The organism is Chryseobacterium sp. C-71 (genome assembly GCF_020911865.1).
In the GTDB taxonomy this organism is placed as follows: Bacteria; Bacteroidota; Bacteroidia; order Flavobacteriales; family Weeksellaceae; genus Chryseobacterium.
This window is the reverse complement of record NZ_CP087131.1, coordinates 1,441,786-1,557,128: the sequence shown is the minus strand read 5'-3', so window position 1 is coordinate 1,557,128 and position 115,343 is coordinate 1,441,786. Positions and strand designations below refer to the sequence as shown.

The window sequence follows — 115,343 nt, the reverse complement described above, 5'->3', positions numbered from 1 at the left end:
ATCCAAAGCGGCTTTTTTAGCAGCCACAAAAAGCACTTTTTTGTCATTTGACAAAGCATCGGCGATGATGTTGGTAATCGTCTGTGATTTTCCCGTTCCGGGAGGTCCGTGAAGAATGAAACTTTTGTTGAGGTTGGCATTTTTTACGGCGTTCAGCTGAGAATTATCGGTTGAAATTGGCAAAACGAGTTCAGAAGCTGATATATTTTCAAGACTTTCTGTGTCATTTTCCACTCTTTCCAAAGTTCCCGTCAAACGTCCGTCAATCAGACTTTTTACAATCGAAGATTTCTGAATTTCTTCTGAATATTTTGAAATGTCCTGCCAGAGAATCAATTTATTAAATGAGAAAATTCCCAAAACCAACTGCTCCAAAACATCCCAACCTGCCAAATTGAGAACGGCATTTCTGATAATTGCCAAAACCTTTGGAACATCAACTCCCGATTCGTCCATCGGAAGATTTTCGAGGCTGTTGATGTTGAGTTTGAATTCCTGTTTTAAATATTCCAGCAACGTAATATTGATCATGGTTTCCTCCTCACGGCTTCGAAGCGTAAATTTAGAATTCACTGACTTTCTGGATAGCTCGACAGGAATCAGTAAAATAGGAGCCAGCCTTGGGATGTCTTTATTTTTAGGTTCAAACCATTTCAATAATCCGATTCCCAAATACAAAGTACTTTTTCCGTTCTCTTCTTCGGCAAGTTTTGCGCTTCGGTAAAGGTTGGTGAGAATATTGTCGAGGTCGTCCTGATGGTAATACGTTAAAAGTCGGTTGTATTTAAACTCATCTTCCGCTAGTTTAAAAAGCGGCTGCGACTGATGCAAAGGTTCGCCATACAAACTGTATTTTCTCAGAACCGTCTGATTGTTGTCGGGAAGAATCGTGAATGATTTTCCGTCGGCTAAATTGTCTTCAAGAACATTTGTTTTAATATCAACCAGCTGCAACATACTTTTGGTAAACCGCAGATTGAGAAGATTGTTTCTAAGCGATAAATCTAATAGTTTTCTTTCCCAGACTTTTTGTTTGGTTAAATTGGAAAAATCCGTCAGTTCGAGGTCATCGTATTGCGTTCCCAAATCAAAATCCTGATCGAGTTTCGTTGAATGTTGAACGGAACTGAAATCCTGAGTTTTTACCGTTTCATTTTTCAGAAGTGGGAGCGGAGAAATTCCTGCCGACCTTGCGTTTTTAATATCTAAAGACAACAAAAATTTTGAAGAATCCATCAGCTGGGTTTCGGCAGAATTCATCGCATATTTGAACGAAATGTTGCTTCCTCTGCAAAGACTTGTTGATTCAATTAAAGCAATTTCCTTTATTCCCGAAGCAATTCTTTTGGAAATCGCTGCCTGATCAAAATTAACCATTCCATCAAATCGCTGATCATCCAGCCAGACTCCGATAAAGGCGTGACCTTCCGTAACCACGATAATCGGATTGAGATCAATTGCTTCCAAACACGCTGCGAAAAGTAGTGAAATATCAATGCAGTTCCCGAATTTTGTTTCTAAAACAGTATCCACCAACCTGATTCTTTGTCCGCTCTTTTCAAAACTTGGCGGCATCGAGCTGTAAATCAAATCCAGATTCTGAATAGATTTATAAATCGCCGAAACCATCTGCAAAACTCTTTCTTTGCTTTTCTGTTGATAGCCTTCAAATGATGGTGTGAGTTTATTTCTTGCCAAAATATCAATGGCATCGGCTTTCAATTTATACAACGAAGTATTATTGGAAAGAACATAAGAAGCCAAAAGTTGCGGAAAAGATTGTAGTCCTCCAAAATAATCCATCGGGAGAACTTCTATGCTGAAACTTTTCTCGTAAATAATTTCTCCGTCTTTAAAAACCTGAATTTTAATCTGATCTAAATCTTTTTCCGTCAGTCTTTTCAGCAAAGTATTGTTAAAAACAAGGTTGAAAAGCGAGATTTTATACAGCGCATTCGCCTTGATTTTATCAATATAAACATCGTATTTTTGAAATAAACACAATGAAGAAGTGATCTGAAGATTGAGATTTTCAAAATCTTCTGTCACGTCTCTAAAAGCAATGCTCTGCAGAAAAGGATATTGGTTTAAACAAAAAGTATAGTTGAAATAAGGGCTGTGCTGTATCTGTAAGTCAAACGGAAGAATCTGATTCATAAATGTTTTTTGTGATTGTCACTCTCTTTTTCGGGAGATAATGCAATTTAGAAATAAAACAGATATTGGCAAAATTGATTTCTGGACAGGGTTTTTAGGTAAGATAAAATTTGTGGTTCAAAAATCTTTTTTACCTTGAAAAAGAACTTCTTCATCTTTTGAAATGATTGTTGTAAAATCAGTATTATATGTTCTTGATTTTATATTTAATTTTGATAATAGTTCTTCAGCTTTTTCTTTTATACTCTTCCAAATTTCATGGTTATCTATAAAACTATAATCCCAAATCTCATTTGGAATTTGCTCAACCTTAAATTTAAATTCAAGTAATTCCTTTTTCAGAGAAGAATCAATAAAATTGTTTCTAAATACTGTATCAAAACAAACTGGTACAAAAGCATCTTGTAATTCCTCATACAATTCTGTTATAGGATCAATAAGAATTGACTCCATTTCTAACAGTTGTTTGGAATTGTAAGCGAAAAGAACTAGAGAGTTGATGATATTTGTATAATAAAATTTCACATTCTTATCGTACTCTGCCAGCTCAAAAGTTGTAAAATCATCAGCTTCTATATTTTCAGATTTAGATTTATTTTTTTCTGTTTTTTTTGGTCTGAAAAAATTAAATTTCATGTGAGAAGATTTTGTTCTGAATGTAAAAAGGAAGATGTAACTCAAATGTATGAAGTTTTTTGCATTTCAAATGAAAAGATCAGTTGTGTTTTTTATTGAAAGAGATATTTAATTTGCTTCAAACTATTTTTTTTCATATTATTAAAAATGAAAAAGTTGCTCCAAATTATAATGGCCATCATGTTCAGTTTTTTGTTTCAGCAGAATTTAAATGCTCAGAAAGTGGAAACAACAAGAGAACGAATCAATTACACGATTGAAAACTGCGTCAACGAATTTGATTTGACTAAAGCAAAAAAGACAAATTCAGGCTATCAATATTGGTTCGCCGACAAAAAATTCACTGAAGAAAACACATTGAAGATGAGCATCGTGGAACCAGGAAAATCAACACATGCGCCACATCGTCATCCCGAAGAAGAATTTTTTTATATTCTGGAAGGGAAAGCATCTTTTTATCTGAATGGAAAAACTGTGGAAGTTGGACCAAATACGAGTTTATATTGTCCGCCAAATTCAGAACATGGAATTAGCAATGCCGGAGATAAGGATTTGAAGTATCTAGTAATTAAAAAGGATTTGAGGTAAATTTATCGTAGAAATTATTCTGACGTTAATGATATTTCGGTGAAATGAAATTCATCGCATCCATCCTTCAACAATGTAATTTTTCTGATTCACTTTATATTCTTTATCATTATTTGGCTTGTAACAAAGTTCAATTCTCGCTCCATATTTATCTCCCCAAGAACCTTCGTAAATTGTAAATCCTCCTTTGTAGATTTTTGCTGAAGGTTTTTCCACAACGATTTTCGATTGTTCATTTATTCGTTCTTCTGATAACCTCTCGTTTGAAGTTATTTCAAATGCTTTGATGAAAAAGTATCCTGCAACTTTTGGTTGATGATTGGTGTAAAAACTATAAATCCCAGGCTGCGAAATTTCTGCTAATCTAAAATCGTTTAGCTTTAAATCTTTTTCAGTGATTTCTTTTTCGACAGGTGTTTCAAATTTTACATTTTTTGGAATTGTTTTGTTGGCGCCGTAGAAATCGGGTGGTGAAAATGCAAGGTATACTGAAACGAAAAAAAATAAAAATGCAGAAATGATAAGCTGAGGAAAAAGTAAATACCATTTTTTAATCACAATCTGCACTATAGATGATGCAATGTTTCCTAAAATATTGATGTAAAAAAGAATCAATGAAAAATCGACTATATCGTCTTTTTTCAGAAGCAGTCCCAACTGAAAAATTACATAAGGAACCAAATAGCTGATTATCGGAATCCACCAAATGAGAAAGTATTTTTTAATAAACTTCATTCGTTGTTATGTTGGGAAACTATGAGAATAGAATTAAGTTTAATTTGCAATATAATATTAAAATTCATCATTAATATTCACAAAATCCATTATTTCAAAAAGATGATTGTCATGTTCCATTTTTTTACTTGCTGAAAAATAATAACCATAAGAGTTATAAGTGAAACCGTCTTTTAAGAAGAAAATTCCGTGATTTGTTTTTATAATAGAATAGATTGCAACTTCTTCCATAAGCTTCAGAATTTTTTCCTGCTCTTTACTAAATTTAATTTTGTCCTCAATTTTCGTTTGAGTAGAAATAGGAAATGGAGAATTTTCAGGAATTATATAATTCCAATATTTATTATTTTCTTTATATAAATCATCGACTCGTTGTAACGAATTTTGATTTAAGAAGATGAGATTATCATTCTTTTGAATGACTAATGCAAGTGCTTTAAACTTGTTAAGATTTTCATTTAAAAATTTTATATTCGAACTACTTTGTAGTTGAGCAGTTGTTAAAAATTCATTAGGCTTACTTCCAGCTTCTTTTTCACTAATTTCATAATGTTGAGAAAATCCACCCCAGAAAAAATTTGATATTTCGCTTGATGTTCTTATAGAATCTAAGCTCCATATCTTTTCTTCTTTTATAGGTCTGATATCCCATTTTGAAAATGGTTTTGAAAATTTTAAATATTCTTCTATCGAGATATTATTTACTGTTGTTAAGCTATCCAAATAACGAAAAGTTGCCACATCAAAGTTTTCTTTTCTATTTAAATGTTCCTGACTGAAGATTAAATTTGATACAAATACAAAAAATAGTGTGAAAAATCTTTGCATACAATTTGTTGATAAGTTAGTAGTCAAATATAGAAACTTTTAAATAAATCCACCATTGAGAATTTTTTTGAATAGAGTATTTTATATAAATGAAGTAATTTTGATGCATTTTTTCATTATATTTCTTTTTAAGAAATATTTAAGGTTTAAAATCCAAAAAATAGTCAGAATATTTCTACTTTTGAGAAAACAACATTTATGTTCGGATCAAATAAATCAAAACTGAGTTTAAGTTGTGCAATCGTTTGCACTACTGCGAATCTTATGAGTGCGCAGACCTCAATTCAGGTTAAAAATACTCAGGATTTTGCAAGAAATGAAATCGTTTCTGTTTCAACAAAGCAGTTGAAAGCATTTTTAGAGAAAAATAAAGCGGAAGATTTAAGAATAAAAGACGCCCAAAACCAATATCTGCCGATTCAGTGGATCGATAATGACAGTGACGGGAAAAATGATGAGCTTCTTTTTCAGACAAAACTGGATGCAAATAAAACGAATTCGTATAAAATTATTGCAGATCCGAATACACCAGTTCCTGAAAGTAAAGTGACAACGTATTCCAGACTGGTTCCGGAAAGAGTAGACGATTACACCTGGGAAAATGATAAGGTTGCGTTCAGGGTGTATGGCCCAAAAGGTCAGGCTGAAGCTTTGGCTAAAGTGAAAGGAAGCACACTTTCCAGCGGTGTTGATATCTGGTTTAAAAGAACTGAAAAATCTGTTATCGACGAATGGTACAAAGGGTATCTGACGGATCCAATGTATTATCACAAAGACACGAGAGGTGAAGGCTACGATCCATATCACGTCGGTGACAGCCGCGGAACGGGAGGAATCGGAATCTGGAAAGATGAAAAACTGCAGGTTTCCCAAAACTTTGTAACTTCAAAAACGATTGCGGAAGGTCCGCTGAGAACGGTTTTTGAACTGACATACGCGCCTTGGAGCGAATTTGGAGTGAAAGAAACCAAAAAGAATTTCTCTTGATTTAGGTTCGAATTTTTCTAAGTTTGAATCGACTTTTGAAGCTGAAAAGCCAGTTCCCAATTATACGGTCGGAATTACTTTACATAAAAATGAAGGCGAATCAAAGCTGAATGATAAAGCCGGATATTATCTTCATTGGGAAAAAATTGATGATGCATTTGTAGGAGAAGGAATTGTATTAGATCCTAAAATTGTTCAGAGATCTGTAGCTCACAAATCTGAAACTCCGGACCAGAGTAATTTGCTGGTTGTAACGAAACCTCAGAAAAAACTGACTTATTACGCAGGGTTTGCATGGCAGAAAAGCGGACAGATTCAAACAAAGAATGATTGGGAAAAACTTTTGCAGAAAAAGGCTCAGATGGTTGCCAATCCTTTAGTAATTACAATTAAATAATAGTAAAAATGATGAATTTTAAGCTTATCCTATTCTCATTGTGCCTAGCCTCAACAACGGCTTGTACAGCACAGGTAAAAGATCCTTTGGCCGAAAAAATGATGGTTTATCAGCTTCCGAACGGCGGGTGGGGCAAACATAACAGCGATAAAAAAAATGTTGATTATACTTTAGAAATAGACTCTAAACTTTTAAAGATAATCAAAGCCAACGACAATGATCTTGCTACCATCGATAACAACGCCACCTCAAGGGAAATCAATGGTTTAATTAAAGCATACAGCACCACTAAAAATCCAGCTTATTTAAAATCTGCTGAAAAAGGAATTGAATATTTGCTCTCTATGCAGTATGAAAACGGTGGATTTCCGCAGTATTTTCCAAATGCTTCAATTTACAGAAAACAGGTAACGTACAATGATAATGCGATGATCAACGCCTTGACTATTTTGTACAATGTTGCTGAAGGAAAAGAGGGTTTTGATGCCGTAGGTTCTCAATTAAAGGAAAAGTCGAAAGTTGCTTTGCAAAAAGGAATTGCCTGTATTCTGAAAACACAGGTTCTTCAAAACGGTAAACTTTCCATCTGGGCAGACCAGTACAACGAAGTGACTTTGGTTCCTGAAAAAGCGAGAGCTTTTGAGCCGATGTCTCTGGCAACCGGAGAATCTGTGAACATTGTGAAGTTTCTGATGATGCAGCCCGTAACTCCGGAAATTGAAAAATCTGTTAGAGCGGCAGTGGAATGGTTTAAGGTGAGTAAAATTGAAGGGTACACCTACAGTGTTTCGAAAGAAAATGATAAACTAATCCGTACACTGAGCAAAAAAGAAGGATCATCGGTTTGGGCGAGATTTTATGATATTCCAACAAACAAACCTGTTTTCGGGGATCGTGACGGAAGTGTGAAATTTAATTACGAAGATGTTTCCGAAGAACGCAGAATGGGTTACAGCTGGTACAACGAATCAGGAACGAAGCTGATTGAAAATGAATTTCCGAAATGGCTTAAGAGAAATAAACTTATGCAGTAAACGAAGAAACCTCATAGGTCTTCAAAACCTATGAGGTTTGATCTAAAAACAAATCCTGACGCTTATAGACTGCATCAGGATTTTTATGTTTCCAGCTCACGCAGATTTTGCGGATTGTGCTGATTTTTTCTTCGATTACTTTTACCTAAAATTAGACCAAAAATTCGTGTATTCGTGGCAAACTAAAATCTGTGAGAAAACGGGAAATCTGTGCGAATCTACTTCACTTCAAAACTATAAACTCCGCTTTTTTCAGTTTTAAAATCAAACATTTCTGTTTCCGGAACTGCAAAATCTTTCAGCTCTGTTTTGTCCGATTTTAAAGGCGTTTTAATCACATCCACCTGATAATATTCGTTGGAATTTGATCCATTTGCTGAGGTGAAATTTGTTTTGGATTTTAAATTTAAACCTTTTGCCACTCTGATTCTTGCCTTTCCACCCAAATCCGATTTTACAACCAGTTTCGTCAGCTTGGAATTTTTCCAGTCCATATCGATTTCAAAACCGCCTCTTGCTTTCAGACCTTTCACAGAACCGTTTGGCAAAGCATCGGGAAGGGCAGGCAAAAGGTAAAGATATCCGTCATAACTTTGCAAAAGCATCTCAGCAATTCCTGAAGTACATCCAAAATTTCCATCAATCTGGAAAGGCGGATGTGCATCCAGAAGATTAGGATATGTTCCGCCGGATTCCCCTTTATTATCGGTAGGAGCAGGTGATAATTGATCTGAAATTAATTTAAAAGCCCTGTTTCCGTCCAATAATCTTGCCCACCAGTTCACTTTCCAGCCCATCGACCAGCCTGTGGATTTATCTCCTCTGAAAATCATTGAATTTTTTGCTGCTGCCGTCAAATCAGGATTTCTGAAAGGTGAAATCTGTCCTGATGGAAATAAGCCGTATAGATGCGAAATATGTCTGTGTTTATCATCGGTTTTATCCATATCAGTAAGCCATTCCTGCAACTGACCATGTTGCCCGATCTGCATTGGCGGAAGTTTAGATAAAGCCGATTTTACTTCATCGGAAAGATCTTTATCTGAATTTAAAATTTTTGAAGCATTGATGAAATTATTAAAAACATCAAAAACCAATTGGTTATCCATCGTCGTTCCTGCAGTGATGCTTACATTTTTGAAGTATTTATTTTCCGGCGACATTGATGGTGAAACCACCAGATATTTCTTGGAAGGATCCTGTTGCAGAACGTCTAAGTAAAACAAAGCACAACCTTTCAAAGCTTCATAGTTTTTCTTTAAAAATTCTTTATCTCCGGTGTATAAATAATGGTTCCAGACGTGTTGGGTCAGCCACGCTCCTCCCATCGGCCACATTCCGTAGAAGCCGCCATCAACAACTCCCGTTATTCGCCACAGATCGGTGTTGTGATGAATATTCCAGCCTCTTGCATGGTACATTTCCTTGGCAGATTCTTTTCCTGTCACCGATAAATCCTGAATCATATCAAACAAAGGCTCGTGCATTTCGCTGAGGTTGGTATTTTCCGCAGGCCAATAGTTCATTTCGGTGTTGATGTTGACTGTATATTTGCTGTCCCAAGCCGGATTCAGCTGATCATTCCAGATTCCCTGCAAGTTGGCGGGCTGAGTTCCCTGTTGAGATGAGGAGATCAAAAGGTAACGCCCAAACTGGAAATATAAAGCCACCAAATCAGGATCCTGTGAATTTCCGAATTCTTTAATTCTAACGTCAGTTGTTTTTTTTGCCTGCCCGGTTGTTCCTAAATTCAAACTTACACGTTTAAAATATTTCTGATAATTTTCGATGTGTGCTTTTAATTCAGCGTCATATTTTTTGTTTAAAGCTGATTTTAAATATTCTGAAACTCTTGCATCAGGATTTCCCGAAAGATCATCGTATTTTTTGAAATTGGTAGCAATCGAAACATACAGAACCACTTCATCAGCCCCGGAAATATTGAGTTTGTCTTTTGTTGATGTTAATTTTCCACCTTTTAAAATTGGAACGGCAACAGTTTTAAATCTAATTTTTCCGATCTTGTTATCCACAGAGCCACCTGTCCCGCTAATAATCAACTGGTTTTTATCTGTAAAAACCGAATGAACCTTGTGTGGAGTAGAAGCGTTGACAGAAAAATTTAAACTTCCTTTTTTGCTGGAAGTCAACTTAATCATAATCACATTATTGACAAAAGATGAGAAAATTTCACGCTTGTAAGTCACGCCATTTACCTCGTAAGAAACTGTGCTTAACGCTTTTTCAATATCTAAAGAACGGTTGTAATTCTTAAAATTTTCATGACCTTTAAAATCCAGAAACAAATCACCCATTGTCTGGTACGGCATTCCATAGTTTAAATCTTTTGGAGCAGCTCTGGGATAGGTTCTGTTGGACAGATTTTGGGCTTCTTCGAACTGACCGTCATTCAATAATTTTCTTATATTCTGAATGCTGTCAAACGTATTTTTCGGAACATTATTCCCCGGCTCGCCTGCCCAAATTGTTTCTTCATTCAGCTGAAGATGTTCCTGAATCGCGCCCCCAAAAACCATGGCTCCCAATCTTCCGTTTCCGATGGGTAAAGCTTCGTTCCAGTTTTCTGCAGGTTTGCTGTAGGTTAATTTGAGATTCTGCTGTGAAAATGTTGAAACAGAAATCAATGTTCCGCAAGTCAGTAAAATGATTTTATGTTGAATGATTTTTAGCATTTTATAAATTTTGTTGATGATTTGATTCGTTGTTTTTTTACGCAAAGATTTTGTTTTAGTCTGCATAATTTTAAGGAGCAAAGGATAATCAATGAATTGATTTTAAGCTAATGTATAATTTCTTTTAATTAAAAAGAAAAAAGTTTGACAAAGAATATCTTTCAAGCTTCATCAGCGATTTATCGCAACCTTTGCTCCTTAAACTTAGTTCAGTTTTAAATAAAATCTTTGCGTTATATTTTCTTCATTACCCATCACTTATTACCCATATTCCCCAACCAGTCTGCACAAACTTTTTTCCAGTTATCCGTCAGCACAGTTTTGTTGGAAATCCCGATGTTGTGTTCGCCTTCTGGAAAGATAAACATTGCACCTTTCACTTTATTATTAATCATCGCTTCGTAATATAAAATTGAGTTGATGACGGGAACGGCTTTGTCATTTTGAGCATGAAATAGAATCGTGGGTGGCGTTTTTTCAGTTACCGAATTTTGCATGGAATATTCTTTGATTTTTTCTGCAGAAGCGTTTTCTCCCAATAGATTATCTCGGCTTCCTTTGTGCGCAAATTCACCCAAGTCAATGACCGGGGAAACTAAAATTGCAAAATTTGGCACTGTGGAAATTGTTTGCCAATCGCCTTTCAATTCAGTATAATCAATCGGAATATTACTTACCATGGCCGCCAAATGTCCACCCGCTGAAGTTCCTAAAACTCCAATCTGATCAGGTGAAATTCCATATTGTTCCGCATTTTTTCTGATCAATTTTATCGCACCCTGAATATCTTGTAACAAACCGATTTCTCTTTTCTTTAAATCCGGAGAAGTAGGCAAACGGTAATTTAGGACAAAAGCTGAAATTCCTAAAGTATTGAGCCATTTTGCATAAGAATATCCACCCAAATCATAGGTCAGATGTCTGTATCCACCGCCTGGAATGACGATGATAGCCATCTTTTTTCTCTCTTCTTTGGCAGGCAGAAAAGCGAACAGTTCAGCTTCCTGAATCTGCGTAATCCGTCCTTCTTTTTCTTCAATAATGTTTAATTTTAAACCCTTGGAATTGGGCATTGTTCCTTTTTCCCAAACCGCTATATTCTGTTGAGCTGAAATTTGAATTCTAATAAATATGCTGAAAATTAAAATGAACTTTTTCATAGTTAAAAAATTAAGGGGCAGAATTTTATTACTCATTACCAATTATTTACTAATAGTGAAAAGCCAGTCTGCACAAAGTTTTTTCCAGTTTTCGTTCAGAGGATCTTTATCGGTGACAAAAAACCGATGCCCGCCTTTAGGAAAAATAAACATCGCTCCTTTCACTTTATTTTTTGTCATTGCCTTGAAATACAAAATGCTGTTCATCGGCGGAACGGCTGTATCATCCTGATTATGAAACAAAATCGTTGGTGGCGTTTTGTCGGTCACGAGATTTTGCATGGAATATTCCTTGATTTTTTCGGGAGAAGCGTTTTCTCCTAACAAACTGTCGCGACTTCCTTTGTGAGCATATTCGCCCAGATCAATGACCGGACAAAAGAGAATTGCAAAATCCGGAATCAGGGAAATGTTTTCCCAATCGCCTTTTAATTCTGTGTAATCTTTAGAAATATTGCTGGCCATTGTTGCCAAATGTCCGCCTGCTGACGTTCCGACAACGCCCACTTGATCGGGAGAAATTCCCCATTGAGCCGAGCTTTTTCTGATGTATTTGATAGCAGCCTGAATATCCTGCAACGGAGCAATTTCTCTTTGAATTAAATCGGTAGAGGTTGGCAATCTATAGTTTAAAACGAATGCAGAAATTCCCTGAGTATTCATCCATTTTGCGATCTGAAATGCACCCTCATCGTAAGTCAGTTTTGAATATCCGCCACCTGGAATGATAATAACTGACATCTGTTTTCTTTCTTTTATGGGAGGAAGAAATGCGAAAAGTTCAGGTTCTTTCAGTTCTGCAAGGATTTTCTTTTTCTTGGTTTTTGAAGCTAATATTTTTGAATTGGGCATTTCACCTTTCGGCCAGAACATAAGCTTTTCCTGTGCGGAAAATTCACTGAAAAGGAAGATGATGAGTAAAAAAAATATTTTTTTCATTGGTGGCTAAATTATAAACCTCACAGGTTTTTAAAACCTATGAGGTTTGATTTTGTAAAGTTTAATCTTTCAAAAAATCTTCTCTAAAAGGTGTAAAAGCATCAATCAATTTTCCTGATTCTAAACATTTTACCCCATGAAAAATATTGGGTTGGGCAAAAAATCCGTCGCCTTTTTTTAAAGTTTTGGTTTCGCCGTCGACGGTTACTTCAAATTTTCCTTCGGCAACGTAGGTGATTTGGGAATGAAAATGTTGGTGTAAAGTTCCGATCGCATCTTTCTCAAATTGAACGATGACCATCATGACCTGAGAATTGTATCCTACAAATTGTCTGGAAACGCCGTCTCCTAAATTTTCCCATTCGGAACTGCCGTCGAAAAATGGTTCTTTTTTGAAATTCATTGTATTGATTTTTTTGAATTTTAAACTTGTCTGTAACTACTTTGTCATAATGTAAGCATTTTAACTGTGAAAAGTACGCAGAGATCCTTTCAGGATGACAAAATAACTGTTGATTTCTCTCGCAGATTTTGCTGATAGAGCAGATAATTTTTTGTACTTAAGTATTTGAAAATCTGTTCGATCTGTGGGACATTTATTTAATATACCTTTCCAAGCCGGTTTTTAAATCTTTCAAAGATTTTGTTGCCAGTTTAGCAACAGTTTCTGCTCCTAATTTTGATAAGTGGGTATCATCAGCTTTGTCTTTATCATAGTACGGGTTTTCGCCAGCTTTAAAGTGAAGATGCAACAGTTTCGATTTCTCAGGACCAGCTGCAATTTCCATTTGTTCGGTCAGTAACTGCATATCAACAAAAGCAACTTTCATATCGTCTGCAACCATTCTTACCACCAAAGGATAATCTGTGTGAGTATCGATTAAAACACCATTTTCATTGAAATTTCTTCTTGTAATTGAAGTCATCAGAATGGGGGTTGCTCCTTTTGCTCTGGTTTCGTTCACGTATCTTTCCAGATTGGCTCTGTACTGCGTATGTGGATTGGTGAATTTTGTTGAATCTTTCAGTTTCTGATCATTATGACCGAACTGAATGATGACAAAATCACCTTTTTTCAATTGTTTTTCTACTTTATCCCATCGTCCTTTTGTTCTGAAACTCTTTGAACTTCTGCCGTTCATAGCGTGGTTCTGAATTTCAATTCCGGTGGTCATAAACTGTCCTAAAACCTGTCCCCATCCGTGTTCAGGATTTCTGTCAGGATTGTCTTTATTTGACATTGTGGAGTCACCAATCAGGAATAAGGTTGGTTTTTTTTGTGCTATCGATAATGCTGAAATTATGATGCTTAGAAGTAAAAGTATTTTTTTCATTTTAATTTTTATTTAATGTGAAAAATTTTAAACCGCAAAAGAATCAAAAGAAATAATTAAAAATAAGACTGTCAAAAGTTTACAAAATGTAAAAGTTTCATTTTGCAAACTTTTGATTATCCATCATTCTCAAACGTCTTTTGTTTCTTTTGCGGTAAATAGCTTTTCATTGTATGGTTTTATTTTTGTGAAATGCTTTGACAAGCTCAGCATGACATTGCGAATACTAGCTGTTATATTTATATAGCTTTAGATTGCTCATTATCAATTACTTACTACTCATCTCCGGTTTCCAGTCGCCTAAAATATTTTTAATGGTATATTTTTTTGCTTCTCTTTTTGTCAATTGATGCGACCAGGCAACACGGTTGTCGGTTTTTCCGCCTTCCCCTTTGCTTCCGAACTCTGCGTAGTAAGCGGTTTTATCTTTGTCGGGAAACATTTTGTCGCCTTTCCACGGATTCCAGCCTTCGGGAACGATGTGATTTCCCATTTCGGTATTGATAAAAACTGTTTTTGCATATGGTCGCCAAGGTCTGCCCAAAAAAACTTTGTTGATGCCTTCTTTGGCGATCAATTTACAATTTAAAAATACATATCCGAATTCTTTACTTTGGTCTGTGGATGCAGCAGTGATATAAGAATTGGCTAAACTTTTAATCGTGCAGTTTTTAAAAACAACGGTTGCCGAACCAAAAAGAAAGTCGGTTGTTCCTTCAATGAAACAGTTTTCATAATATTGCCTGCTGTGATTTCCGCCAGTGTAAACTGTGTCCTGACATCCCAAAATATTAGAATTTTTGACGGTAAAACGGTCACCTTCCACATGTAACGCAACAGCTTGTCCCTGATTGCATGATGAGTTTTGAATGGTAAGGTTTGAAATTTTCACATCATCAGACATTACCAAAAGCGTGTACGAATTGAAAGTCGTCATTTTTTGGTTTAAAGCATCCATCTTGCCTGAATAATCGTCGTTGGTAATGATTGTATTTTCTTTACTCTCGCCCTGTAAAGTGATTTTATGTTTTGAAGATGGAATAACGATCTTCTCATTATACGTTCCGGCTTTTATTTTAACCAAAGCTTCACCCGGACCAAGATCTCTGATAGATATTATCGCTTTTTGAATGGTGGTAAATTGTCCGCTTCCGTCTTGTGCGACCGTAATCGTTATATATGGATTTTTTTGCGCTAACAATAATTGAACACATAAAACCAATACGATGAAAAGAAACTTCTTCATAAAATTTATTTTAAAGTTTTATCTAAAAAGTTAACCGTCAAATCTAAAGTTTCGCTAAACCAAGGTTCTGCAGACCAAAATGAATGAGGTGTATCTTTGATTTCGTGAAATTCTGTGAACGTTTCATAGCTTTTCAGTTTTTTCATCATGTCGTCTCTTCCTGCATGAAAGCGGGGTTGCGAAGAATTGATGAATAGGGTAGGAGGTGTTTTTTTGTCGACAAATTCCAACGGTGAAGCTTCAGTCCAGTTTTTTAGATTAACATTTCTGTCGCCACCCAACAAAAAAGAAGCATACGTACTTTCCTCAGCTTCGGGATGGATGAACGAAACAATTCCGTCAACATTCACAATCGCTTTAATTTTTCCTTTTGATTTCACACCTACCAACGTTGCAATCTGAGCACCTGCTGATTCGCCTAAGATTCCAATTTTCTTGGTATCAACAGCATATTTTTTTCTGTTTTTCTTTAAAAACTCAATAGCATTATTCACATCATCAATCGCTGCAGGATATTTTGCGACTTCACTTAAACGGTAGCCGACAGCAATCGCCACATAACCTTTTGAAGCCAATTCCTGCGCCATATATTTTTCGTTTTCCTTACTTCCTGAGATCCAGCCACCACCGTGAACCAGTGCGATCGCCGGATGTTTTTTGGATTTATCAAGAGGGTAGTAGATGTCGGCTTTCAGGGAAAGTCCGTTGACGTTGGAATATTCTACATCTTTATCAATCCCGATGTTGGGCGGAACCGGTCTGTTCAGCGGAGTGATGAACGGATGTTTTTTCTTAAGTTTTTCATACGTTGCTTCGTTTGTGTAAGGAGTAGCATTCGGCTTTGTCTGACCGAATGCTGTTGCTCCTACAAAAAAAACAAAAAGAAAATATAGTTTGTGAAAACTCATTTTTAAATTAATTTGGTTTTGTTCAACCGCAACTTTTTAGTTTAACCACAAATCGCCAGATTCGACGAAGTCAAAAGTCACAAAAGGTTCTTGCAATTTTTAAGTTTAAAACTTTGAAAATACAAGTTCAAAAAAGTTTGATCTAACCACAAAAGTTTTTTGACACATTAGTTAACTTCAAGCTTAAATGTTTGAGAATATTTAGAACACATCAGTTGAAAAATTAAAATTTTTCCTTTGCACTGAATTCTCATCAAAATTTCAAATCTAATATTCTATCTTGATAGGATTGCATCCTATCCTTTAGAAAATCGTCCCTTTGAGACTTTGAATCCCAAACTTCAAATTCAAATCTCGAATCTCGAATCTCGAATCCCGAAACTCGCATCCCGAATCTCAAATCTCAAACGTCAAATCTCAAATCTCAAATTACTTCACCGCATTCTTCGCAATCTCTTTCGAAATGCTCAGTTGCTCACCTTTTACATCTTTTGGAAGTTTTACCGATGTGGTTTTTGCTCCCAGAACTTTGATGGTTGGTTTTTGATCTGATTCTAGTTTTAAGGTAGAAAGATCTATATTTTTACTGTTCAAGATGGTTGTTCCTGTTCCTTCAGTGTATTTTAATTTTACATTCTTCAACTGAATTCCGTCTGCGTCTACAATGGTTAAGCCTTTTTTAGTTTCAAACTGAGAATCTTCAATCACGATATTTTTAAGATTCATTTCTGCCAAACCGAAAAGCGTAATGGCTTCATCAGAATTGGTTGCGGTAATATTTTTAAAATAAATATTTCTGAAAACCGGCGTTTCTTCCGTTACTGGATATACTTTTTCAGAAGCTTTATTTCCTTCCGCTTTTTGTCCGTCTTCCAAAACCGGAGAAGCTCCTTCGTAGAACATATTAAAACCAATTGTCTGCGTCGGAATGTTGATCATGTCGATGTTTTTGATATAAATATTTTCAACAACACCACCTCTTCCACGAGTCGTTTTGAAACGAAGTCCGATATCAGTTCCGATAAAAGTACAGTCTGAAACATGCATATTTCTCGCACCACCAGACATTTCGCTTCCGATTACGAAACCTCCGTGACCGTGATAAACCATATTATTTTTGATGATTACGTTTTCAGTTGGCATTCCTCTTTTTCTTCCGTCTTCGTTTTTTCCTGATTTAATGCAGATCGCATCGTCACCCACATCGAAAGTATTGTCGTAGATCAGAACATTTTTGCAAGATTCCAAATCTACACCGTCACCGTTTTGAGAATACCAAGGGTTTCTAACGGTAAGATTTCTTAAAATTAAATTGGAAGTCATCAATGGATGAAGGTTCCATGCCGGAGAATTCTGGAAAGTCGGGCCATCCAAAAGTACCTGATCGCAACCTACGATGCTCACCATTACCGGACGAAGGAAGTCTTTCACAGATTCCAGTTCAGATTTGTTGATTTTATCGGGAACGTTGAAACTTGAGCTGCTTTCAAATCCTTTTTTATAGCTTTCTGAAGGGTACCAAGTCTTTCCGTCTTTAGAAACGATTCCGCCTGATGCAACAAATTTTTTCCATTCAGTTTCAGATAATTTTCCTTTTTTTACAGCTCTCCATGTGTCACCGCTTCCGTCGATCACGCCTTTTCCTGTAATCGCAATATTTTTGGCATTTCTTGCCGAAATCGGTGACTGGCAACGGATGGTATTTAAACCTTCAAAACTCACGTCTACCAAAGGATAATCGCTTTTGTCTGTGCTGAAAATAATCATCGCACCATCTTCCACATGAAGGTTGATGTTGCTTTGCAAAACGATGGGTCCGGTTAACCAAAGTCCTCTTGGAACCACCAGTTTACCACCACCTTTTTTTACCAAAGCGTCGATTGCCTTTTTGAAAGCTTCTGTATTTTTCACACTTCCACCTGCAACACCTCCAAAATCTTTGATCGATACGGTGTTTGCTGCGAAAGAAGTTTCTGTCACTTTAGGCATTTTAAACTCAATTCCTTTATAAATATCTGTATTTTGAGCGTAGAACTGTCCCGAAAACATCATTGCTGCGACCAGACCTATTATTTTGAATGACTTCTTCATGTAGTTATCTTTTATTTTTTTGTTGATCTTTTTCGTTTCAAACCTGACGGGTTTTTAAAACCCGTTAGGTTTTTTATTTTAATTTACTTCCGCAGATTAAGCAGATCAAACAGATTTTTATTTAAAATTCATCTGTGAAAATCCGTGAGATCTGTGGGAAATATCTAATTTTTTGTTATTCTAAAATATTCAAAATCTGCATAGCCACCACGGTTTGCTTTCTGCGTGCTTACAGAATATAATCCTACTTTGGCGCCAATCCATTTCCCAGGTTTTGCCTGAAATGCTTCGCCAACTTTGATGAAATTTTTACCATTTTCGCTGTAGCTGAAGGTGCAAATTCCGTTCGGTTCGCTGACATTGACTTTAAAATAAGCTTCGTTTCCTTTTAATTTGGTTTCAAATAAAACTTTTTCCTCGCCGCCTTTTTCAGCCTTTTCAGCTTTTCTCAACTGAACATAATATCCATCGGTTTTATTGGTGATAACAAGCGATGTGTGATCCATTCCCATAACCAAAAGTCCGGCAGTTTTTCCTTCCTTGGCATCTTCGGGAGTCAATTTAACTTTGGTGGAAGCCACAAAATTCGGAGCCGGAAATTTTTGAGTTAAAAGATTCGGAACATTCCAAAGGTTTTTATCGTTTTCGCCCATTTTCATGGAGAATAGTCTCAGGAATTTCTGTCCGGGAAGTTTAGATGACCAAACGATGTTTTCGTTGGCGCTCCATTGCCACTGCAAACCTAATTTTTCACCATCAAACTCATCCGTTTCCGCTGGAGTTACAACGGGATAGGTTTTTCCAACGTTTGGTTTTTTATAAGTAAGAACCGGTTCGCCAATTCCGTTTTTATCGTTATCGATTCCCATGACAGGCCAGTCTTTTTCCCATTTCATCGGCTGCAAATGCACGATTCTTCCTCCTGCATCCACATCCTGAAAATGGTAGAACCAGTCTTCACCTGATGGCGTATCTACCCAAGCTCCCTGATGCGGACCGTTGATTTTTGTTTTTCCCTGCTCGAGAACAATTTTCTCTTCGTACGGACCGTAAATGTTTTTTGATCTTAAAACCAATTGCCAACCTGTCGCCACACCTCCCGCAGGAGCGAAAATGTAGTAATAGCCGTTTCTTTTGTACATTTTTGGACCTTCAACTGTCGGATGTGCATCATGACCGTCGAAAATATGAACGCCCTTATCCAAAACTTTCGTTCCTTCGGGATTCATTTTGTTTAAAGATAAAATACTTTTCACACCGGCACGGCTTCCTGCCCAACCGTGAACCAAATAGGCCTGTCCATCCTCATCCCAAAACGGACAAGAATCAATTAAACCTTTTCCTTCCATTACCAAAACGGGTTCGTCCCATTTTCCAAGAGGATCTTTGGTTTTTACCATGTAAATCCCGAAATCTGGGTCGCCCCAGTAAATGTAGAATTCACCTTTGTGGAAACGGATACTTGGTGCCCAAACAGCATCACCTCTTCTTGGAACAGCGAAATGTTCTTTCGGCAAAACATCCTGGATTGCGTAATTGACCAATTTCCAGTTGACCATATCTTTTGAATGAAGAATAGGCAATCCCGGAGCTTCATTGAAACTTGAAGCGGTCATATAAAAATCATCGCCAACGCGCGTAACATCCGGATCTGAATAATCTGCGTATAAGATCGGGTTTCTGAAATTTTTTCCCTGATCGGCAGTCCAGACTTCTGAAACGTATGGTTTTTCCTGTGCATTCAGATAAGAAGATGCAATGGAAAATGCGGTGATTGAAAGTATATTTAAAAATTTGTTTGTCATAAAATCAGATTTTTAGTCTGGGTTCTAAACGCAAAAGGGCGCGAAGATTTTTTATTGTTACTCTGCATATTTTTCGTTCGCAAAGGCGCTCTGCTCAGCAAAGGCTATTGTTTAGAAAGACCTTGAGATTTTTTCACCATTAAGGATTTATTAAGTAGTTAAGTATAGTTAAGTTGAGCCTCGCTTTAAGCAGATAGCTTAATGAAAATTTTAGATTTAAATCTTAATGAACCTTAACTTCTTAAATCCACTTAATGGTTTAAATTTTTATTTTTCAAATTCCAAACTTGCCAAAATAAATGGTCCGGTACCTTTTCCGTCATTCGAACGGATTTCTTCATTTACATAATATTCGTAAGAGCCATCTCTGTAAGGTTTCCCTCCTAAACCGGCAACGGCGCAACATTTATTTAAGTTTACCACTCCGTTTTCATCAACTGTAATTAAGTTTTTGATGATTCCGTCGTAGCCTTTTTTAGCAGCAGCTTTATATGAATTTGGAAGATATCCTTTATTTACTGATTTGATCATTGTATAAACAAACATTGCGGATGCAGTTGCTTCTTCATAATTACCGTTTGCCAATGGCTTATCCAAAACCTGATACCAAAGACCGGATTTTTTATCCTGAACTTTGATTACGGCATCGGCGTAAGATTTTAAGTAAGAAATAATTCTGACTCTTCCGGGATGATCTTTAGGTAGATAATCAAGAACATCGACCATTGCCATTCCGTACCAACCCATTGCTCTTCCCCAGAAATTTGGTGAAAGTCCGGTTTGTTTGTCTGCCCATGCCTGTTCTTTACTTTCGTCCCAAGCGTGATACAACAATCCTGTTTTTATGTCTAAAAGATTTTTCTGAACTGAGTCGAACTGCATTACGATATCATCATATGCTTTTGCTGCATCCGCACCTTTTGTGAAATCTTTCGTATAATGCGTGTAGAAAGGCATTCCCATGTACAAACCATCCAGCCAAACCTGATAAGGATAGATTTTTTTGTGCCAGAAAGAACCTTCATTCGTTCTTGGCTGTCCGTCGATTTGCAGACGAAGCGTTTGAAGCGCTTTCAGGTACTTGTCTTTTTTCTCTTTTTCGTAAAGATAAAGCAATACGTTTCCACTATTCAGCATGTCGATGTTGTACTTGTCAAGATCGTAAGTAGCGATTGTACCGTCTTCTTTGATCAAAGTTTCACCGAAACCGCTGATGTAGTCGTAATATTCTTTTTTACCTGTTTTGATGTAAAGCTGCTCAGCTCCGTCCAACACAATCGCTGATGGATACGTCCATTTCGGGCTTTTGCTGAAATCAAGCATCCACGCTTCCGGAAATCTCTGCATTTCAGAAAGCATCATTCTTTCAGACCATTTCAGATTTGTTGGAACTACTTTTCCTGATTTTGCTGTTTGGGTTGTAGCCTTTGCAGCCGTTGCTGTTTTTGTCTGTGCACAGGCAAGGAACATTCCTGAACCTAAAATCGCAACAGCGTATATTTTTAATTTTTGATTAATAAAACTCATTGTAAGTCAATTTTAAAGTTGATTGTTATTATCTAAAATTTCTAATTTTTTGTCTAAATCTTTGTAGAATTCTTCCTCAGTTTTAATTCCGTTCGGTTCCTGTGACCAGGCTCCCATAAAGTAATACGAAACATTTTTGGTCTTTTTGAAAACCACCACGTGAGTCGATTTGGTTTTTACAATTTTATCTAAATTTCCGATAGGGTAGAAGATGACCATTCCCAGATTATCTTCTTTTTTTGCCAAAGTCTGCATTCCGTATGTTGCAATGTAGCCCCATTTTTTGTTTTTACTGACCGCCTCTTTCATGGGAATTTCTTTAAAAGCGACAATTCCGGTACATAATCCTGAAATTGTTTCATTTAAATTTAAATCAACTTTCACAAAACGGTCTCTGTTGAAAATTGTCAGCTTCGACTGAAGGTCAACTGCTTTTCCCCATGTTTTCCAGCCTTTGTAATCTATGGTTGCGAAAGATTTATCGCTTTCATTAACAACTTTTGCAGTGGTGGTTTTTACCGTTTTAAAAGTTTCGACAAAATCATTCTGATCATCATATCTTCCATAAGAACCGACTCCGATGGTACGGCCTGATTTCAAAATATCCTGTCCCCAAGGTGCATCGTGATGATAGGTTTCAAAGCCGTCCTGTCCAACATCCGGCAACACCAGAGTATTCACTTTTTTACCAAAAATATCTGTGGCATTTCTCCAGTCAAGGTATAATCTGTAACCGATATGATTGTTTTCCAAACCGATTCCTTCGTATCTGATGTAGTAAGAATGGTCGGTGTGTTCGGCCGGAAGTTGTAATTCATTAATGTTTTTGAATGCTCCGCCGATGTACTCGTTGCCCTGCCATTTTCCGCCGTCTTTTATTGATAATTCTGCGTAAGAAAAAGGTGCTTTCGGGTTTTTGCGGATTTTCTCAATCACATTTTTCTGTGCGAAAGATGAACCGCTTGCGAAAATTGCTCCCGCTAGTATTATTTTGAATAGGTTTGATTTTATCTGTACTGACATTATTTTTAATTTTAGATAACCTTTGAGTCTGAAAGTTCAGTGACTACCGTTGATTTTCGGTTATTTTTTTCACGACGTCATTCATATACACCTCGATATTATCATAGTTTTTATCTAAATCTTTTCCGTTGGCATTGGCCGTTTTCGGATCAAGATTATTTTTAATTTCCCAATCATCGGGCATTCCGTCATTGTCTGAATCAAGAGGAGCCTTTCCTGGTTTTAAAACAGGTAATCCGCCTACATCTTCCTGAGAATCTATGATTCCGTTGTCACTGCCGAGCGAACCTTTGTGAGAGAAGGTTCCCTTTTTTACATGTTCCAAAACTCGTACATCAACAGCATCTCTCACCAAACTCGCACCTCCGATTTTTAATATTTTTTCGTAGGCTTGTTTTGGGGAATCAGTTTTTACATTATTCTGAATATCGTGTGGCTGATTTATTTTAATTGAGTTTTTATCAGCATCTGTCAGTTTATAAGCAGGTTTCATCTGATTAAAAACGCCTAAATTCCAGTTGTCTGCAGTAACCTCCGGGCTTCCTTCGACCACATTTCCGTTGATGTAATATTTCCCCCAGATGTTGTAAACCTCAGTGCCCTCTTTTTCATTTTTATCAATTGCAACAATTCTCTTATTGGTCATTGTCGCAGGACCTGGTTTGTAGTAATTATTGACCATATTCACATTCATTCCTTCACCTCCGTAGATATTATTGTGTCCCCAATTGTAAATGACATTATTTCTAAAATCGGTCAGATTGGTCAGAGCAAATTTACTTCCCGCATATTCTCCTAATCTCGGATTTCTGCTGTCGTGATTAGCGTAGATATTATGATGGAAAGATGCGAATTTTCCACCGGCAATTCCTCCGTATCCGTGAGCGCCTTTCTGATGGGCCGAATTTCTAAGGCTTTCTGTAATTACACACCATTGAAGCGTAGTATTTTCATTAACATAAATGGAAACTGTCTCGTCTGTTGACCAGCTCATCGAACAGTGGTCGACAATCAGATTTTTGATAAATCTTGCGCCTAAAGCATCACCTTCATACTTTTTCTTATCACCCATTCTGAAACGCATATAACGGATGATCACATTGTCTGCTGCGACAAAAGTTTCGTAGTTGGCAACAGTAATTCCGTCTCCGGGAGCGGTTTGTCCGGCAATGGTGACGTCGCCTTCTTTTATTCTTAAAGGAGATTCCAAATAAATAGTTCCGGCAGTTTTAAAAACGATATATCTTGCGCCTTTTTGTTCCAAAGCATGTCTTAAAGTTCCTTCTGAACCATCATCTTTCAATTTAGTAACAAACAAGACTTTTCCGCCTCGTCCACCTGATGTAAATCTTCCGAAACCTTCAGCACCGGGGAAACTCAGCGTTTTTTCCTGAGCTGATACCTGCAGAGAGAGCATTGCGAGAATGCCTGTTGCAAAGATTTTATGTTTCAGATTGAATTTCATTTAGATGTTATTTCATTATTTTGAAGGTCTGTCCATTTATTAACAGGTCGCTCCTACGGAGCTTTAATTTTTTTGCATTCATTTTCTATTAACAGTAAATCCCGATGGGATTATTCACAGTTGCATAAGCAGCGAACTATTCATTATGAAATTTGCTAATAGTATTAAAGTTCTAAAAGAGTGAATTGGTGACTTTGTCTAATTCTTATCTGGAAAAATGATTTATTTAAAACTCCTGTTAAAATTCCAGTTGTCTTTTCCTTTTAAAATATTTTTTGATGTATACTTTTTACTTTGTTCTTTAGTAAGTTGATGAGACCATGAAACGCGTTTCTCAGAATTAGCTCCTGAACCTTTTGAATTGTATTCTGCATAGAAAGTTGTTTTCTCTGCATCAGGTTTAGACCAGTTATGCCAACCTTCAGGTTTTATTGTGGAATCGATTGCACAATTCAAATAAACAGTTTTTGCAAATGGTCTCCACGGACGACCCAAATATACAGAATTTGCATCAGCATCGCCTGTTAAATTACAGTTAATAAACACATATCCGAACTCATTTCCTTCAATTGTAGAAGCAGCGGTAACGAAAGATGCATTTTTTTTAGAATAAATCGTGCAGTTTTCAAAAACAGCAGTTCCTGCTCCGAAAATATAGTCGGTAGTTCCTTCGATATAGCAGTTTTTAAAATAGTTTCTGGAAACTTTAGTTTTATCTAAAGCATCCTGAGCTCCTTTGGTGTAAAGGGTATCCTGAAATCCTAAGAATTTACAATTCTCAAAAGCGATTCTGTCGCCAGTTGTTAAAACGGCAACGGCCTGTCCGACCGGGCCTGCATCATTTTGAAAAGTGATATTTTTAGCTGAAAAATCATCAGAGAAAATAAAAACGCTTGATGAACCTGTTGTCCCAATATTTTTACCTTCAGCATTCTGCTTGGATGCATAATCGCCATAAACTAAAATCGTGTTTTCTGTATTTTCTCCAATTAAGCTAATCGGGCTTTTTGCAGCATCTACTGTGATTTTTTCTCTGTAAGTTCCTGGTTTTACAATGATTTTTGTTCTTACTTTTTTTCCTTCTTCAACAGAATTGATGGCCTCTTGAATGGTAGTGAAATTTCCTTTTCCGTCTTTCGAAACGATGATGGTTTTACCCTCATTCATCTTGAAAGAAAGAAGACTGATAACAACTACTGAAAAATAGGATAGGAACTTTATTTTTTTGTAAAAATCTGAAATATTCATAGATTTTAATTTTCATTGGAAAAATACAGACTTTCCTCCTGTGAAGGAGTAAGTCTGTATTGAAATTAATATGAATGTATCTTTGTTCTAATAACCGTAATCTTGAGTAAGATTGTAGTTATTTTGAATATATTCGAAATAAATAGGCAATAATTCTCTCTTATTGGCTTCAAAATATTGTGCGTATCCTGCAGATGGATCATTTACATACGTAGCAGAAATTCCTGATCTCCAGGCAATTGATTTGTAACCTGAAGGAGTCGTTGCAGACTGATTAGGAAGATAAAATACCTGGCTTTTGTCTGTTCCTGTAGTGTAAACGTCGATTGCTGCAATGTTTTGTTGAGCTGTTTTAGTTGGATCGTAAACAGAAGATTTATAGTAGATATTTAAAGGGACATTGGCATAAGCTCCTGTTCCGTTGATAAAATCTGTCAGTTTTTGTTTAGTTTCGATAATTTTTGAAGCTAATAAATTCCAACGAATCAAATCATATTTTCTAATTCCTTCAGAACCTAATTCCAGCAATCTTTCTTTTACAATTGCATTGAAGAAACCAACTTTATCAGAAGGAATTGTTCCTACTTGTCCAAGATTTCCTGTATAAGCTCTGTTTCTTACTGCTAATAAAGCATTTTTTGCTTCTTGTGATGGTGCTCCGTGAATTTCATTATCCGCTTCTGCAAACATCAACATTACATCTGAAAGACGAAGTAGAGGCCAGTCAACCGCAAGTGTTTGAGATGGTCCTGTGATGCTCGTCCAAGATTTTCTGTATTTAGAATCTGTCCATGCGTTTGAAGCAGCTAAATCAGCCTGATTCGTTGCATTAATGGTGAAAATTCCTACATTCATATCTCTTCTTAAGTCATATTTTGTAAACTCATAGAAATACGTTGGCAACGCATTGATACCGCCGCCTCCTTTCCATACAGAGTTGTCATGATGTTTAAGACCGTTGTAATATCCGATTTTAGAGTCTGTTCTGGTACCACCACCAAAAGCTCCTACTGCGAAAATAACTTCATTGGTTGCATCCTGAGCATTGGTATGTAAAGCTCTGAATACGTTTTCGTAGCTTGGGTTCAGACTGTGCTCGCCCGAATGATTCATAATATCTTTACATTCGTCTAAAGCTATTTGGTAATATTTCTGAGGATTTGATCCCTGAGCCATGATTTGAGGACTTCTTCTTAAAGAATATCCTGCTCTTGCCAATGCAATTCTTGCTCTAAGACCTTTCACAAAACCTTTAGAAATTCTGTTGCTGGTAGTACTACCTTCAGATCTCCAAGGAACTAAGGTTGCAGCTTTCTCCAGATCGATAATCATTTGATCATAGATAATATCTCTGTCTGTTTTTGGCTGGTTTTGCTCTGCCAAATCAGAAGCCGGTACTAAATAGAAAGGTACATCTCCCCAGTTTCTGATAAGCTCGTAGTAATATTGAGCTCTTAACGTTAAGGCTTCTCCTAAGTATCTGTTCATTAGTTTTTTATCTTCAGCAGATCCGGTTTGCATTACAGGAGATAGAGGAATATTTTTAATGACAAGATTTGCACGCTCAATTCCTGTATATAGTTTTGAAAAAGGTCCATTAAGTTCTGTATTGGTTGTACAAGCACCGAAAGTTGCTACACCTCTTCTGTCATTACAATTATAGCTTCCTGAAGTTCTGAAGTCGTCTCCGGATTGTGGTATAATCAAAGATAATCTTTGTCCATATCCGTCATCTCCTCCCAATTGAGCATACACTCCCACTAAAGCTGAAAATGTATCTGCAGTACTGTCAAACTGCTGTGCTTCAGAAATACTTGAAAGGTTTTCCGGCTCAAGAAAATCGCTGCACGAATTAAGGAAAAGTGCACCTGCCAGAAAAGATAAAATAAATATTGATTTGCTTTTTTTCATGATAATAAATTTTAGAAAGTGATATCTACACCTGTTACAAAAAATCTGCTTCTAGGATAGGCTGAATAATCAACTCCCGGAGTTAACGGATTTCTTCTTGTACTCGCTTCAGGATCATAACCTGAGTATTTTGTAATAACAAATACGTTGTTAACTGTTGCGTACAATCTGAAATTTTTAACCCCTACAGCTTCCAAAGAACCTTTTGGTAATGTGAATCCTAAAGTAACGTTGTTCAGTCTCAAGAAAGAACCGTCTTCGATTCCGTAAGAATGTAAAATGTATTGTCCAGTTGGTGGCGTCCACATTGTAGTGTTTGCGTTCAATGCTGCCAAAGCAGTAGGATCGTTCACTTTTACCCCGTTGTTATCAAACCATCTCCATCTGTCTGCCACTTCTGCAGCCATGTTGTTGTCTCTGTATAAGTATTGAGTGGTGTTCTCTATTTTATTAGCGTTATAGACTTTGTTTCCAACTGAGAAATTAAAGAATAAACTCATATCGAAGTTTTTGTAACGGAAAGTTTGATTAAAACCTCCATAAAACTTAGGCTGAGCACTTCCTAATTCTTCTCTGTCTGCATCAGTAATCTGTCCGTCACCATTTAAATCTTTTAATTTAAGATCTCCGGGTTGTACGGCTTTTGCGCCTAATGCTATTGCGCTGCTGCTAGGAACTCCTGCTTTTAAAGTGTAAACCTGTGTTACAGCATTGTAATCAAAATCACTGATTTCGTATCTTCCTTCAGTTACATATCCGTAATAGGTTCCTACAGAGCTTCCTACTTTAGCGATAAAGTCGAAACCTCCGATACCTCCCGATTGAACCAAATATGAATCTTGTCCCGGACGAACACCGCTCCCTAAACTCAAAATTTTGTTTCTGTTAGCAGAAAGGTTAATATCTGTTTTCCATGTGAAGTCTTCTTTGTTAACGATCACTCCACCAAGAGTAAATTCTAACCCTCTGTTTTGAGTCTTACCTGAATTCTGAAATTGGTTTGAATATCCAGGGAAAGGAACTTTTGCTAAAACCAATAGATCTTTTGTGTCAGTAATATATCCGTCTACACTACCATATAGTCTTCCGTTGAACAATTCAAAATCAATACCTGCATTTTTAGATACGGTAGCCTCCCATTTTACATTAGGGTTAGCCTGTGTAGTAGAAATTGCAGCTCCCGGTGTCACTGAAGTTCCAAATACATACCCGTTGTTTGCATTGATATTGTAGAAGTTGGCCCAAAGATAAGACGTTATTCTGTTGTTTCCGGAAAGACCGTAACCCACACGAAGTTTTAATTCATCTAACCAATTAACATCCTTTAGGAATTTTTCTTCTTTGATTTTCCAAGCTAGGGAAGCCGCCGGGAAATACCCCCACTGGTTTCCTTTCATAAATACATTAGATCCGTCAGCTCTTACTGATGCTGTAAGGATGTATTTGTTATCAAAAATATAGTTTACACGTCCGAAAAATGAAGCCAAACGGTCTGGTGCCAAGACTCCTGTTCTTGCAGCATCTTGAATTAAACCGGCTGGGGGAGTAGCTGCGGCAATGTTCGCAAATGCTTCTTCAGGAAGGATAGATTTTGGGAACCATTTTACATAAGTGTTACTTGTTTCACCATCTGTCTGAATGATCTCCTGACCTAATAAAACATCTAATTTATGCTTACCAAATTTTTTAGTATAGTTTAATGTATTGGTATTGGTAATTCTTCTAGATTGAGATCTATCTAATTGTACGATTGGCATATCAGCATTAGCTCTTGCCTGTGATGTAACCGTACCCCAAAACTGGTTGGTAATGATGTCTCTCTGAACGTAACCGATTACACTTCTGAAAGTAATATCTTTTGAAATGTTCCAGTTGATATAACCATTTAATAGTAAATCGTTTGATCTGTTGTCTCTTACTTCGTTGTCATTTAAAATCAAAGGATTAACCAAGTTGGTATTTGTAGCGTAGTTAGGATCAAAATCATCAACAGGAATATTAGATCCACCTTCGAAAGGCTGATACCTTACAGCATTTCTTAGTCTATTATTACTTTGAGAGCCTGAGCTTGATGTACCCACACCATTGATTAATGATCTGCTGTATCTTGCATTAAATCCGATTTTCAGTTTCTTGCTGATGTCGTAATCATATTTAAAGTTAACCATGCTTCTTTTAAAGCCTGATTTCAGCATGATACCATCTTCGTCCACATGATTTAATGTTAATGCAAAAGCAGATTTTTCAGAACCACCATTTACCGTAAGGTTGTGCGTAAAGTTAAAAGCTTCCTTACCGAATAATTCGTCTTGCCAGTCTCTTCTTTTAACGTTGCTGTACTTAGTTCCTAGTTCGTTGTAAGTACCATATCTTGTTGCGAAAGCCAATACGTCAGCTTCTACACCATTTTTGTTATACAATTCGTACTGATACATTACAAATTCGTAAGGATCAAGAACATCCAATGTGTTCATGATTTTTCTTACTCCTGTAAATCCGTTGTAATTAATTGAAGTAGTTGCTCTTTTTTTACCACTTTTTGTTGTGATCAAAACTACACCATTCGCTCCTCTGGAACCGTAGATGGATGTAGATGAAGCATCTTTCAGAACTTCGATTGATTCAATTTCTTTTGGGGTTAAAAGAGACATTGCATTATCCATCTGCACACCGTCTACAATGTAAAGGGGTGCATTACTTCCTGTGATAGAAGTACCACCTCTTACTTTGATGTCCACCTCTGCACCTGGCGAACCTTCACTCGTCTGAACCTGTACCCCGGCTAATCTACCCTGAATTGCTTCAGCAGCACTGTTTACCGGCATATCTTTTAAAGCTTCAGCTTTTACAGAAGATACGGCATTCGTAACGTCTTTTTTAGAAACCTTGGTATAACCTACCAAAACCACTTCGTCAATGTTGGTTTCTTTTTCTTTACCTTTCTCCTGCGCAAAGCCAAGTACGGGAAGCAGGAAAACAGTTAAATATAACCACTTTATCGATTGTACTTTTTTATTCATTATTATATCCTTATATAGTTTAAAGTGTGGTCAGAAAGCATTTTAAAGCTTTCCGCTTAGTTTTTTGTGGATTTTAAGTACTCTGTTTGATTTTATGTCAAATTACGCTCTTCTTGTGCAATCGATTGCGTAATTTTTCACGAAACATATTTATCGTGGCTTCTAAACTAATATTATTTTCCATTACACAAAGAAAAAAATATTATTTTTTCGTGAACTTATCTGTTTAATTTGTTTAAAATGACAAAATATTGGATTTTAAAATATATTTAAAATACTGATATTCAATTAGATGAATTGTTATTTCTATTTTTATAAATGGTATGAAAAAAATATTCGAATATTTACTGTTTAGGGTTTAAATTGATGAAAAACGGGTCGAAATTCAAGGATTTTTACCTTTCAAAAATTCCCAAAATTGATACTCAAGTCTTCAATTTTTGAAATTAACGTGATTTTTATCAGTTTTTTGGCCTCAGAAAAAATGTGTATTTTCTAATTATTGATAAATTGTCATATTTTAACATCTTGCTCTGATTAATTTTAAATTATCTTTATATATATGATATGACTGTTGTCATAAGAGCATTTTGTGGCATGATTTTTATTTCGGTAAGTACTTACGCCTAATTTGGTCAAAAAAACACGCTCTATATTCTTAAATTTTCTTAATTTTTCTCAAAATAATAATTTTATTTTATTGTTAATCAGTTGATTAAAACTTTAAATTAATTTTTTGTTAATGGAATACATATTATCTATATATTTATCGAAAAGTATTTCTGTGCAATTTTAGTGTAATTTAATGCAATCGATTACGCAATGTTTAACAGGTTTTTTTAGAAACCGTAATTTAAGTTTAAAATCTAGAGTATGACAAAATCAGAATTTCGTTACGCCCATCATCCCGAAGATGTAAAAAAATATACAACTGAAGACCTGAGAAGGGAGTTTTTAATGAATGATTTATTCAATGAAGATCAAATCAATGTAGTGTATTCTATGTACGACAGAATGATCGTGGGTGGTGCAATGCCTGTAAAAAGCGTATTGAAACTGGAGCCTACTGATGATCTGAAGGCAGAAAACTTTCTAGACAGAAGAGAATTGGGAATCATCAACGTAGGTGCTGCCGGAAAGGTAACCGTTGATGGAGAGGTTTTCGAGCTTGAAAATAAGGAAGCTTTATACATAGGAAAAGGAGCAAAAGATGTTGTTTTTGAAAACGGAAATGAAGGTCAGACTTTATTCTATTTCAATTCAGCTCCTGCGCATCACACTTTCCCTACAAAGAAAATCACTAAAAACGAAGCTGAAATTGTAGAATTGGGAGAAGCAAAATACGCAAACAGACGAACAATCAACAAATTGATTGTCAACAGCGTATTGGAAACCTGCCAGCTGCAAATGGGAATGACCGAGTTGCACGAAGGAAGTGTTTGGAACACGATGCCTTCTCACACGCATACCCGTAGAATGGAAGCTTATTTTTATTTCGATCTTGAAGAAGGGCAGGCGGTAAGTCATTTTCTTGGCCAGCCGAATGAGACCCGTCATATCTTTATGAAAAACAATGAAGCAGTCTTGTCTCCGGAATGGTCTATTCACTCAGGGGTTGGTACTTCCAACTACACTTTTATCTGGGGAATGGCAGGAGAAAATATGGATTATGGCGACATGGACGCTGTTAAAACTAACGAACTAAAGTAATTTTTTCTACATGAATTTATTCGATTTATCCGGAAAAGTAGCTGTTGTAACAGGCGGTACTCACGGATTAGGAATGGCAATGGCTGAAGGCCTTGCCTCTGCAGGTGCTGAACTGGCAATCACAAGTACAACTCCCTCAAAATTAGATGAAGCCTTAGAATATTATCGCAGTAAAGGATATAACGCTACAGGTTATCTTTTTGATGTGACAGACGAGCTTGAAGCCGCTCAGAAAGTAGCATTAATGCTTGCTACACATGGGAAAATAGACATCTTAGTCAACAATGCGGGAATCATTAAACGTGTTCCGGCTTTGGAAATGGATGTTGCAGACTTTAGAAAAGTAATCGATGTAGATCTTACCGGTCCTTTCATCATGTCTCAACTGGTTGGGAAACACATGATCAAAAGACAATCCGGTAAAATCATTAATATTTGCTCTATGATGAGCGAGCTTGGCCGTGATAATGTAGTGGCATACGCTTCTGCAAAGGGCGGACTGAAAATGCTTACCAAAAATTTAGCAACAGAATGGGCAAAACACAATATTCAGGTGAATGGTATCGGTCCCGGATATTTTGCGACGACCCAGACAGAACCCATCAGAGTAGATGGTCATCCGTTTAACGAATTTATCATCAGTAGAACTCCGGAAGGAAGATGGGGGAACCCTGAAGATCTTGCAGGGACAGCTATTTTCTTAGCTTCAGACGCAAGTAAATTTATCAACGGACACATTATCTATGTGGATGGAGGTATTTTGGCGACCATCGGGAAACCTGCTAATGAATAACACAAGAATTTTACAGAAATGAAATCTTTTATTACAGATCAATTTTTATTACAAAATAAATACGCGGAAGAATTATACTTCAATTTCGCAGAAAAACAGCCAATCATCGATTATCACAATCATTTGATTCCTAAAGATATTGCTGAAGATACGGTTTTCGAAAATATTTCTAAAGTTTGGATTGCGGGCGATCATTACAAATGGCGTGCAATGCGTACGATGGGTGTGAACGAAAGATTCATCACAGGTGACGCAACAGACAAAGAAAAATTCGAGGCTTGGGCAAAAACAGTTCCTTATACATTAAGAAATCCTTTGTACCACTGGACGCATTTAGAATTAAAGCGTTATTTCGGAATCGATGAATTATTAAACGAAAAAAACGCATCAGATATTTACGACAACATCACGGCACAGCTTCAGACTCCTGAAAAGTCGACAAGAGGTTTGCTGAAAATGATGAACGTAGAATCTTTGTGCACGACTGAAGATCCGATTGATGTTTTAAATTATCATCAGGATTTGGCAAAAAGTGATTTCAGCATCAAAGTAAGTACAGCTTTCCGTCCAGATAAAGCAATTTTAATTGAAAACCACAACTTCGCAGACTATATTTCTAAATTGGGTGAGTCAGCTGGAATTGAAATCAACTCTTACCAGACTTTATGCGATGCTTTAATCAAGAGGATTGAATATTTCCACGAAAACGGATGCAGATTGTGCGACCACGGATTGAACAATATTTCTTTCGAGGAAGCTTCAGAAGCTGAAGTGAGCGCAATTTTCAATGATAAAATTTCAGGAAAAGTGATTGCTGAAAAGCAGGTAAATCAGTTCAAAACTGCGATTTTATTATTCTTAGGCGAAACATATCACAAATTCGGATGGGTTCAGCAGTTCCACTTGGGAGCATTGAGAAACAACAACGAAAGAATGCACAGAATTTTAGGTCCTGATACAGGCTGGGATTCTATCGGTGACTTCGTTCAGGCTGAAACTTTGTCTAAATTGCTAAACGCTTTAGACGGAAAAGACAAACTGACCAAAACAATTTTATATAACTTAAATCCTGCCGACAACGAAATTTTCGCTACAATGATAGGGAATTTCAATGACGGCAGTATCAAAGGAAAGGTACAGTTCGGATCGGGCTGGTGGTTTTTGGATCAGAAAGACGGAATGATCAAGCAGATGAATGCCCTTTCAAACATGGGATTGATTAGCTGTTTCGTAGGAATGTTGACAGATTCAAGAAGTTTCTTATCTTACCCGAGACACGAATACTTCAGAAGAGTGTTGTGTAATCTTTTCGGAGAAGAAATGAAAAACGGCGAATTGCCGGATGATATGGAACTGATTGGGAAAACTATTTCCGATATTTGTTATCATAATGCTAAAAATTATTTCGATTTTTAAATTTCGAATTAAATAAAATTTGAACCATTAAGGATGATTAAGGAGTTAAGGTTTTTTAAGCTTAAAATCTTAGATTTTATTAAGCAGATTGCTTAGAGCGAAGCTCAACTTAACTATTCTCAACTCCTTAATAAATCTTAATGGTTTAAATCATAACAATAATTTACATATCTGCAATTTTTCTAAACCTGAAAAATCTTTGTGAGCTTGGCTGAGTGGAACGCCTTTGCGAACTTAGAAACAGTTAGTAGTTTAAAAAAATCTTAGCGCACTTTGCGTTTAAATAACAGCAGATATTAAACAGAGTATTTAAAATATGGCTAACAAAATACTTACTTTCGGTGAAGTAATCATGAGGCTTTCACCTCCCGGAAATAAAACAATGAAACAGAGCCACGAGATGGAATTCTTTTTCGGCGGAACTGAGCTCAACGTAGCTTCTTCATTGGCAACAATGGGTTGCGACGTAACGCACATCAGCAATGTATCTGATGATTTTGTGGGAGAATCAGCATTATCTTTCATCAAAAGTTTTGGGATCGACACGACTTTCATCAATAAAAATGAACATCCTTTAGGTTTATATTTCCTTGAAGTCGGAGCATCCGTTCGTGCAAGCAGAATTGCTTACAACAGACTGAACGGTTCTTTTGCCAACATCAAACCAAAACAGATCGACTGGAAAAAAGCCCTTGAAGGTTGCGACTATTTCCACTGGACAGGCATCAGTCCCGGAATTTCCGAAGGTGCTTATGAAACTTTGAAAGAAGGTTTGTTGACCGCCAGAGAAATGGGAATTGAAGTAACAACCGATCCTGCTTACCGTTCCAACCTTTGGAAATACGGTAAAAATGGAAACGAAGTTTTAAAGGAATTGGTTTCTTACTCAACGATTTTCATCGGTGGAGTGAATGAGATCAATGAAATTTTGGGAACTCAGTTTTCATCAGATCAGCAAGGTTTCATGGAAGCTTGTGAAGAATTAAAAAAGCAATGTCCTTCCATTCATAAAATTTTCGACAAAATAAGAATCGGGGTTACGGCAAGTTCTCAGCAAACGCAGGGAAGGGCATTGATCAACGGAAATTATTTTGAAACCAAATTTTTAGAAATAGACAACGTTGTCGACAGAATCGGGACAGGAGATGCTTTTGCAGCAGGTTTAATTTATGGTTTATTAAATTTCGATGACGAAAAAGCTTTAAATTTTGCCAACGCAGCCTGTGCCATCAAACACACCATTTTAGGCGACATCAATTACTGCAGCGCAGAAGATATCCTCGAAGTAATGGTCGGAAATTCCGGAGGACGCATCAAAAGGTAATTCGCTGTTAGCTTTTGGCAATTGGCTCAGGAAGTTCTTCGAAATAAAAAAGTTTATTAATTAAAATTTTAATGGTCTTTTATAAGCGAAGCGGCTTTGTGAAACCAAAGAACAGTTAGTAAGAAAAAACCTTTGTGAACTCTGTGTTCAAAAAAACAGCATAGAAAGTCCCAACGGGACGATTTATCAAAGGATAGGATAAAATCCTATCAAATAATACATTTCTTCTCAACCTAAATTGGTAGAAGAAAACCAAATTTTAACAAAGTCCTCAACGGGACAGCATACCAAAGGATGGATAAAACCCCATCAAAGATTATTTTAACAAAATAATTAAAACAAAATGACAAAAATTCAATTGGTTACAAACACCATTATTGATCAGGGAGCTTTGCCTCTGTATTACAATGCTGATGAAACGGTAACTTTAGAAATATTAAAATCGCTTTACAAAGCAGGAATCCGTGCGGTAGAATATACCAGCCGTGGAGCAGCTGCGTTGAGCAATTTCACAAAAATGGTAGAAGTTCGTAATGCAGAAATGCCTGAAATGCTTCTCGGTATCGGAACTATTAAAAATGTAAAACAAGCAGAAGAATATTACAGGGCAGGAGCAGATTTCTTTATCAGTCCGGGGTTTGTGGCGGAAGTTGCAGCATTTTTAATTCCGAAAGACTTATTGTACAGTCCGGGTTGTATGACACCTACCGAAATTATTGCGGCGGAAACTGCTGGGGTAACTTTCATTAAATTATTCCCAGGAAATGCTTTGGGACCAGGATTTATGAGTGCCATCAAAGATGTTTTCCCGAATCTGAAATTTATGCCGACCGGAGGGGTTGATACCACGAAGGAAAGCATTGAAAGCTGGTTTAAGGCCGGAGTTTCTGCTGTAGGAATGGGAAGCAAGCTGGTAAGCAAAGAATTAATGCTTGCGAAAGACTATGCGACAATAGAAATTGAAACCAAAAAAGTGCTGGATATCATTCAGACTTTAAAATAAATACATTGACTATGAGTTCAGTTAAATCTATTAAGCCGACACAATACAGGTGGACGATCTGTCTTCTTTTATTTCTCGCCACCACGATCAATTATCTGGATCGTCAGGTTTTATCTTTGACATGGAAAGATTTTATCGCACCGGAATTTCACTGGAATAACAATGATTACGGAAACATCACCGCATTATTTTCTATATTTTATGCAGTGGGAATGCTTTTCGCAGGAAAGTTTGTGGATTTCATGGATACCAAAAAAGGTTTCCTTTGGGCAATCGGAGTTTGGTCTGTGGGGGCAGTTCTACACGCATTCTGTGGAATCGCAACTTCAGGAATTCTTACAGGAACTTGGACGGCCGGTTTTCATGGTTCTAAAGAATTGATCGGAACAGTTTCCAACACTTCTGCAATCATCAGTACGAGTGTTACTTTATTTGTTTTTGCACGTTTCGTATTGGCGATTGGTGAGGCAGGAAATTTCCCGGCAGCGATCAAAACTACGGCAGAATATTTTCCTAAAAAAGACAGAGCATTTTCTACAAGTATCTGGAACGCAGGAGCAACTGTTGGAGCATTGGCAGCACCGCTTACCATTCCATTCATTGCAAAATCAATGGGTTGGGAATGGGCATTTATTATCATTGGTGCTTTAGGATTTGTATGGATGGGACTTTGGGTTTTCGTTTACAAAAAACCTCATTTACACAAGAGAGTTAACGAGCACGAACTAACTTACATCAATCAGGATCAGGATGATCTTCCGAATGAAGACACTTCAGTTCCTGAAAAAGTATTTACGTTCAAAGAATGTTTCAGCTACAGACAGACCTGGGCTTTTGCCTTCGGAAAGTTCATGACAGACGGCGTTTGGTGGTTCTTTTTATTCTGGACACCGGCTTATTTAAGTTCGGTTTACGGAATGGATTCCACAGAAAGTGCATTGCCACTATTCGTACTTTACATGATTACTTTATTGTCTATCATCGGCGGATGGCTTCCAAAATATTTTGTTGAAAAGAAAGGAATGAACGCTTACAACGGGAGAATGAAAGCGATGTTGATTTTCGCATTTTTCCCTCTATTAGCACTTTTAGCACAACCTTTAGGAACAATTACGTATTGGTTACCTGTTTTAATTATCGGAGTTGCAGGAGCGGCACATCAGGCTTGGTCGGCAAACATTTTCTCAACCGTAGGCGATATGTTCCCGAAAAAAGCCATCGCAACGATCACAGGAATTGGCGGAATGGCAGGGGGAATCGGATCATTTATCATTAATAAATCTTCAGGAGTTTTATTCGATCACGCCCACAAAGCCTGGTCAACAGTAGATGGAGTTCCGTTATTGGAAAAATATCCTCAATACGTAAACGATCGTTTGCCGGATGGATTTTTTGAGCAGTTGGAAAAGTCAGGAGCCGTAGTTTCAGACGGAATTGACAAAGGATACATGATCATTTTCTCAATTTGCGCAGTCGCTTATCTGATTGCATGGGTCGTAATGAAATCATTGGTTCCTAAATATAAGGTAATCAGTAAATAGAAAATAAAATTTAAACCATTAAGGAGAATTAAGAAGTTAAGAAAAAGTAAGATTTTGCAAGCAAATTGAAGTGCGACCTTAAGAAATTTATTTCTCTCAAATAACCTTAACTCCTTAATAAATCTTAATGGTTCAAATATAAAACTTTGAGTTCTTAGCTAAGTAAAACGCCTTTGCGAACTTAAATATATACATCAAGCATTAAAAAAATCTTCGCGGACTTTGCGTTTAAAAAAGCATTCAGCATCAAGATTTCATCGAATTAAAATCACAATTTAATTCAAATTAGAAAAATGGAAAATCAGACAAAACAAAAATTAAACCGTCAAAATAGCGGTATAGATACAAAATTACCAATCAAAATCGTACAGTTCGGGGGAGGAAACTTCATGCGTGGATTTACAGATTATGTAATTGATAAATTAAACAAAGAAGCAGATTTCAACGCAGGAATTGTCAATATTCAGCCGACACCCAACGGTTCAGTTCACAAACTTGAAGAACAGGGGAATCTTTATACTTTATTTTCAAGGGGAATTAAGAAAGGAGAAATCATCGATGAGAAATGCGTGATTTCGGCGATTCAGAAGTCGGTAAATCCTTATTCAGATTACAACAGTTTCTTGGAGTTGGCAAAAGAAGAAGAACTTGAATTTGTTTTTTCAAATACAACCGAAACTGGAATTGCCTACGACGAAACTGAAAATACCTACGAAGGTCCGCACAAAAATTTCCCTGCGAAAGTAGCGGTTTTACTTCACGAAAGATACAAGCATTTCAATGGGGCAGCAGACAAAGGTTTAAGAATTATTCCTTGCGAGCTGATTGAAGAAAATGCGGTTGTTTTAAAAGGAATTATTTTAAAATATGCCCAACTTTGGAATTTAGATGAAGGTTTTGCAGAATGGGTTGAAAACAGTAATCACTTCCACAATACTTTGGTCGACAGAATTGTTCCGGGCTATCCGAAAGATGATGCTGCGACGTATGAAGACCAGTTGGATTATGAAGACCCGATGATGGTGGTTTCAGAAACATTCCTTTTATGGGTGATTCAGGGAGGTGAAGATTTAAAACAGAGAATTCCTTTTGATCAGATCAACGAACAGATTTTGGTGGTGGATAATATCCAGCCATACCGTTTAAGAAAGGTCAGAATTCTGAATGGCGGACATACTTTGATGTTGGCTCCGGCCATTTTAGCAGGAAAAGAAATCGTAAAAGAAGCGATTGATGACCAGTTTATCGGAACTTTTTTAAGCGAATCGATATTTAATGAAGTCAACCAGACTTTAGGGTTAGATGAAAATGAACTGAAAGAATTTGCGGAAGAAGTATTCGACAGATTCAGAAATCCTTTTATCAAGCATCATTTGGCAAGTATCGCTTTATATTTTGTTTCTAAATTTAAAGTAAGAGTCCTTCCGAGTTTACTGACTTATGTTGAAAGAAATAACAAACTTCCATTGAACTTAACGTTCTCTCTGGCAAGTTTAATCAGATTCTATCAGGGAAGTTTTGGTGAAAAATCTCTTCCTCTGAATGACGAAGAAGCCATCGTAAACAGATTCAGGGAAATCTGGAAAAACGAAGATTACGAAGTGGTTTCAGAACAGGCGTTAAGCGAAAAACTGTTTTGGGATACCGACCTTACACAGTTGGAAGGCCTGAAAGCCGCAGTTGCAAAAGCATTGTACGAAATCGACCACAATGAAATGGAAACTGCCTACAAAAATTTTATTCAATCTTATTCTTAAAAAAATCATGCAAAAGAAAGTACTGAAAGTAAATCCCAAAGACAACGTTATTGTAGCGCTGTTAGATTTGCCTGCCGGAGAATCGGTGCACTTAGACGGTACAGATTATACGATTCTTAAAGATATTAAAGCAAAACATAAATTCGCTGCCATAGATTTTGAGGATGGCGACCATATCATCATGTATGGCGTAATCGTTGGAAAAGCCAACCAATCCATCAGACAGGGCGAAGTGATTACCACCGAAAACGTAAAGCACCAAAGTGCAAAAGTAGTCGGGAAAACCGAAACTTTAGGCTGGACTCCTCCGAATGTAGATAAATGGAAAGACCGCACTTTCATGGGATATCACCGTGAAGACGGACAGGTGGGAACAGAAAACGTTTGGCTGTTTTTCCCGTTGGTATTCTGCGAAAACAAGAATATCGAAACGCTGAAGGATATTTTTGAAAAAGAACTGCTTCACGATAAAGCCAGCAAACATCAGTTATTACTGCGTTCTTTATTGAACGGCGGTGCAACTGTTGAAGTTGAAGAAGAACAAGCGGATACAAGAGTGTTTAAAAACATCGATGCAAGATTCATCACACACCAAGGCGGTTGTGGCGGAATCCGTCAGGACGCTGAAGCATTAGGAAGACTGTTTGCAGGATATGTCAACAACCCGAATGTTGCCGGAGCTACGGTTCTCAGCTTAGGGTGTCAGAATCTTCAGGTTCAGATTTTCATGGATTCACTTCATGCATTGGCTCCAAATAATAAAAAACCAATCGTCGTTTACGAACAGCAAAAATCGGGTACCATCGATGAAATGCTGACCGGCGTTATCAAAGATTCATACGAAGGCATTAAAAAAGCCAATGAAATAGAAAGAAAACCAGCATCGATCACCAAACTGAACATTGGTCTGGAATGTGGTGGTTCAGACGGTTTCTCAGGAATTTCTGCGAACCCTGTTTTGGGTGAAGTTTCTGATATTATGGCAGCCGTTGGCGGAACAACCATGTTGGCCGAGTTCCCTGAATTGTGTGGAGTAGAGCAGGAGTTGGTCAACCGTTGCATCAACGATGAAGACGGTGTAAAGTTCCTGAAACTGATGAAAGATTTTGAAGCCTCTGTGGTTGCGGCAGGATCAGGATTTGATATGAATCCGTCTCCCGGAAACATCAAAGACGGTTTAATTACCGATGCCATGAAATCTGCAGGAGCTTCCAAAAAAGGCGGCGCTGCACCCATCGTGGAAGTTCTCGATTTTACAGAATACGCCACAAAACCAGGTCTGAATCTTTTGTGTACTCCCGGAAATGATGCCGAGTGTACAACCGCTTTGGTTGGTTCCGGAGCAACAGTTGTTCTTTTTACTACAGGTCTTGGAACTCCGATGGGAAATCCTATCACGCCGGTTGTGAAGATTTCTTCCAACACAATTTTGGCGGAAAAAATGTCAGACATTATTGATTTCAATGCAGGTACCGTAATCAGCGGAGAAAAAACAATTCCCGAAGCGGCAGACGAACTTATGGAACTCATCATCAACGTGGCCAGCGGCGAGGTAAAAACCAAAGCGCACGTTCTGAATCAGAATGATTTCATTCCATGGAGACGAGGTGTCTCTCTGTAATGGGTTAATTATATTAAATATTAGGGTTGAAAATGCTTTCTACATTGTGTAGGGAGCATTTTCTTTTTATACATCTAAAACTTTGTATATTTAGAAATTGTACTATAAGTAAGATATATGATATTTAATGGAATTAATAATCAAAAAATAGAATTTAAATTATTACTTTTTGATCGAGATGAATGGGAACTTATGACAGGTTCAACGACTATAACAGAACCATATGATATTGGTCTTAGATTAGATATGGTTAAGATTGAAGTGCTTACAAGTATATTTATTTCTGATGTTAATAAAATGATTCAATGGTTTGATGGTTTACATGTGAAAAAATCAGTTGAGTATAAACTCTTTGTTCTTCATAATCAATTGACATTCGAATTACTCCAGAATAATGCTGATTTTAAAACTATCCGAATAGAATATGATGGAACACTGCCAGTACCAGGAATAGGAGGATGCTCAGAGTATATAGATGATTCTTTGCAAAAAGATTGTATTGAATGCAAATTGGATAATGAGAATTTGAACAGAATTATTATTGAATTAAAAAATGAATTGTATCAGTCACTAGAAAGCTATAAGTAGAATTTTATAGAGATAAGTCTCAATTTCTTCTTTTATTTCTAAATTGAAAATGTCACGGATTGCAAATCCGCGACATCGGATCTTTTGTGTAGAATATTTTCTCCCACTTTATTTTATCATTTATTATATCAAAATTTTCTACTTGTTCGAAGGTAAAAGTAGATAGTAAAGTAAAAAGTAAAATTAAACTTTTCATTAAGCGTAATTTTTTTTAGGAAAAATAATAAAATTGATGTTTCACATTCATGCATTATTTTCTTATTTGGTAAATTTCATTCAAATTTTTTAATAGTGATTTTGTCAGTATGTGCTTTTAAGACTTCACCTTTGGTAATATATTTCGTTATATTTAATGGACTGACTTGACACTTATTTAAGTGTGTAATTAATCGGTCAAGAAAACGAGATAAAATATCTGAGCTTTCTGATTTTATTATAAATAGATTATCAATAGTTTCTGCATCATCGAAAGCTAAAGGTTTAATTATATTGTTTTTAAATGTTCCAATCGTTAAATATCCACTATTTAGCACCACTATATCATTTGCAAAATATTGTACAGGTCGAACTGAATCAACTTTATCAATATTGCCATCAACAGCAAAAATAAAAGTGAACAATGGATTCTTATATTTTTGATCTAGACTAAAAGATAGTATATCTCTTACATCTGACATGTTGTCTATTTGATTATATGCTGTGTTTTCAACTAAGCAATTGGTCATATTGTCCCTCAAGTGAATTAGTTTATTTGCAAATTCTACTGAATGATTAGGCTTAAGAGTTTTTTTTATCTCTCCAACAGCCAAAACTGTTTCTATTGGATAATAAACCGAACCGTTCATGCTTTCGAAAAATTTAGGTGTACTCAATCTATCAAAAATAATTATATCAAATTGATTGCTTACATTTCCTAAATGATCTATTATTTGTCCTTGTTTCACTTAAATATCTTTCTGGAAGAAAGAGACTGATTTTTTCTCTAATAATTGATTCTACCTCCCTACCAGATTCATCAATATTTGAAGCGGAATGTATTTGTTTAGCTCTTATACAAGCAATGTTAATATCATTAATTATATTGTTAATAGCATTTACAAAATCGTAGTTCTTCATAATCTAATATTTAATCAAATATAATTAAACTTAAACATTAATTTTATGAAAATGAATTACCCACGCTTGCACCAGCGAAAAACAAAAACAATTTCTACATTCCTGCGAAAACAAACCACCCCGTCAAAAATTCTTTCGAATTTTCGCCACCCCTCCGGAGGAGGGGAATTTTTCACTTTTTGCTTTTTATTGAATATTTGGCTAACATTTTCTAAATTTGAATTAAAGTCTTATTTTCTTACACAGACTATAATTCCCCTCCCTCGGAGGGGTGGATTTTTTCGAAGAAAGAAGACGGGGTGGTTTAAACAGCACAAAACAAAAAACACAACATAATGAAAGAAATATTAACCCATATCAGCGGAATTCCCATCAGTGAAAACTACTTAGAAAATCTACCATACAATCCCAAATTAAAGCCATTATTACACGGAAAGCGAAAAGCAGGAATTTTAAGTGAAGTAATTTTTTGGAAGCAAGTGAGGGCAAAAAGTTTTCATCAGATAGATTTTGACAGACAAAGAATTATAGGAAATTATATCGTTGATTTTTATGTTAAGAAATTAGGATTGGTTATTGAAATTGATGGTTGGAGTCATGATGTTAAAAAAAATTATGATGAAGTAAGGCAGAAGTATTTAGAATCTTTAGGACTGAAAATATTTAGAGTTATTGATTTTGATGTGAAGAATAATCTGGGTAAGGTAATGAAAGATTTGGAGGATTTTATTGTTGAGAATTATAGCTGCTAAAACCACCCCGTCTCAATTTTCTGTGAAAATTGATCCACCCCTCCAGAAGAGAGGAATTTCTACACATAGTCTCTTGTCGAAAATGTAACCATGTTTTTTTTATTTGGATTACAATTTCAGATTGATGCGCCACAATAATTCCGCTCCTTCGGTTTACTGTTTCAGACTGGAAACGGATAGAGTTTAAGATGAGAAGTGTTTAATAAGATTAAAACAAAAGGCTGAAATTTTACTTCAGCCCTTTACAGAAAAACATTAGGTGTCCAGACAGATTATTTTATCCTGTTACTTTAAGGTTCTTAATTTTTCCGTCAGCAATTTTAAAATGAAATTTCAAAGTCAGAGGACTTCCCGGAAATGTTCCTGCAATTTTTGCCGACAAAATATTTTCTTTTTCATCATAAGCTACCGGATCCATCGTTGCTTTATAGTCTCTGTTGGATTTATCGATCCACTTTTCGATTTCTGCTTTTCCGATATGGGTTTTGCCTTCATCAAATACATGGGCATTTTCTGCGAAACAGTCTGCATAAGCTACACTGTCAAATTCATTTTGGCTTTTAACTAATTCTTCAATTACTTTAGGTAAGTTCATACTATTATATTTTTTTGAGTTATTAAATAGTTGGTACGGTTCCTCCGTCGATGACATATTCGGTTCCTGTTAAATAGCTGGCTCTTGGCGAAACAAGAAATCCTACAAATTCAGCGACCTCTTTCGGTTCGGCAGGTCTTCCAAAAGGAATTCCGCCCAGTGCATCCATAACGCCCTGTTGCGCTTCTTCTACAGTGCTGTTTGCGTTTCTCGCAATTTCGCCCAGCCAGTCTTTCGATGCTGTCGTATTGATCCACCCCGGTGAAACAGCCAAAACACGAACACCTTCTGGAGTCACTTCATTCGACAGACTTTTACTGTAATTTCTCAATGCTGCTTTCGAAGCGGCGTAAGGCAAAGTAGAATCATACAGAGGAAGTTTACCCTGAATGGAAGCAATGTGGATAATAACTCCACTTTTTCTCTCAATCATTTGAGGTAAAAATCCTCTGTCCAGTCTTACGGGAGCAAGTAAATTAGCCTTTAATGTAGATTCCCAGTCTTCATCTGATAATGCATTAAAACCACCGGCAGGTGTTGTGGATGAGCCGAGGTTGTTAATCAGAATATCCAGTCGGCCATACGTAGACATTATTTCACTGATTACCTTCTGTGTTCCTTCTGCAGTACTCAAATCGGCAGCTATGAAATGCAGATTGCTGTTTTCTTCTTCCGGCGCATTTCTTGCGGAAATAATAACAGTTGCCCCGGCTTTCAATAGTCTTTCTGCAATAGCTTTTCCGGCTCCTTTTGTACCTCCTGTTACCAAAGCAATTTTGCCTGATAACTCATTGTTGAAATTAAATTGTTCCATTTTGATAATTTGTTTATAGGACAAAATTGGGGGATAAAAACAGTTTGTACAAGTACGGAATTACGATTCAGATAGGGATAAATTATTCCCCTATTGTGCAAATCGGAACATACGTTTAAATTTGCTTTATGTATGAGAGAAAAATAATCCCGAACCTAAATTGCGGTCTCGATCTGATCGGTGAGGTACTTTACGGCAAATGGAAAATACGTCTGCTCTGGTTTATCGATCAGGGACATCAAAGACCTAGTGAATTGCAGCGCAAAATTCCTGATGCTACAAGGAGGGTTTTGAATATTCAGCTAAAAGAACTGGAAGATCATGAATTGATTACCAAGAAAATTTATCCTGTAGTGCCGCCCAAAGTAGAATATAGTCTTACTGAATTGGGCAAAAGCGTTATTCCGGTAATTTTGCAGTTGGGAATCTGGGGTGATCAAAACGAAACGCATTTACGTACTGTTATTTTAAAACGTTTGAACGCAGAAAGCGAGTCGCTTCGCTTGGAAGAATGAGGAGTGAACGTTGAGTCGCTACGGTAAGATAGTGGTATCATTGCAAAATGTAAAATTCCCCTCCCTTGGAGGGGTGGCGAAAATTCGAAAGAATTTTTGACGGGGTGGTTATGAAAGTATTAAGATATAAAAGTTGTTAAAACAAAACATTTATTTCCTCTTCGAAGATTTCCTCACACAAATTTTAGGCGCAAGCACAACCCTCTTTTCAATAGAAACTCCGGAAGAATTATCTTTAATATTATCCAAAAAAACCTGTCCTGCCATATTTCCCATAATGAGAGGAGTCTGATCCATCGAACTCATCGGAAGTTCCATAAATTGGGTAAAAGGTTCATTTGAGAAACCGATTACAGCAACTTCCTGAGGTATTTTGATCTTTCGTTTTTTTAATTCCTGACAAGCACCCAAAGCAGCAAAATCACTGGCAGAAAATATCGCATCTGGAATCGATTTGCTTTCCCATAAAGTTTTGATGGCTTCAATTCCGGCATCGATCGAACTTCCGGTATAGATAATGTTTTCCTCCTTTACCTGAAAGTTGTGATCTATTAAGGCTTGTTTATAACCGTTCAGACGGTTTTGATAGATTTCAAGATTTTGGTCTCCCGAAAAGTGACAGATATTCTTGTAGCCTTCATCAATCAGATGTTCTGTTGCCATGTAACCACCACGGTAATCATCAACCGTCACCGTACTTATCCCCGGAATATCTTTCTTTCTGTCAAAGAAAATAATTGGAGTATTCGTCGTATTTAAAATATGCTGAATATGTTCTGTATCCACTGTCGTTCTGGAAACCGACATGAAAATTCCGTCCACCTGTGCGTTTAACAAGGTATTGAGGTGCTTTTTTTCAATTAAAACATCTTCATGACTTTGGCAAATAATGACGTGATAACCATAAGCAGAGAGTTCTTCCTCAATTCCACGAATGACAGACGAAAAGAAATTGGTGTTTACAAAAGGAACAATGATGCCTACATTTTTGGTTTCACCACTTTTTAAAGCTTTGGCGAGATTATTCTGTTTGTAGTTCATTTCCTTCGCAGTTTTCACTACCAAATCCTTTGTAGCCTGGCTTATTCTCGGGTTATCATTCAATGCTCTCGAAACCGTTGCCACACTTACGTTTAGCTTTCTGGAAATATCATAAATAGTGGCGTTTTTCTTTGTCATACCTCGTTTTCTATTGTTTAAAACAATGAATGTTTCTTCATCATTATTGATGTGAATTTAATCATTTAACGTAGAAATATATTTTAGATATGAATATTTTCTAAGCTTTTTTAAATGACAAATTACAGCGATAAATTTAATTAAAATTTATTATTATAAAAGTCTTTTTGAAACAAAGGATATTTAGGCCTAAAAAATAAAAAGAGCACCGAAAAAATTCGATGCCCTACAAACTAATTATAAAACTAAAGTATATTTATTTTTTCCAAACCTTTTCGATCTCCTCTAAAGATTTTCCTTTGGTTTCAGGTACCCATTTCCAGACGAAGAACAGCGATAAAACACTCATCACACCATAAAATCCGTAAGTAAATGCGCCACTGAATTCCATCATAAAAGGGTAGGTGGATGAAATTAAATAATTCGCTGCCCATTGAGCGGCAACAGCAATTGCAATCGCACTTCCTCTGATTTTGTTAGGGAAAATTTCTGAGATTAAAACCCAGCAAATCGGGCCCCATGACATCATAAATGAAGCCGTATAAACGATGATAAATACCAAAGTTAAAGTTCCGATGATTTGATAGTACGACAAAATCGCAATCGCAAACATTCCAATCGCCATCCCGACTGAACCAACTATCAATAATGGTTTTCTTCCCCATTTATCAACTGTGAAGATTGCGATGACGGTAAAAACAACATTCACCAATCCCATCACAACGGTCTGCAGCATTGATGAATCTTTGTGAACACCCATACTTTCAAAAATCCTTGGAGCGTAGTATAAAGCCACGTTAATTCCCACAAATTGCTGGAAAACAGAAAGCAAGATTCCAATTACGATCACAGTTTTCCCGAAGGCGAAAATTTCACTTTTATGCTCAACAACAGTGCTTTTAATTTCAGAGAAAATTTCTTTCCCACGCGCTTCACCATTGATTTTGGTTAAAATTTTCAACGCTTCCTCATCTTTATTAATGAACGTCAGATAACGCGGTGTTTCAGGAACGAAAAACAATAGAATTCCGAATAAGGCAGAAGGAATTGTCAAAGATAAAAACATATATCTCCATCCGATCTCGTTGATCCATTCTACGGTTTGTCCGCTTGCGATGCCCCAGTTCACAAAGTAAACCACGAGCATCCCGAAAATAATGGCAAACTGATTTAATGATACCAGTTTACCACGTATTTCGGCAGGTGCAATCTCACCAATGTACATCGGGCAGACCGCCGAAGCGAGTCCTACGCCGATTCCACCAATGATCCTATAAAAATTAAATGCCAGCAAAACACCCATAGAATGTTCGCCGTGTTTGAAGAATAAAAATTCAGGATACGCCGCTCCCAAAGCACTGATGAAGAACATAAATGCCGAAAGCATCAATGATTTTTTTCTTCCCAGCTTTGTGGAGATTATCCCGGAAATAGCGCCACCGATGATGCATCCGATCAATGCACTCGAAATGGTCGCTCCGTGTGCCAATGAGCTCAATCCCAAAGGAATAATTAAATATTCCTGAATCGATTTTTCAGCTCCGGAAATCACGGCGGTGTCATATCCAAACAAAAGTCCTCCCAAAGTGGCGACCAACGTGAGTACAGTAACGTACAACATATTGATCTGCGCCTTTGTTCCTGAAGAATATTTAGGACCGGAATCTATTATTTGCATAGTTTGATTTAGTTTTGATTGTTAAAATGATTTAAACACGAATTTCACAAATAACACTAATGAATTTGTGAAATTCGTGCGATAAGTTCGTGTCATTTGTGTTTAAAGAGATTATAAATACTGATTAATAATACTCTCAAGATATTCCTGCTTTCCGCTTTCTCTACCAACTTCTCCCAATCCCTGAGCGTAAATGGCAAGATCAGTTAAAGATAAGTTTCCGTTTTCGAAATCTTTACCTTTTCCACTGTCGAAAGAAGAATATCTGTTGGTTCTGATCTCAGAATATTTTGATTTTTCTAAAATTTTGTCAGCAGCTAAGAATGATCTTGCAAAATTGTCCATTCCACTGATGTGAGCGATGAAAATGTCTTCTAAATCTGTAGAGTTTCTTCTGATTTTAGCATCAAAATTAACACCTCCACCTTGGAAACCTCCAGCCTGAATAATCACCAACATCGCCTGAGTCATTTCATATAAATCAACCGGGAACTGATCTGTATCCCAACCGTTTTGGTAATCTCCTCTGTTCGCATCGATGCTTCCCAAGACATTGTTGTCAGCAGCTACCTGAAGTTCGTGCTCAAAAGTGTGTTGTGCTAAAGTAGCGTGGTTTACTTCAAGATTTAATTTAAAATCATTCAGTAAATCATACTGACGAAGGAAATTCAGACACGTAGCAGCATCAAAATCGTACTGGTGTTTTGTAGGCTCCATCGGTTTTGGCTCAATGAAGAAAGTCCCTTTGAATCCCTGAGCTCTTGCGTAGTCTTTCGCCAAATGTAAAAACTTAGCCATATGTTCCTGCTCACGCTTCATATTCGTATTTAGAAGTGACATATAACCTTCACGACCGCCCCAGAATACATAATTTTCTCCACCTAATTTGATGGTCGCATCCAAAGCATTTTTCACCTGTCCACCAGCGTAAGCCAAAACGTCAAATGAAGGATTGGTTGCCGCACCGTTCATAAATCTTGGGTTTGAGAAACAGTTCGAAGTTCCCCAAAGTAATTTTACACCAGAAGCAGCTTGTTTTTCTTTAGCATAATCAGTGATGAATTCTAATCTTTTTGTAGATTCTGTGAAATTATCTGCCTCATCAATCAAATCATAATCGTGGAAACAGTAATAAGGAACGCCTAATTTTGTGAAAAATTCGAAAGCGGCATCCATTTTTTCTGTTGCTCTTTGTTTTGCATCAGAAGCTGTTAACCAATCAAATTGCTGAGTTCCTGCACCAAACGGATCGCCACCGGTTGCGCAGAACGTGTGCCAATAAGCAGAAGCAAACTTGAAATATTCTTTCATTGTTTTTCCACGAACCACCAAATTCTCATCATAAAATTTGAATGCCAACGGATTGTCTGATTCTCTTCCCTCAAATTTAATTTTTTCTATTCCTTTAAAGTACTCTTTGTTTCCTGTCGTAATTGCCATTATTTTGATTTTATATTTTTATTGATTTTTTGAATTTTCTATATTTTTATTTGGGCAGCTTTTGAATAGATCGAAAGCTATTTATTATTTTTTTATGGCAGCTTTTCCGCCTTCCACTCCCGCTTTTTTCTGAAAAAGCCAGCGCATTTCCAATTGTTTTTTTTCAGAAAAAGAGCTCCGTTCAAGTCGGGCTGCGAGTTTGTCATTATACCAAATGAACTCTAATTCATCGTAGTAATAAACTAAGATTCATCAATCACTTGTTCAAGTTTTGTTTTCGATGACCATAACTTTTTCTGTACTGATCCATATTTTTAAATCAGGAATGTAGGTCGGGATAATATCTTTTGCTGTTAAAATATTATTCTACCTGTCTAACACTGCCACTTTCATTGCCGCTGCTCGTGCCATTCCGGATTAAATCGGTGGTGCCAAAAATTTTCATCTCAGTATCTAACAAATATGCAATCGATTGCGCAAAAGAAAGATAAAAGGAATGAATTTTTACCTTCTGCTTTGATGATTCGTTTTCTCAAACCGTCATTCATTAGAATTTCAGTATCATTTCCGAAGAATGATGATTCAGAATTCTTAGGTTTTACCGCAGTTACTTTTCCTTGTTCGTCAGCAATTGAAGCTTTCAGCGAAGAACTTCCAACATCATACCCTGTAAACATTTTTTTTGATTTAATATTTGTTAGAGACTAAATGTAATAATTTTATAATATAAATGAGATTTTTATTTTAAATTCATAATTTTTTATGATAAATCTCTATTTTAAATGCCTGTTTCACAAAGTTTTTTAAAATTCTTGTTATCTTATTTTTTATGATAAGGTAGTTTGCTTTTCGTATTTTGTACTCTAAGAATTTTACCGAAAAAGGCGAGTGAATCTGCAAAATGGGTTAATCTCCTGTAAAAAATGAGATTTTAGAAATAAATTCCAGGATTCGAGCTGAAAATATTATTTTTGAATATGAACAACAGAAATTGCGGGAAAAATACAGGCGACGATATATTATTTTCTTCACAAAAGCAGAGCGACAAACTGAAATTAGCTCTTCAGGATATGCAGTATTTACTGAACCGGGGCTATGCTGAAAAGGCTTCGTCAGATTTGGTGGGAAATCATTACCGATTAAAAGCCCGTCAGATTCAGGCATTGCGAGGAGCCTCGGCTTCTAAACTTCAGATTCAGAATAGAAAATTAAAGGAGCTGGTAATTTCAGATTTAAAAAACAAAACGATTTATCTGGATGGTTTTAATGTTTTGATTTTGTTGGAAAGTGTACTTTCCGAGGCTTATATTTTTGAAGGAACTGATGGTTGTTTTCGTGATCTGTCCGGCGTTCACGGAACTTATAAAAGAGTGAATCAAACACAAAAGTCAATTGAATTGGTTGCTGTATTTTTCAATAAATCACACGCTGAAAACCTGATCTGGATTTTCGACAAACCTGTTTCAAACAGCGGAAGGATTAAAGAAATGATTGTAGATTTTGCTCAAGAAAATGACCTCAACTGGAAAGTAGAATTAGAGTTTAATCCGGATAAATATTTAGTTGAAAATGCAGAAATAATGGTTTCTTCCGATGCCTGGATTTTAGATAATTGTAGAAATTGGTTCAATCTTGTGGGATATTTAATTAATGAAGAAAAACTTTCAGTCAACGTTGTGAAAATGTTTGATTGAGATAAAAAATATACAAATAATTTATTGTGATATTTGTGAAAATATTCGTGCAATTTGTGTTTAAAAGAAATGAAAGTGTTCTAAGAATTCAACATTTTTTAATTTAAAAATCAAGTAGGAAAAATTTAATTATGAATGTATTTGAAGATTATATTACATTCTTTTCAGATGAATGGAAAGAAAGATATCAATCGATTTTAGCTTGTGAACACCTCAATAGTTTAAGTGAAAATATTCAAAAATTTAAAGACAATACTTTAGATTTAAGTCTTCCTGTTTTTAATGAGGAAATAAAAATTGACCGAGATGAAAGTTTTAATCAGTTCATCGATGTTTTTAATTCGCAAAATTCAGATAAAATTAAAGCCAAGGAATTAGAAGAAATTCCATTTGAATATTGGCTGAATATTTTAGGGCAAAGACTAACTTCGGCAAGTTTGCGGGATGAAAATGCCATCCCGCCATCAAAAAAGATGTTAATTGAAGCCTGTGAAAAGCCTTTCAATAATGAAATTACCATCGCACAAAGAGCCTGGGAAAAGCATGTAGGAAGAATGGAAGACCAATTTTGGGGCGAAGTAAAAGGAAATAATGAACAAAAAAGGCAAATGGTCATGGAGAAAATTAATTTTATTTTAGATCAGAAAACATGGTGGAATGTTTTCTATCATTACAAACACGAATTGGTTTTTGAAGTCAGAGAAATAAATGGTCACGGAATCCGGTGGAGCCACGGTGGAAAAAATCTGATTGGCTTTTTGGAGGGTTTTATTAATGAATGATGTAAATATTAAATAAAAAAAATACTGCGTAAAAAGATTGCGTACCTTATTGATAATTTTGATCCCGAATTTTAGAATATCATCTTCCATTTCTGCTAAAATGAAAAATATTTACAACAAAGGAACTTTCAGAAGCTTCGAATATGGTAAAATCGGACCTTATTTAAAAAAGCATGGAAATAAAAAATGGAGGAGAACTGAAAAATCTGAAATCGAAAATCAACTTAGTGAAACCATTAAATTTTTTAAGCAAAGAAGAAAAAATCGAAAACTAATCTGGGTTAAAATCACAAGAGAAATTAATGGAAGAACGGATTCTGATTACAGAAGTTTCAATTCAGAAAAATCTTTTAAAGATTCAATAAACAGAGCACATGTAACAAGATATTTTTTAATCAATAAAACAAACAAAAAATGAACACATTTATAGATATTGGCATTAATCTGACCAATAAACAATTTAACAACGAACACGAAGAAATCATCAATCGAGCTCTCGACAATGGAGTCGAACAAATGATTCTTACAGGAACAAGCGTCCGTGGAAGCAAAGAATCAGCTGAAATCGCAGAAGATTATCCTGAAATTTTATTTTCAACGGCCGGAATTCATCCTCACGACGCAAAATCTTATAACAATGAAAGTATTAATGAATTAAGGAGATTATTAAAACAAGACCACGTCGTTTCAGTCGGAGAATGTGGACTGGATTTCGACAGAGATTTTTCACCAAGATCCATTCAGGAAACATGTTATTGCGCCCAACTCGAATTATCCATTGAAATAAATAAACCTCTTTTTCTTCACGAAAGATCAGCTTTCAAAAGATTTAACGAAATCACCGACGAATATCTATCCAAACTTCCAAAAGCCGTGGTTCATTGTTTTACCGGAACTTTAAATGAAGCAAAAAATTATCTGGATAAAGGATTTTACTTAGGATTTACTGGAGCAATAAGCGATACCAACAGATTCAAACATTTGGAAGAAGTGATTAAATATGTTCCGCTCGACAGAATGATGATTGAAACCGATGCGCCTTTTATGCTTCCGAAAAATATGCCGAGAATGCAAAACCGCCGAAACGAACCGCAATTTTTATCCTATGTTGCCCAGACAATCGCAAATCTCAAAAAAATAAGTATTTCAGAGGTTGCAGATGAAACTACAGAAGTCGCAAGAAATTTTTTCAGAATATAAAAAAGAGCTCTACTGATCAAGTAAAGCTCTTTTTATTTATAGCGATTCTTTCTTATTAAATTACTTTCAAAGCAGCTTCCAAAGCCAATTCAATCATCGGTTTCAACGCTTTTTCTCTTTCGTCTGCCGAAATAAATTCTTTGGTCGGAATTATATCAGAAACCGTAAGAATAGTCGCTGCATTTTTACCTAAATATTTTGCGTTGGCAAACAATCCGAAAGCTTCCATTTCTACTGCAGGACAATTGTATTTCGTCGCAATTGCAGGTGTTGCAGGATCTTTTCTGTAAAAAATATCACTGCTGTGGATGTTGGTTGCCTTAGCTTTTAACGATAATTCTTCAGCCGTTTCATTGATGATGTCAAAAATATTTCCCTGATGAGACATAACTTCCTCTTCAAATCCCCAAGCGTATTTCGCATATGTACTTTCGCTGGCCGCATTTTCAACATTGAGAATGTCAAATAATTTCACATCACTCGAATATCCGCCACAAGTTCCGATTCTGATGATCGTGTCAACCTCATATTCTGTGTACAACTCGAAAGAATAAATTCCGATGCTCGGGAAACCCATTCCGCTTGCTCCCACAGAGATTTCTTTGCCTTTGTATGTTCCGGTGTAATAGAAAATACCTCTCGTTTTACTTACCAGTTTTGCATTTTCAAGAAAATTTTCTGCAATATACTGCGCACGAAGCGGATCTCCAGGCTGCAAAACAACTTTTGCGATCTCTCCTTTTTTGGCACTGATGTGTACACTCATATTTTTGTTTTAAATTTCAGCAAAGATAAAAACTTTTTAAATGGCATTGCATGAAACAAAATAGTAAACCAATTACAACTATTCATGACCAATTACTCATAATTAGGAGCTATTTCCTGCTCTCCGCACTCGCTATTTTTCGTGTTTCGGCTGCAGCGGCTTGCCGCCGCAGCCGAAACACGAAAAATGAGCTCAAACAAATGTTGCGATCATGGCTAGGAAAAGGCAAAATCAGTATTCTCAGAAACTTATTTCCAAATTATAAATATTTCGATAAATTAAAGCAAATGAAATAATATTTAATTCTTAATCCTTGATTTAAAATTTTATTCTCAGCAAAATAATTATATTTTTGTCATATCATGGAAATGAAATCCCCATTTTTAGACACTTTATTTCTGCTTCGGAAAGAAGAATGTATTACTATTTTTGAAGAAGTAAAAAAGATCTCTCCCAAAGAGGAGCAGGAAGCGGCAGCATATTTTGAAACCGAATTTGAAAAAGAAAGACTTGAATTTTTATCTGATCAGATTGCGTTTGATAGAGATTCTGCAGTTTGGGCAGCAAAAATTTTGTATCACAGCGTGCAGCTTTATCTTGTTCGTGAAAATACAGAAAAAGATCTTGCTCGGTTGATTCCGACATTTAAAGGAAAACTTACGCTTTCATCAAAATTATCTGCGGATTTGTCACTGAGATTTTTGCCACAGATTATCATAGCTCTGAAAAATTTGGATGCTGATGATCCGCTGATTCCACTTCTTGAAAATATTTTACAACAGTTTCATTATTCCGGGATTGATGCAGATTTAGATTTAGAAAAACTCAATTGGGAAGAAGAGCTGCAAGATAAAACATACAGGAAACTTTATCTCGAAAGAATTGTAGAAAATAAAGTCTACAGACTAGCAGAAATTCCATACATCAACGCTTTGCTGACCGCAGAATTCGGATGGTATAAAGATGTTTTCTGGAGACAATTAAAAATAATAGAAAACTAATTTCTGTATTTCTTAGCTGAGTAGAACGCTTGCGAAAAAAAATATGCTAATCAATATTAAAAAAAATCTTGCGCTCTTTGCGTTAAAAATTAATTAGAAACAATGACTCAAAATATTGAAAAACTAAATAAGGTTCTTAACTACGTAAAAGACACTTTCGTTGGTAAAAACGATGTCGTAGATTTACTTGGAATCTGCTTGCTGGCAAGGGAAAATGCATTTTTGTACGGACCTCCGGGAACAGCAAAGTCCGTTTTGGTAAGAACTTTAGCAAAAACCTTAAAAGATGGCAAAAACTTCGAATATCTTTTAACACGTTTCACAGAACCGAACGAGATTTTCGGTCCCTTCGATATCAGAAAACTGAAAGAAGGAGAGCTTTTTACGAATACAGACGGGATGATGCCGGAAGCATCGCTGGTTTTTCTTGATGAAATTTTCAATGCGAACTCGGCGATTCTGAATTCCCTTTTAATGGCTTTGAACGAAAAGATTTTCAAAAGAGGAAAAGAAACAAAACATTTGCCGGCGTTAATGTTTGTGGGCGCAAGCAATGTTCTTCCCGAAGATGAAGCTTTGAATGCATTATTCGATCGCTTTTTGGTAAGAATCAATGTAGATTACGTACATCCTGATCTTCTTCAGCAGGTTCTTTTGGCAGGAAGAAAACTTGAAAACAATATAGATTCAGACATTCCTGAAATTTTGGCTCATGAGATAAAAGAACTTCAGGGATTATGCAAAACTGTAGATTTAAAGCCAATTTATGAAGCATATCTTAATACCATTATCAACCTTCGCAATACAGGAATTACTATTTCGGATCGTAGAGCGGTAAAAATGCAGAATTTGATCGCCGCAAGTGCATTAATCTGTGGTAGAAATGAAGCCATTCTTTCAGATTTATGGGTGTTGAAACATATTTGGGATACCGAAGAACAGATTGAAATTCTTGAAGGAATCATCAATAGAGTTATTGAAAAAGATGAAAATCCACAATCTCATCCGCAGGCATTGCAGAACAAAACTCCGAATCCTGAAGAAGTGATGAAAGATGTGAAGATACTGTTTGATCAATGGGAAAACGGGAGTTTGAGCTTCGAAGAGCAAAATGTTATAAAAGACAAACTGAGATATCTTCAAACCCGTTGCGATTGGATCGCCAATGGAGAACAGAAACAGTATATTCAAAAAGAAATTGAAAGCTTATGGCAGAAGATTCTTCAGAGCGCTTAAAAGAATTTTGGGCTGAGATTCCCCGTAAAGATGAATATTCTTTAGGGGCGATCCGCAATTGGAAAAATATTCAGATTGCAGGAGACGATGATGTAATCTGGCTGAAAGCCTTTACAGCTGAACAAGCCGTTTCTTCGGAATTGAGACAGCTTCCTAATTTTATATTGTATGAATTAAAAAACGGACTTTTATTGAGAAAAAATGCGTTGGTTCCAAGTAAAAAAGTGAGAACAGGCTTACTTTGGTCACCGATTGATAAGGCATTAAAGCTAACTTTTCCTGTTTCAAATAATAATTTTTTCGGAATTGAGGAAAAGATTGAAGTTTATCTAAAGAAAGGAGAAAATGAACATCCTGCAGCGGCACTTTTATGTTTAATTGATGATGTTAAAGATAAAATCATTGAACTTCCAAAATTTAAGCTTGAAAAATTGCAATGGATGATCATCGATGACAAAGCGTTATTTTTAGGAACTCCTTTACTAGGTTTTCCGGGGAAAACTTTTTGGATGAAAGACGGTCATCTTTTACCAAGCGGATTTGATTTTGAATTTAAAAATCTGAGCTCATTATTACAGAAAAAATACAATGAAGATTCCGATAAATTAATAGTCTGGAGCGAAAATGGAAGCTATTTGGCTATCGATAAAATTGATTTCCGAAAACTCTCCGTAAGCTCGTTTCGTTTGACTCAAAAAGCCAGAGAATGAATGTAAAAGAATATTTTCAATCATACGAAGATTATTTCTGGGAGTGGATCACAGATAAGGATGTCCGTGACTTGTCGGGATATCTTGAGAATAATCTGATTTCTGTTCCTCATGGAGGAGGAGCGATTGCTTACAGACCGTACATTATTGAAGTTTTAAAAGAACTTCAACCGCAGGGTTTTCCACATTTTGGGGCTTTTCTTCTGACAATGTATGCAACTCAGGACGGCTATCTGAATCTGGATGGAGTTTTTTATTTTTTGAGAAAATATAGGACTGAGGAAAAAAGTACCTTTAATCTTGATATTCAAAACGCCTGTCAATTGCTTGGAAATCTTAGTAAAATAGGGAATTCGATGAAGAAAGGGCAAAACAGGATCAATCTTTTTCAGACTATTTTTAAAGATTCTGGTTACTCGGTTTCTGCTAAAGACTCAGAATACATTTTGACCTCTTATTTCAGAGGATCTCATAAGATTGCTGATGCTGCTCATAAGCTTCCGCTGACAAACGATGTTTACCATAAAGATATTGAGACGCTATCATTTATTCACAAAAAATTTCCGACGACAGAATCAATTATTAAAGCCATGCGTGGTTTAGTTGACGAACCGGAAATTAAAGAAGAAATAGGAGAACAACAAACCACAACAGAATCTGAAAAAGACTTTATTCAGGAACTTATTGAAGAGCCTAAAACTTTTCAGATAGGAAGCTTAATTAAAAGAATCTGGAGCGGACTGAAAATCCCGATGCGGCATCTTTCTCCCGGCGCACAACCGTTTGGCGGCATTTCTGATATTACCAACAAAGGAGATCTTCACAGAATGCTGTTGTCAGAATTTGCCAATGAAGATGAGGTTTTTATAAATCGTGTGGCGAATAATGAAGCATTATATATTCAACGTGAAATTCCGCCCGAAGAAAATGTTTTTGAAAGAATTATTTTAATAGATACTTCTCTGAAAAACTGGGGAACCCCGAAAGTTTTGTCTTTCGCTTCAGCCCTTGCTGTTATCAAACATCCGAAAGCACATTCGGAGTGTAAGGTGTATGCTTTGGGGCAATCAAGCATTGCTATGACATTAGACCGTGTGGAAGAGGTTATTGAAAATCTGAATTTGGTAAGCGGAACATTAGATGTTTCGGAAGCATTAGATTTATTCTTCAAAAAAGAACGTACAGAAAAAGATCTGGAAGTTTTCTTTATCACCAATCATGAAAATTTAGCGAATGAAAATCTGCAAAAAGTGATTCATGAAAACAGAAACCGACTGAAGTTTTTGGTAACCACGTCGGCAGATGGCGAACTGAATTTTTATAAACACCATCTAGGAGCAAGAAAGCACATTCAAAAGATTATACTTCCACTGAAGGAACTTTGGGCAGATCCGCCGCACCGAAAAAGTAAAAGTTCAGTGAGCCAGAATATTAAAGGTGAAAAAACAGATGTTCCTCTCAATTATCCTTTACTTTTCCCGCTTCCGCAGCAACAGATTGCAAAGTTTATGTATGAAGGAGAATTTTTTATTTTAAGCAGTAAAAAGCAATTGCTGAGAACATATCTTTCAGATAATTATTACAATAGAGATTATTATGAAATTTATAAAATTCTTCGTGGCTGCGAGGTTTTGTTTGAAAATATATCTGTGAAAGACAGAGGAATATTTGCTTTGGCTAAAAATAAACAGCAACAGTTTATTTTATGTCAATATCAACAGGATAAAAAACTCATTTCAAAACTGAATATTGAAACTAAAGAATATTCCGAGCTTAATGTTTCCGGTTTTGATATTCCGTTAAATATGGAATTGGTCTATTTCGACAGATATTTTTATTTGCATCAAAATAATTTACCTACAATTTTTATGATTAATCTTGAAGGTGAAGTATCTGTAGATTTGGTGAAAAATGATCCTGAAATTCATAAAAATATAGAAAAATTAAAGATTGAAGTCGATAAATTAAAGCAGAACAATTATAAATTTACCAGCAACTTTACCACGATTGGAATTAATGATAATAATAATTTGGTGATTTCTAAATATGAATTAAAGTTTTGGGGAAGTTCAATGGCGCAGTATAAAAACCAATCTCCCATTGTGATGGTTGCCAATCAGAATAAAAATAAGTTCACTTTTTCAGACGGAAGCGAAATTATTGCAGACTCTCGCGGAATGCTTACTTTCAGAAGTATTAATGCCAATATTCCCGAATTTTATGTGCCGACTTCAAGGCATACTGGGATGGCTTTAGCTTCTGAGGCGGAGTTTGGAGGCTATGAATATTACCTGCCAGATCATACGCTGCTGAAAGTAAAAACGATTGCAGAAATGTACGAAGCTTACTTACAACCTTTTATAGATCAAGTATTGGAGTATGGAGTTGAAGATTAAACCTTTTCCGAAAAACAGTTATCCCAAAAGAGGCCTTCTCATCAGAAGTGCTTCACCTTTGATATGGTTTCGTGAAATAGAATCATTGGGAATTGATCTTAACGTTGTACAGACCTTTGCTATTCCTTCTCTTGAACCGAATATTTTGTATGGCTTCTTTCTTATTTTTGGAGGTCAAGCTCCTGAAGAAATTGGAAAGAATTCTTATTTTCAATGTTTTGATAATCAATTGTTCATTCCTGAAAACACCGATTTTTATCCAAAAATAAATTCAGAAGACTGGAGAAATATTGAAGCTCAATACATCATCATGCATCCTGATTTCGGATTAGTTAAATTAAATGAAACAATAGATTGGGTAACATTATTACAGGAATCGCCAATAACAGAAGCAAAATTAAAAAAGCCATCGAATAGTGTTTTCATTCCACAAAGAATCAGAAGTTTTAAAGTGGATATGAATGATGATGAATTGCTGGAGCAGCTTCTCAATCCTACAACAGATGAAGATTGGATGAAAAATCTGCCATTCGATTTGGAAAAGCTAAAAGCTGGAGATCAGGCTGAGATTCTGAAATATATAGAATACATTACAAAGTATCCTGAGCGGGCAGTTTATTTAGGAATTCCATTGGATATTCATTCTACATTGCGAGGCGGTTTTGGGAATTTCGATTGGGGGATGTTTGGTGGTGCCGGAGGTGAGAAAGGTGATGGAGCGCAAAATGAAAGATCACCATTGAAAATGACAGGGGCACAAAAGATGTTTGCCGTTTTCCTAGCACTTATTGTAGTGATTATTTTCGCTTTTGAATTTGGTAAAGAGCAGGCATCAAAAGAACAGGTTTCTACAGATTTATATAACGAGAACACTGTTGAAACGGCTCCAGAGACAGAAAATAACGATGGGCTGATTTTTCAATCCGGTTTTACCGCTATCGATATGAAGGTTGATTCTGTATTTGGAAATGAAAGACGCTGGTTGGTTAATGATTATAAACAAACGTTCAATAGCGAAGGAGGAAAAGAAGCAATGCTTTGGAAAATTCAAGAATACAGAGCCAAAGAAAAGAAATTCAGAGATTCATTAAAAAAAATGTACCTGAAAAAAATTGAATATGTAGTAGATCTTAAAACAAAAAATTACCATAAAAAAATTCTGGATTCTATTCAGAAAGACCCTTCAAACAAGATGTCTAAAATATCTAAAAAACTTCTAGCTGATGATATTCTGGAAATGAGAAAAACAACGATCAGTGATTCTCTTGCAAGGATTTATGGCACAAACCATGAAACTGATCCTCAAATCGTCTTTAATGATAATCTGCAAAACGATGCTTTAAAAGCAACAGAGGATGCTCATGTTAAAAAAGAGATTTCCTTTTCCGAAATTGTTTGGCTGTTGCTTGCCGTTGTAGGTCTTGTGGGCGTGTATTCTTACTTTATCAGGAAAAAGCCGTTTGATATGGGAGGAAGTTATGTTTCGGAAAGTATTAAACTAATCTTGATTGTTATATTGGGAAGTACCTTGCTGTATATTTTTTATCCTTTGATTGCCGCTTTCGGATACAATTGGCTGGTTTGGATATTAATTATTGGCGTATTGGTTCTTCTTTACCGTTTATTCAGTGAAGATATGGATATTTTAAAATCAGGAAAGAAATGAAAAAGCAAAAGTTTATAGAAAAGTTTTTGACGGCCTTTTTTGTTCTTGTAATTTTTAAATTGATTGCGATTTTTGCACAATTATCTCAAACAGATCTCTCAACTGTTATAGGAAGTTTGTTCAAATTTATATTTTTTGCCGCAGCTGCCATTGTGCTTATCGTTCTTTTGCAAAATCAGGAGAAAGATCCTCAGCCTCCTCCAACAAAAAATTATGGAGGCGGTGGTTTGTCTATAGATACTTCATTGTTTGATAAACTGCGAAGTATATATGAAGATATAGCCAGAAAACACATTGAAGATAACGAATACAAAAAAGCGGCTATTGTTTACATGAATCTTTTAAAAGATAATTATCGTGCTGCCGCAACATTAGAGGAAGGTGGTTTTTATAACGAAGCAGCAGTTGTTTTTTTGAAAAAAGTACTAAGCAAAGCAGATGCAGCCAACTGTTATGTGAAAGCAAAACAATATGATAAAGCGATTATTTTATACAAAGAGCTTCAACAAAAAGAAAAAGTAGGTGATTTATACAAAGAAATTAACGATTCTGAAAATGCATTGATCTTTTATCAAATGGTAGTAGATGATTATCTGCAGAGCCATCAGATGGTAAAAGCCTCTTTGGTATATCGAAATAAAATGGATAAACCGAACGAAGCCCAACAAATACTTTTACAAGGCTGGAAGGAAAATAAAGAAGCATTCAATTGTCTTCAAAATTATTTTGCAAATATTTCTGAAATCGGTCAACTAGAAAAGGAAATTCAGTATTTATATGAAAATACATCTCCTGATAAAAAAATAGTGTATTTGGAAGCCATGAAAATTGAGTTTAAAAAAGATCAGCGACTACAAAAATCCACAAGAAATATTGCCTACAATATCATTGCAGAAAATATCAACAGCCGTTCCGAAATCGTCAATGAATTAAAACATTTTAATCCTGATGATGATGTGATTTTAAAAGATATTTCGAGGTATAAAACAGGACGAAATAGAATGTTTAGGTATTAGAAGTAAAAAAAATACGCTTCTGTCATTGCGAACCGAAGGTGAAGCAATCTAAATTAAATAAACCCATTTTATGCTCAAGATTGCTTCCTAGCTTTGCTTCTCGCAATGACAAAATTAACAACTATTAAGAAAAACATTTATCTTTGCACCAATATAATAATGACAATACAAAGAGCACATATCAGTTTAAATCTATGCGATCGCCCTGTACTAAAGGGATCGTTTGGATATGAATGGATGATATTAGATGAGGCGAAATGTGCTTGCTTTGAAAATTATTTACTGTAAAATCGTAAAAATTTAATCAAAATACTGCAGAAACGCCTTGATGATCGGGGCGTTTTTTGTGTTTTTAGGGCAGAAATTATTTAGAATGAAAAAAAATAACCATAAAAGTGAAAATTATTTAACCAAAAATGAACAATTAATAAGAAAATAAAGCGTGATCAATAACCCGATGAGAGACAGTCATTTAGGTAATTAAGATATCTGTAAAATATTACGGACAGAAATACTCTACTCTAAATTTTAATTATAATTAATTGATTTTCAAATAGTTAATTGAAAAATAAATTTGTGAGTTAAAAAAAATCATACTTACTTTGCAACCGAAAATTAAAAGCAACACGTTTTTAATCTTTTCAAAAAACAATTTTAAACAACAAGAATATAATGAAACAATTACATAACATATCTAATCAGTATTCAAGACGACACGGACAAGAGCCGATGGGACTTGCATGTATTCTTGATAGTGAATTTGTGGATAAAAGGTGCTTATATAAATGGGTCAGCTAATGTAGCGACACGTCAAAAATATATAAAGCGCCTCCCGAAAAGAGGCGCTTTTTTTATGGTTTCTTTAGCTTATTTGGTAAAGCGTCGGTCTGTGGAACCGGAGAACAGGGTTCGATCCCCGGAGATACCCAAAAGTGAAAATCTCATAGCTCAATGGATTGGAGCATCGGTCTGATACGCCGAAGGTTGAAGGTTCGAGTCCTTCTGAGATTACAAAAGATAATCTTGTAGCTCAATTGGATAGAGCGTTGGTTTACGACACCAAAGGTTGAAGGTTCGAGCCCTTCTAAGATTACAAATAGAATCTCATAGCTCAAATGGTTAGAGCACCGGTCTTTTAAACCGGGGGTTGAAAGTTCAAATCTTTCTGGGGTTACAAAGATCTCGTAGCTCAATTGGATAGAGCATGGGTTTTCTAAACCCAGGGTTACAGGTTCGATCCCTGTCGAGGTCACAAAAGGAGAGTAGGCAAATATTGGTTTGTTGCGGCTTACTGCTAATGAGTTCTACGACAGTAGTGAAGGTTCAATTCCTTTGCTCTCCGCAAAAAAGGTCTATTGAGGTAATGGCTAACCTGCCTGCCTGTCGCTCAGGCACTGCGAGTTCGAAATGCAAAGCATTCGTGAATTCAAAAGAAAAATATATGTGATGATGAACAATCTCGCATAGACCGCAAAGGTTCACGGAAAAATTTCCGATCCGACTGTCTCTCGGAGAAGATTTTTGAAGTGAATCTGCAAAACTGGAAAGATAACGGTGGTTGTTTACCCGCCTTGGACGCGGGAGGTCGCAGGTTCGAACCCTGCTTTCCAGACAATTTGCTCCATTCGTCTAATGGTTTAGGACGGCTGCCTTTCGAGCAGTAAATAAGGGTTCGATTCCCTTATGGAGTACAAATGATTTCGTAGCTCAATGGGTTAGAGTATCGGTTTCATAAGCCGAAGGTTAAAGGTTCGAAATCCGAAGGATTCGTGAATACAAAAAATTAAAAATAAAATTTATGAACAATCCTTCCGAAATTACAAAAAATGATTCTGTAGCTCAATGGTAGAGCGCTGGTCTGTTAAACCAGAAGTTGAAAGTTCGAGCCTTTCCAGAATCGCAAATAACTAAATGGTAATTGTTTCAAAAGAGAAGAGAAAAGGTTTGTCAAGCGCAGAAGATCTTTACGCCAAAAACACAATATAGACAGACTTTTTCTTAACTCAAAAAATGAAAATTAATAGATGAAGGTTGGAAGATGGATGAAGAAAGATGAAAGCTTTAAACATAATATAAATTTTTAGGTTAAATTAAAGTTTGTCAAAGCGCAGAAGTTCTTATATCAAACAAAAAATTAAGACAAGCTTTATTTTTAATGAAAATTTAAATAAAAAAGAATAATCAATATTGTGGAAATTATTCATTACCCATTATTGATTACTCATAAAAAACGATGGTTCGCCGAAGTGGAAGAGTCGGGGCGGTCTGCAAAACCGTTGCGTGAGCTGAGTGGGTTTGAATCCCATAACCATCTCAAATAACTAAAATGAGATTAGTTCCGAAGAAAAAGTAAAAGTTTGTCGAGCGTAGAAGTTCTTATATCAAACTAAAAAAATAATGACAGGCTTTGTTTTTCTTCAAATGAGAAATTAGATGTTAGAAGCTAGAATGAAGATTTGAATCATTTATCAACTATCATTTATAAAATCCGGAAGTACGCCGAAGTTGGAGAGTCGGGGCAGACTGTAAATCTGTTGCTTTATTGCTGAGTAGGTTCGAATCCTACTACTTCCACAAACACCGCTGATAATGTAATGGCAGCATGCAGGAAATGTACTCTTGTTGTTTAGGTTCGATTCCTAGTCAGTTTGTTTTATCGCTCTATTCGTCTAACGGTTCAGGACGCCTGCCTTTCGAGCAGAAAACAAGGGTTCGATTCCCTTATAGAGTACTAGGTTTAAATGGAAAAGAGAAAAGTTTGTCGAGCGCAGAAGATCTTTACGAATATAACAGGCATAGTTTATAAATATAGACAAGCTTTTCTCAGACCTAATTTTATAAATGATAGTTGATCAATTATTATTTATAAAAACCCGCGGGAATGGTAGACACACTTGATTTAGGCTCAAGGTTTTGGGGGTTCGACTCCCTCTTTCCGTACAAAAGTATTTAAAATCTTGGAAGAGTGGCGTAGAAGGTCTGCACGTTAGTCTGAAAAACTAGAGGTACAGGTTCGATTCCTGTCTGTTCCGCGAAACTGATTCATAGTGTAATTGGTCAGCACACAAGACTTTGACTCTTGTTGTTCAGGTTCGAGTCCTGATGAATCAACAAAAATTGCTTCGATAGTGTAATGGCAGCATCTCAGTCTCCAAAACTGATGGTATTGGTTCGAATCCAGTTCGGAGTGCAAAACCGAATGGTCAATAATTAAAAAATTGATGATTCACAACTAACAAATTAAAATTTAAATAAAACAAATTTAAAACATGTAGAAAAAATGGAAACGCAACAACAAACATGGCAAAACATGACCGGAAAATTTTTCCAACACTCTATCACACATTTGGTAGAAGAAGCCATCATCCGCGAACAGGCAAATGGACACCGACTGAAAGTGTGTGTGGGTTCAGACTCCCACGTTTATGGTGACGCCATTAATTATGCTACGGCAGTTGTCTTTATTCGTGAGGGAAAAGGAGCGTTTACCTTTATCAGAAAAGAAAGAGAAATACAGAATATCAGTATCAAAGAGCGAATGTTGAACGAAGTCAACAAATCCGTAGAAATCGCCTACGCCATTTGCTCTATTCTGGAAACTTATGATGTGGAAATGGAGGTACACGCAGACATTAACACCGATCCGGATTTTAAATCCAACGTTGCTTTGAAAGACGCAATGGGATATATTCTTGGAATGGGATACGTGTTTAAGGCAAAACCTTACGCATTTGCAAGTTCAAATTGTGCTGATATGATGGTGTAATAAAGCGGGAAATGGTATGTGAGAAGTTTGAAGTTTTTTAACAGTATGATATTTACTTCCTGCATCTAGCTTCCATTGAAAAAAAATAAATTAAAATGTTTTTATACGACAAAGTAATAGTCATAGATATCGAAGCTACGTGTTGGGAAAAAGGGCAAACTCCTGAAAATCAAAAAAGAGAAATTATTGAAATCGGGATTTGCAAACTCAATATGTTGGATGGAAGTATCGAAGATAAAAGAAGTTACTTGATAAAACCGACACAATCAGAGGTAAGTGAATACTGTACACAACTTACGGGAATCACTTCTGAAAAATTAGAAAAAGACGGATTTTCTTTTAAAGAAGCCTGTTCGAATATCAAAAACAGATATAATTCATTACGAAGAACATACGCCGGTTATGGCGGATTCGACAAATCGATTGTGGAAAGTCAGTGTAAAGAATTTGATGTTAAATTTCCTTTCAGTGAAACGTATCTTGATTTAAAAGTCTTGATAAGTTTAATGACTGGTGAAAAGCCAATTGGACTATTGAAAGAACTTCAGACAAGAAATATAGAATTTGAAGGGAGTAATCATAATGGTGCAGATGACGCTTTTAACACAGCAAAATTATTGTATCAAGTTTTAAAAAATTAAAGCAATGGAACTAACAAAAAGATTATTATTTCTGGATGATATAAGATATCCTATTGAGGCACATAAGTACACTAAACAGGATATTTTCCTCAGAAAAGACTGGCATACCGTTCGAAATTACGAGCAATTTGTCAACAGGATTTTGGAAAAAGGACTTCCGGAAATGATCTCTTTTGACCACGACCTTGCCGATGAACATTATTTAACCCCAGATTCTCAGGAATTTGTTGAAAAAACAGGTTACGATTGTGCAAAATGGTTGGTAGAATATTGTATGGATAACTATTTAGACTTACCAAAATTCTACTGTCACTCAATGAATCCTGTTGGAAAGGCAAATATTGAAGGTCTTTTGAACAACTTTAAAAAATTATAATGGACATTTTTAGATTAATTCAGGATATAAAAACGCATTTGAAACTCAGTTTTGATGAGGTCGACAAATGGTTTGAAAAAGATAATGTAACGTTGAACTTTCAGCCTTCAAACGGAGGTTGGACGATTCAACAAATTTTAGAACACATTTATCTGACGAACTTTTATTTGTTAATTCTCATTGAAAAAGGTTCAAAAAAAGCAATGCGTAATTATCAAAATCTTGACTTAACTCTTGAAATAAAAAACTACAGTTTCAATAAAGAAAACTTTGATAAAGTAGGTGAATACGGAGCTTTTGAATGGATAAGACCAGAACACATGGAGCCGAAAGGAGAATTAAATTTAAATAAAATCAGAAGTTTAATTTCTCAGCAGTATAATCAATGTTTAAACTATTTAGACTTAATGAAAAACGGCGAAGGTCTTCTCTGCAAAACAACAATGACGGTGAATGAGCTAGGAAAAATCAATGTGTATGAATACATTTATTTCCTATCGCTTCACGCCCAAAGACACGTTACTCAGATGAGGAATAACGAATTAGAAACAATTAAAAATTAAAAAAAATGATTTTCAAAACATATAACTCTATAGAAAATGCTTACCAAACCCGCGTGATCGATCAGATCAGGTTGCAGGGTTTTGGGGATGAGGTTTTCATTATACAGGAAAAGGTTCATGGCGCTAATTTCTCTTTCATTACCGATGGAAAGGAGATTAAAATAGCCAAAAGAACCGCTTTCATCGATAAGGATGAAAAATTCTATAATGCCCATCAAATGTTGGAGCGTTACAGAAAAAACGTATTTGATTTGTTCGAAAAAGTGAAAACGATCCATCCGGATTTGGAAACTGTAGTAATCTACGGTGAATTGTTCGGTGGCGGTTACAAACATAAAGAAGTTGAGCCAGTAAAAGATGCAATAAAAGTTCAAAAAGGTGTTGAATATGCACCTCACAACGAATTTTACGCATTCGACATCAAGTTGAACGGCACAACTTATTTGGATACAGATTTGGTTAATCAAATTTTCGAGGAAACCGGATTTTTCTACGCTAAAATCTTATTTCAAGGGACTTTGGAAGAGGCTTTGAAGTTCCCTAATGTTTTCGATTCTAAAATTCCGGCTTGGTTGGGATTGCCGGAAATCGAGAATAATATGTGTGAAGGAACGATCGTCAAAACTTTGAAAACTAAATATTTTGGAAACGGTTCAAGAGTCATTTTGAAAAATAAAAATGAAAAGTGGACTGAGAAATCTAAAATGATTAGGAAAGACAGACCGATTCAAAAAGAAGTTCATTTCAGTGAAAATGCCAAAAATATTTGGGAAGAAATCCAAAAATATGCAACTGTAAATAGGTTAAATAATGTTGTCAGCAAAATTGGTGAATTTGAACCTAAGATGATTGGCAAAGTGATTGGTCTTTTTTCACAGGATATTTTGGAAGATTTTGAAAAAGATTTCCCGAAAGTTTTCACAACCATAGAAAAAGAAGAACAGAAAAGGATCAACAAAAAGTTGAATTCTTTAGTCATTGACGTTGTAAAAGAAGAGTTAATGACTCTAAAAGTATAGTTTCGGTAATTTATTATCGAAACTTTTTTATAAGTTTAATTTAACAATAAGAATCGCAAAAATTTTATTTATTAAACACTCGTTTTGTCTTTCCGTAGGGATCTAAGCAATGCTTGTAGAAATAATGGTTAAAAAAAACGAGCTTAAATTCTTTCAGAATGACAAACAGAGAGTAGAATTTTTGTGATTAAAAAAATAAAAGAAATGTTACAAGCAGAAATAAAAAGTCTTTTAAAAGAAGACATCAGTATATTAATAAAAATCCCGAATTCAGCAAAGCATTATTTGTGTGATTGCGGTGAAGCGAGTTTACTGACAGTGAAAGAAGTGCAGTCGGTTTCAGCGATCTTCATCAGTCATACTCACATTGATCATTTTTCAAATTTTGATGGAATTTTCAGACATCAGATCGGAAGCGGAGAAAAAATCGTGATTTGCGGACCGAAAAATATTCATCATCAAATTGAAGCAAGATTAAAATCTTACACTTGGAATTTAATTGATGAAAATGCGATTGAATATGAAATAAGAGAGATCATTTCAAAAGAAAAAATTAATATTTATAAAATTCGACCACCACATTGGAATCTTGAATTGGCAACAACTCAAAATTTCCTTTTTGAAGATGAAAGTGTGAACGTTGAATTCGCAATTCTTGATCACAAAACAGATTCAATCGCTTATTTATTTAAAGAAAAAGATTCAGTCACTTTTAATGAAAATGCTTCTGAATTCAAAAAAGGAAAATGGATTAGCGAATTGAAATTAGCTTTTGAAAATAGTGGTTCAAACAAAGAAATTCAGATTGAAGAAACAGTTTACAAAGCTTCAGATTTATTCCATTTCCTGACAAGAAATGCAGGTTATAAATTAGGGGTAATTATGGATCATGCTGTTTGTGAAGACAATTATGAAAAAATTAAAGCTGTTTTCTACGGAGCAGATATGGTTTACATCGAAACATTTTACAAAGATGAAGATCAGGAATTTGCAAAGATCAATTATCATAGTTTCGCTTCTGCATCAGGAAAAATAATGAAAGAATGTAAAGTACAGGAAGCCATTCCGATTCACTTTTCAAGGAGATATGTCGAAAACGATCAACTGGAAATTGAAACTGCTTTTTATAAAGTATTCAAGGAAATTAATTAAAAATATTTATTAATTAAAACTACAAAATTATTGATTTAATTATCGAGCAAGTTTGTCATTCCGCAGGAATCTAAGCAAAGTTTTTAAAGTAAAGATTTTAACAATCTACGTTTAGATTCTTTCAGAATGACAAACATGATGTTAAATTTTTGTAGTTAAAATAACAATTAAAAAAAATGAAACCCAATATATTTTTCACAGCAGACCATCATTTTGGTCATGAAAACATTATAAAATTCTCTGAAAGACCTTTTGAGTCTTTGGAACACATGAACGAAGAACTCATCAAAAGGTGGAATGATAAAATCGGTAAAGATGATACAGTCTACCATTTGGGTGATGTCAGTTTGGGCAAACCCGATTTCACTAAAGAAGTTTTGGATCGACTAAACGGAAGTATTCATCTTATAAAAGGCAATCACGAAGGAGCAGCTTTGGCTTATCCGAAAAGATTCGCATCAATTAGAGATTACCACGAATTGAGAATCGATGAGCCTGAAAACAGCAACGGCAAACAGAAAATCATACTTTTTCATTAAGCCATGAGAACATGGAACGGCTCACACCGCGGAGTTTGGCAGCTTTACGGTCATTCACACGGAACATTGCCGGACAATGAAATGGCTCTGAGTTTCGATGTAGGAGTAGATTGCCATAACTTTTATCCGGTTTCTTACGAAGAAGTCAAGGAATTGATGAAAACAAAAAAATGGACGCCACCTTTTGCTCCAAGAAATTAGTAAGCTGGAAGTCTGAAGCTGGAGGCTGGAAGTGTTTTCGTGCGGTAGAAAACTTCCATCCTCTAACTTCCTGCTTCCATCCTTTAAACCAAAAACTATGAAAACAACAAATCAAATATTAATCGTCGACTTAGAAGCGACTTGTTGGGAAAACGACAGAATTCCCGCCGGTCAAAAAGTCGATATTATAGAAATAGGAATTTGCGAATTAAACCAAACAACAAAAGCAATTTCCAAGAAACAGAGCATTTACGTCATTCCCGAAAGATCTAAAATCAACAAATTTTGTACGGAACTTACCGGAATTACGCCACAGTTAATTGAAGAAAAAGGAATCTATTTTGAAGAAGCATGTGAGAAAATAAGAGATGAATACAATTCACAAACGCTTACCTGGGCAGGTTTTGGAAGTTTTGATAAAGAACAAATCATGGAACAGTGTGATTATCTCGGTATCGAAAATCCTTTTTCAGAAAATTATATTAACATTATGCATCAGTTCAAAGCCTATAATGGACTTTACAAAATGATGGGTTTAAAAAGAGCTCTTAAAGCGATGAATATGGATTTTGAAGGAAATCATCACAGCGGAGCAGACGATGCTTACAATGCAGCCAGGATTTTGAGAGAAATTTTGCAGGGATAAATCTGGTAAGGAAGATTGATGCTGGAAGCAGGAAGTTTTTGCAGTGTATAAGTCACTTCCAACCCCCAGCTTCAAACTTCCAACCATAAATATTATAACAATGAAAACAACAGACAAAATATTAATTATAGACCTCGAAGCTACGTGTTGGAACGACCGCCCGCCGAGAGGTCAGCAAAGTGAAATCATAGAGATCGGAGTTTGTATCATGGATGCAAAAACTGGTAAGATTTCGCAAAATGAAGGGATCTTAGTGAAACCTCAATATTCAAAAGTAAGTCCGTTTTGTACGGAACTGACTTCCATTACGCAACAAATGCTTGATGACGAAGGCATTTTGTTAGAAGATGCATTAGATATTCTACGAGCAGAATACGATTCTGAAGATCTGACTTGGGCAAGTTATGGAAATTACGATTTGAATATGCTTAAAGACCAGGCAAGAAGATTCAATGTAGATTATCCTTTGAGTGATGATCATATCAACGTGAAAACTTTGTTCGGAGAATTGCATCCGACCGTCAGAAAAAGTGTCGGTATGGCAAGAGCTTTAGGCGAGCTGAATCTAAAGCTTGAAGGCACTCATCACAGAGGTGTAGATGATGCTAAAAATATTGCGAAGATTTTGCATTGGTGTTTAAAGCAATACTAAATTCTATAACTTAGCAAATAAAATAATGATGACTTCTTTTTTAAAAAGGAAGTTTTTTTATTTCCTCTTCAACCAATCTTCATAAGAAAGTACACCCAACTCAGGTTTTCCGTCACCTTCCAAAATAGAAATAAATTCCAGTTGATTTCCATCAGGATCATTAAAATAAATCGCTAATGCAGGCATCCACGCAAAAACCATTGGTTTATCTATTCCGTCTTTCAGGAAATTGTAAGGCGTTAAATTTTTATTTTTTAAAAACTCAACAGAATAATTTAAAATATCTTCTTTGTTAGCAGAAAAAGCAAAATGTCTTGTCTGTAAATTTTCTTTTTGTTCCCACAAACCCAACATGGCTTCTTTTCCTTTTCCAATCCATAAAAATGCAATCGGACGGGTTTCGTCTTTGTGAGCAAACTCCAAACCTAAGACTTCAGTGTAAAATTGTATTGAGTTTTCGAGGCTGCTAACCTGAACGTGAGTTTCATATAATCCTTTTATCATAGCTTAAATTTAATTTATACAAAGCTATATAACCGATTTCCAAAAACTTCAAATTAGCAATTCCTTTACGTAAAATGAAAGATAGATTTTATTTATTGTAGACTCAACGGCATCTTTGTCATTCCGTAGGAATCTCAACGGTTTAAATTCATAAAAGCATTGTAGAGATTCCTACGGAATGACAAACTTTATTGTTATTATGATGTTCAAAAACTATTAATTAATAAAAAAATAAAACTTTTCACAAAAAAATTATACTACGCAAAAATACTGCGCAACACCATCCTTACTTTGCATCAGAAATCAGAGAGGGAACGATAATCCTCCAAAAATGTTTAACAAAAAAACAGTAACCATGAAATTTAATTTTTTAAGAAAGGAAAATAAAATAGTGACCAACTACGAAGGTGCAAAAGCGTATACAATGACACCTGCAGAAGAACTATATAGTGCTGTTGTTACAACAGGATTATCAAACACAACCTATGAAAAAGGAAATGACAGATTAGAGAGAATCCAGTCTCTGATTCAGAAAAACGATCCTGAATTTGTTGCGAAATTGGCGGTTTATGCAAGAAAAGATATGTATTTGCGTTCAATTCCATTGGTTTTGACGACCGAATTGGCAAAACAAGCTTCAGGTACAGACTTGGTAAGCAAAACCGTTGACGGAGTGATCCAAAGAGCAGACGAAATCACAGAATTGCTGGCGTATTATCAATTGGCAAATGGAAGAACAGAAACAAAAAAATTGAACAAGCTTTCAAAACAAATCCAAAAAGGTTTGGTGAAATCTTTCAATAAATTTGATGAATACCAATTCGCAAAATACAACAGAAAAGCGGAAGTTACTTTGAAAGATGCTTTGTTTTTGGTTCACCCAAAGGCAAAAGATGAAAACCAACAGGCAATTTTCAACAAAATCGTCAACGATGCGTTGGAAACTCCATACACTTGGGAGGTTGAGCTTTCGGTTTTAGGTCAGACCAAATTTGCTGATGCAGCAGAAAGAAAATCAGCTTTCAAAAACAAATGGGAAGAATTGATTTTCAGCAACAAACTAGGTTACATGGCAACATTGAGAAACCTGCGAAACATATTAGAAGCCAACGTTTCGTCAGATGCGATGTACAAAGTGTGCAACTATTTGTCGGATGAAAGAGCGGTGAGAAATTCAAAACAGTTGCTATTCAGATTTTTGGCGGCGTACAGAGAATTGAAAACGATCGATTCACCTTACTTGTCATCAATCTTAGAAGCATTGGAAGATGCTGTGATGGTGAGTGCGAAAAATATCAAAGGTTTTGGTTTCGATACTTCGGTGGTGACTGCGGCAGATGTTTCCGGATCGATGCAACAGCCGGTTTCTCCGAAATCTAAGGTTTTGTTGTATGATATAGGTCTTTTGATGTCGATGATGTTGCAGTCGCAGTGCAAAAATGTGATTTCAGGAATGTTTGGTGATCGTTGGAAAAGAGTTCCGATGCCTAAAAACGGTATCTTGAGAAACGTGGATGCTTTCTACAAGCGGGAAGGTGAAGTGGGTTACGCCACAAACGGTCATCTGGTGATAGAAGATTTGATCAACAAAAAAGAAAAAGCAGATAAGATCATGTTGTTTACCGACACCCAAATGTGGGATACCGGTGGATTTACCAACGCTTTCGGAAACTCCTGGAGCCGATACAAAAAGATCAATCCAAATGCAAAATTGTATATTTTTGACTTGGCGGGTTACGGAAAACCACCGTTGGATGTCAGAAAAAATGATGTATACCTTATCGCAGGTTGGTCCGACAAAATTTTCGATGTATTGAATGCTTTGGAAGACCGAAAATCTGCCGTAGAAATGATAAAAAAAGTAGTGCTGTAAAAGGCACTGCTTTTAAAAATAAAAAACTAATAACCAACTTTTTAGGAGCTATTTGATTACATCGAAAAGCTAATATTTAATTTTTATTTGAAGCTTTTTCCCGCTTTCCGCTATATCTTTTTCGCCAGCGCTTTTTTTCAAAGCCATTTTAGAAAAAGGATGCCGCTGCAATCGGGGCTAGTAAATGCAAGATAATTATGATAAAACTCATTAACACAATAGAAGTTAGCCCATTAAAATATTCTAAAGAAGAATATGAACTGCCTGAGGCCTCTGATTATCCAGATGCAGACGATTGGTATAGAAAATGGGAAGAGGTTATTTCTAAATTAGACCTTGGTTTTCATACTATAAAAAAAGATTCTTATTTAGTCGACATAGAAAACATAGATGAAGAAAATTTACAAATGATTGTAGAAACAAATCTTCAGGAGATTGATTTAGAGAAGTTCGGGGATGAAGTTCCTATTTTTGATGGAGGCATTGTTTTGAAAGGAAATGATAAAATACTCATTGAACCAAGTTGTTGTGGAGATATCGGAAATATATATGAGTGGCAGGGGATATTAGATAATAAAACTTCCGATTGGACAGATTTATGGATAGGTCACCCGTGGATTTTTTATAGAAAGCAAAACGGGAGAGTTCAATTTTCAGATTATTCAGATTTAAACTTAAAAGAATTTATAGATATAAAACCAATCTTCGAAATTGATGAATCAGAATTGAAAATTGAATTAGAAAAAGTAAAACAACACCAAATAAAATTTAAACATAGAATTACAGAAATTCTAAAAAAGATGAAAATGGATAATGCGGAAAAAATTTCAGAATTAATGACAGGAATAAAATAACCGACATAGGAAATGCAGGCGTTAAGAAAATAAGCTATGCGAACGTTAAGAAAATTCTACTGTTTGAAGCGCGATACAAATTTAGAATCGAAGAACAAATATTGAATTCGCGCAAGTTTTAGAATTTTTAGAGAGTATAGATTATTTTTAGCCGGAGTTTCCAAGTCTTGAATTTTTGGTTCTTTTGCTTCAAGGCAAAACGAACAAAATACAAATATTTAAAAAATAATTTCAACTACGTAAAAAGATTACGTACCAACACAATAATTTTGCAGTAACAAAAAAACAATAACCATAAAAACTTTAAAAAATAACCAATGTCGTTATCTTAAGAGTTCCATCGTCAAACTTCCAATTTGAACAACATTCAAAAACTCTTATAACCTGTTACTTGGTTTTTAATAAAAAAACAACAGCGTAAAAAGAATGCGCAGTAGCTAAATAGATTTGCTACAACAAAAACAGATAATAATGAAGTACTATAAAAAATGGCTTAAAGGAACATTGTATTGAGGTTAAATACTCAATACTTATGAAAAAATTTAAAACATTAAAACAAACTTTCGGAATCAATGAATATGGATTAATTGATTTCCCTAAGAAAATTTCAAACGTACAAATTTCCAGAATTTTATATGGGGATGAAATGGGATGTTCTTGGTGTTTTCCACATGGCTTTGAAACTATTAATTCGAAAGAAATTAAGATTCAGAGAAACTGGAAAAAATACAGAAAAACCCAATGGAAGAATAAAAGTAAGTGTCGTAAAACAGAGTTTCTTCGCTAAGGAGCGGTTATACAGGTTCGAGTCCTGTTCCCGAACATTTTTGAGATGACGTAATTGGTAGCGTGCCGCATGCAAGTCTGTTTGAATTTTTACCTTACTTTAAAAATAATCGATGTCGTAAAAAAGAGTTTCTTCGACTTTCATTGAATTAAAAACTCTTTTTATTAATTACTCGATTTTAAAAATATAAAAAAGATCAAGTGTCGTTTTAGAATCATACTTCGGTTATTAATCATTGGGACGCAGGTTCGAGTCCTGCCTTTTCCCAAAAGGAAAAGTAGCTCAGCGGGTAGAGCAAATGCACAGAAAGATTCTATATTTTTTACCTTGATTTAACAATAAAGAGTGCCGTAGAAAAGACCTACTTCTTGGTGTAATTTTGGTTCGAGTCCAAACGATCTTGAAAAAGATTGGGAAGTCTTTCAATGAGTTACCTCTTTTTAATTCAGCTTAAATAAAGAGTGCCGTAAAGAAAACTTACTTCGGTAAATCTTATGATATTGGTTCAAATCCAGAAAATAAGTGTTAAAACTTATTCGTGGTTTTCTTGCCTTTTGCCTCTTTTTAATTAATAAAATAAAAACAAGTGCCGTAGAATAGTGTTACTTCGCTCATTACGACGGGGTCGCGGGTTCGAGTCCCGCCTTTTCCACAGTTTAAAAAACACAAAATTCAAATAGGAAAAGTAGCTCAGTTGGTTAGAGCACGACACGCTTTTTGCCTGTTGCCTTGTTTAAAAATATAAAGTGTCGTAGAGAAAAGGTACTTCGTCTCACCTTTGGGGAGGAATAATGAAGCAGATAGTACCTGCAAGATTATCCGGTTCGACTCCGGCTAAAGACAATGCCCCGCTTTTCTTTTCTTGATTTTTACCTTTATTTTTTTTCTAAAATTGCTATCCTTTCCAAAATTTCAGAAAGGATATTTTTTTGCTTGAAAGAAACATATCCCGCAATGGAGTAGGCGGCTTTTTCGGAATGTTTTTTTTCAGGTATTTCAGATAAATATACTAAGTTTCCGTTTTCGATAATCAGTAAAGTTTCTTGTCTGTTTTCGGAATTTCCCTTAACTAGAAACAGACAATCTCCAATCCTATAATTGGGCAACAAAGGTGTGTTTTCGGTAAACTCGAAAATTTTATCAGTGTTTGCTAATATTTTTTGCAAAACAATGCTGTTCTCATCATTCTCTGTTGATGTTTGTACTGTTTTTTTCTGTGCAGAAAGTTTTTCTAATGGGGAAAACATCAAAGTATCTATTACAGATCCGCTTACTAAGTTGTTAACCTGTAGTGGTTTTGTAAGGAAATCATTGATGTCTAAACTGAAATAACCAGCTACTTTTAGCAGTGTATCTATTTTTGGCTCGGCTCTGCCTTCTTCGTATGCACTTATCACTCCACGGTTGAGATCGAATAAATCTGCAAAAGCCTTCTGGCTCAGTCCTTTTACCTGCCTTATCTTCTTAATGTTGGTTCCGAAAAAACTCATAAGTCTAATCCTTTTTGCAAATGTACAGAATTTTGAAATTTATTTTGCTAATAATATTTGCATTTTAACAGAAAATTATTACATTTGTATAATAATTGAAACTAAATACGCAGAAAGATGAGTGAAAAAAACAGGATATTTAATAAGGTAAAACATTGGCTATTAGATTATGAGTTTACCATCAGTTTTCAGGATGAAAATCAGAAAGTTTTAATTATAGAAAAAGAATCCAACGGAATTAAAAATATGATTCTGATTGTTTCCGATACGATTTTAATCATGGAGCAGTTTCTCTTTGAAATTAAAAATCCCACCCAAGAGATTTATAAAATTCTGCTTCAGAAAAACCGGGATATTGTACATGGTGCATTTGTGTTGGATCACTCAGGAAAGAAAGTAATCTTCAGAGATACTTTGCCTGTGGATAATATGGCGCAAAACGAAGTGATGGCTTCTATAGATTCTCTCGGAATTTTGGTAGGAGAGTTTAACAGCGAAATGATACAAATGACTAAATAAGTAAAAACTACAATATGAATATTTTTAAAAGATTATATACAATAGGAAAAGCCGAGATCAATTCGGTTTTAGAAAATTTTGAAGATCCCATAAAGCTCACGGAAAACGGAATTTCTGATATGAAAAATCAATTGTCGGAAAGTATGGAAGCTTTGGCTAAGTTAAAAGCGCTTTCTATACGCAAGAAAAACGAAATTGAATCTGAAGAACAGGCAGCGAAAGATTATTATACGAAGGCAATTCTTCTGGTTCAGAAATCGGAGAAAGGTGAAATTGAGGTTTCAGAAGCAGATCGTTTGGCGAAAGAATCTCTTAAAAAACAGAGTATAGCACAGGAAAGAGCCGAAAATTTAAAAAAGGAAAATGAAAAGCTGCAGGACGATTGTGAAAAAATGCAGGCAAATATCAATAACCTGAAATCGAGTATTTCAAAATGGGAAAATGAACTCAGAACTTTGGAAGCAAGAGTGCAGGTAAGCGAAGCAACGAAAGATATTAATCAAAAAATGACGCAGATTGACGGCAGCAGTGCGGTTTCTATGCTCGAAAAGCTTAAAGAAAAAGTAGTGCAGCAGGAGGCGATGGCAGAAGCTTACAGCGATATTTCCAAAGCTGGAAAATCTGTGGATGATGAAATTGATGATCTGGTAAAAAATATAGACGGTGAAGCGGAAAATGCTTTGCAAAAACTAAAAGAATCATTTAAAAAAGGCTAAAATATGACCTTTCAGGAATTTCTACATATATCATTTTCGCCGGTAAATACCGTCTTGAGTGTGCTGCTGATTTTGGCGGTGATCTATTGGCTGTTTACCATTATCACAGGTTTGGATATTGATATAGGAATCGATGCAGATTTTGATACGGATGTAGATGCGCCGGATGGTTATATTCATGTTACAGGCAGTTCTTCAGATTTTATCCAGTTTTTGAAATTTCTGAATCTGGATATTGTTCCCATTTCCTATTTTTTAACAATTGCGCTGTTTTTCACATGGTTGGGTTCATTTTATGTTGAGGTTTATTTTTCACCAGAACTTTGGATTGCGGTTATAACGGTTTTTCCCATGTTTTTGTTGGCTATTTTAATCACAAAACTGCTTTTAAAACCTTTGAATCCATTTTTCAGGGAAATCAATCATAAAGGAGAAAAGCCGCACGATTTTTTAGGAAGGGAAGGAAGAATGAAATCAACTATTCATGGAGATAAAACCGGAATTTTAGAAGTTTTTATCGGAAGCGATCCTATGACTTTAATGGTGAAGAGTAAAGACGGTGAAAAGATAGAATACGGAACAAAAGTAATTATCGTAGATGAAGATCCTCAAAGGAAATTCTATTATGTTGCCACAGAAATTCGTTTTTAAAATTAATGCTATGGTTGCTTTAATAATGATGATATTCAACTACATCTTAGAATTTTTACTTTAAATTTCTCTAATTAAACTTATTGTCGGGATAGTCGTAATTGAAAATGTTTCTGCGTTCATTGCCGATTGGAACGCCTTTGCGAGCTTAAAAAACAGTTGGCATTTAAAAAATATTTGCGGACTTTGAGTTAAAAACAAGTATTATGACAAATAAGCAATAATTAAATATTATAACACTTACTTTAAAATTAAAAACACATTAAAATAAATAAACTATAAAAATATGAACACAACTTTAATTGCAGGAATCGTTATCATTGTGGTAGCTTCCCTCGGATTGATTTTCTGGATTTTATCAATGTATAAAAAAACCGTTCAGGGAATCGTCATTTTAAGAACAGGTTACGGAGGTACGAAAGTTTTCTTCAATGCAGGAATCGTTATTCCGGTCATTCACAGAATGGAATCTATGGATATTTCAGTGAAAAAACTTGAAATTGCCAGAGAAGGAAGAGCAGGGTTAATTTGTAAAGATAATATGAGAGCTGATATACAGGTTGCTTTCTTTATCAGAGTCAATAAATCGGTTGACGATATTGTGAATGTTGGTCAGACAATTGGCTGTATAAGAGCTTCGGATATCAATACTTTGAGAGAGTTATTTGAAGCTAAATTTTCAGAAGCTTTGAAAACAGTAGGTAAAAAGTTTGAATTTATTGAATTGTACGAAGCGAGAAGTGAATTTCGCCAAGAGATTCTTGACATTATCGGAACAGACCTTAATGGCTATGTTTTGGATGATTGTGCAATTGATTTCTTAGAACAAACCAAAATTGAAAATTTAGATAAAGACAATATTTTAGATTCAGAAGGTATCAAGAAAATTACAGAACTGACAGCAAATCAGAACATCAAAGCTAATCAGGTTCGTAGAGACGAGGAAAAAACCATCACTAAGCAGAATGTTGAAGCCCGTGAAGCAATTTTAGAACTGGAAAAGCAGTTGGCGGAAAAAGAAGAATCTCAAAAAAGAGAAGTTGCCAACATCAAAGCCCGTGAAAATGCCGAGATTTTGAAAGTAGATGAAGAAGAGCGTTTGAAATATGAAACCGTTCGTATTGCTACAGAAGAAAAACTTCAGATTGCAGAAGAAAATAAGCAAAGACAGGTTGTTATTGCAGCTAAAAATAAGGAACGTGCCGATTTGGTGGAAACCGAAAGAGTGCAAAAGGATCAAATGTTGGAAGCAACAGAAAGAGAAAGAATTGTTTCTTTGGCTCAGATCGAAAAAGAAAAAGCAATCGAATTAGAAAAGAAAAATATTCAGGATGCAATTCGTGAGCGATTAACAATGGAAAAAACGGTGGTGGAAGAACAACAGGGAATTAAAGATCTTGAAGCTTTCAAAACAGCCGACAGAAACAAACAAGTGGAAATTACTTTGGCAACTCAGGAAGCTGAAAAGAAATTGATTCAGGAAACCAGAGCCGCAGAATCCAGAAAATTATCTGCAGAAAAAGATGCTCAGAAATATGTGATCGAAGCTCAGGCAAAACGTGACGGAGCTGAAAAAGAAGCAGAAGCTCGTAAGATTATTGCTGATGCAAAAGCAAAAGAAGAAGCAACCGTAGGTTTATCTGAAGCTCAGGTTCTTCATGCAAAAGCGGATGCAGCAGAAAGACAGGGAATTGTAGAGTCAATCGTTATCGAGAAAAAAGCGGAAGCTGAAAGAAAAGAAGGTATTGCACAAGCCGAAGTTATCAAGGAGAAAGCATTTGCGGAAGCGGCCGGAATTACAGAAAAGGCAGAAGCAATGAAAAAACTGAACGATGCCGGAAAAGATCACGAAGAGTTCAGATTGACTTTAGCGAAAGCAAAAGAAGTGGAATTGGCTCAAATCTCAATTCAGAAAGACATCGCACAGGCTCAGGCCGGAGTTCTTGCAGAGGCATTTAAGTCTGCGAAAATTGACATCGTTGGTGGAGATAATACGTTTTTTGATAATGTCGTTCGTCAGGTCTCTGCTGGTAAAGGTTTAGATAAATTCATCAGTCACAGCGAAAATGCTACGTTGATTAAAGAAAACCTTTTGGGTGACGGCGAAAACATCATCGGAAAAGTAATGGGAATGGTTGATAAATACAATATTTCTTCCGAAGACATCAAAAACATGAGCATCGCAAGCCTGATTTTCAAACTCAATGGTGTTGCCGATCAACATGAAAAAGGCCTATTGTCAAGAGCAATGGATATGGCTAAACATTTAGGTGTTGACCAAAAACCAATCAGATAAAACATAATTTCTTTTTTAAACTTACTGGAAAGTCCCAAAGGGACGGCTTAACAAAGGATAGGATAAAATCCTATCTAATAGAAATTGTTTTTTAAAAATGGAATCATAACTAAATTATATTGTAAAACTCTCATTGTGTGATTTTTCAATGATGCTTTGAGAGTTTTTTTCTCAATATAAATTTAAAAAACTTTACCATTAAGAATTATTAAGATGTTAAGTTGGGTTAAGAAAATCAATAGATTTTTTATAAGCATGAAACTTAAAGCGAAGCTAAACTTAATGATTCTTAATTACTTAATAAACCTTAATGGTTAAAAAATAAATGTTTTTAATAGTATGATGGTAGTCTAAAATCTAGCATCTAATATCTCAAAAAATATGTCAGAAAAATTAAATTCAGGGACATACGAAATTATTCAGAGCCGTCTGAATGAGCAGAAAAATGACCTCATTCAGAGGCTTCAGAAGCTGAACGAAAACCGTAAAGAAATTTTCGGCGGCGTAGATTTTTCTCTTATTGCCAACGAAAGAATTTCTACAGAACATAATTGTATTGCCAAAGATATTTTTTCGTTAAAAAACACATTAATATTTGGTTCAAATGCTCATTTGGGCTTACAGACAGAGATCAATATTACCGATGTTTTTTCGGTTTATAAAATAAATAGCAAGCGTTTTGAGCCTCAAGATGCTTCTTTGATTGAAGATGAAATTTTCATTGAAGAGTTCAAAAATTTATATAAATATTACAGAAATACTTTTTTCGCACGCTTTCATTTTACCGAAAACTATCTGTACATGGTTTTCCAATTATCTGAAAGTACATCTGACATCAAGGCTTTCAAATGGTTGATCAAAGAAGATCAGCTGGTTTATGTAGATTCCAGAAGTGCTTCGGAGGTTACTTATCCGCCACAGCATGGTTTTGCGTGGACGAAAGCGACAAGAGATATGCAGCGCAGTGGAAAATTTCCGCACGTTTCTTTGGCCGATAAAGTTTTTGTAGAGTCGATTGGCGGCGATATTACCATTAAAATCGAAGACAATACCGACACCGGAAAAGGAATTTATTCAGAAGATGTCATTCATAAAGATCAGAATCTCGATGATGCTGAAATTCATTTCTGCGACCTTGATAATCTGGTTTTATTTAAAATTAAACCCTATCAGGAATCTGAAAGATATTTCATTTACAATCATAAAGAAAAAATAGTTTCTCGTGTTGATACTTTGAAGCATTCAGCGGTTTTGCTTCCGGAAAATCAGGGCGTATTGTTCTCGAATGGTTATGCTTTGCAGACGGGAGGCCTGAAAGTAATTTCTCAGGATTCAAACCGTCTTCATTATCTGAAAACGATTTCTGAACCGAACGGCGAAAATTTTATGTATGTTTTCTATGATGATAAAACCAATAATTATCAGCTAATTTCATACAATATCATCACACAGACTATCGAAATACCGATTCGTTGTAGTGGATATTCAATTTTAAATGATGGGAAACTTATTTATTTAAGAGAAAGCGTAGAAACGACGAAGCATCATTTAGCTCAAATCTGGCAAACACCTTACGCGAAAGAATTGTTACCGAATACCGAAAAATCAGACACGCTGATTTATAAAATCGGGAATAAGGACATCGTTCGTGTGATGGCGGAAAGTCAGGAGCTGATTACTTTACTGAACAAGGAAGATTCTTATAGCGGTTTGTATGATGATATTGTCAAGCTTTCAACCACGATTTTAGATGCATATTATTTTCTGGGTGATGATGAGGTTCAAAATTTAGATAAACCTTTAAAAGAAATCCGGAAAATAGCTCATTCTGCAATCAACGAGTTCGAAAAAGTGGTCGAACAGAAAAAAAATACCGCAGAATCTGTTGAGAAGATCAAAGTTTCCTGCGGAAAAATTTTAGAGGATACTAAGAGGATCAATTATTCTCAATTGACAGAATATATTGATATGCTTTCGCGGATCAGAGCTTTGCGTGGCGAAATTATCGGTGCAAGAGATCTGAAATATGTGGATTTAAAAATTCTTGATGTCCTAGATCAGTCGCTGGCTGCGAGATCAGAAGAACTTTCCAATGCCTGTGTAAATTTCCTGCTTCAGGAAAATTCTTTGTTGCCTTACGAAACCCGAGCGCAATCAATTTCTGAAAATATCATCAATTTGCAGAAAGCGATTGATGCTAAAACTATTGAAGAAGAAATCAGCAATTTGTCTTCACAGCTTGAGCTTTTGGTGGATATTGTCAATAATTTGAAAATTGAAGATACTTCACAATCCACGCAGATTATTGAAAATATTTCGGTGATTTTTGCAAGGTTAAATCAGGAGCGTTTAGAATTATCAAAAAGGAAAAGAGAAATTTCCGGTAAAGAACTGTCAGCTGATTCTCAGGCGCAAATGACATTGTTTGATCAGTCGGTAATTAATTTTCTAGAACTGTCCCAAACTCCGGAAAAATGTGACGAATACCTGACCAAACTTTCCATTCAGTTAGAAGAAATGGAAACAAAATTCATTGATTTTGATGAGTTTATCCAAAAAATTGGCGAAAAAAGAGAAGAAGCGTACGGTCATTTTCAAAACAAAAGAGTTCAGTTAACAGAATCTAGAAACAAGCGTACTCAAAGTTTATATGATTCTGCAAAAAGGATTTTACAGTCTGTCAAAACAAAGACGGAATCTTTCGATGCTGAAAACGAAATCAACGGCTATTTTGCAACCGATTTGATGGTGGAAAAAGTTCGTGATATTTCCCGCCAGTTAATGGAAATGGAAGATTCTGCCAAAGCTGAAGAAATTCAGACTTTGCTGAAAACTTCTCAGCAGGAAGCGGTCAGAAAGCTCAAAGATAAAAAAGAAATTTATGCAGATGGTGACAATGTGATCGCTTTGGGTGAATATAAATTTGCCGTGAACCGTCAGAAATTAGATCTGACTTTGGTGCTTCGAAATGCGCAATATTATTATCATTTAACCGGAACGGGATTTTATGAACCTCTGAATTTTGAAACAATTTCAGATTACAAAGAGGTCTGGAATCAGGAATACATTTCCGAAAATTCAAATGTCAAGCGTTTTGAATATTTAGCATGGAATATTTTTTCAAAAAATAAAAATATCAATACTGAACAGCAAAACCGAAATGCAATTCAGCAGTTTATGACTGAGCATTTTGGAGAAGGTTTGGTGAAAGGAATTCACGATGAAGATGCGTTGACGATTGTTTCAAAACTTCAGCAGATGCATAATGAGCTGGGATTGATGCAGTTTACGCCATCAGAAAGAGCGCTGGCGCAATTGTTCTGGTATTTTTTGAATCAGGAAAGAAAAGAATATTATCAGAAACAGTTTGAAGCGGCGAATTTAATTTCAAAATCATTTGTAACTGATAAAGGTTTTCAATATCTCAATAAAGAATTGTCGGATGAAATAAAATCGTTTGCCCAAAACAATCATCTTTTTGCTGAGGTCAATGATTTTAATGCTGCCATTTATCTGAAAAGAGAAAATAAATCAGCGTTTGTGGTTTCTGAGAAGGCGGCTTTGCTGTATGATTCATTTTTAAAAAATTTAAAGGAAAAAGGAAAAGACCTTGAGTTCATCGATCAGCTGAATGCGTTGAAAGATTATCCTTCAGCCTGTTTTTCTATTGCAGAAAGTGCTTTGAATGCATTCTTATTTAATTCAGAACTGAATTTTGAGGATGATATTAAAAAAGAAACCGCAGTGTTTTTTGTGACCCAGCAATTCAACGCAGAAAATATTCTGCATGTCACGTATGAAGCGGTTTTGAAAGGTTTAAAATCATTAGAAAAAGATCTTGATTATCATTTGAATTATTATGAATTCAATTCCCGCTTATCCAATTTCAATGAAGTGGTTGTTCCAAAATACAAGCAGCTGCAGGAGTTGAAAGCAAAATGGGTGAATGATAAAAAGAAAAGTCTAAAAATCGATACATTCAAATCTCAGGTTTTGAGTTCGTTTGTAAGAAATAAATTGATCAGCGATGTCTATTTCCCTTTGATCGGAGCAAATTTGGCGAAACAGTTAGGAACAGTCGGAAACGACAAACGCACAGACAGAATGGGGATGTTGCTCCTCGTTTCACCGCCCGGCTACGGAAAAACAACCTTGATGGAATATATGGCCGACCGGATGGGATTGGTTTTTATGAAAATCAACGGCCCGTCGATCGGTCACGATATTGTTTCCACCGATCCGAACGAAGCAAAAAATGCCGGAGCAAAGCAGGAACTTGAAAAACTGAATTTAGCTTTGGAAATGGGTGATAATGTGATGTTGTATCTCGATGATATTCAGCATTGTAATCCTGAGTTTTTACAGAAATTCATCTCTTTAGCCGACGGACAAAGAAAAATTGAAGGAATTTATAACGGCGAAAGCAAAACGTATGATTTAAGATCAAAGCGTTTCTGTCTCGTGATGGCTGGAAATCCGTACACGGAAAGTGGCGAGAAATTCAAAATTCCGGATATGCTAGCGAACCGTTCCGATACCTATAATTTGGGTGAAATTTCAGGAAGCAAAACCGAATTGTTTGATTTAAGTTTAATTGAAAATGCTTTGATGTCAAACGATTATCTTACAAGATTAACCAATCAGGGAATGGAAAATCTGTACAGTCTATACAACAGCATTCAAACCAATTCTACGAATGCAGATCTGGCAGGAAACTTCAGTTCAAATGAAATTTCAGACTTTAGAAAGGTTTTAGAAAATACCTTGAAAGTAAGAGATGTTGTTTTAAAAGTCAATAAACAATACATCGCTTCCGCTGCAATGGCTGATGATTACCGAAACGAACCGTCTTTCAAATTGCAGGGTTCTTATCGAAATATGAATAAGCTGATTTCGCAAATTCAGCCTATTTTAAAAGAAGAAGAAGTGACGCAGATCGTCTTAAATCATTATCAAAACGAATCTCAGACACTCACAACCGGAGCAGAATCGAATATGCTGAAACTGAAAGAGCTGATGAATCTGATTTCTGATGATGAAAAATTACGCTGGGACGAAATCAAGAAAACTTTTGTCAAAAATAAAATGATCAAAGGTTTGGGTGAAAATGATAGAATGACACAGATTGTGGCATTGCTCGCACAGTTCAGCGAAGGTTTAGATGGAATAAAAGATGTTTTGAAGAAAGATTAACTTCGAAATTTTGCAAAAAAAATGCTGCGGTAAGCGCAGCATTTCTTGTTTTAATTATTGAATATCATCTTCGCAGATTTTTTTCCATTTTGCAATGGTCGTTCTGCTGATTTTATATTTTTTCGAAATATAATTGCTCGAGAATCCATGTTGTTTTTGATAAGTTAATATCTTAAGCATCGTTTCTCTGTCGTATGTTCTTAGCTTCTGGTTGTTTTCTAAACTTTCTTTCGATTGCTTGAAAAGTTTTTCATTAAACTTAATCACCTCGTCGCTGGTGTTAAGATTCTGAAGAAGCTCCGTAACTTTTACGTCTTTCAGTTTTTCGGGGTGTTCCGCAAGAAGAAGATCGTGATAAATCTTGCTGTAATTAGGTCTCATTTTCATAATAAATAAATTTGGTGATTTATGGTTGGTTTTTTTGCAGCCATCTGTGAAGTGTACTCTTTGGGATTGAGTATTCTTTGATTACGTCAGCCTGCGTCATTTCTCCGGAAACAATTTTTTTAAGAATAAAATCCTTAATTTCCTGAGTGTAAATATTTTTTCTGAATTGTGGTGTCTTGTCAGATTTTTCTTTGGTTTTGTTCACTGCTGATGGCGGTGCGTACAAAATCAAATGGGAGCTGTAAAGTCTGAAAAAGTCATACTCCAGCAATTTAGACCATCTCAAAAGGACTTCTGTATCGATTGAATTGCTCTTGTAAATATTCTTTACAAACTCTTCATCTTTATTTAGAAAGTTACAAATTCTCTCTATTGTAATCCCTTTCTGGTCTACAAGTTCTTTGATTGATTGGCCTATATTTATTACTTTGTATAACATTTATAAATAATGATTTATTTTTAAATATTTTTCATTAATCAGTAACTGATAAGCATTTGTGTTTTTAACTTAGCTTTACAATAAGCATTTTCTGGAATCTGGAGCCTGAATATTAAAGGTGTAGTACATCTTTAAAATTTTATTATTTAACTAGTTTGTATTCAGATAATTATGAATAATTAAATTCAAATTTTATACATTTTAAAAATATTACTAAAACTATTCAAAGGCGAGGAGTGTTCTTTGATTAGTAATGACAAATTAAGGTTCGTTAATATTGGATTTTCTTTAAATTTTCCCGTAATGATGAATAGTTACGCCAATGTTTTGACTATGGGAATTTAAATTTTATCTCAATATTTGATTAAAAATTAACTTATCAATACCCCAAATTTAAAAAAATTAATCAATAAATCACTAAAATTGCATTTAATAATTGTTAATAATAATTAATTTATGTTATTGAATGAATAGTATTGGTGGTGTTTGTATTTGTTATTTCCTAGGTGTTTTGCTGCTTACTTTAAGACATTCAATAAGATATGATGCTTTGTTTGATAAAAATTCTTTTCTTTCAAAGATTGTATAGTTTGTTGATAGTATTTACCTTTGCCAAAATAAACAATACAATTGATTTAGTGAATTAATTAATTTTAAAATCATCTCAATCATCTAAATGAGTCAATATTTAATTTTAAATAAATATTCGCCTGTTTTATTGTAAGATATATAATCGCTTAATGCGAAGTTCTCCAAATGAAAAACACTCTTGCTCTTTTTGATTTTTCAAAAAAAATTAACTATAAAAATGAATTGTTAGCTGGTTTTACAGTGGCCATGACGATGATTCCGGAGTCGCTTTCTTTTGCAATTCTCGCAGGATTATCACCATTGACGGGTTTGTACGCAGCTTTTATGATGGGATTGGTCACTGCCGTTTTAGGCGGACGTCCTGGGATGGTTTCCGGTGGAGCAGGAGCAACAATTGTAGTTTTGATTGCCTTAATAAAGTCTCATGGTGTAGAATATCTTTTCGCTGCTGTGGCACTCGCAGGAATTTTTCAGATGCTGGTCGGGATTTTTAAATTAGGAAAATTTGTAAGGCTTATTCCACAACCCGTAATGTATGGTTTCCTGAATGGTTTGGCGGTCATTATTTTTATGGCGCAAATAGAACAGTTTAAAGTTATTGAGGAAAATGGAGTTGTCGGTTGGCTTCAAGGTTCTTCCTTATATATTATGGGAGGTTTGACTGCATTGACAATTGCAATCGTTTATTTCTTTCCTAAATTGACAAAAGTGGTTCCTGCATCGCTCGTTGCAATCATCGTTGTTTTTGGAGTTGTTTTAGGATTTAATATAGATACAAAAACTGTTGCTGATATTGCGAATATCAGTGGAGGCTTACCCGATTTTCATATTCCTCAAATTCCATTTTCTTTGGAAACTTTACAGATTATTTTTCCTTATGCGATGATTATGGCAGGAGTTGGTTTGATCGAATCATTGTTGACATTATCAATGGTCGATGAAATCACCAATTCAAAAGGAAGTGCCAACAAAGAATCTGTCGCACAGGGAATTGCTAATATTACCAACGGTTTTTTCGGTGGAATGGGAGGTTGTGCGATGGTTGCCCAGACTCTGGTAAATCTGAATGCTGGTTCAAGAGCAAGACTTTCCGGAATTATCGCTTCTATAACGATTTTAATTATTATTTTGATCGGAGCTCCTTTCATTGAGAAAATTCCAATGGCTGCTTTGGTTGGAGTAATGATGATGGTTGCGATCAGTACTTTTCAGTGGGTTTCTATTAGAATTGTCAACAAAATGCCAAAATCAGATATTTTTGTCGGAATGACGGTGGCTTTGATTACCATTGTTTTACATAATTTAGCATTAGCTGTTTTGGTTGGAGTGATTATTGCGGCTTTGGTTTTTGCTTGGGATAATGCGAAAAGAATTCGTGCAAGAAAGCATATTGACGAAAACGGAATTAAACATTACGAAATTTTCGGTCCATTATTTTTCGGTTCTGTAATGAATTTTACAGAGAAATTTGATCCTGCAAACGATCCTGAAGAAGTTGTAATTGATTTTAAAGAAAGCAGAGTTGTCGATATGAGTGCTATCGATGCGTTGGATAAATTGTCAAAAAAATATAATGAGTTGAATAAAAGACTGCATTTAAAACATTTAAGTGAAGATTCTATAAAATTATTGAAAAACGCAGAAGCTGTCATTGAAGTCAATATTCATGAGGATCCTACTTATAAAGTGATGCCAGAAAAGTAGTGTTAGAATGTCATTGCGAGGAGCGAAGCGACGAAGCAATCTCAAACAACTGTGCAAATCCGTGAAATTTGTGGGAAAAAATAAAAAACCTACCATCCATAACCCAAACAAGGACTGCAAAATAAATTCACAGCCCTCGTTTTTTAGGTTATTAATGTATTCGCAATGAAATCAGGTACCAAAGCATAGTGCGACAACTTCATGCTGATCGAAGCTCTTCCGCTCGTCAGTGTTCTCAGATCAGAAATATATCCGAAAGTAGAAGCCAAAGGAACTTCTGCTGCGAAAATTTTTCTTCCTGATTTTTCATCAATCGAAGTGATGATTCCTCTTCGTTTGTTGATATCCGCCGTCACAACTCCGGTATATTCTTCAATACTTTGAATCTCAATCTGCATGATCGGTTCCAATAATTTCGGTTTGCATTGTTTTGCAACTGCTCTGAAACCGTCTCTCGCTGCCATTTCAAAATCCTGAGCATGAGAATCGTTACTGTGAGTAGAGCCATCCAGAAGTGTAATTTTCATACTTTCCAAAGGATTTCCGCTTAAAGCTCCGTTTTCCATTGCCTCTCTGAAACCTTTTTCAATCGAAGGAATAAACTCACCCGGAATCACACCCCCTTTAATTTGATTAATGAATTCCAAACCGATTTCATTATTTTCACGAGGTCCAATTTCAAAAGTGATGTCTGCGAATTGTCCGCTTCCACCAGTTTGTTTGACTAATTTTTCTCTGTGTTTTTTGGTTTCAGTTAAAATTTCTTTGTATGAAACTTTAGGCTTCCCTTGATTGATTTCAATTCCGTGATTCAATCGGATTTTTTCTAAAGTAACTTCAAGATGTAATTCTCCCAAACCGCTCAACAAAGTTTCGCCCGTTTGTTTGTCTCTTTCAACAACCAACGACGGATCTTCTTCCTGAATTTTAGCTAAAACAAGTCCGAAAGATTTCTCATCAGCATTCGTTTTCGGCTCAATTGAAACTCGGATAACCGGAGCCGGAATTGTGATGGATTCAAGCAAAACAGCTCTTTCAATAGATGATAAAGAATCTCCTGTTTTTGCATCTTTTATTCCGGTTAAAGCAACAATGTCACCTGCTTTTCCTTCTTCAATCGTTAACGTTTTGTCCGACTGCATTTGTAAAATTCTTGAAATTCTGAAATTTTCATTCGTTCTCACATTTAAAATCGTGTCTCCGGATTTTATGCTTCCGGAATAAATTCTCAGCATTGCCAATTTACCCATATGTTTGTCAATGACTACTTTGAAAACCAGTCCTGAAAAAGTTTCTTCTTCATTTCTTTTAAGCTCGATTGTTTCCTCAGTTTTCGCATCTTTTCCCTTAATAGTAGACAATTGATTCGGAGCTGGAAGATAACTTACAATCGAATCAAGCAAAGGCTGAACTCCTTTATTTTTAAAAGCAGAACCGCATAAAACAGGAACAATAGTTCTTGATTGACAAGTTCTTTTTGTCGCTTCAGTAATCATTTCCTCAGAGATTTTCGTCTCAGAATCCATGAATTTTTCAAAGAAATTTTCATCAAATTCTGCTAAGGTTTCCATTAATTTTAATCTGAATTCATCAGCTTCTGCTTTATAATTTTCAGGAATTTCTTTTTCAATAATCGTTTCACCATTTTCATCGATCCAATACAAAGCTTTTTGTTTGATTAAATCAATAACTCCTTCAAAATTATCTTCAGAACCCATCGGAATTTGTAAAGCCAAAGGAACTGCATTTAGTTTAGTTTTAATTTCATTTAAAACAGCAAAGAAATCAGCCCCGATTCTATCCATTTTATTGATGAAACATATCTTTGAAATTCCATGTTTCTCTGCTTGGAACCAAACATTTTCCGTTTGTGGTTGAACTCCCGAAGAAGCGCAGAAAACCGCAACAACGCTGTCTAAAACCCGTAAAGAACGCTCAACTTCTACCGCAAAATCAATGTGTCCCGGAGTATCAATAATGTTGATATTAAAAACATGCTGATCTTTTTTCCATTGTGTGGAAATCGCAGCAGATGAAATGGTTATTCCTCTGTTTTTCTCCTGGATGTCTTTATCCATCGTGGTATTTCCTTCGTCTACATTTCCTATTTTGTGGATCATTCCGGTGTAATAAAGCAATCTTTCCGTTAGCGTGGTTTTTCCGGCGTCGACGTGTGCTATGATCCCTATATTTCGTGTGTTGTATTTCATTTTGTTAAATTTAAATTGTTGATTTTTAAGGCTGTCGATATTTTTAATCACAAAATTTCATTGATTCTTAAATTAAATTTTAATAAGAATTTTTTTTGCGATAAAATTGTAGACAACTAACTCGAATTTTCGAAAGCTGGAAATAGGGTAGCAAAAAAGACCTATCTGAATCGATAGGCCTTCATATATTTTTGATTTATAAAAGACGATCGTTATTCAGATAAATATTCAGTGCTACCAAAGTACACAGCTCTGATAGGATTGTTTAAAGTGATTATATTTATCATTTTTGTTGACATTGTTGATTGTTAATCGGTTGCGAAATTATAAAAAATATTTTAATGATGAAAACTTTTTTTAATTTTTTCAAATGGCCCATGCGGATGAAAATTTTAGAGAGATTATTTTGAGCAAGGTATTTTTAACGCTGTTCGCTAGTTTTTTTAATTTTTTGAGAATATTTTTCGTTCGCAAGGGCGTTTCACTCAGCCAAGAATTTCTGCTATTATTTGCTGAACGAAGTGCCTTTGCGAACGAGAGATATACTCAATCATTTCATAAAAACATTTGCGATCATAGCGTTAAAAATAAACAATTTCTTTCACTGAATATTAAATTCAAATTACAGGAAATCATAAAAATATCTTAAAATACCAAACTACTTTTACTCATTAATTTAAAAATTTTATCTTTGGGTAGAATTAAAATTCAAACACAATTGATTTAAAAAAAAGATATGAACCAACTAAAAATCTTTTTCAATAGAAAGCTAAATAATTTAACTTAAAAACATTTTGAAAACAGATATCGACATCCACAATCACTCACATTTTTCTTTTGATCTGTGGCTTACTTTAATAAAATCTCATCCTGAATTTAAAACAAAAAGAGTTGAGTTGTTTTCTTCGTTTTTTGAAGTGAATAAACCAATTGATGAAGTTGCGAGAGTTGTAAAATATTACGATGATCTTTGCAATTCTATCAATGAGGTAATTGGCGGGAATGTAGACGCTTTTGAGATTTATTTATTGATCTTGAATGCTTTAGAAGTTGATTTGAAACAATTAAATAAAGAGAAATTAAACGAGTTTTACCAAAAAAGCGAAGACTTATTTTTACAGTATAAACCTGTTGTGATTTTCGAAAATTTACATCAGTTTTTTGACGAAATTAAAAATCAAGGAAAAACAATTAATATTCTAAGTAATACTGGTTTCATCAAAGGAAAAACGATGAGAAAATTTTTGATTGAGGAAAACCTTGATCAGTATATCGATTTTCATATTTATTCTGATGAATTGAAGATTTCTAAACCCAATCCGCTCGTTTTTCAGGAGGTTAAAAATTTAATTAAAAACCAGGATTTACAAATGAATCAGATTTTGCATATTGGTGATAATCCGATTGCAGATTACAAAGGAGCAAAAGATTTTGGTTTCAACGCACATTTACTAAACACACAATAAAATATGAATAAAAGGTACAGCTTGCACCATATTCATTCGGCGGACGAATTTACGTTTTCGCCTGCTGAATATAGCTATTTCAAGTATGGCGATAAGTCGTACGCAGAGAAATTTGCCAAAGAATTATTTGAAGGATTTATTGCTCAGCACGAAGAAATCTTAAATACAGATAAAGAAATTCTAGTATTGCCTAGCCCTTACATGGCGATTCCGACGGCTTCTAATTTTTTATGTTTTTATTTTAAAAAGCAGCTAGATTTTTATTTGTTTCAAAAAGGAAAAAAGTCGAGTATTTTATCAAAAATAAACAGAAATCATACGTACACGACAGATTACGGAAATTTAAGCTTTGAAGACCGTAAAAATCTGATTGCTAATGATACTTATTATCTCGATAAGGATTTTCTTAGAGGAAAACTTTGTATTTTTATAGACGATATAAAAATCACTGGAAGTCATGAATTTACAGTGAATAAAATCCTAAATGAATTTAATGTGCAGGCAGATTTTTTATTCATGTATTACGCTGAATTAATGAATTTTGAATTAGATCCTAAAATTGAAAACTATTTCAACTATTACGCTGTGAAAAACGTTGAACATGTTGCGGAAGTAATGCTGAAGCCAAGCTTCCAGTTTAATACAAGGATTGTAAAATATATTTTGGGCTTAGAATCAAGTAATTTTGATTATCTTACGTCTAAAATAAAAAAAGAGCAGATGGATCATCTTCTTGAGTTGGCAATAAGCAACAATTATCATTTATTAAAAGAATACGAAACTAATATAAACACTTTAACACAAACAGAACTTAATTATGGCTATTAACTTACAAAAAGGACAAAGAGAAAATATAAACGCACCTAAATTCACTATCGGTTTAGGATGGGATATCAATAATACATCTACCGGCGGTGCTTTTGATCTGGATGCCTCTTTATTTTTGTTGAATGACGGCAAAAAACTGGTTTCAGAAAACCATTTTATTTTTTACAATAACCTTGAATCTCCGGATAAAGCGGTGATTCACTCTGGTGATAACTTAACAGGTGACGGTGATGGTGATGATGAGCAGATCAAAATAGATTTAACTAAAATTGATGATGCTATAAAAGAAATTACCGTTGTAGTAACCATTCACGATGCTGACGCAAGAAGACAAAACTTCGGACAGGTAAGAAATTCTTTCATCAGAATTTTCAATACAGATACCAACGAAGAGATTTTAAAATATGAATTAGACGAAGATTTCTCTATCGAAACTGCCGTAGAATTTGGTAGAATCTACAACAGAAACGGAGAATGGAAATTCGAAGCGGTAGGCGCAGGTCAGAGAGACGGTCTTGAGAAATTTGTATCAATGTATCAATAATCAATTATGGATAATCAAGAAAATCAAAATATAGATCCACTTCAATCGATCGAGCCTTTGAAGACGTTTGAGCCAACGCCACTACCACCGGCGCAGCCTGCTCAGCCAGCGCAAAGTTCAGCTCCGGCAGTTCTTGTGGACAGAGACGGGAATGTGAATTTAAGTCAGATTCAGGATGCAGAACGCCATAAGTATGAACTATTAGCCAATGCAATCGACGAATCAAATCCGGGTTCTATCGTGAATTTCGGCTCAGATTTGCAGAAAACTTTAGCGAATCAGAGTGATAGTTTTCTAGGAAATGTAAGAAGGTCAAATTCAGGTGAAGTAGGAGAATTAATCAATAATTTATTGGTTGAATTAAATTATGTTGACGTAGATGAGATCAATAACGGCGGCGTAAAAGGTTTCCTGAGCAGACTTCCTTTCATGAAAAAGATGTTGACTCAGGTAGATAATCTTTTTGCTAAATATGATAAGATTACCAGCAATATCGACCAGATTTCTCATAAAGTAAATGCAGGAATCATTACTTCTACCAAAGACAATGCAGTTTTGCAGACTATTTTTGATAGCAATGTCAATTCAATCAAAGCTATTGAAGAATTGGTCATCGCTGGAAACCTTAGAATGGAAAAAGCTGCTGTAGAATTGGCAAACATGGAAACCAATGTTCAGAATTTTGCCGATTACCAGATTGCAGACAAAAGAGATTTTATCAACAGATTAGATAGAAGACTGGCTGATTTGAAAGTGGTGCGTCTGATTATGATGCAGTCGCTCCCGCAGATCAGATTGGTGCAAAATAATAACGTTTCGATTGCTGAAAAAGCACAGACGATTTTAACGACAACTTTACCGGTTTGGAAAAATCAGCTTTCGTTAGCAGTCGCAATGCACAGACAACAGCAGAATATTGAAGTTCAGCAGAAAGTATCTTCTACAACAGAAGAAATTTTGAGAAAAAATGCAGAACGTCTGGGTCAAAATTCAATCAACGTGGCAAAGGCCAATGAGCAGACCATTGTTTCAGCTGAAACACTGAAAGAAACAACTGCGATGTTGATCAATACGTTGAATGAAGTGAAACAAATTCAGAAACAGGGTACAGAAAGCAGAAGAAAACTGGATCAGGATCTACAGACTTTAGAATCAGAATTGAAAGCAAATATCAGAGGGTAAAATAGGGCAAAAGCGTGAATGATGAGGTTGTAAACATAATGTCCCAAAGCAGAAGAAGATTAACGAAGCTTAAACTTCTCTCTAATTTCTTTGAAAATATTGACGTAATATCGGTGTACATAAAAACAGATATTATTCATAAATTATTCGAAGAAAACAAGACTTTAGATTACAATAAATTAGAGCTTTTCCATTTGCAATATACTGACAGTCTGATACAACTGCTCACAAAGATCAAAAAGAAAAAAGAAAATGATCTTTTGGCAGTAATCAATGAAATCAATATCAACAACCAATATATTGATGCTTTTGAGGAGAAAAAAATAGATAATTTTGAAACAGATCGAAAATTCTACAGCGGAGTTTTTTCTGAACATCTAAGAAAGCTGTATAAAGATCTTACCGAAGATAAATTTACGCTGAACTGGAATGATGTTTTATATTTCCACAAAAAATATGCAGTGGAATTCTACAGAACGGAAGCCGATGAAGGAAAGCTGAAATTGGGCAATTTTCCGTCTTATCAGTATCAGGATTATTCGATAGAAAGAAAATTATTGGGTAAACTGAATATTCAGAATTTCAAAGTTCGTTTTGTTTGTGGCTACAGAATCGGACGTGACGAATATGAATTGTTTAAGATCTTTCAGTCGGATGAGCATTTTATTTTTAATGTTGAAGAAAGAAAATTGTACCTGATTGATGATGAATTATCTTATTTGGATACTTCCGAAAATGAATCAAACCAAGCTTCGGTAATGAATCAGCTCAAGAGAAGAAACGAAGAGCTTGAAGAAACCATTCACGAAAAGAAAAGAATTTTGCCTGAAGGAGTCGACAATGTTTTAAAAGATTATCTCAAAAATATCGAAAGTGTAGATATCATGAGCAAAATATTTGACGTGAACGAAGAAACCAATATTCTTAGGGCAATGTTGAATTTAAATTTAAATAATTAATTTAAAGTAAAAAGTAAATCTGTTTACCTAAAACTTTAAAGCTGTAAAAGATTTGTTTTTCTTTGCTGACTGGAACGCCCTTGCGAACGAAAAATATACAAGGAATTTAAAAAAAATCTTTGAGGATTTTGCGTTAAAATAAATTTAAGCAATAAACAAAGATTCAAAATATAATTAAACAAAAAAATAAATATGGCTATCAACTTACAAAAAGGTCAGAGAATAAACCTTACAAAAGAAAACGGAACAACGCTTTCCCAAGCTTGTGTCGGAATAAACTGGGGCGCAATCGAGAAGAAAAGTTTCTTCGGTGGTGTTTCAAAAGAAGCAGTAGATTTAGACGGAAGCTGCATTTTATATGATACAAACAAAAATGCTACTGAAGTAATCTATTTCGGTAACCTTAAATCTAAAAACGGTTCTGTAAAACACAGCGGAGATGATTTAACAGGTGACGTAGGTGGTGATGATGGCTTAGATAACGAAGTAATCACAATTGATTTTTCTGGTTTAGATTCTGCTGTTGAGCATGTTGCTTTAGTTTTAAACAGTTACAAAGGTCAGGATTTCGGAACCATTCCTTTTGCGTCAATCCGTATCTATGAAGGAACTCCTACAAACGTGAGAGAAGTTTTTGCTAAATATGATATTGCCAATGATAAGTCTTTCAACGGTCACGTTGCAATGGTGATGGGAGTTTTTTACAAGAGAAACAACGAATGGAAATTCAACGCTATCGGAGATCCTACAGCTGACAGAAAATTGGAGCAGACAATTGAGACTGTGAAGCAAAAATATTTGTAAAATCAGTAAACAATCTGTCTGAAATTGTAGTTTTAGGCTCATAAATAGTAAGCAATACCTGTATCTTTACAGCTATTGCTTTTATCATATAATAACACATATTAATTTAAAGTGGAACAACATAATATTTTAGATTTACACCCTGGCTTAGTTTGGGGATTTGCGATAACGGTGGTTATCATGCTACTCTTAGATTTAGGAGTTTTCAACAAAAAAAGCCATGAGGTATCTTCAAAAGAAGCGACCATTTGGTCAGTCGTTTGGATTTCTCTTTCAATGGTTTTTTCTGGAGTGGTATATTGGGTTTTCAATACCGACGGAACGGCCGGAAGTCATGCGGTAGCTGTAGAGAAATTTACACAATATCAGGCGGCGTACTGGATTGAGAAAGCACTTTCGGTCGATAATCTTTTCGTATTTATATTGGTTTTTGGATTCTTTAAAGTTCCTAAATTTCTTCATCACAAAGTTTTATTTTGGGGAATTATCGGAGCTTTGATCTTCAGAGCCATCTTTATTTTTGCAGGAGTTGAGTTAATTGATCTCACTTATTTGCCTGAAATGAATGTTTTCGGTCATCCAGTAAGAATCAACGTGGTAATGACCCTTTTCGGATTGTTCCTAATCTATGCGGGAATTAAATCTTGGGGTGACGACGGCGATGATGATAACGAAAATTACGGTGATACAGCTGGTGCAAAGTTGATCAAAAGTTTCTGGAAAGTCTCTGATAATTACGATGGTGACAAGTTCTTCACCATACAAAACGGAATCAAAATGGCAACTCCGCTTTTGGTTGTAGTAGCGGTAATTGAGTTTACCGACGTATTGTTTGCGGTAGATTCAATCCCGGCGATTTTTGCAATTTCAAATGACCCTTTTATCTTGTATACATCGAATATTTTTGCGATTTTAGGATTGAGATCATTGTATTTCTTGCTGGCGAATTTCATTCACATGTTCAGCAAACTGCCTTATGGTTTGGCGATTATCTTAGCCTTTATTGGTGTTAAAATGTTGATTGCTCCTTGGTATCATATCTCATCACCGGTTTCATTAGGAATTGTAGGCGGAGTATTGGTCATATCGGTTCTGCTATCCATCATTTTCCCTGATAAAAAGGAAGACGAAAAAGAAACAATAGAATAATAAATATTGAAAGGCTTTACAATTTGTAGAGCCTTTTTTATTTAAACTTTTCAAGGTTTTATAAAATAAATTGACCATTCACCTTACTTATATTTCAAAAGCTTATTAATCTTCTTCCTCGTCTGAAGTGAAACTTTATACGCTTCATCCCGCAGTTTCTGAATTTTCCCGACAGGCTGGAAGATTTCTGCGCTTTCAAATGGATTAAAAGACAGCAATTCATTATCACAGGTATTTGGCGTTAGAAAAGAATTTTTCTCAATTTTTACTTCACCAATTTTAATAAAAGGTGAATTCTTCCATTCACGATTTAGAATATTGATGGGTTGATCTTTTAAATCATAACAAAATTGAATCATCACATCAGCATTATAATTTTCCTGAAGACAAAAATTTTCAATTGCTTTTTTTGTAGTTAAATCTTTACCAAATTTTCTTTGCGGATTTTTCGGGCTCAATTTTATTTTCATCATGTGTTCTCCCAAGCGGTAAACACCGACAGAATGATAATCGAAAGACAACATAAAGTCATTCTTTTTAAATAAAAACTCTAAACTTTTCTTTAAAAATGAACCCGTGAAAATGCTTGGCATCACTTGATAAACCTGCGATAGTAGAGGAGTAATATTTCCCCACTTTTTAATGAAAAACCGATTGATTGCGGTAAATAATTTTAAAAAAACAGAAACAGAATTAATTGGAAATAAAGGGAAATTCACCAAAGGATAATTGGCAATTGTACGATCTGCGTCATCTTTTATTTTGATAGCGAGACCATAAGCCGGAATATCTTTTTTATTATTTTTTATCTTTAAATGGGCATTAGAAAGCCTTATCACAATATTGTACTTTTCTTTATCAAAAAGATACAGAAGGTCAGTGCGCATCTCCGGGTTGATGATAAATTCTCCTTTCAGAACGGCATAAGTTTTTGCATGAGCGTTTCTTGTTGCATAATTAACGTCGCTTAGCGTCGATGAGTGCTCTACAAAATCTGCAATGCTTTTTTTATTTTCCTCAAGAAGCTGTTTCTCTTCGTATGAAAGCTTGTCAAAATTCTTATTATATTTTAGTGGATTTGGCATATAGTTTTTAAAACTCAATTATAACGCCAAGTTTCTAATTCTAGGTTAAGAGAATATTAAACTTGTTTGAATTTTAGATGCAGATTAATAGAACAAACTTTACAACTCTAAAACTTCATTCATCCAGCTTCTAGCTTCCATCTATAAAATACTATCTTTGTAAAAAAAATTATGGGAGTAGCAGATATGTTATTTAAACGCAAAAAAGAGCAGGCAGAGAAAAACCTGAAAGACGGTCAGGAATATATGATTGAATACGGTAAAAGAGAAAGCGTGGTAGAATTGCCAAGCGGTTTACAGTACGAGATCATGGTTGAAGGCGACGGACCAAAACCGGGTCCGAAATCGGTGGTAAAATGTCATTATCACGGAACGACAATCGGTGGGAAAGTTTTCGACAGTTCTGTGAAAAGAGGAACTCCGGCATCATTTCCTTTAAACAAAGTGATCAAAGGTTGGACAGAAGCTCTACAATTAATGCCTGTAGGCAGCAAGTGGAGATTGATTATTCCGCCTCATTTGGCTTATGGAGATCAGCAGATCAGCAAGGAAATAGGGCCAAACAGTACCCTTGTTTTCCAGGTTGAATTGTTAGATATTAAATAATTTCAACGCATATATTTAGATTAAATTACCTGTTTTTCGGGTAATTTTTTTATTTTAGAACATCGTATTTTTAAAGTCTGAATGAGAATGAAGAAGTTTTCCTGTTTTTTTGTGATTTCAATTTTGCTTACGTCTTGTGTTTCCAAAAAGAATCAAACGATAAAGCAGAATATCCTGACTCTGAAAGACAGTTATTGCAAAGCACCTTTTCAATATAATTATAACAACAAAATACCTTCTTACAATTCAGATTCTATTCTTTTGGCCAATCAAAAGCTGAAAAATGTGTTTTCTGACCAAAGTATTTTGGTTTTAAATGCTTTAGATAACCTTGATGAAGTGAACGAGATCATGGAGCTTAAAAAAGATTCTTCTTTGAGTTCGCAGGTGAAAGTGCTGCAGCTTAAAATGAAAATCAACAGCAAAATTACCATTGCACTGACGGAATTAGATGCCGTCGCTGCCGAGTTTGACTGTGAAGGTGAGCGTGTAGCACAAATCGGAAGTTATGTCGATAATCTGAATGACTCACGAAATAATCGATTGATTTTATATTCAATCGTTGCAGGTGCAGCCGCTTCCGTAGCTGGTGGAATTGTGAAAAATGACAGTTGGAGTAGCGCTATCGATATTGCCGGTGGTGGTTTGGGAGCAGGTTTTGGTCTGGCAACTTTAAACCCGAAAGGTAAAAAAGTGGAATTTATTCATCAGAGAAACTTGCTCAGAGATGTTTGGAATGAAAAACTGGAATCTCCGAATTTCCCGCCTTTTATCTGGTATATGTACACTGAGAAGAAGTTTTCTAACAGACAAGATCATTCAATTGTAAAAAATATGAAACAAAGATGGCTTCATTATCAGTTTGATGACCAGCTGACCGCAGCTGATCAATCGGTAATTTTCAGTGATGGCGGATTTTATCGTGCAGGAGATCTACAAAATCGTGCGGCAATGCTCAACCAGATGCAGTCGGCAACGAGAACGATTAATCAGACCATCAATTATTTACTTTTAGATTTAGATAAATTGATTTTGTAATACTGAATCTTTAAATTTGTTTCCAATGTCGGAATTAAAAAAAATAAGGGAAGAAAAGAATCTAACTCAGGAAGAATTAGCTGAGAAGTCGGGTCTTTCTGTGAGGACAATTCAAAGGATTGAAGCTGGAACAGAACCGAAAGGATATACTTTGAAAACTCTTGCACTAAGTCTCGAAATTTCAGAAAAAGATTTGTTGATTGCAGAAATTTCAAATGAAGAAATCAAAGTTGAAGATCCAATTTTGATGACAGAAAAAGATGAGGTTTTCAATTCTACTTTAATCAAAATGATTAATCTTTCCTCGCTTCCTCTTGCATGGTTTCCGATTGTTAATTTTTTGCCGCCGTTATTGATTATGATTTTTACAAAAGAGAAATCTCAAATCGTTAAACAAATCATTTCTCTCCAAATATTTTTAGCCATCATTTCCCCAATTATTTTTATGTTAATTGCTTTACTGAAGTTAGGTTCAGGATCTGTTATGATGACTATGGTTTTCTTAGCACTCGCAAATGTTTACATTATTCTGAGGAATGCCTACGAAATTGATAAAAAGCAAAAACTGCGTTATCATTTGAATTTCAATATCATATAGATGTGACTGGCAATTGTCGGGTTTTTGTCAGGTTCATTTTTTGAGTTGAAATCAATTTATTATGAATCTTTGTCAAAAATAAATCAATGACAAAAAAATTCAACATTAGTATCTTTATTCTCTTCCTTTTCTTCGGAATTGTACAAGCCCAAATTGAGAAAAATTCCACATTATTTTTAGAATTAAAAAAAGAAGACAGTGTCTTTTTCGAGCGTGGATTTAATGGTTGTGATATGGCATTTTTAGAAAAAAAGGTTGATGATAATTTAAAATTCTATCACGACAAAGGAGGCTTTCAGAACAAAAAATTGTTTTTGCAAAGAACGAAAGAAAATATCTGTTCAAACCCAAAACAAAAACCGATTCGTAAAGTAATTGAAAGTAGTTTGGACGTTTTTCCTTTGTACAACAACGGCGTTTTGTATGGGGCAATACAAACCGGAGAGCATCAGTTTTATATTCGTGAAAAGAATAAAGATGATGTTTTGGGTGGTCAGGCAAAATTCACAAGCGTCTGGATCAAAAAAGAAGGAACTTGGATGATGAGTGATGTTCTCAGTTATGATCATCAATAGCAAATGATATAGGTAAACTTTAAAACTAAAGTTTATTTGTTCTCATAAAATTAATTACAATTAGATACTTTAATTGTAATTAATTTTGTTACAATTAAAAATTTTGTATCTTTGCCATGTAATTATGAGTAACACAAGATTTGCTACAGCAATACATATCATGACTTTATTGGCAAAAGTTCCTCAGGAGTGGCTTACTTCTGATTGGTTAGCTGGAAGCATCAATGTAAATCCTGTAATCGTTCGTAAAGAATTGCGTGAATTGCGTGAAGCCGGATTAATCACAAGCCGATTGGGAAAAGATGGCGGAACCAAGCTAGCGAAAAGTGCTGAAGAAATTAAAATTTCTGAAATCTATGCAGCTGTAAAAAACAACGAAGTTTTAGGAAAGAAAAATCAGAATCCCAATCCTTCATGTCCGGTAGGGAAGGTGATTAACAATCATCTTTCAATGCTTTTTGAGCAGACAAATCTTTTGGTGAAAGGTTTTTTGGGAGATAAATCGTTGCAAGAATTTACCAATCAATTTGATTAAATTTTTTTGATTTAAAATGTAACAAAATTTATTACAATTAGTTTAATATAATAAAAATGAAACCATAAGTTTCGTGAATTCCTTTAAAAATAAATTTAAAAGTATGAACAAAAAAGTAGCAGTAATCGGAGCCACAGGATTTGTGGGAACACAGGTTGTAAAAGAATTGGAAACAAGAGGGTATTCTGTAGATGCCATTGTAAGAGATACTTCAAAAGTTGAGCAGAAAGAAAATGTAATCGCCAAAAGTATTGATGTCAATAACATTGATGATTTAGCTGAAGCTTTAAAAGGAAATGATGCAGTAATCAACACGTTCAATGCAGGCTGGGCGAATCCTAATCTTTACAATGATTTTCTAAACGGAAGTAAAAACATCGAAAAAGCAGTTGAAAAATCGGGTGTCAAAAGATTTATCACCGTTGGTGGGGCAGGAAGCTTGTTCATCGACGGAAATCAATTGGTTGACGGTCCGGATTTCCCTGCGGACATCAAACCGGGAGCCACGGCTGCAAGAGATTATTTAAATGAAATCAAGAAAAATGAAACATTAGACTGGACGTTTTTCAGCCCTGCCATCGAGATGCACAAAGGAACAGCAGGAATCAGAACCGGAAAATACAGAACCTCTTTAGAATCGCCTGTATTTGATGAAAACGGAAGAAGTATTTTGTCTGTAGAAGATGTTGCAGTCGCTTTGGTTGATGAGTTAGAGCAGAATAATCACATCCGTGAACGTTTTACGGCTGCTTATTAATTCAATTTTGTCAAAAAGCCCCAATGGGGGCAATCTTACAAAGCATCGGATAAAATCCGATTAATAAATCGTCATAAGAGCCTCGGCGGCACCAAAGGTGCCGCCGAGGCTCTTGTTATCTAAATCAAATTTACAAATTCATAAACAACTTCGGATTAACCGGAGTATTGTTCTTGTGCACCTCATAATGCAAATGCGGACCTGTCGAACGTCCTGAATTTCCTGATTTTGCAATCACTTGTCCTACTTTTACTTTATCATTTGCCTTAGCAACTAATTGTGATAAATGTCCGTAAAGTGTTGCCAGACCATTTCCGTGGGAAACAATCACACAATTTCCATAACCACCTTTTTGCCCTGAAAAAATAACTGTTCCGGCTGCTGTAGCAATGACATCAGATCCAAAAGGAACGGCAATATCTAAACCTTTATGAAACTGCATTTGGTCGGCTTCTGCAGGTGGATTGTTTTTCTCAGGTGCTTTTGATGTATTTGTAGCAACAGTTTTCGTAGAAGAAGTTGTAGGTGCGGCAGCAACAGCCTCTGTTTTCGCTTTTGGTGTTACCCAAACTTTTACCTCACGTTTATTTCCGTAACTGTCCGTTACTTCTAATATTTTTTCGTAAGGTTCTGCTTTTACTTCAGGTTTTGGAGTGGCTACAGCAACAGCTGCTGGCTTTGTTTCTGCAATTGATTTTACAGATGCATACACTGTTTTGAATGGAATTGGGTTTTTTCTGATCCCAAAATTAGATGAAATATAACCCTCACTAGGCATTCCCAAAGGAACCTGCATCAGTTTTTTCTGCAAGTCCATCAGATATTTGCTGTATCTGTTTGATTGTTTTGCCAGATAAATAGAGTTTGAGATACTGTCGCTATCAAGAACCATGAGTTTTTCATTCTTGATGTCTTTAGATTTTAAAAATGAATTCAGCTGTCCTACTGTTTGATCTACTAAACTAAGGTCAGTCTTCATTTTCAGGTAATCTACACTGTCTTTTTCGGTGTTTATTTTTACCAGATTAACTTCGTAATTTTTATCATCTTTTTTTGAAAATAAGTTGGCGATAAAAATACTTTGTGCAAAAACTATCAGTAAAAGTCCCCCAATCAGAATGTTTACCTTCTTTTTGCTTCTTAAAAATTTCTTCATTTTCTCTTTCTTAGAATTTAAAAACCGTTTTAAGGGTGCAAATTTAATTAAAAATAATATTTGAGCGATATCTTTAATTTAAATTTATGATAATCCATATTTAACGGATTTTTAGATATTTAATTGTATAGCAATGTTAAATTTTTCAAAAAATGAGGTTTATCAGATTTATAAAGTCTTGTTGATTCTTTGTTTTAATATATTTGCAGTTCACACTTTAATTATGGCGAAAAAGAAAACAATTTCAGAATCTGCAAACTCAAAAAAGCCTAAAAAAGACATTTCTGTAGGAGTTGTCGGCAGCGGAAGTTTTGCTACGGCGATTGTGAAAATGCTTGTTGAAAACTGTAAAACAGTACATTGGTGCGTGAGAAGTGAATTTGTAAAAGGTGCAATCGAGCTTCGTGGTCACAACCCGACGTATCTTACGGCAGTTAATTTTAATCTTAAAAATTTAAAGCTTACAACCGATATCAATGAGTTGGTTACAGCTTGCGATGTGGTGGTTTTGGCGACTCCGTCCATTTATCTGTCAGACACGATGGATAAAATGACCTGTGAGTACAAAGACAAAATTTTTGTATCGGCAATCAAAGGGATAATTCCTAAAGTCAATGATGTCGTAGCGCATTATTTAAAGGAAGAATTCCAAATCGGTTTCAGAAATCAGGCAGTCATTGCGGGGCCTTGTCACGCAGAAGAAGTTGCGATGGAAAGATTGTCTTATCTGACAGTTGCTACTGTTGAAGATGAAACTTCAGATAAATTGGTTGGAATTTTTAATTCTGATTTTATCAAAGTCAATTCCAGCAAAGATATTTTAGGAAATGAGTACAGTGCCATTCTTAAAAATATTTTCGCAATCGGAGCGGGTATTGCAAGCGGTTTAGGTTACGGAGATAACTTTACGGCGGTTTTTGTATCCAATGCGATCCGTGAGATGGAAACCTTCCTCGAAGCGATTTACGAAGCACCTAGAGATGTGAACGAGAGTGCTTATTTGGGAGATTTACTCGTGACGGCTTATTCATTGTTCTCAAGAAACAGAAACTTAGGGAACTTAATTGGAAAAGGCTACACCGTAAAATCAGCTATTCAGTCGATGAATATGGTTGCAGAAGGGTATTATGCTGCTGATTCAATTTATAAAACGGCAAGACAGAAAAATCTTGAACTTCCCATCATTGATACTATTTATGCGATTTTGTATGAGGGTAAAAACGCAGAGAAACAGTTCAAAAAACTGACTGCAAAATTGAATTAAGAATATTTTAAACTAAATCAAAAATAGAACATCAGCATTTGTTTGCTGGTGTTTTTTTATGGAAGCTTTTGACAGTACGTCGAATAGCAATTTTATATTTTTATGGCAGCTATTTCCGCCTTCCACTCCCGCTTTTTCGCCTCCGCTTTGCTCCGGCAAAAAGAGCTCCGTTCAAGTCGGGCTGTTGCAATTCGATGTTTCATAGCCAAGGAGAAAGTAAAAAAGAGCCAATTATAATGTGTAAAAACAACAAGTGGAATGATAAAATCGTCTCGCTCCTACGGAGCTCTCAATTCCTCAGTGCTATTTATTTCTACAAACATTTTGCACCTACGGAGCAACCACATATATAATTTTGATAATTGGCTACAATCTGTCATCATTGAAAAAAACCTTGTATTTCTTTATTGAGTTTACGCCTTTGTATAACTCATTACGGAAAAGATTTAAAATTCTTTGTTTGACTTTGCGATAAATTAAGCACAATCAAAAATAACCGATTTTCAATAATTTTCTTTTTACAGGTTCAATTAGAAAATCTACAAAATCCGTTCAATCTGCGAGAGAATAAATTCCAAAATTTCAAATCAAAATTTACCATGTTAAAAATCATTAAACACGCATTTGATAAAAAACTTTTCCCGAAATTCGTAGTAAATTTAATGGAATGCCGAATACAATTTTAAGCAGAACACCAAAACCAAAATATGATGTTGTTCTAATCGGAGGCGGAATTATGAGTGCCACATTAGCAACTTTACTTCACGAATTTGATCCCAATTTAAATATAGCAATCTTCGAAAGATTGGGAAGATTTGCCAAAGAAAGCACCGCTGCATGGAATAATGCAGGAACAGGGCATTCAGCTTTCTGCGAATTGAATTATACACCGGAAAATCAAGACGGAACAATCGATATTTCAAAAGCAGAAAAAATTGCCGAACAATTTGAAATTTCAAAACAGTTTTGGTCTTATCTTATTGACAAAAAATATATTTCGACTCCTTCAGATTTCATCAATTCTTGTGCACACATGAGTTTGGTATTTGGCGAAAAAGATGCCGAATATCTTAAAAAACGCCATGAAGCGATGAAAGGTTCTCCATTGTTTTCAGCAATGGAATTTTCAACTGATCATAATCAATTAAGAGAATGGATTCCTTTGGTGATGAGCAAAAGAAATGAGTCAGAAGTTCTGGCAGCCACAAAAATGGATTTGGGAACCGATGTTAATTTCGGAAGCTTAACCCGAAAAATGGGAAGACATTTATTGGAAGATTCAAATGTTGAAGTTTTCTTGTATCATGAAGTAAAAGACATCGACCCAAGAGATGATGGAAAGTGGGAAATGAAGGTCAAAGACAGAATTCACAGTCACAAACAGGAAGTGGTTGCAGACTTTGTGTTCATCGGAGCCGGAGGATATGCTTTACCTTTGCTGGAAAGTTCAGACATTAAAGAAAGTGAAGGTTATGGTGGTTTTCCGGTTTCCGGAGAATGGCTGGTGACACATAATCCTGAGCTGGTAAAAAAACATCAGGCAAAAGTGTATACTCAGGCGACTGTTGATGCACCGCCAATGTCGGTTCCGCATTTGGATTTAAGAATTATTGACGGTAAAAAGGCATTATTATTTGGTCCTTTTGCAGGATTTTCTACTAAATTTTTAAAAGAAGGAAATTATCTTGATTTGCCTGCAAGTGTCAACACAAAGAATATAAAATCACTTTTCGGAGCTTGGTGGCACAACATTCCTCTTACAAAATATCTGGTTCAGCAGGTTGCGATGACCAAAGCTCAGAGAATTCAGCATTTAAGAGAATTTGTGAAAGACGCCAAAGAGGAAGACTGGGAACTGAAAGTTGCAGGACAACGGGTACAGGTTATTAAAAGAGATGGAAAACAGGGTGGAAAACTTGAATTCGGAACCGAGGTCGTAGTTAATCAGGCAGGGACGATTGCTTCTCTGCTAGGTGCATCTCCCGGAGCTTCCACGGCAGTTTTTGCAATGGTCAATATTCTTGAAAAATGTTTTCCTGAAAAATTGAATGGTGAGTGGAGAGAAAAATTATTGGAAATGATTCCGTCTTATGGACAGAAATTAGCCAACAATCCTGAACTTACAGAGAAAGTGAGAGCTTACAGTAAAGAAAAATTAGAACTCAAATATTAAATATAAGTAAGAGTAATCGGCAATAAGTAATTAGACAGCGCTGAAAAATTACCTATTTTAACCATCAACTATGGAAGAAGTCATTGTAAAACCCATTATCGCAAAAGAATTGCTGGAATCTCTTCAAACAAAAGTTGATGAAGAGAAGCAGGTGATTGTGCATTGCTGTTTCCCAGCGTCACCGTTTTTGGGAAATCTTATCAGAATCTGGAATACGACTTACTTGGTAGACAATTCTTCCAGTCACAAAAGTAAATTAATTCACGCTGAAAATATCACTATTTATCCAAACTGGACGGCTGTTCCCTTTATGAGAGATTTTTGGTTTACTTTAATCTTTTCAGGTCTTCCGAAAGACTGCAAAAGTTTTGATTTTAAAGAGATCATTCCTGAAGAAGGTGGTTTTTTTGTGAAATCAATTAAAAGAAATTCGTCAGATATTTACAGAATTAAAATTTCAGAATAATTCAATGAAAAAATATATCCTATTTCTATTTTTTATACTTCCAGTATTTGCATTTTCCCAAATCAATAAAAGGCAATCGAAAGAAATTAAAGAAATCAAGAAATTTCAGCAAGATTTAAATAAAGAATATTTAGACCCAAAAGAAACACCTTTGAGAGATGATAATTTCAAGAAATTTAAACGACATCCTTTCTTTCCGATTGATTTAAAATACAGAGTTACTGCAAGATTTATTAAAACTGAAAATCCTCAACCTTTTGATTTGCCAACATCATCAGGAAAATCAAAATCGTATCAGGAGTTTGGAAAAGCAACCTTTGAATTAGATGGAAAATCTTATACCTTAACCATTTACCAAAGTTTAGATTTAATGAAAATGGAAAAATATAAAAATCATCTTTTTCTTCCTTTTCATGATGAAACCAACAATAAAGAAACTTATGGTGGCGGAAAATATATGGATCTGAAAATTCCAAGCGGCAATACAATTGTTTTAGATTTTAATCAATCTTATCAGCCTTTCTGTGCTTACAATGCGTATGATTACAATTGCCCGATCGTTCCTGAAGAAAATAAATTGGCGGTAGAAATACGAGCAGGAGTGATGTACGAAGATATTTATCATCATTAAAACTATGACTGAATTAAAATTTCATCAACCTGAAGATCTTCCTGAACTTGATTATGTTCTGGGTGATATTCAGTCGCAGTATACCTCAACGGCAAAACAATCTTTAGAAAGAATAGAAGAGAGAAATCAGAAAGGAAATTTTTTCGCTTTCCCAATTACCATTTTCTATGATGAAAAGATTGCCGGATTTTTTGTGCTTGATTTTGGTGACGATAAATTTGATCTTACAGAAAATCCGGATTCGGTTTTACTTCGTTCGTTATCTGTAAACCCAAATTTTCAGGGAAAAGGAATTGGAAAATCCGCAATGATTGAAGTCGATTATTTTATAAAAGAACATTTTGCAGATTGCAATGAGATTGTTTTAGCAGTAAACGAAAAAAATACCTCAGCTTTTGAATTGTATGTCAAAAGCGGTTATGAATTTGAAGGTAAAACGAGAGAAGGCAGAAGCGGACCTCAGTTCTTATTGTTTAAAAAACTCTAGGATAATTTAAAAAATAAATTTCTAGTTTGGCGTGATACTTTCAATTGTGTTTAGACACTATTTGAATATTCATTATGGAAGTATCATTAAAAAATCAGGTTGCGATCATCACAGGTGCATCAAGCGGAATAGGAACAGGAATCGCAAAATCTATTGCCGAAGCCGGAGCAACCGTTATCATCAATCATTCTTCGGAAAAATCTCACGATAGCGCTCAGGAAGTTTTAAAGGAAATAACCAATGCAGGAGGCAGCGGAATAACTTATCAGTGCGATGTCTCAAAGGAGGATGAAGTGATTAGAATGTTTAAAGATGTCATTGCAAAATTCGGTACGGTTGATATTCTCATCAATAATGCCGGAATTCAGAAAGATGCAAAATTTACCGAAATGACATTGGACGACTGGAATGCAGTCATGGGAGTCAATCTTACGGGACATTTTCTTTGCTCAAGAGAAGCCATTAAAGAATTCCTACGTCGCGGAATCGATACTACCCGTTCTGTGGCTTGTGGAAAAATCATTCATATCAGTTCGGTACACGAAATTATTCCTTGGGCTGGCCATGCAAATTATGCTGCAAGTAAAGGAGCTATCAAAATGCTGATGCAGACTTTGGCGCAGGAATACGGTGCAGATAAAATCCGTGTGAATTCTATTGGACCAGGAGCGATTCAAACGCCGATTAATAAAGAAGCTTGGGAAACAAAGGATGCTTTGAATTCGTTACTTGAGCTGATTCCTTATAATAGAATTGGTCAGCCAAAAGATATCGGGAATTTGGCGGCTTTTTTAGCAAGTGATCTTGCAGATTATATTTCTGGAGCAAGTATTTTTGTGGATGGAGGAATGACCAGCCTTGAGAGTTTTTCGGATAACGGATAAATTTCATTCAAAAATCTGCTGAATAATTTCTAAAGAATTCGGAGTTTTAAAATCCGAAATGTGATAATGATAATAAACCAAAATGCTGTCTAAAAAAACTTTTCTTTTTGAAAATGGAATTTTATTGTCGTAAGGATTTGGTGACGAAATAATGCTCTTCCAAAATAAAGAAATTTCTTCATCAAACAGCAGGTGACTAGAAAAATGAGAAAAAGTTCCGGTTTCCGGATCAAGAAAATTTCCTTCATCTAAAAGTGGTGCAACTCCTTGAATTTTTAATATTTTAATTAAAAAAATAAGGTGCGACTGGTAATTTTTGTTGTTGAGCTGGTCTATAAATTCATCAATGACATAAAACACTGCTGGATTTTTATTTTCGTTTCTTAAAATTTGGTTTAAAAAATCTGAAATAAAAAATACGACAGTATTGGCTTTGATGTCTGTATAAACATCATGAAGATTCAGTATTTCTAGATTAGATATCGTCTGCATACTGCCACTTCTACCAACCCGTATTGAAAAATTTAATTTATTTAAAGGCAAAAGAAAGGCTTTCTTCTTATTATTTCGGGTATAAATACCCTTTAGAAAATAAGTCTGAAAGCCTTCCTCTTCGGTAAAACAATGCAAAATTGCATCGTTTTCACCATATTTTATAAATGAAAGTAAAAAACCGTTTTGAGAATTCATTAGTTAACAACGGCTATTTTTGCAGTTGCTTTGTCGCTTGCATCTTCATTGGTCATCAGTACAAAATAGATTCCTGAAGCAACTCTTTTACCTTTTTGATTATTGAGATCCCATTCGTAATATCCCGTTCTGGCAACTGCAGAATGCACGATGTTTCCTGCAGCATCAGTAATTCTTATATTTGTTTTCTCAGCTAAACCTTTAATCGTTACTTTACCTTTAAACTGGGCATAAACCACAGGATTTGGATAGACTAAAACATTTCCGAAGTCAGAGGTTACATCTGCAACATCACCTTGGTAAGTTACAATTCCATCAAGTGTTACAAAGTAAACCTTCCCATTGGTTTTATCGACCTTGATGTCAGTTACACTGTTGGTTGGAAGAGGCGAGTTTTCTTTTGTAAATCTCTTGATCACTTGTTCGCCAGATGCTGATAAGTAATAAACGCCACCGTCTTCTATGGAAACCCATTTTTGATTTCCTCCATCAACTTCAATTTGAAGAATGCTGTTATCACGAAATAGTTCTTCAGCAATACCATTTTGTTCGATGACAATAGGAGTAGTTTGAGGGTTGTTTTCTGTAATCGCTGATTTTGGGTTTGAAAGAATTCTGAGACCTATTCGTGTACCAATCCATACATCATTATTCTTGTCAATTGCTGCCGACACTGTTCCATTAGCAGGCAAGTTATTTTCCTTACGTATAATCTTAAATGGTGATGTTGTTGACGATGGATTGTTACCATATTCTTTGATAATTAATCCACCAGGGTCAAAATATGGACAAGGTATATATAAGTATCCTTCTTTCGCAAATGGTTTTTGAGTAGATACCGCACCAACAATAGGAACCAGAGTAAAGTCATCTGCAGTTCTGTTGTAAAAATAATATCCTGCGTTTGCAGAAACATTTTCTATAAGACCGGCAGAAACAAATAAGTTATTGTTTTCATCAAATGTTATACCTATTGGGCGATTATAAGCAGGAGCAGAATCGTTATTCTTATAAACTTTCTTAAAAACATTATTCTCCATTTTGTAAATCCCTTTCTCGCCATTCGAGAATGAATAGTTAGCAAAAAATACTTCACTAGGATTTGATGGATTTGCTACTGCATCTAATACGTTGAAATTTATAGGGTTATTTACAAAATAATCCGGATAATTCCATTTGCCTCCATCAAAATGATAGTAACCGAGATCCCTTAATATTGGTTGATTATAAGCATCTCTACCTCCTGTAGAAACCCAAATTTGGTTATTCAGCAAAGATATCTTATAAGAAATATTATTGTATGGTCCATCCGGTTTATAGATAACATTATCTTCACTCTTTAAACCAGATAAAATAGTTCCGCAAAATATTTTTGAGCCCACCTTTGTTGCCGTATTGCAATTCTCTCCAACGGTTACTGATCCTGTGAAAGTTCCATTTGTATTATAGCTGTAAATTCTGCTGGCATCTGTAATAACGATATTGTCAGCATTCACTACCACATCGCTCACATTTCCAAAAGCCTGTGCAAGTGGTGTAGAAACTCCATTATTGTAAATGTAGGTTGTTGTAGCAGATGAAAAAGCGACTATGTTTTCTGAATCTATATCTGTGAAGTTTCCAGCCAATTCTGTCGTCCATGTCGTGAATACCGGAAATGTTGTATTCAGTTCATGGGTTTTTAATCCTGTATTGGTTACAGAAAAAACTTTATTATCTTTAATTGTAGCTTCATTACTTGCCTGATAAACTCCTCCGGTAACAAAGAACGCAGAATCACCAAATTCTTTCTTTTTCAGATCAAAAATAGAAACTCCATATCCTACGGAAACTACAGCTCTATCACCTGTGATTGAGATGTGATTGATTTTTTTGCTTCCGTTATATCCGATGGCAATAGGAATGTCAATAACATACGTAATTCCCTGAGGTGTAATAACATCCAAAGAACCGTTTTGATAGCCTACAAGTCCAATTTTTGTCTGCGGATTATAATCGAAAGCTGAAATTTTCACTTCATGCAGTCCGTTTGCTTTAGAAAGCTTTGAAATTTCACCTGTAGAAACAGTATAATAAAAAATTCCATTTTCTGTGGCTGCAACTATTTTTCCGTTATCTTCTTTTAATGCCAAAACATTATTGTAAGAAAATAGATCTGCCCATTTTTTTGATGAAATATTCTGAGCCTTTACCATCTGTAAAGTTGCCAAAATACCAAGAGAAATTATAGAGAATTTTTTCATATATTATGCTATTATACTGCTGTCAATTACTTGGTTGTTCCAAGAAATCTGTTGTACATTTTTATTTTTATCAAAGAAGAAGTCTATTCTGCCCAAAAGAAGACCAGCCCAACCCACTTGGTTTACCAAAACATTCTTCCCTTGTCTGTTTTTAAAGGTCTGAGGTTCCGGTAAAAAAGTATGCGTATGACCGCCTAAAATTAAGTCAATATTTTCTGTTTTTGAGGCTAAAATTTTATCGTTTAATTTTTCAGGTTCGTCACTGTAATCATATCCGATGTGTGAAAGACAAATCACGAGATCACATTTCTCTTCGTTCTTCAGGAAATTGGAGTAATGTTGTGCCACATTAATCGGGTCAGACCAAACGGTTTCGCCGTATTGTTTTTTTCCAACCAAACCATCCAGTTGAATTCCTACTCCGAAAATTCCTACTTTGATTCCGTTTTTGTTGAAAGTTTTATACTGTGAAGTCTTTCCATCTAAAATAGTATTTTTAAAATCATAATTTGAGCAGATAAAAGGAAATTGCGCATTCGGTAGAACCTTTAAAAATCCGTCCAAGCCATTGTCAAAATCATGATTTCCCATGGTGGAAGCATCGTACTTCATCATTGACATGAGTTTAAATTCCAATTCACCTCCGAAAAAGTTGAAATATGGTGTTCCCTGAAAAATGTCTCCGGAATCTAGCAGCAAAAGATTGTTTTCCTCACTTCTTATTTTCTGAATTAATGTCGCCCTTCTTGCGAAACCACCCTGATTAGGATTTCTCGTGTAACTCGAATCAAATGGTTCAATTCTGCTGTGCTGATCGTTGGTATGAAGAATGGTTAATTTATTGGCTGATGAAAAAGAATTTAAACTTAATTCCTCTGCCATTACCAAATTTGGAGCTAAAGTCATCGCTAAAGTTCCGCCTGTTATCGTTTTTAAAAAACTTTTTCTATCCATTATTTCTTCCCGATAAATTGTAAACGAACTTCCTCTTTAGGATTGATCTGTTGATTTTTCTTAAAATATTCAATAAACAAATCTCTCAATTTGATCCCTGTAGGAATTGATTCTCCTTTTGCGAAAAACTTCATATTATCTCCGCCCAAAGCCAGATAATCTGATGTTGCAATATAATAATCCTGAGTTGGGTTAATCATTTTTCCGTCAATCAGACTTTTAGCAACCATTCCGTTATTGGTTTCAATATATAAATGGGAAACCGGATTGTTTTTCTGATTTTTAGCATAATAATCAAATAATCCCTGCAAATCTGAACCTTTGAATTTTACAATAATCACTTCGTTTTCAAAAGGCATCACTTCAAAAACATTTTTCAAGAGTATATCGCCTTTCCCAATCGTAGTACGTATTCCACCGATGTTAATTAAAGCTGCATCAATGTTTTTGTTCAAATTT

The 115,343-nt window shown here is 35.4% G+C and carries 102 protein-coding genes and 15 tRNA genes (2 of these 117 only partly in view); 79 read left to right on the top strand and 38 right to left on the bottom strand.

Annotation, left to right across the window (positions count from 1 at the left end; all coding sequences use genetic code 11):
- Together LNP04_RS07050 and LNP04_RS07045 are read right to left on the bottom strand one after the other, a co-directional pair.
- On the bottom strand, positions 1-2,157 hold the 5' portion of the coding sequence (locus LNP04_RS07050; RefSeq protein ID WP_229985832.1) for a DUF3320 domain-containing protein. The gene continues 3,537 nt to the left of window position 1, outside the view; 2,157 of the gene's 5,694 nt are visible here — the first part of the coding sequence; its start codon is at positions 2,155-2,157; the stop codon falls past the left edge of the window.
- A gap of 117 nt (positions 2,158-2,274) precedes the next feature.
- Entirely contained in the window at positions 2,275-2,793 is a 519-nt protein-coding gene (locus LNP04_RS07045) for a hypothetical protein (protein ID WP_229985831.1), read from the bottom strand.
- Positions 2,794-2,940: 147 nt separating this feature from the next.
- On the opposite strand from LNP04_RS07045, the gene LNP04_RS07040 reads away from it, so the two are divergent.
- Positions 2,941-3,381, top strand: a complete 441-nt coding sequence (locus LNP04_RS07040) for a cupin domain-containing protein (RefSeq protein ID WP_229985830.1) — start codon at positions 2,941-2,943, stop codon at positions 3,379-3,381.
- Positions 3,382-3,432: 51 nt separating this feature from the next.
- Here the strand turns inward: LNP04_RS07040 and LNP04_RS07035 are convergent, their stop codons facing one another.
- Together LNP04_RS07035 and LNP04_RS07030 are read right to left on the bottom strand one after the other, a co-directional pair.
- Entirely contained in the window at positions 3,433-4,116 is a 684-nt protein-coding gene (locus LNP04_RS07035; protein WP_229985829.1) for a hypothetical protein, read from the bottom strand.
- Between the two features lie 57 nt (positions 4,117-4,173).
- Positions 4,174-4,944: a hypothetical protein gene (locus LNP04_RS07030; RefSeq protein WP_229985828.1), complete on the bottom strand. Its 771-nt coding sequence runs from the start codon at positions 4,942-4,944 to the stop codon at positions 4,174-4,176.
- A gap of 198 nt (positions 4,945-5,142) precedes the next feature.
- Here LNP04_RS07030 and LNP04_RS19495 point away from each other — a divergent pair, with 198 nt between their 5' ends.
- The 3 genes from LNP04_RS19495 to pelA are packed head-to-tail and all read left to right on the top strand — an operon-like array spanning position 5,143 to position 7,362.
- The gene (locus LNP04_RS19495) at positions 5,143-5,931 is read left to right on the top strand and encodes a DUF4861 domain-containing protein (protein ID WP_262907453.1); all 789 of its coding nucleotides are present in this window, start codon (positions 5,143-5,145) and stop codon (positions 5,929-5,931) included.
- Positions 5,921-6,328: a DUF4861 domain-containing protein gene (locus LNP04_RS19490; protein ID WP_262907454.1), complete on the top strand. Its 408-nt coding sequence runs from the start codon at positions 5,921-5,923 to the stop codon at positions 6,326-6,328. Before LNP04_RS19495 ends, LNP04_RS19490 begins: the two co-directional genes overlap by 11 nt.
- Positions 6,329-6,336: 8 nt before the next feature.
- Complete coding sequence (pelA, locus tag LNP04_RS07020; RefSeq protein WP_229985827.1) at positions 6,337-7,362, top strand: pectate lyase; 1,026 nt, start codon at positions 6,337-6,339, stop codon at positions 7,360-7,362.
- Positions 7,363-7,580: 218 nt separating this feature from the next.
- Here pelA and LNP04_RS07015 read toward each other — a convergent pair whose 3' ends face one another.
- The 15 genes from LNP04_RS07015 to LNP04_RS06945 form a co-directional block, all read right to left on the bottom strand.
- Positions 7,581-10,121: a glycosyl hydrolase family 95 catalytic domain-containing protein gene (locus tag LNP04_RS07015; RefSeq protein ID WP_229985826.1), complete on the bottom strand. Its 2,541-nt coding sequence runs from the start codon at positions 10,119-10,121 to the stop codon at positions 7,581-7,583.
- A 188-nt stretch (positions 10,122-10,309) separates the two neighbouring features.
- Positions 10,310-11,215, bottom strand: a complete 906-nt coding sequence (locus LNP04_RS07010) for an alpha/beta hydrolase (protein ID WP_229985825.1) — start codon at positions 11,213-11,215, stop codon at positions 10,310-10,312.
- A gap of 42 nt (positions 11,216-11,257) precedes the next feature.
- On the bottom strand, positions 11,258-12,154 hold the full coding sequence (locus LNP04_RS07005) for an alpha/beta hydrolase (protein ID WP_229985824.1): 897 nt from the start codon (positions 12,152-12,154) through the stop codon (positions 11,258-11,260).
- Positions 12,155-12,215: 61 nt separating this feature from the next.
- Positions 12,216-12,557 (bottom strand): cupin domain-containing protein, encoded by a 342-nt coding sequence (locus LNP04_RS07000; protein ID WP_229985823.1) that lies wholly within the window; start codon positions 12,555-12,557, stop codon positions 12,216-12,218.
- 193 nt (positions 12,558-12,750) lie between these two features.
- On the bottom strand, positions 12,751-13,488 hold the full coding sequence (locus LNP04_RS06995) for a rhamnogalacturonan acetylesterase (protein ID WP_229985822.1): 738 nt from the start codon (positions 13,486-13,488) through the stop codon (positions 12,751-12,753).
- 268 nt (positions 13,489-13,756) lie between these two features.
- On the bottom strand, positions 13,757-14,734 hold the full coding sequence (locus LNP04_RS06990) for a pectinesterase family protein (RefSeq protein WP_229985821.1): 978 nt from the start codon (positions 14,732-14,734) through the stop codon (positions 13,757-13,759).
- 5 nt (positions 14,735-14,739) lie between these two features.
- Positions 14,740-15,642 (bottom strand): alpha/beta hydrolase, encoded by a 903-nt coding sequence (locus LNP04_RS06985; protein ID WP_229985820.1) that lies wholly within the window; start codon positions 15,640-15,642, stop codon positions 14,740-14,742.
- Between the two features lie 429 nt (positions 15,643-16,071).
- The gene (locus LNP04_RS06980) at positions 16,072-17,733 is read right to left on the bottom strand and encodes a glycoside hydrolase family 28 protein (protein ID WP_229985819.1); all 1,662 of its coding nucleotides are present in this window, start codon (positions 17,731-17,733) and stop codon (positions 16,072-16,074) included.
- 164 nt (positions 17,734-17,897) lie between these two features.
- Entirely contained in the window at positions 17,898-19,538 is a 1,641-nt protein-coding gene (locus LNP04_RS06975; RefSeq protein WP_229985818.1) for a glycoside hydrolase 43 family protein, read from the bottom strand.
- A 267-nt stretch (positions 19,539-19,805) separates the two neighbouring features.
- The gene (locus LNP04_RS06970; RefSeq protein WP_229985817.1) at positions 19,806-21,065 is read right to left on the bottom strand and encodes a glycoside hydrolase family 105 protein; all 1,260 of its coding nucleotides are present in this window, start codon (positions 21,063-21,065) and stop codon (positions 19,806-19,808) included.
- Positions 21,066-21,077: 12 nt separating this feature from the next.
- Positions 21,078-22,088, bottom strand: a complete 1,011-nt coding sequence (locus tag LNP04_RS06965) for a DUF4861 family protein (protein ID WP_229985816.1) — start codon at positions 22,086-22,088, stop codon at positions 21,078-21,080.
- Positions 22,089-22,131: 43 nt separating this feature from the next.
- Positions 22,132-23,553: a polysaccharide lyase family 1 protein gene (locus LNP04_RS06960; RefSeq protein WP_229985815.1), complete on the bottom strand. Its 1,422-nt coding sequence runs from the start codon at positions 23,551-23,553 to the stop codon at positions 22,132-22,134.
- 222 nt (positions 23,554-23,775) lie between these two features.
- Positions 23,776-24,801, bottom strand: a complete 1,026-nt coding sequence (locus tag LNP04_RS06955) for a pectinesterase family protein (RefSeq protein WP_229985814.1) — start codon at positions 24,799-24,801, stop codon at positions 23,776-23,778.
- A gap of 87 nt (positions 24,802-24,888) precedes the next feature.
- The gene (locus tag LNP04_RS06950; RefSeq protein WP_229985813.1) at positions 24,889-26,712 is read right to left on the bottom strand and encodes a RagB/SusD family nutrient uptake outer membrane protein; all 1,824 of its coding nucleotides are present in this window, start codon (positions 26,710-26,712) and stop codon (positions 24,889-24,891) included.
- Positions 26,713-26,723: 11 nt separating this feature from the next.
- Positions 26,724-29,732 (bottom strand): TonB-dependent receptor, encoded by a 3,009-nt coding sequence (locus LNP04_RS06945; protein WP_229985812.1) that lies wholly within the window; start codon positions 29,730-29,732, stop codon positions 26,724-26,726.
- Positions 29,733-30,605: 873 nt separating this feature from the next.
- On the opposite strand from LNP04_RS06945, the gene kduI reads away from it, so the two are divergent.
- From kduI to LNP04_RS06900, 9 genes are all read left to right on the top strand, one after another.
- On the top strand, positions 30,606-31,442 hold the full coding sequence (kduI, locus tag LNP04_RS06940; RefSeq protein ID WP_229985811.1) for a 5-dehydro-4-deoxy-D-glucuronate isomerase: 837 nt from the start codon (positions 30,606-30,608) through the stop codon (positions 31,440-31,442).
- A gap of 10 nt (positions 31,443-31,452) precedes the next feature.
- Positions 31,453-32,235, top strand: coding sequence for a gluconate 5-dehydrogenase (locus LNP04_RS06935; protein ID WP_229985810.1), 783 nt, complete (start codon positions 31,453-31,455; stop codon positions 32,233-32,235).
- Between the two features lie 18 nt (positions 32,236-32,253).
- Positions 32,254-33,651 carry a glucuronate isomerase gene (gene uxaC / locus LNP04_RS06930; protein ID WP_229985809.1) on the top strand — a complete coding sequence of 466 codons (1,398 nt, stop codon included), beginning with the start codon at positions 32,254-32,256 and terminating at the stop codon, positions 33,649-33,651.
- 316 nt (positions 33,652-33,967) lie between these two features.
- Positions 33,968-34,975 carry a sugar kinase gene (locus tag LNP04_RS06925; protein ID WP_229985808.1) on the top strand — a complete coding sequence of 336 codons (1,008 nt, stop codon included), beginning with the start codon at positions 33,968-33,970 and terminating at the stop codon, positions 34,973-34,975.
- Between the two features lie 343 nt (positions 34,976-35,318).
- Complete coding sequence (locus LNP04_RS06920; protein WP_229985807.1) at positions 35,319-35,978, top strand: bifunctional 4-hydroxy-2-oxoglutarate aldolase/2-dehydro-3-deoxy-phosphogluconate aldolase; 660 nt, start codon at positions 35,319-35,321, stop codon at positions 35,976-35,978.
- An 11-nt stretch (positions 35,979-35,989) separates the two neighbouring features.
- Positions 35,990-37,519, top strand: a complete 1,530-nt coding sequence (locus LNP04_RS06915; RefSeq protein ID WP_229985806.1) for an MFS transporter — start codon at positions 35,990-35,992, stop codon at positions 37,517-37,519.
- Positions 37,520-37,812: 293 nt separating this feature from the next.
- Positions 37,813-39,276: a tagaturonate reductase gene (locus LNP04_RS06910; protein ID WP_229985805.1), complete on the top strand. Its 1,464-nt coding sequence runs from the start codon at positions 37,813-37,815 to the stop codon at positions 39,274-39,276.
- A 7-nt stretch (positions 39,277-39,283) separates the two neighbouring features.
- Positions 39,284-40,897, top strand: a complete 1,614-nt coding sequence (locus LNP04_RS06905; protein ID WP_229985804.1) for a UxaA family hydrolase — start codon at positions 39,284-39,286, stop codon at positions 40,895-40,897.
- Between the two features lie 117 nt (positions 40,898-41,014).
- Entirely contained in the window at positions 41,015-41,485 is a 471-nt protein-coding gene (locus LNP04_RS06900; RefSeq protein ID WP_229985803.1) for a hypothetical protein, read from the top strand.
- 272 nt (positions 41,486-41,757) lie between these two features.
- Here the strand turns inward: LNP04_RS06900 and LNP04_RS06895 are convergent, their stop codons facing one another.
- The gene (locus LNP04_RS06895; protein WP_229985802.1) at positions 41,758-42,429 is read right to left on the bottom strand and encodes a DUF6602 domain-containing protein; all 672 of its coding nucleotides are present in this window, start codon (positions 42,427-42,429) and stop codon (positions 41,758-41,760) included.
- 507 nt (positions 42,430-42,936) lie between these two features.
- Between LNP04_RS06895 and LNP04_RS06890 the strand changes: the two genes are divergently transcribed.
- Positions 42,937-43,353 (top strand): endonuclease domain-containing protein, encoded by a 417-nt coding sequence (locus LNP04_RS06890; protein WP_229985801.1) that lies wholly within the window; start codon positions 42,937-42,939, stop codon positions 43,351-43,353.
- A 277-nt stretch (positions 43,354-43,630) separates the two neighbouring features.
- Here the strand turns inward: LNP04_RS06890 and LNP04_RS06885 are convergent, their stop codons facing one another.
- Both LNP04_RS06885 and LNP04_RS06880 read right to left on the bottom strand, forming a co-directional pair.
- Complete coding sequence (locus LNP04_RS06885) at positions 43,631-43,948, bottom strand: nuclear transport factor 2 family protein (RefSeq protein ID WP_229985800.1); 318 nt, start codon at positions 43,946-43,948, stop codon at positions 43,631-43,633.
- Between the two features lie 22 nt (positions 43,949-43,970).
- A complete protein-coding gene (locus LNP04_RS06880) occupies positions 43,971-44,762 on the bottom strand; it encodes an SDR family oxidoreductase (RefSeq protein ID WP_229985799.1) in 792 nt (263 codons plus the stop codon).
- 128 nt (positions 44,763-44,890) lie between these two features.
- Here LNP04_RS06880 and LNP04_RS06875 point away from each other — a divergent pair, with 128 nt between their 5' ends.
- Entirely contained in the window at positions 44,891-45,277 is a 387-nt protein-coding gene (locus LNP04_RS06875) for a helix-turn-helix domain-containing protein (protein WP_229985798.1), read from the top strand.
- A 150-nt stretch (positions 45,278-45,427) separates the two neighbouring features.
- Here LNP04_RS06875 and LNP04_RS06870 read toward each other — a convergent pair whose 3' ends face one another.
- From LNP04_RS06870 to LNP04_RS06855, 4 genes are all read right to left on the bottom strand, one after another.
- The gene (locus tag LNP04_RS06870) at positions 45,428-46,456 is read right to left on the bottom strand and encodes a LacI family DNA-binding transcriptional regulator (RefSeq protein WP_229985797.1); all 1,029 of its coding nucleotides are present in this window, start codon (positions 46,454-46,456) and stop codon (positions 45,428-45,430) included.
- A 256-nt stretch (positions 46,457-46,712) separates the two neighbouring features.
- On the bottom strand, positions 46,713-48,134 hold the full coding sequence (xylE, locus tag LNP04_RS06865) for a D-xylose transporter XylE (RefSeq protein ID WP_229985796.1): 1,422 nt from the start codon (positions 48,132-48,134) through the stop codon (positions 46,713-46,715).
- 111 nt (positions 48,135-48,245) lie between these two features.
- The gene (gene xylA, locus LNP04_RS06860) at positions 48,246-49,574 is read right to left on the bottom strand and encodes a xylose isomerase (protein ID WP_229985795.1); all 1,329 of its coding nucleotides are present in this window, start codon (positions 49,572-49,574) and stop codon (positions 48,246-48,248) included.
- 446 nt (positions 49,575-50,020) lie between these two features.
- Complete coding sequence (locus LNP04_RS06855; protein WP_229985794.1) at positions 50,021-50,251, bottom strand: hypothetical protein; 231 nt, start codon at positions 50,249-50,251, stop codon at positions 50,021-50,023.
- A gap of 300 nt (positions 50,252-50,551) precedes the next feature.
- Here LNP04_RS06855 and LNP04_RS06850 point away from each other — a divergent pair, with 300 nt between their 5' ends.
- From LNP04_RS06850 to LNP04_RS06835, 4 genes are all read left to right on the top strand, one after another.
- On the top strand, positions 50,552-51,268 hold the full coding sequence (locus LNP04_RS06850) for a DUF434 domain-containing protein (protein WP_229985793.1): 717 nt from the start codon (positions 50,552-50,554) through the stop codon (positions 51,266-51,268).
- A 131-nt stretch (positions 51,269-51,399) separates the two neighbouring features.
- On the top strand, positions 51,400-52,050 hold the full coding sequence (locus tag LNP04_RS06845) for a hypothetical protein (RefSeq protein ID WP_229985792.1): 651 nt from the start codon (positions 51,400-51,402) through the stop codon (positions 52,048-52,050).
- A gap of 100 nt (positions 52,051-52,150) precedes the next feature.
- Positions 52,151-52,468: a hypothetical protein gene (locus LNP04_RS06840; RefSeq protein ID WP_229985791.1), complete on the top strand. Its 318-nt coding sequence runs from the start codon at positions 52,151-52,153 to the stop codon at positions 52,466-52,468.
- Positions 52,465-53,250, top strand: coding sequence for a TatD family hydrolase (locus LNP04_RS06835; protein ID WP_229985790.1), 786 nt, complete (start codon positions 52,465-52,467; stop codon positions 53,248-53,250). The genes LNP04_RS06840 and LNP04_RS06835 overlap by 4 nt, the downstream gene beginning before the upstream one ends.
- Positions 53,251-53,305: 55 nt before the next feature.
- Here the strand turns inward: LNP04_RS06835 and deoD are convergent, their stop codons facing one another.
- Positions 53,306-54,016 carry a purine-nucleoside phosphorylase gene (gene deoD, locus LNP04_RS06830; protein WP_229985789.1) on the bottom strand — a complete coding sequence of 237 codons (711 nt, stop codon included), beginning with the start codon at positions 54,014-54,016 and terminating at the stop codon, positions 53,306-53,308.
- 50 nt (positions 54,017-54,066) lie between these two features.
- On the opposite strand from deoD, the gene LNP04_RS06825 reads away from it, so the two are divergent.
- The 32 genes from LNP04_RS06825 (at position 54,067) to LNP04_RS06670 (ending at position 71,596) form a co-directional block, all read left to right on the top strand.
- A complete protein-coding gene (locus LNP04_RS06825) occupies positions 54,067-54,312 on the top strand; it encodes a hypothetical protein (protein ID WP_229985788.1) in 246 nt (81 codons plus the stop codon).
- Between the two features lie 66 nt (positions 54,313-54,378).
- Positions 54,379-55,017, top strand: a complete 639-nt coding sequence (locus LNP04_RS06820; RefSeq protein WP_229985787.1) for a hypothetical protein — start codon at positions 54,379-54,381, stop codon at positions 55,015-55,017.
- 102 nt (positions 55,018-55,119) lie between these two features.
- The gene (locus LNP04_RS06815) at positions 55,120-56,253 is read left to right on the top strand and encodes an AAA family ATPase (RefSeq protein ID WP_229985786.1); all 1,134 of its coding nucleotides are present in this window, start codon (positions 55,120-55,122) and stop codon (positions 56,251-56,253) included.
- The gene (locus LNP04_RS06810) at positions 56,226-56,963 is read left to right on the top strand and encodes a hypothetical protein (RefSeq protein ID WP_229985785.1); all 738 of its coding nucleotides are present in this window, start codon (positions 56,226-56,228) and stop codon (positions 56,961-56,963) included. The genes LNP04_RS06815 and LNP04_RS06810 overlap by 28 nt, the downstream gene beginning before the upstream one ends.
- Positions 56,960-59,359: a hypothetical protein gene (locus tag LNP04_RS06805; RefSeq protein WP_229985784.1), complete on the top strand. Its 2,400-nt coding sequence runs from the start codon at positions 56,960-56,962 to the stop codon at positions 59,357-59,359. Before LNP04_RS06810 ends, LNP04_RS06805 begins: the two co-directional genes overlap by 4 nt.
- Complete coding sequence (locus LNP04_RS06800) at positions 59,343-61,025, top strand: APC family permease (RefSeq protein WP_229985783.1); 1,683 nt, start codon at positions 59,343-59,345, stop codon at positions 61,023-61,025. The genes LNP04_RS06805 and LNP04_RS06800 overlap by 17 nt, the downstream gene beginning before the upstream one ends.
- The gene (locus LNP04_RS06795; protein ID WP_229985782.1) at positions 61,022-62,041 is read left to right on the top strand and encodes a lipopolysaccharide assembly protein LapB; all 1,020 of its coding nucleotides are present in this window, start codon (positions 61,022-61,024) and stop codon (positions 62,039-62,041) included. Before LNP04_RS06800 ends, LNP04_RS06795 begins: the two co-directional genes overlap by 4 nt.
- Positions 62,042-62,902: 861 nt before the next feature.
- Positions 62,903-62,970: transfer RNA gene (locus LNP04_RS06790), tRNA-His, on the top strand.
- An 8-nt stretch (positions 62,971-62,978) separates the two neighbouring features.
- Positions 62,979-63,052: transfer RNA gene (locus LNP04_RS06785), tRNA-Ile, on the top strand.
- A gap of 8 nt (positions 63,053-63,060) precedes the next feature.
- Positions 63,061-63,134 (top strand) — tRNA-Arg (locus LNP04_RS06780).
- A 7-nt stretch (positions 63,135-63,141) separates the two neighbouring features.
- Positions 63,142-63,215, top strand: a tRNA-Lys gene (locus LNP04_RS06775).
- A 4-nt stretch (positions 63,216-63,219) separates the two neighbouring features.
- Positions 63,220-63,293: transfer RNA gene (locus LNP04_RS06770), tRNA-Arg, on the top strand.
- Positions 63,294-63,298: 5 nt separating this feature from the next.
- Positions 63,299-63,383, top strand: a tRNA-Ser gene (locus LNP04_RS06765).
- Positions 63,384-63,581: 198 nt separating this feature from the next.
- Positions 63,582-63,653 (top strand) — tRNA-Pro (locus LNP04_RS06760).
- Positions 63,654-63,659: 6 nt separating this feature from the next.
- Positions 63,660-63,732: transfer RNA gene (locus tag LNP04_RS06755), tRNA-Glu, on the top strand.
- Positions 63,733-63,869: 137 nt separating this feature from the next.
- Positions 63,870-63,941, top strand: a tRNA-Asn gene (locus LNP04_RS06750).
- A 332-nt stretch (positions 63,942-64,273) separates the two neighbouring features.
- A tRNA-Cys gene (locus LNP04_RS06745) sits at positions 64,274-64,355 on the top strand.
- Between the two features lie 176 nt (positions 64,356-64,531).
- Positions 64,532-64,615: transfer RNA gene (locus LNP04_RS06740), tRNA-Tyr, on the top strand.
- A gap of 84 nt (positions 64,616-64,699) precedes the next feature.
- A tRNA-Glu gene (locus LNP04_RS06735) sits at positions 64,700-64,772 on the top strand.
- Between the two features lie 144 nt (positions 64,773-64,916).
- Positions 64,917-64,981 (top strand) — tRNA-Leu (locus LNP04_RS06730).
- A 98-nt stretch (positions 64,982-65,079) separates the two neighbouring features.
- Positions 65,080-65,152, top strand: a tRNA-Gln gene (locus tag LNP04_RS06725).
- A gap of 8 nt (positions 65,153-65,160) precedes the next feature.
- A tRNA-Trp gene (locus tag LNP04_RS06720) sits at positions 65,161-65,231 on the top strand.
- 90 nt (positions 65,232-65,321) lie between these two features.
- Complete coding sequence (locus tag LNP04_RS06715) at positions 65,322-65,807, top strand: ribonuclease H-like YkuK family protein (protein WP_229985781.1); 486 nt, start codon at positions 65,322-65,324, stop codon at positions 65,805-65,807.
- Between the two features lie 95 nt (positions 65,808-65,902).
- The gene (locus LNP04_RS06710) at positions 65,903-66,448 is read left to right on the top strand and encodes a 3'-5' exonuclease (RefSeq protein ID WP_229985780.1); all 546 of its coding nucleotides are present in this window, start codon (positions 65,903-65,905) and stop codon (positions 66,446-66,448) included.
- Between the two features lie 4 nt (positions 66,449-66,452).
- Positions 66,453-66,824: a cyclic-phosphate processing receiver domain-containing protein gene (locus tag LNP04_RS06705; protein WP_229985779.1), complete on the top strand. Its 372-nt coding sequence runs from the start codon at positions 66,453-66,455 to the stop codon at positions 66,822-66,824.
- Positions 66,824-67,387, top strand: coding sequence for a DinB family protein (locus LNP04_RS06700; RefSeq protein WP_229985778.1), 564 nt, complete (start codon positions 66,824-66,826; stop codon positions 67,385-67,387). The genes LNP04_RS06705 and LNP04_RS06700 overlap by 1 nt, the downstream gene beginning before the upstream one ends.
- Positions 67,388-67,392: 5 nt before the next feature.
- A complete protein-coding gene (locus tag LNP04_RS06695) occupies positions 67,393-68,406 on the top strand; it encodes an RNA ligase, Rnl2 family (protein ID WP_229985777.1) in 1,014 nt (337 codons plus the stop codon).
- Between the two features lie 204 nt (positions 68,407-68,610).
- On the top strand, positions 68,611-69,558 hold the full coding sequence (locus LNP04_RS06690; RefSeq protein WP_229985776.1) for a peptidase: 948 nt from the start codon (positions 68,611-68,613) through the stop codon (positions 69,556-69,558).
- A gap of 176 nt (positions 69,559-69,734) precedes the next feature.
- Positions 69,735-70,097 (top strand): metallophosphoesterase, encoded by a 363-nt coding sequence (locus LNP04_RS06685; protein WP_229985775.1) that lies wholly within the window; start codon positions 69,735-69,737, stop codon positions 70,095-70,097.
- A gap of 3 nt (positions 70,098-70,100) precedes the next feature.
- The gene (locus LNP04_RS06680; protein ID WP_229985774.1) at positions 70,101-70,298 is read left to right on the top strand and encodes a hypothetical protein; all 198 of its coding nucleotides are present in this window, start codon (positions 70,101-70,103) and stop codon (positions 70,296-70,298) included.
- 97 nt (positions 70,299-70,395) lie between these two features.
- A complete protein-coding gene (locus LNP04_RS06675) occupies positions 70,396-70,944 on the top strand; it encodes a 3'-5' exonuclease (RefSeq protein WP_229985773.1) in 549 nt (182 codons plus the stop codon).
- A 100-nt stretch (positions 70,945-71,044) separates the two neighbouring features.
- Positions 71,045-71,596, top strand: coding sequence for a 3'-5' exonuclease (locus LNP04_RS06670; RefSeq protein WP_229985772.1), 552 nt, complete (start codon positions 71,045-71,047; stop codon positions 71,594-71,596).
- 57 nt (positions 71,597-71,653) lie between these two features.
- Here the strand turns inward: LNP04_RS06670 and LNP04_RS06665 are convergent, their stop codons facing one another.
- Positions 71,654-72,100 (bottom strand): VOC family protein, encoded by a 447-nt coding sequence (locus LNP04_RS06665; RefSeq protein ID WP_229985771.1) that lies wholly within the window; start codon positions 72,098-72,100, stop codon positions 71,654-71,656.
- A 355-nt stretch (positions 72,101-72,455) separates the two neighbouring features.
- Here LNP04_RS06665 and LNP04_RS06660 point away from each other — a divergent pair, with 355 nt between their 5' ends.
- The 3 genes from LNP04_RS06660 to LNP04_RS06650 all read left to right on the top strand — a co-directional run bounded on the left by LNP04_RS06660 (position 72,456) and on the right by LNP04_RS06650 (position 75,614).
- Complete coding sequence (locus LNP04_RS06660) at positions 72,456-73,973, top strand: TROVE domain-containing protein (RefSeq protein WP_229985770.1); 1,518 nt, start codon at positions 72,456-72,458, stop codon at positions 73,971-73,973.
- A gap of 197 nt (positions 73,974-74,170) precedes the next feature.
- The gene (locus LNP04_RS06655) at positions 74,171-74,827 is read left to right on the top strand and encodes a hypothetical protein (RefSeq protein WP_229985769.1); all 657 of its coding nucleotides are present in this window, start codon (positions 74,171-74,173) and stop codon (positions 74,825-74,827) included.
- Between the two features lie 532 nt (positions 74,828-75,359).
- Positions 75,360-75,614: a phosphate ABC transporter substrate-binding protein gene (locus LNP04_RS06650; RefSeq protein ID WP_229985768.1), complete on the top strand. Its 255-nt coding sequence runs from the start codon at positions 75,360-75,362 to the stop codon at positions 75,612-75,614.
- A gap of 875 nt (positions 75,615-76,489) precedes the next feature.
- Here LNP04_RS06650 and LNP04_RS06645 read toward each other — a convergent pair.
- On the bottom strand, positions 76,490-77,104 hold the full coding sequence (locus LNP04_RS06645) for a helix-turn-helix domain-containing protein (RefSeq protein WP_229985767.1): 615 nt from the start codon (positions 77,102-77,104) through the stop codon (positions 76,490-76,492).
- A gap of 117 nt (positions 77,105-77,221) precedes the next feature.
- Between LNP04_RS06645 and LNP04_RS06640 the strand changes: the two genes are divergently transcribed.
- The 5 genes from LNP04_RS06640 (at position 77,222) to LNP04_RS06620 (ending at position 86,479) form a co-directional block, all read left to right on the top strand.
- Complete coding sequence (locus LNP04_RS06640) at positions 77,222-77,623, top strand: YbjN domain-containing protein (RefSeq protein WP_229985766.1); 402 nt, start codon at positions 77,222-77,224, stop codon at positions 77,621-77,623.
- 14 nt (positions 77,624-77,637) lie between these two features.
- A complete protein-coding gene (locus LNP04_RS06635; protein ID WP_229985765.1) occupies positions 77,638-78,339 on the top strand; it encodes a PspA/IM30 family protein in 702 nt (233 codons plus the stop codon).
- A 3-nt stretch (positions 78,340-78,342) separates the two neighbouring features.
- Entirely contained in the window at positions 78,343-78,990 is a 648-nt protein-coding gene (locus tag LNP04_RS06630) for a hypothetical protein (RefSeq protein ID WP_229985764.1), read from the top strand.
- A 286-nt stretch (positions 78,991-79,276) separates the two neighbouring features.
- On the top strand, positions 79,277-81,286 hold the full coding sequence (locus LNP04_RS06625) for a flotillin family protein (RefSeq protein WP_229985763.1): 2,010 nt from the start codon (positions 79,277-79,279) through the stop codon (positions 81,284-81,286).
- Positions 81,287-81,667: 381 nt separating this feature from the next.
- Complete coding sequence (locus tag LNP04_RS06620) at positions 81,668-86,479, top strand: DNA repair ATPase (protein WP_229985762.1); 4,812 nt, start codon at positions 81,668-81,670, stop codon at positions 86,477-86,479.
- Positions 86,480-86,533: 54 nt separating this feature from the next.
- Here the strand turns inward: LNP04_RS06620 and LNP04_RS06615 are convergent, their stop codons facing one another.
- Positions 86,534-86,866, bottom strand: coding sequence for a helix-turn-helix domain-containing protein (locus tag LNP04_RS06615; RefSeq protein ID WP_228446798.1), 333 nt, complete (start codon positions 86,864-86,866; stop codon positions 86,534-86,536).
- Positions 86,867-86,885: 19 nt separating this feature from the next.
- Positions 86,886-87,305, bottom strand: a complete 420-nt coding sequence (locus LNP04_RS06610) for a transposase (RefSeq protein ID WP_229985761.1) — start codon at positions 87,303-87,305, stop codon at positions 86,886-86,888.
- A 756-nt stretch (positions 87,306-88,061) separates the two neighbouring features.
- On the opposite strand from LNP04_RS06610, the gene LNP04_RS06605 reads away from it, so the two are divergent.
- Entirely contained in the window at positions 88,062-89,600 is a 1,539-nt protein-coding gene (locus LNP04_RS06605) for a SulP family inorganic anion transporter (RefSeq protein WP_229985760.1), read from the top strand.
- A gap of 143 nt (positions 89,601-89,743) precedes the next feature.
- Here the strand turns inward: LNP04_RS06605 and fusA are convergent, their stop codons facing one another.
- Positions 89,744-91,810 carry an elongation factor G gene (gene fusA / locus LNP04_RS06600; protein WP_229985759.1) on the bottom strand — a complete coding sequence of 689 codons (2,067 nt, stop codon included), beginning with the start codon at positions 91,808-91,810 and terminating at the stop codon, positions 89,744-89,746.
- Between the two features lie 794 nt (positions 91,811-92,604).
- Here fusA and LNP04_RS06595 point away from each other — a divergent pair.
- From LNP04_RS06595 to LNP04_RS06565, 7 genes are all read left to right on the top strand, one after another.
- Entirely contained in the window at positions 92,605-93,276 is a 672-nt protein-coding gene (locus LNP04_RS06595) for an HAD family hydrolase (RefSeq protein ID WP_229985758.1), read from the top strand.
- 3 nt (positions 93,277-93,279) lie between these two features.
- Entirely contained in the window at positions 93,280-94,104 is an 825-nt protein-coding gene (locus LNP04_RS06590; protein WP_229985757.1) for a phosphoribosyltransferase family protein, read from the top strand.
- Positions 94,094-94,648, top strand: a complete 555-nt coding sequence (locus LNP04_RS06585; RefSeq protein ID WP_229985756.1) for a TerD family protein — start codon at positions 94,094-94,096, stop codon at positions 94,646-94,648. The genes LNP04_RS06590 and LNP04_RS06585 overlap by 11 nt, the downstream gene beginning before the upstream one ends.
- Positions 94,649-94,654: 6 nt before the next feature.
- A complete protein-coding gene (locus LNP04_RS06580; protein ID WP_229985755.1) occupies positions 94,655-95,830 on the top strand; it encodes a toxic anion resistance protein in 1,176 nt (391 codons plus the stop codon).
- A gap of 38 nt (positions 95,831-95,868) precedes the next feature.
- Positions 95,869-96,789 (top strand): hypothetical protein, encoded by a 921-nt coding sequence (locus tag LNP04_RS06575; RefSeq protein ID WP_229985754.1) that lies wholly within the window; start codon positions 95,869-95,871, stop codon positions 96,787-96,789.
- A 192-nt stretch (positions 96,790-96,981) separates the two neighbouring features.
- Positions 96,982-97,593: a TerD family protein gene (locus LNP04_RS06570; RefSeq protein ID WP_229985753.1), complete on the top strand. Its 612-nt coding sequence runs from the start codon at positions 96,982-96,984 to the stop codon at positions 97,591-97,593.
- Positions 97,594-97,704: 111 nt separating this feature from the next.
- Entirely contained in the window at positions 97,705-98,742 is a 1,038-nt protein-coding gene (locus LNP04_RS06565; protein WP_229985752.1) for a TerC/Alx family metal homeostasis membrane protein, read from the top strand.
- Positions 98,743-98,825: 83 nt separating this feature from the next.
- Here LNP04_RS06565 and LNP04_RS06560 read toward each other — a convergent pair whose 3' ends face one another.
- The gene (locus LNP04_RS06560) at positions 98,826-99,827 is read right to left on the bottom strand and encodes a catalase (RefSeq protein WP_229985751.1); all 1,002 of its coding nucleotides are present in this window, start codon (positions 99,825-99,827) and stop codon (positions 98,826-98,828) included.
- 171 nt (positions 99,828-99,998) lie between these two features.
- Between LNP04_RS06560 and LNP04_RS06555 the strand changes: the two genes are divergently transcribed.
- The 6 genes from LNP04_RS06555 (at position 99,999) to LNP04_RS06530 (ending at position 103,936) form a co-directional block, all read left to right on the top strand.
- Positions 99,999-100,433 (top strand): FKBP-type peptidyl-prolyl cis-trans isomerase, encoded by a 435-nt coding sequence (locus LNP04_RS06555; protein WP_229985750.1) that lies wholly within the window; start codon positions 99,999-100,001, stop codon positions 100,431-100,433.
- 87 nt (positions 100,434-100,520) lie between these two features.
- A complete protein-coding gene (locus LNP04_RS06550) occupies positions 100,521-101,471 on the top strand; it encodes a hypothetical protein (protein ID WP_229985749.1) in 951 nt (316 codons plus the stop codon).
- A gap of 25 nt (positions 101,472-101,496) precedes the next feature.
- Complete coding sequence (locus LNP04_RS06545) at positions 101,497-102,069, top strand: helix-turn-helix domain-containing protein (protein WP_229985748.1); 573 nt, start codon at positions 101,497-101,499, stop codon at positions 102,067-102,069.
- Positions 102,070-102,155: 86 nt separating this feature from the next.
- A complete protein-coding gene (locus LNP04_RS06540) occupies positions 102,156-102,644 on the top strand; it encodes a nuclear transport factor 2 family protein (RefSeq protein ID WP_229985747.1) in 489 nt (162 codons plus the stop codon).
- A gap of 124 nt (positions 102,645-102,768) precedes the next feature.
- The gene (locus LNP04_RS06535) at positions 102,769-103,179 is read left to right on the top strand and encodes an Rrf2 family transcriptional regulator (protein ID WP_229985746.1); all 411 of its coding nucleotides are present in this window, start codon (positions 102,769-102,771) and stop codon (positions 103,177-103,179) included.
- 103 nt (positions 103,180-103,282) lie between these two features.
- A complete protein-coding gene (locus LNP04_RS06530; protein WP_229985745.1) occupies positions 103,283-103,936 on the top strand; it encodes an NAD(P)-dependent oxidoreductase in 654 nt (217 codons plus the stop codon).
- Between the two features lie 130 nt (positions 103,937-104,066).
- Here the strand turns inward: LNP04_RS06530 and LNP04_RS06525 are convergent, their stop codons facing one another.
- Complete coding sequence (locus LNP04_RS06525) at positions 104,067-105,092, bottom strand: M23 family metallopeptidase (protein ID WP_229985744.1); 1,026 nt, start codon at positions 105,090-105,092, stop codon at positions 104,067-104,069.
- Positions 105,093-105,315: 223 nt separating this feature from the next.
- Between LNP04_RS06525 and LNP04_RS06520 the strand changes: the two genes are divergently transcribed.
- From LNP04_RS06520 to LNP04_RS06495, 6 genes are all read left to right on the top strand, one after another.
- Positions 105,316-106,356: an NAD(P)H-dependent glycerol-3-phosphate dehydrogenase gene (locus LNP04_RS06520; RefSeq protein WP_129534708.1), complete on the top strand. Its 1,041-nt coding sequence runs from the start codon at positions 105,316-105,318 to the stop codon at positions 106,354-106,356.
- Positions 106,357-107,023: 667 nt separating this feature from the next.
- Positions 107,024-108,529, top strand: coding sequence for a malate dehydrogenase (quinone) (mqo, locus tag LNP04_RS06515; RefSeq protein ID WP_229985743.1), 1,506 nt, complete (start codon positions 107,024-107,026; stop codon positions 108,527-108,529).
- Positions 108,530-108,599: 70 nt separating this feature from the next.
- Entirely contained in the window at positions 108,600-108,995 is a 396-nt protein-coding gene (locus tag LNP04_RS06510; protein WP_229985742.1) for a hypothetical protein, read from the top strand.
- Between the two features lie 4 nt (positions 108,996-108,999).
- On the top strand, positions 109,000-109,626 hold the full coding sequence (locus tag LNP04_RS06505) for a DUF1684 domain-containing protein (RefSeq protein WP_229985741.1): 627 nt from the start codon (positions 109,000-109,002) through the stop codon (positions 109,624-109,626).
- 4 nt (positions 109,627-109,630) lie between these two features.
- Positions 109,631-110,113, top strand: a complete 483-nt coding sequence (locus tag LNP04_RS06500; protein WP_229985740.1) for an N-acetyltransferase — start codon at positions 109,631-109,633, stop codon at positions 110,111-110,113.
- A gap of 74 nt (positions 110,114-110,187) precedes the next feature.
- Complete coding sequence (locus LNP04_RS06495) at positions 110,188-110,997, top strand: glucose 1-dehydrogenase (protein WP_229985739.1); 810 nt, start codon at positions 110,188-110,190, stop codon at positions 110,995-110,997.
- A 3-nt stretch (positions 110,998-111,000) separates the two neighbouring features.
- Here the strand turns inward: LNP04_RS06495 and recO are convergent, their stop codons facing one another.
- The 4 genes in view from recO to LNP04_RS06475 are tightly spaced (at most 3 nt apart) and all read right to left on the bottom strand, a layout consistent with a single transcriptional unit that may run on beyond the window.
- On the bottom strand, positions 111,001-111,687 hold the full coding sequence (gene recO / locus LNP04_RS06490) for a DNA repair protein RecO (protein ID WP_229985738.1): 687 nt from the start codon (positions 111,685-111,687) through the stop codon (positions 111,001-111,003).
- A complete protein-coding gene (locus tag LNP04_RS06485) occupies positions 111,687-113,930 on the bottom strand; it encodes a T9SS type A sorting domain-containing protein (protein ID WP_229985737.1) in 2,244 nt (747 codons plus the stop codon). Before LNP04_RS06485 ends, recO begins: the two co-directional genes overlap by 1 nt.
- 3 nt (positions 113,931-113,933) lie before the next feature.
- Complete coding sequence (locus tag LNP04_RS06480; RefSeq protein WP_229985736.1) at positions 113,934-114,884, bottom strand: bifunctional UDP-sugar hydrolase/5'-nucleotidase; 951 nt, start codon at positions 114,882-114,884, stop codon at positions 113,934-113,936.
- A protein-coding gene (locus LNP04_RS06475) for a 5'-nucleotidase C-terminal domain-containing protein (protein WP_229985735.1) crosses the window boundary here: on the bottom strand, positions 114,884-115,343 show its 3' portion. It continues 296 nt past the right edge of the window; 460 of the gene's 756 nt are visible here — the last part of the coding sequence; the start codon falls outside the window, past its right edge — the gene reads right to left on this strand; its stop codon occupies positions 114,884-114,886. Before LNP04_RS06475 ends, LNP04_RS06480 begins: the two co-directional genes overlap by 1 nt.

Excerpts from the sequence above, each read along its gene's own strand:
- LNP04_RS07045 (WP_229985831.1), bottom strand. The coding sequence starts at position 2,793 with ATGAAATTTAATTTTTTCAGACCAAAAAAAACAGAAAAAAATAAATCT.
- LNP04_RS07040 (WP_229985830.1), top strand. The coding sequence starts at position 2,941 with ATGAAAAAGTTGCTCCAAATTATAATGGCCATCATGTTCAGTTTTTTG.
- LNP04_RS07035 (WP_229985829.1), bottom strand. The coding sequence starts at position 4,116 with ATGAAGTTTATTAAAAAATACTTTCTCATTTGGTGGATTCCGATAATC.
- LNP04_RS07030 (WP_229985828.1), bottom strand. The coding sequence starts at position 4,944 with ATGCAAAGATTTTTCACACTATTTTTTGTATTTGTATCAAATTTAATC.
- LNP04_RS19495 (WP_262907453.1), top strand. The coding sequence starts at position 5,143 with ATGTTCGGATCAAATAAATCAAAACTGAGTTTAAGTTGTGCAATCGTT.
- pelA (WP_229985827.1), top strand. The coding sequence starts at position 6,337 with ATGATGAATTTTAAGCTTATCCTATTCTCATTGTGCCTAGCCTCAACA.
- LNP04_RS07015 (WP_229985826.1), bottom strand. The coding sequence starts at position 10,121 with ATGCAGACTAAAACAAAATCTTTGCGTAAAAAAACAACGAATCAAATC.
- LNP04_RS07010 (WP_229985825.1), bottom strand. The coding sequence starts at position 11,215 with ATGAAAAAGTTCATTTTAATTTTCAGCATATTTATTAGAATTCAAATT.
- LNP04_RS07005 (WP_229985824.1), bottom strand. The coding sequence starts at position 12,154 with ATGAAAAAAATATTTTTTTTACTCATCATCTTCCTTTTCAGTGAATTT.
- LNP04_RS07000 (WP_229985823.1), bottom strand. The coding sequence starts at position 12,557 with ATGAATTTCAAAAAAGAACCATTTTTCGACGGCAGTTCCGAATGGGAA.
- LNP04_RS06995 (WP_229985822.1), bottom strand. The coding sequence starts at position 13,488 with ATGAAAAAAATACTTTTACTTCTAAGCATCATAATTTCAGCATTATCG.
- LNP04_RS06990 (WP_229985821.1), bottom strand. The coding sequence starts at position 14,734 with ATGAAGAAGTTTCTTTTCATCGTATTGGTTTTATGTGTTCAATTATTG.
- LNP04_RS06985 (WP_229985820.1), bottom strand. The coding sequence starts at position 15,642 with ATGAGTTTTCACAAACTATATTTTCTTTTTGTTTTTTTTGTAGGAGCA.
- LNP04_RS06980 (WP_229985819.1), bottom strand. The coding sequence starts at position 17,733 with ATGAAGAAGTCATTCAAAATAATAGGTCTGGTCGCAGCAATGATGTTT.
- LNP04_RS06975 (WP_229985818.1), bottom strand. The coding sequence starts at position 19,538 with ATGACAAACAAATTTTTAAATATACTTTCAATCACCGCATTTTCCATT.
- LNP04_RS06970 (WP_229985817.1), bottom strand. The coding sequence starts at position 21,065 with ATGAGTTTTATTAATCAAAAATTAAAAATATACGCTGTTGCGATTTTA.
- LNP04_RS06965 (WP_229985816.1), bottom strand. The coding sequence starts at position 22,088 with ATGTCAGTACAGATAAAATCAAACCTATTCAAAATAATACTAGCGGGA.
- LNP04_RS06960 (WP_229985815.1), bottom strand. The coding sequence starts at position 23,553 with ATGAAATTCAATCTGAAACATAAAATCTTTGCAACAGGCATTCTCGCA.
- LNP04_RS06955 (WP_229985814.1), bottom strand. The coding sequence starts at position 24,801 with ATGAATATTTCAGATTTTTACAAAAAAATAAAGTTCCTATCCTATTTT.
- LNP04_RS06950 (WP_229985813.1), bottom strand. The coding sequence starts at position 26,712 with ATGAAAAAAAGCAAATCAATATTTATTTTATCTTTTCTGGCAGGTGCA.
- LNP04_RS06945 (WP_229985812.1), bottom strand. The coding sequence starts at position 29,732 with ATGAATAAAAAAGTACAATCGATAAAGTGGTTATATTTAACTGTTTTC.
- kduI (WP_229985811.1), top strand. The coding sequence starts at position 30,606 with ATGACAAAATCAGAATTTCGTTACGCCCATCATCCCGAAGATGTAAAA.
- LNP04_RS06935 (WP_229985810.1), top strand. The coding sequence starts at position 31,453 with ATGAATTTATTCGATTTATCCGGAAAAGTAGCTGTTGTAACAGGCGGT.
- uxaC (WP_229985809.1), top strand. The coding sequence starts at position 32,254 with ATGAAATCTTTTATTACAGATCAATTTTTATTACAAAATAAATACGCG.
- LNP04_RS06925 (WP_229985808.1), top strand. The coding sequence starts at position 33,968 with ATGGCTAACAAAATACTTACTTTCGGTGAAGTAATCATGAGGCTTTCA.
- LNP04_RS06920 (WP_229985807.1), top strand. The coding sequence starts at position 35,319 with ATGACAAAAATTCAATTGGTTACAAACACCATTATTGATCAGGGAGCT.
- LNP04_RS06915 (WP_229985806.1), top strand. The coding sequence starts at position 35,990 with ATGAGTTCAGTTAAATCTATTAAGCCGACACAATACAGGTGGACGATC.
- LNP04_RS06910 (WP_229985805.1), top strand. The coding sequence starts at position 37,813 with ATGGAAAATCAGACAAAACAAAAATTAAACCGTCAAAATAGCGGTATA.
- LNP04_RS06905 (WP_229985804.1), top strand. The coding sequence starts at position 39,284 with ATGCAAAAGAAAGTACTGAAAGTAAATCCCAAAGACAACGTTATTGTA.
- LNP04_RS06900 (WP_229985803.1), top strand. The coding sequence starts at position 41,015 with ATGATATTTAATGGAATTAATAATCAAAAAATAGAATTTAAATTATTA.
- LNP04_RS06890 (WP_229985801.1), top strand. The coding sequence starts at position 42,937 with ATGAAAGAAATATTAACCCATATCAGCGGAATTCCCATCAGTGAAAAC.
- LNP04_RS06885 (WP_229985800.1), bottom strand. The coding sequence starts at position 43,948 with ATGAACTTACCTAAAGTAATTGAAGAATTAGTTAAAAGCCAAAATGAA.
- LNP04_RS06880 (WP_229985799.1), bottom strand. The coding sequence starts at position 44,762 with ATGGAACAATTTAATTTCAACAATGAGTTATCAGGCAAAATTGCTTTG.
- LNP04_RS06875 (WP_229985798.1), top strand. The coding sequence starts at position 44,891 with ATGTATGAGAGAAAAATAATCCCGAACCTAAATTGCGGTCTCGATCTG.
- LNP04_RS06870 (WP_229985797.1), bottom strand. The coding sequence starts at position 46,456 with ATGACAAAGAAAAACGCCACTATTTATGATATTTCCAGAAAGCTAAAC.
- xylE (WP_229985796.1), bottom strand. The coding sequence starts at position 48,134 with ATGCAAATAATAGATTCCGGTCCTAAATATTCTTCAGGAACAAAGGCG.
- xylA (WP_229985795.1), bottom strand. The coding sequence starts at position 49,574 with ATGGCAATTACGACAGGAAACAAAGAGTACTTTAAAGGAATAGAAAAA.
- LNP04_RS06855 (WP_229985794.1), bottom strand. The coding sequence starts at position 50,251 with ATGTTTACAGGGTATGATGTTGGAAGTTCTTCGCTGAAAGCTTCAATT.
- LNP04_RS06850 (WP_229985793.1), top strand. The coding sequence starts at position 50,552 with ATGAACAACAGAAATTGCGGGAAAAATACAGGCGACGATATATTATTT.
- LNP04_RS06845 (WP_229985792.1), top strand. The coding sequence starts at position 51,400 with ATGAATGTATTTGAAGATTATATTACATTCTTTTCAGATGAATGGAAA.
- LNP04_RS06840 (WP_229985791.1), top strand. The coding sequence starts at position 52,151 with ATGAAAAATATTTACAACAAAGGAACTTTCAGAAGCTTCGAATATGGT.
- LNP04_RS06835 (WP_229985790.1), top strand. The coding sequence starts at position 52,465 with ATGAACACATTTATAGATATTGGCATTAATCTGACCAATAAACAATTT.
- deoD (WP_229985789.1), bottom strand. The coding sequence starts at position 54,016 with ATGAGTGTACACATCAGTGCCAAAAAAGGAGAGATCGCAAAAGTTGTT.
- LNP04_RS06825 (WP_229985788.1), top strand. The coding sequence starts at position 54,067 with ATGAAACAAAATAGTAAACCAATTACAACTATTCATGACCAATTACTC.
- LNP04_RS06820 (WP_229985787.1), top strand. The coding sequence starts at position 54,379 with ATGGAAATGAAATCCCCATTTTTAGACACTTTATTTCTGCTTCGGAAA.
- LNP04_RS06815 (WP_229985786.1), top strand. The coding sequence starts at position 55,120 with ATGACTCAAAATATTGAAAAACTAAATAAGGTTCTTAACTACGTAAAA.
- LNP04_RS06810 (WP_229985785.1), top strand. The coding sequence starts at position 56,226 with ATGGCAGAAGATTCTTCAGAGCGCTTAAAAGAATTTTGGGCTGAGATT.
- LNP04_RS06805 (WP_229985784.1), top strand. The coding sequence starts at position 56,960 with ATGAATGTAAAAGAATATTTTCAATCATACGAAGATTATTTCTGGGAG.
- LNP04_RS06800 (WP_229985783.1), top strand. The coding sequence starts at position 59,343 with ATGGAGTTGAAGATTAAACCTTTTCCGAAAAACAGTTATCCCAAAAGA.
- LNP04_RS06795 (WP_229985782.1), top strand. The coding sequence starts at position 61,022 with ATGAAAAAGCAAAAGTTTATAGAAAAGTTTTTGACGGCCTTTTTTGTT.
- LNP04_RS06715 (WP_229985781.1), top strand. The coding sequence starts at position 65,322 with ATGGAAACGCAACAACAAACATGGCAAAACATGACCGGAAAATTTTTC.
- LNP04_RS06710 (WP_229985780.1), top strand. The coding sequence starts at position 65,903 with ATGTTTTTATACGACAAAGTAATAGTCATAGATATCGAAGCTACGTGT.
- LNP04_RS06705 (WP_229985779.1), top strand. The coding sequence starts at position 66,453 with ATGGAACTAACAAAAAGATTATTATTTCTGGATGATATAAGATATCCT.
- LNP04_RS06700 (WP_229985778.1), top strand. The coding sequence starts at position 66,824 with ATGGACATTTTTAGATTAATTCAGGATATAAAAACGCATTTGAAACTC.
- LNP04_RS06695 (WP_229985777.1), top strand. The coding sequence starts at position 67,393 with ATGATTTTCAAAACATATAACTCTATAGAAAATGCTTACCAAACCCGC.
- LNP04_RS06690 (WP_229985776.1), top strand. The coding sequence starts at position 68,611 with ATGTTACAAGCAGAAATAAAAAGTCTTTTAAAAGAAGACATCAGTATA.
- LNP04_RS06685 (WP_229985775.1), top strand. The coding sequence starts at position 69,735 with ATGAAACCCAATATATTTTTCACAGCAGACCATCATTTTGGTCATGAA.
- LNP04_RS06680 (WP_229985774.1), top strand. The coding sequence starts at position 70,101 with ATGAGAACATGGAACGGCTCACACCGCGGAGTTTGGCAGCTTTACGGT.
- LNP04_RS06675 (WP_229985773.1), top strand. The coding sequence starts at position 70,396 with ATGAAAACAACAAATCAAATATTAATCGTCGACTTAGAAGCGACTTGT.
- LNP04_RS06670 (WP_229985772.1), top strand. The coding sequence starts at position 71,045 with ATGAAAACAACAGACAAAATATTAATTATAGACCTCGAAGCTACGTGT.
- LNP04_RS06665 (WP_229985771.1), bottom strand. The coding sequence starts at position 72,100 with ATGATAAAAGGATTATATGAAACTCACGTTCAGGTTAGCAGCCTCGAA.
- LNP04_RS06660 (WP_229985770.1), top strand. The coding sequence starts at position 72,456 with ATGAAATTTAATTTTTTAAGAAAGGAAAATAAAATAGTGACCAACTAC.
- LNP04_RS06655 (WP_229985769.1), top strand. The coding sequence starts at position 74,171 with ATGATAAAACTCATTAACACAATAGAAGTTAGCCCATTAAAATATTCT.
- LNP04_RS06650 (WP_229985768.1), top strand. The coding sequence starts at position 75,360 with ATGAAAAAATTTAAAACATTAAAACAAACTTTCGGAATCAATGAATAT.
- LNP04_RS06645 (WP_229985767.1), bottom strand. The coding sequence starts at position 77,104 with ATGAGTTTTTTCGGAACCAACATTAAGAAGATAAGGCAGGTAAAAGGA.
- LNP04_RS06640 (WP_229985766.1), top strand. The coding sequence starts at position 77,222 with ATGAGTGAAAAAAACAGGATATTTAATAAGGTAAAACATTGGCTATTA.
- LNP04_RS06635 (WP_229985765.1), top strand. The coding sequence starts at position 77,638 with ATGAATATTTTTAAAAGATTATATACAATAGGAAAAGCCGAGATCAAT.
- LNP04_RS06630 (WP_229985764.1), top strand. The coding sequence starts at position 78,343 with ATGACCTTTCAGGAATTTCTACATATATCATTTTCGCCGGTAAATACC.
- LNP04_RS06625 (WP_229985763.1), top strand. The coding sequence starts at position 79,277 with ATGAACACAACTTTAATTGCAGGAATCGTTATCATTGTGGTAGCTTCC.
- LNP04_RS06620 (WP_229985762.1), top strand. The coding sequence starts at position 81,668 with ATGTCAGAAAAATTAAATTCAGGGACATACGAAATTATTCAGAGCCGT.
- LNP04_RS06615 (WP_228446798.1), bottom strand. The coding sequence starts at position 86,866 with ATGAAAATGAGACCTAATTACAGCAAGATTTATCACGATCTTCTTCTT.
- LNP04_RS06610 (WP_229985761.1), bottom strand. The coding sequence starts at position 87,305 with ATGTTATACAAAGTAATAAATATAGGCCAATCAATCAAAGAACTTGTA.
- LNP04_RS06605 (WP_229985760.1), top strand. The coding sequence starts at position 88,062 with ATGAAAAACACTCTTGCTCTTTTTGATTTTTCAAAAAAAATTAACTAT.
- fusA (WP_229985759.1), bottom strand. The coding sequence starts at position 91,810 with ATGAAATACAACACACGAAATATAGGGATCATAGCACACGTCGACGCC.
- LNP04_RS06590 (WP_229985757.1), top strand. The coding sequence starts at position 93,280 with ATGAATAAAAGGTACAGCTTGCACCATATTCATTCGGCGGACGAATTT.
- LNP04_RS06585 (WP_229985756.1), top strand. The coding sequence starts at position 94,094 with ATGGCTATTAACTTACAAAAAGGACAAAGAGAAAATATAAACGCACCT.
- LNP04_RS06580 (WP_229985755.1), top strand. The coding sequence starts at position 94,655 with ATGGATAATCAAGAAAATCAAAATATAGATCCACTTCAATCGATCGAG.
- LNP04_RS06575 (WP_229985754.1), top strand. The coding sequence starts at position 95,869 with ATGTCCCAAAGCAGAAGAAGATTAACGAAGCTTAAACTTCTCTCTAAT.
- LNP04_RS06570 (WP_229985753.1), top strand. The coding sequence starts at position 96,982 with ATGGCTATCAACTTACAAAAAGGTCAGAGAATAAACCTTACAAAAGAA.
- LNP04_RS06560 (WP_229985751.1), bottom strand. The coding sequence starts at position 99,827 with ATGCCAAATCCACTAAAATATAATAAGAATTTTGACAAGCTTTCATAC.
- LNP04_RS06555 (WP_229985750.1), top strand. The coding sequence starts at position 99,999 with ATGGGAGTAGCAGATATGTTATTTAAACGCAAAAAAGAGCAGGCAGAG.
- LNP04_RS06550 (WP_229985749.1), top strand. The coding sequence starts at position 100,521 with ATGAAGAAGTTTTCCTGTTTTTTTGTGATTTCAATTTTGCTTACGTCT.
- LNP04_RS06545 (WP_229985748.1), top strand. The coding sequence starts at position 101,497 with ATGTCGGAATTAAAAAAAATAAGGGAAGAAAAGAATCTAACTCAGGAA.
- LNP04_RS06540 (WP_229985747.1), top strand. The coding sequence starts at position 102,156 with ATGACAAAAAAATTCAACATTAGTATCTTTATTCTCTTCCTTTTCTTC.
- LNP04_RS06535 (WP_229985746.1), top strand. The coding sequence starts at position 102,769 with ATGAGTAACACAAGATTTGCTACAGCAATACATATCATGACTTTATTG.
- LNP04_RS06530 (WP_229985745.1), top strand. The coding sequence starts at position 103,283 with ATGAACAAAAAAGTAGCAGTAATCGGAGCCACAGGATTTGTGGGAACA.
- LNP04_RS06525 (WP_229985744.1), bottom strand. The coding sequence starts at position 105,092 with ATGAAGAAATTTTTAAGAAGCAAAAAGAAGGTAAACATTCTGATTGGG.
- LNP04_RS06520 (WP_129534708.1), top strand. The coding sequence starts at position 105,316 with ATGGCGAAAAAGAAAACAATTTCAGAATCTGCAAACTCAAAAAAGCCT.
- mqo (WP_229985743.1), top strand. The coding sequence starts at position 107,024 with ATGCCGAATACAATTTTAAGCAGAACACCAAAACCAAAATATGATGTT.
- LNP04_RS06510 (WP_229985742.1), top strand. The coding sequence starts at position 108,600 with ATGGAAGAAGTCATTGTAAAACCCATTATCGCAAAAGAATTGCTGGAA.
- LNP04_RS06505 (WP_229985741.1), top strand. The coding sequence starts at position 109,000 with ATGAAAAAATATATCCTATTTCTATTTTTTATACTTCCAGTATTTGCA.
- LNP04_RS06500 (WP_229985740.1), top strand. The coding sequence starts at position 109,631 with ATGACTGAATTAAAATTTCATCAACCTGAAGATCTTCCTGAACTTGAT.
- LNP04_RS06495 (WP_229985739.1), top strand. The coding sequence starts at position 110,188 with ATGGAAGTATCATTAAAAAATCAGGTTGCGATCATCACAGGTGCATCA.
- recO (WP_229985738.1), bottom strand. The coding sequence starts at position 111,687 with ATGAATTCTCAAAACGGTTTTTTACTTTCATTTATAAAATATGGTGAA.
- LNP04_RS06485 (WP_229985737.1), bottom strand. The coding sequence starts at position 113,930 with ATGAAAAAATTCTCTATAATTTCTCTTGGTATTTTGGCAACTTTACAG.
- LNP04_RS06480 (WP_229985736.1), bottom strand. The coding sequence starts at position 114,884 with ATGGATAGAAAAAGTTTTTTAAAAACGATAACAGGCGGAACTTTAGCG.